Source organism: Emergencia sp., assembly GCF_048465375.1.
In the GTDB taxonomy this organism is placed as follows: domain Bacteria; phylum Bacillota; class Clostridia; order Peptostreptococcales; family Anaerovoracaceae; genus Senimuribacter.
Window position 1 is genome coordinate 1 of the sequence record NZ_DBFWLQ010000024.1, and the last position, 115,343, is coordinate 115,343.

The 115,343-nt window shown below is 45.5% G+C and carries 96 protein-coding genes, 3 tRNA genes and 3 rRNA genes (1 of these 102 running past the window's edge); 74 read left to right on the forward strand and 28 right to left on the reverse strand.

Features of this window, described 5'->3' with window-relative positions; genetic code table 11:
• The first annotated feature begins 228 nt into the window (after window positions 1-228).
• The 8 genes from ACMQ5W_RS15150 to ACMQ5W_RS15185 all read left to right on the forward strand — a co-directional run bounded on the left by ACMQ5W_RS15150 (window position 229) and on the right by ACMQ5W_RS15185 (window position 13,810).
• A 16S ribosomal RNA gene (locus ACMQ5W_RS15150) occupies window positions 229-1,745 on the forward strand.
• A gap of 92 nt (window positions 1,746-1,837) precedes the next feature.
• Window positions 1,838-1,913: transfer RNA gene (locus ACMQ5W_RS15155), tRNA-Ala, on the forward strand.
• A gap of 231 nt (window positions 1,914-2,144) precedes the next feature.
• Window positions 2,145-5,031: ribosomal RNA gene (locus tag ACMQ5W_RS15160) — 23S ribosomal RNA — on the forward strand.
• Between the two features lie 76 nt (window positions 5,032-5,107).
• A 5S ribosomal RNA gene (gene rrf, locus ACMQ5W_RS15165) occupies window positions 5,108-5,224 on the forward strand.
• Together the 16S, 23S and 5S rRNA genes with 3 tRNA genes alongside form the textbook arrangement of a ribosomal RNA operon.
• 5 nt (window positions 5,225-5,229) lie before the next feature.
• Window positions 5,230-5,304: transfer RNA gene (locus tag ACMQ5W_RS15170), tRNA-Glu, on the forward strand.
• Window positions 5,305-5,321: 17 nt separating this feature from the next.
• Window positions 5,322-5,404: transfer RNA gene (locus ACMQ5W_RS15175), tRNA-Leu, on the forward strand.
• Between the two features lie 301 nt (window positions 5,405-5,705).
• Entirely contained in the window at window positions 5,706-13,028 is a 7,323-nt protein-coding gene (locus tag ACMQ5W_RS15180; protein ID WP_419025903.1) for a VaFE repeat-containing surface-anchored protein, read from the forward strand.
• Window positions 13,029-13,138: 110 nt separating this feature from the next.
• Window positions 13,139-13,810 carry a manganese catalase family protein gene (locus ACMQ5W_RS15185; protein WP_419025904.1) on the forward strand — a complete coding sequence of 224 codons (672 nt, stop codon included), beginning with the start codon at window positions 13,139-13,141 and terminating at the stop codon, window positions 13,808-13,810.
• Window positions 13,811-13,858: 48 nt separating this feature from the next.
• Here ACMQ5W_RS15185 and ACMQ5W_RS15190 read toward each other — a convergent pair whose 3' ends face one another.
• The 3 genes from ACMQ5W_RS15190 to ACMQ5W_RS15200 form a co-directional block, all read right to left on the reverse strand.
• Window positions 13,859-14,869 carry a DUF4825 domain-containing protein gene (locus ACMQ5W_RS15190; protein WP_419025905.1) on the reverse strand — a complete coding sequence of 337 codons (1,011 nt, stop codon included), beginning with the start codon at window positions 14,867-14,869 and terminating at the stop codon, window positions 13,859-13,861.
• The gene (locus tag ACMQ5W_RS15195) at window positions 14,862-15,341 is read right to left on the reverse strand and encodes an RNA polymerase sigma factor (RefSeq protein ID WP_419025906.1); all 480 of its coding nucleotides are present in this window, start codon (window positions 15,339-15,341) and stop codon (window positions 14,862-14,864) included. Before ACMQ5W_RS15195 ends, ACMQ5W_RS15190 begins: the two co-directional genes overlap by 8 nt.
• An 81-nt stretch (window positions 15,342-15,422) precedes the next feature.
• The gene (locus tag ACMQ5W_RS15200) at window positions 15,423-16,517 is read right to left on the reverse strand and encodes a hypothetical protein (RefSeq protein WP_419025907.1); all 1,095 of its coding nucleotides are present in this window, start codon (window positions 16,515-16,517) and stop codon (window positions 15,423-15,425) included.
• Window positions 16,518-16,619: 102 nt separating this feature from the next.
• On the opposite strand from ACMQ5W_RS15200, the gene ACMQ5W_RS15205 reads away from it, so the two are divergent.
• From ACMQ5W_RS15205 to ACMQ5W_RS15215, 3 genes are read left to right on the forward strand one after another with little or no spacing between them, the layout of a single operon-like run.
• Complete coding sequence (locus tag ACMQ5W_RS15205) at window positions 16,620-17,093, forward strand: HD domain-containing protein (RefSeq protein WP_148493910.1); 474 nt, start codon at window positions 16,620-16,622, stop codon at window positions 17,091-17,093.
• Window positions 17,083-17,571: a PH domain-containing protein gene (locus tag ACMQ5W_RS15210; protein WP_419025908.1), complete on the forward strand. Its 489-nt coding sequence runs from the start codon at window positions 17,083-17,085 to the stop codon at window positions 17,569-17,571. Before ACMQ5W_RS15205 ends, ACMQ5W_RS15210 begins: the two co-directional genes overlap by 11 nt.
• Window positions 17,572-19,038, forward strand: coding sequence for a PH domain-containing protein (locus ACMQ5W_RS15215; RefSeq protein ID WP_419025909.1), 1,467 nt, complete (start codon window positions 17,572-17,574; stop codon window positions 19,036-19,038).
• 43 nt (window positions 19,039-19,081) lie between these two features.
• Here the strand turns inward: ACMQ5W_RS15215 and ACMQ5W_RS15220 are convergent, their stop codons facing one another.
• The 4 genes from ACMQ5W_RS15220 to ACMQ5W_RS15235 are packed head-to-tail and all read right to left on the reverse strand — an operon-like array spanning window position 19,082 to window position 21,821.
• Window positions 19,082-20,041, reverse strand: a complete 960-nt coding sequence (locus tag ACMQ5W_RS15220) for a 2-keto-3-deoxygluconate permease (protein WP_419025910.1) — start codon at window positions 20,039-20,041, stop codon at window positions 19,082-19,084.
• A gap of 29 nt (window positions 20,042-20,070) precedes the next feature.
• Window positions 20,071-21,231, reverse strand: a complete 1,161-nt coding sequence (locus tag ACMQ5W_RS15225; RefSeq protein WP_419025911.1) for a UxaA family hydrolase — start codon at window positions 21,229-21,231, stop codon at window positions 20,071-20,073.
• Between the two features lie 12 nt (window positions 21,232-21,243).
• A complete protein-coding gene (locus ACMQ5W_RS15230; protein ID WP_419025912.1) occupies window positions 21,244-21,507 on the reverse strand; it encodes a UxaA family hydrolase in 264 nt (87 codons plus the stop codon).
• Window positions 21,504-21,821 (reverse strand): Dabb family protein, encoded by a 318-nt coding sequence (locus ACMQ5W_RS15235; RefSeq protein WP_419025913.1) that lies wholly within the window; start codon window positions 21,819-21,821, stop codon window positions 21,504-21,506. Before ACMQ5W_RS15235 ends, ACMQ5W_RS15230 begins: the two co-directional genes overlap by 4 nt.
• Before the next feature lie 183 nt (window positions 21,822-22,004).
• On the opposite strand from ACMQ5W_RS15235, the gene ACMQ5W_RS15240 reads away from it, so the two are divergent.
• Window positions 22,005-23,900: a sigma 54-interacting transcriptional regulator gene (locus ACMQ5W_RS15240; protein WP_419025914.1), complete on the forward strand. Its 1,896-nt coding sequence runs from the start codon at window positions 22,005-22,007 to the stop codon at window positions 23,898-23,900.
• 4 nt (window positions 23,901-23,904) lie between these two features.
• On the opposite strand, the gene ACMQ5W_RS15245 is transcribed toward ACMQ5W_RS15240, so the two are convergent.
• On the reverse strand, window positions 23,905-24,882 hold the full coding sequence (locus ACMQ5W_RS15245; RefSeq protein WP_419025915.1) for a ribonuclease H-like domain-containing protein: 978 nt from the start codon (window positions 24,880-24,882) through the stop codon (window positions 23,905-23,907).
• A gap of 267 nt (window positions 24,883-25,149) precedes the next feature.
• Here ACMQ5W_RS15245 and ACMQ5W_RS15250 point away from each other — a divergent pair, with 267 nt between their 5' ends.
• Window positions 25,150-25,410 carry a stage V sporulation protein S gene (locus tag ACMQ5W_RS15250; protein WP_419025916.1) on the forward strand — a complete coding sequence of 87 codons (261 nt, stop codon included), beginning with the start codon at window positions 25,150-25,152 and terminating at the stop codon, window positions 25,408-25,410.
• A gap of 112 nt (window positions 25,411-25,522) precedes the next feature.
• Window positions 25,523-26,110, forward strand: a complete 588-nt coding sequence (locus tag ACMQ5W_RS15255) for an NUDIX hydrolase (RefSeq protein ID WP_419025917.1) — start codon at window positions 25,523-25,525, stop codon at window positions 26,108-26,110.
• Here the strand turns inward: ACMQ5W_RS15255 and ACMQ5W_RS15260 are convergent.
• Complete coding sequence (locus tag ACMQ5W_RS15260) at window positions 26,034-26,555, reverse strand: stage II sporulation protein M (protein WP_148493904.1); 522 nt, start codon at window positions 26,553-26,555, stop codon at window positions 26,034-26,036. The two genes, ACMQ5W_RS15255 and ACMQ5W_RS15260, sit on opposite strands and share 77 nt — an antisense overlap.
• A gap of 185 nt (window positions 26,556-26,740) precedes the next feature.
• Between ACMQ5W_RS15260 and xerD the strand changes: the two genes are divergently transcribed.
• The 11 genes from xerD (at window position 26,741) to ACMQ5W_RS15315 (ending at window position 37,673) form a co-directional block, all read left to right on the forward strand.
• A complete protein-coding gene (gene xerD, locus ACMQ5W_RS15265; protein ID WP_419025918.1) occupies window positions 26,741-27,640 on the forward strand; it encodes a site-specific tyrosine recombinase XerD in 900 nt (299 codons plus the stop codon).
• Window positions 27,641-27,918: 278 nt separating this feature from the next.
• A complete protein-coding gene (locus tag ACMQ5W_RS15270; RefSeq protein ID WP_419025919.1) occupies window positions 27,919-28,785 on the forward strand; it encodes a MurR/RpiR family transcriptional regulator in 867 nt (288 codons plus the stop codon).
• Between the two features lie 28 nt (window positions 28,786-28,813).
• Entirely contained in the window at window positions 28,814-30,103 is a 1,290-nt protein-coding gene (locus ACMQ5W_RS15275; protein WP_419025920.1) for an aminotransferase class V-fold PLP-dependent enzyme, read from the forward strand.
• Between the two features lie 29 nt (window positions 30,104-30,132).
• Entirely contained in the window at window positions 30,133-31,494 is a 1,362-nt protein-coding gene (locus ACMQ5W_RS15280) for a Na+/H+ antiporter NhaC family protein (RefSeq protein ID WP_419025921.1), read from the forward strand.
• A gap of 139 nt (window positions 31,495-31,633) precedes the next feature.
• Window positions 31,634-31,975: a 50S ribosomal protein L19 gene (gene rplS, locus ACMQ5W_RS15285; RefSeq protein ID WP_148493902.1), complete on the forward strand. Its 342-nt coding sequence runs from the start codon at window positions 31,634-31,636 to the stop codon at window positions 31,973-31,975.
• Between the two features lie 288 nt (window positions 31,976-32,263).
• On the forward strand, window positions 32,264-33,106 hold the full coding sequence (gene ylqF, locus ACMQ5W_RS15290) for a ribosome biogenesis GTPase YlqF (RefSeq protein ID WP_419025922.1): 843 nt from the start codon (window positions 32,264-32,266) through the stop codon (window positions 33,104-33,106).
• Window positions 33,107-33,115: 9 nt separating this feature from the next.
• On the forward strand, window positions 33,116-33,787 hold the full coding sequence (locus tag ACMQ5W_RS15295) for a ribonuclease HII (RefSeq protein ID WP_419025923.1): 672 nt from the start codon (window positions 33,116-33,118) through the stop codon (window positions 33,785-33,787).
• A gap of 18 nt (window positions 33,788-33,805) precedes the next feature.
• On the forward strand, window positions 33,806-35,482 hold the full coding sequence (locus tag ACMQ5W_RS15300; protein ID WP_419025924.1) for a formate--tetrahydrofolate ligase: 1,677 nt from the start codon (window positions 33,806-33,808) through the stop codon (window positions 35,480-35,482).
• Window positions 35,483-35,550: 68 nt separating this feature from the next.
• On the forward strand, window positions 35,551-36,183 hold the full coding sequence (locus ACMQ5W_RS15305; protein ID WP_419025925.1) for a cyclodeaminase/cyclohydrolase family protein: 633 nt from the start codon (window positions 35,551-35,553) through the stop codon (window positions 36,181-36,183).
• A gap of 16 nt (window positions 36,184-36,199) precedes the next feature.
• Entirely contained in the window at window positions 36,200-37,057 is an 858-nt protein-coding gene (locus tag ACMQ5W_RS15310) for a bifunctional 5,10-methylenetetrahydrofolate dehydrogenase/5,10-methenyltetrahydrofolate cyclohydrolase (RefSeq protein ID WP_419025926.1), read from the forward strand.
• A gap of 82 nt (window positions 37,058-37,139) precedes the next feature.
• Complete coding sequence (locus ACMQ5W_RS15315) at window positions 37,140-37,673, forward strand: dihydrofolate reductase family protein (RefSeq protein WP_419025927.1); 534 nt, start codon at window positions 37,140-37,142, stop codon at window positions 37,671-37,673.
• A 283-nt stretch (window positions 37,674-37,956) separates the two neighbouring features.
• On the opposite strand, the gene ACMQ5W_RS15320 is transcribed toward ACMQ5W_RS15315, so the two are convergent.
• Genes ACMQ5W_RS15320 through ACMQ5W_RS15335 form a run of 4 tightly spaced genes read right to left on the reverse strand, consistent with a single transcriptional unit; the run spans window position 37,957 to window position 41,661 of the window.
• Window positions 37,957-39,102 (reverse strand): DHHW family protein, encoded by a 1,146-nt coding sequence (locus ACMQ5W_RS15320; protein ID WP_419025928.1) that lies wholly within the window; start codon window positions 39,100-39,102, stop codon window positions 37,957-37,959.
• 18 nt (window positions 39,103-39,120) lie between these two features.
• Window positions 39,121-40,515, reverse strand: coding sequence for an MBOAT family O-acyltransferase (locus ACMQ5W_RS15325; RefSeq protein WP_419025929.1), 1,395 nt, complete (start codon window positions 40,513-40,515; stop codon window positions 39,121-39,123).
• Entirely contained in the window at window positions 40,505-40,966 is a 462-nt protein-coding gene (locus ACMQ5W_RS15330; protein ID WP_148493893.1) for a DUF4358 domain-containing protein, read from the reverse strand. The genes ACMQ5W_RS15325 and ACMQ5W_RS15330 overlap by 11 nt, the downstream gene beginning before the upstream one ends.
• Window positions 40,963-41,661, reverse strand: a complete 699-nt coding sequence (locus tag ACMQ5W_RS15335; RefSeq protein WP_419025930.1) for a GDSL-type esterase/lipase family protein — start codon at window positions 41,659-41,661, stop codon at window positions 40,963-40,965. Before ACMQ5W_RS15335 ends, ACMQ5W_RS15330 begins: the two co-directional genes overlap by 4 nt.
• Before the next feature lie 437 nt (window positions 41,662-42,098).
• Here ACMQ5W_RS15335 and ACMQ5W_RS15340 point away from each other — a divergent pair, with 437 nt between their 5' ends.
• The 8 genes from ACMQ5W_RS15340 to ACMQ5W_RS15375 all read left to right on the forward strand — a co-directional run bounded on the left by ACMQ5W_RS15340 (window position 42,099) and on the right by ACMQ5W_RS15375 (window position 50,277).
• Window positions 42,099-42,395: a type II toxin-antitoxin system prevent-host-death family antitoxin gene (locus ACMQ5W_RS15340; protein ID WP_419025931.1), complete on the forward strand. Its 297-nt coding sequence runs from the start codon at window positions 42,099-42,101 to the stop codon at window positions 42,393-42,395.
• A 10-nt stretch (window positions 42,396-42,405) separates the two neighbouring features.
• Window positions 42,406-43,617: a PucR family transcriptional regulator gene (locus ACMQ5W_RS15345; protein ID WP_419025932.1), complete on the forward strand. Its 1,212-nt coding sequence runs from the start codon at window positions 42,406-42,408 to the stop codon at window positions 43,615-43,617.
• A gap of 248 nt (window positions 43,618-43,865) precedes the next feature.
• On the forward strand, window positions 43,866-44,870 hold the full coding sequence (locus ACMQ5W_RS15350) for a proline racemase family protein (RefSeq protein ID WP_419025933.1): 1,005 nt from the start codon (window positions 43,866-43,868) through the stop codon (window positions 44,868-44,870).
• 27 nt (window positions 44,871-44,897) lie between these two features.
• Window positions 44,898-45,884 (forward strand): ornithine cyclodeaminase family protein, encoded by a 987-nt coding sequence (locus tag ACMQ5W_RS15355; protein ID WP_419026478.1) that lies wholly within the window; start codon window positions 44,898-44,900, stop codon window positions 45,882-45,884.
• Window positions 45,885-45,904: 20 nt separating this feature from the next.
• A complete protein-coding gene (locus tag ACMQ5W_RS15360; RefSeq protein ID WP_419025934.1) occupies window positions 45,905-46,123 on the forward strand; it encodes a hypothetical protein in 219 nt (72 codons plus the stop codon).
• Between the two features lie 39 nt (window positions 46,124-46,162).
• A complete protein-coding gene (ilvD, locus tag ACMQ5W_RS15365) occupies window positions 46,163-47,830 on the forward strand; it encodes a dihydroxy-acid dehydratase (protein WP_419025935.1) in 1,668 nt (555 codons plus the stop codon).
• A gap of 33 nt (window positions 47,831-47,863) precedes the next feature.
• On the forward strand, window positions 47,864-49,066 hold the full coding sequence (locus tag ACMQ5W_RS15370) for a hypothetical protein (protein ID WP_419025936.1): 1,203 nt from the start codon (window positions 47,864-47,866) through the stop codon (window positions 49,064-49,066).
• Window positions 49,067-49,089: 23 nt separating this feature from the next.
• Window positions 49,090-50,277 (forward strand): pyridoxal phosphate-dependent aminotransferase, encoded by a 1,188-nt coding sequence (locus ACMQ5W_RS15375; RefSeq protein WP_419025937.1) that lies wholly within the window; start codon window positions 49,090-49,092, stop codon window positions 50,275-50,277.
• Between the two features lie 102 nt (window positions 50,278-50,379).
• On the opposite strand, the gene leuB is transcribed toward ACMQ5W_RS15375, so the two are convergent.
• The 4 genes from leuB to ACMQ5W_RS15395 form a co-directional block, all read right to left on the reverse strand.
• Window positions 50,380-51,447, reverse strand: coding sequence for a 3-isopropylmalate dehydrogenase (gene leuB / locus ACMQ5W_RS15380; protein ID WP_419025938.1), 1,068 nt, complete (start codon window positions 51,445-51,447; stop codon window positions 50,380-50,382).
• Between the two features lie 165 nt (window positions 51,448-51,612).
• A complete protein-coding gene (gene leuD / locus ACMQ5W_RS15385) occupies window positions 51,613-52,092 on the reverse strand; it encodes a 3-isopropylmalate dehydratase small subunit (protein WP_419025939.1) in 480 nt (159 codons plus the stop codon).
• Window positions 52,093-52,097: 5 nt separating this feature from the next.
• Window positions 52,098-53,360, reverse strand: a complete 1,263-nt coding sequence (leuC, locus tag ACMQ5W_RS15390) for a 3-isopropylmalate dehydratase large subunit (RefSeq protein ID WP_419025940.1) — start codon at window positions 53,358-53,360, stop codon at window positions 52,098-52,100.
• 11 nt (window positions 53,361-53,371) lie between these two features.
• The gene (locus tag ACMQ5W_RS15395; RefSeq protein ID WP_419025941.1) at window positions 53,372-55,078 is read right to left on the reverse strand and encodes a 2-isopropylmalate synthase; all 1,707 of its coding nucleotides are present in this window, start codon (window positions 55,076-55,078) and stop codon (window positions 53,372-53,374) included.
• A gap of 470 nt (window positions 55,079-55,548) precedes the next feature.
• Between ACMQ5W_RS15395 and ilvB the strand changes: the two genes are divergently transcribed.
• From ilvB to ilvD (ACMQ5W_RS15415), 4 genes are read left to right on the forward strand one after another with little or no spacing between them, the layout of a single operon-like run.
• Window positions 55,549-57,210, forward strand: a complete 1,662-nt coding sequence (ilvB, locus tag ACMQ5W_RS15400; protein ID WP_148493887.1) for a biosynthetic-type acetolactate synthase large subunit — start codon at window positions 55,549-55,551, stop codon at window positions 57,208-57,210.
• Between the two features lie 18 nt (window positions 57,211-57,228).
• Window positions 57,229-57,744, forward strand: a complete 516-nt coding sequence (gene ilvN / locus ACMQ5W_RS15405; protein ID WP_148493886.1) for an acetolactate synthase small subunit — start codon at window positions 57,229-57,231, stop codon at window positions 57,742-57,744.
• Between the two features lie 17 nt (window positions 57,745-57,761).
• Complete coding sequence (ilvC, locus tag ACMQ5W_RS15410; RefSeq protein ID WP_148493885.1) at window positions 57,762-58,757, forward strand: ketol-acid reductoisomerase; 996 nt, start codon at window positions 57,762-57,764, stop codon at window positions 58,755-58,757.
• Between the two features lie 50 nt (window positions 58,758-58,807).
• The gene (ilvD, locus tag ACMQ5W_RS15415) at window positions 58,808-60,478 is read left to right on the forward strand and encodes a dihydroxy-acid dehydratase (RefSeq protein ID WP_419025942.1); all 1,671 of its coding nucleotides are present in this window, start codon (window positions 58,808-58,810) and stop codon (window positions 60,476-60,478) included.
• Between the two features lie 146 nt (window positions 60,479-60,624).
• Here ilvD (ACMQ5W_RS15415) and ACMQ5W_RS15420 read toward each other — a convergent pair whose 3' ends face one another.
• Complete coding sequence (locus ACMQ5W_RS15420) at window positions 60,625-62,028, reverse strand: MATE family efflux transporter (RefSeq protein WP_419025943.1); 1,404 nt, start codon at window positions 62,026-62,028, stop codon at window positions 60,625-60,627.
• 123 nt (window positions 62,029-62,151) lie between these two features.
• Between ACMQ5W_RS15420 and ACMQ5W_RS15425 the strand changes: the two genes are divergently transcribed.
• From ACMQ5W_RS15425 to ilvA, 11 genes are all read left to right on the forward strand, one after another.
• Complete coding sequence (locus ACMQ5W_RS15425; protein ID WP_419025944.1) at window positions 62,152-62,670, forward strand: PadR family transcriptional regulator; 519 nt, start codon at window positions 62,152-62,154, stop codon at window positions 62,668-62,670.
• Between the two features lie 90 nt (window positions 62,671-62,760).
• The gene (locus tag ACMQ5W_RS15430; RefSeq protein WP_419025945.1) at window positions 62,761-63,945 is read left to right on the forward strand and encodes an AraC family transcriptional regulator; all 1,185 of its coding nucleotides are present in this window, start codon (window positions 62,761-62,763) and stop codon (window positions 63,943-63,945) included.
• A 14-nt stretch (window positions 63,946-63,959) separates the two neighbouring features.
• A complete protein-coding gene (locus ACMQ5W_RS15435) occupies window positions 63,960-65,084 on the forward strand; it encodes an ArsR/SmtB family transcription factor (RefSeq protein ID WP_419025946.1) in 1,125 nt (374 codons plus the stop codon).
• Between the two features lie 251 nt (window positions 65,085-65,335).
• Window positions 65,336-66,787, forward strand: a complete 1,452-nt coding sequence (locus tag ACMQ5W_RS15440) for a trimethylamine methyltransferase family protein (RefSeq protein WP_419025947.1) — start codon at window positions 65,336-65,338, stop codon at window positions 66,785-66,787.
• A 46-nt stretch (window positions 66,788-66,833) separates the two neighbouring features.
• Window positions 66,834-68,297 carry a trimethylamine methyltransferase family protein gene (locus ACMQ5W_RS15445; protein ID WP_419025948.1) on the forward strand — a complete coding sequence of 488 codons (1,464 nt, stop codon included), beginning with the start codon at window positions 66,834-66,836 and terminating at the stop codon, window positions 68,295-68,297.
• Between the two features lie 16 nt (window positions 68,298-68,313).
• Entirely contained in the window at window positions 68,314-68,940 is a 627-nt protein-coding gene (locus ACMQ5W_RS15450; RefSeq protein WP_148493877.1) for a cobalamin B12-binding domain-containing protein, read from the forward strand.
• 84 nt (window positions 68,941-69,024) lie between these two features.
• On the forward strand, window positions 69,025-70,638 hold the full coding sequence (locus tag ACMQ5W_RS15455; RefSeq protein WP_419025949.1) for a M20/M25/M40 family metallo-hydrolase: 1,614 nt from the start codon (window positions 69,025-69,027) through the stop codon (window positions 70,636-70,638).
• 21 nt (window positions 70,639-70,659) lie between these two features.
• Complete coding sequence (locus tag ACMQ5W_RS15460; protein ID WP_148493875.1) at window positions 70,660-71,760, forward strand: hypothetical protein; 1,101 nt, start codon at window positions 70,660-70,662, stop codon at window positions 71,758-71,760.
• Between the two features lie 195 nt (window positions 71,761-71,955).
• Window positions 71,956-72,285 carry a cupin domain-containing protein gene (locus ACMQ5W_RS15465; RefSeq protein ID WP_419025950.1) on the forward strand — a complete coding sequence of 110 codons (330 nt, stop codon included), beginning with the start codon at window positions 71,956-71,958 and terminating at the stop codon, window positions 72,283-72,285.
• Window positions 72,286-72,298: 13 nt separating this feature from the next.
• The gene (locus ACMQ5W_RS15470; RefSeq protein ID WP_419025951.1) at window positions 72,299-73,303 is read left to right on the forward strand and encodes a M14 family zinc carboxypeptidase; all 1,005 of its coding nucleotides are present in this window, start codon (window positions 72,299-72,301) and stop codon (window positions 73,301-73,303) included.
• A 68-nt stretch (window positions 73,304-73,371) separates the two neighbouring features.
• On the forward strand, window positions 73,372-74,583 hold the full coding sequence (gene ilvA / locus ACMQ5W_RS15475) for a threonine ammonia-lyase (protein ID WP_419025952.1): 1,212 nt from the start codon (window positions 73,372-73,374) through the stop codon (window positions 74,581-74,583).
• Window positions 74,584-74,811: 228 nt separating this feature from the next.
• Here the strand turns inward: ilvA and ACMQ5W_RS15480 are convergent, their stop codons facing one another.
• Window positions 74,812-76,572, reverse strand: a complete 1,761-nt coding sequence (locus ACMQ5W_RS15480) for a histidine kinase dimerization/phospho-acceptor domain-containing protein (RefSeq protein ID WP_419025953.1) — start codon at window positions 76,570-76,572, stop codon at window positions 74,812-74,814.
• Window positions 76,569-77,240, reverse strand: coding sequence for a response regulator transcription factor (locus ACMQ5W_RS15485; protein ID WP_419025954.1), 672 nt, complete (start codon window positions 77,238-77,240; stop codon window positions 76,569-76,571). Before ACMQ5W_RS15485 ends, ACMQ5W_RS15480 begins: the two co-directional genes overlap by 4 nt.
• A 187-nt stretch (window positions 77,241-77,427) precedes the next feature.
• On the opposite strand from ACMQ5W_RS15485, the gene ACMQ5W_RS15490 reads away from it, so the two are divergent.
• The 14 genes from ACMQ5W_RS15490 to ACMQ5W_RS15555 all read left to right on the forward strand — a co-directional run bounded on the left by ACMQ5W_RS15490 (window position 77,428) and on the right by ACMQ5W_RS15555 (window position 93,567).
• Window positions 77,428-78,945: an ABC transporter substrate-binding protein gene (locus ACMQ5W_RS15490; RefSeq protein WP_419025955.1), complete on the forward strand. Its 1,518-nt coding sequence runs from the start codon at window positions 77,428-77,430 to the stop codon at window positions 78,943-78,945.
• Window positions 78,946-79,023: 78 nt separating this feature from the next.
• Window positions 79,024-79,953: an ABC transporter permease gene (locus ACMQ5W_RS15495; RefSeq protein ID WP_419025956.1), complete on the forward strand. Its 930-nt coding sequence runs from the start codon at window positions 79,024-79,026 to the stop codon at window positions 79,951-79,953.
• Window positions 79,954-79,962: 9 nt separating this feature from the next.
• Window positions 79,963-80,847, forward strand: coding sequence for an ABC transporter permease (locus tag ACMQ5W_RS15500; protein ID WP_419025957.1), 885 nt, complete (start codon window positions 79,963-79,965; stop codon window positions 80,845-80,847).
• Between the two features lie 10 nt (window positions 80,848-80,857).
• Complete coding sequence (locus ACMQ5W_RS15505; protein ID WP_419025958.1) at window positions 80,858-81,847, forward strand: ABC transporter ATP-binding protein; 990 nt, start codon at window positions 80,858-80,860, stop codon at window positions 81,845-81,847.
• Window positions 81,844-82,800, forward strand: a complete 957-nt coding sequence (locus ACMQ5W_RS15510) for an ABC transporter ATP-binding protein (RefSeq protein ID WP_419025959.1) — start codon at window positions 81,844-81,846, stop codon at window positions 82,798-82,800. The genes ACMQ5W_RS15505 and ACMQ5W_RS15510 overlap by 4 nt, the downstream gene beginning before the upstream one ends.
• A 12-nt stretch (window positions 82,801-82,812) precedes the next feature.
• Window positions 82,813-84,699 carry a serine hydrolase domain-containing protein gene (locus ACMQ5W_RS15515; protein WP_419025960.1) on the forward strand — a complete coding sequence of 629 codons (1,887 nt, stop codon included), beginning with the start codon at window positions 82,813-82,815 and terminating at the stop codon, window positions 84,697-84,699.
• Complete coding sequence (locus tag ACMQ5W_RS15520) at window positions 84,680-86,116, forward strand: serine hydrolase domain-containing protein (RefSeq protein ID WP_419025961.1); 1,437 nt, start codon at window positions 84,680-84,682, stop codon at window positions 86,114-86,116. Before ACMQ5W_RS15515 ends, ACMQ5W_RS15520 begins: the two co-directional genes overlap by 20 nt.
• 19 nt (window positions 86,117-86,135) lie before the next feature.
• Window positions 86,136-87,743: an N-acyl-D-amino-acid deacylase family protein gene (locus ACMQ5W_RS15525; RefSeq protein WP_419025962.1), complete on the forward strand. Its 1,608-nt coding sequence runs from the start codon at window positions 86,136-86,138 to the stop codon at window positions 87,741-87,743.
• Window positions 87,736-88,554, forward strand: a complete 819-nt coding sequence (locus tag ACMQ5W_RS15530) for a M55 family metallopeptidase (RefSeq protein WP_419025963.1) — start codon at window positions 87,736-87,738, stop codon at window positions 88,552-88,554. Before ACMQ5W_RS15525 ends, ACMQ5W_RS15530 begins: the two co-directional genes overlap by 8 nt.
• Window positions 88,555-88,563: 9 nt before the next feature.
• A complete protein-coding gene (locus ACMQ5W_RS15535; RefSeq protein ID WP_419025964.1) occupies window positions 88,564-89,643 on the forward strand; it encodes a mandelate racemase/muconate lactonizing enzyme family protein in 1,080 nt (359 codons plus the stop codon).
• A gap of 9 nt (window positions 89,644-89,652) precedes the next feature.
• Entirely contained in the window at window positions 89,653-90,354 is a 702-nt protein-coding gene (locus ACMQ5W_RS15540) for an aspartate/glutamate racemase family protein (RefSeq protein WP_419025965.1), read from the forward strand.
• A 5-nt stretch (window positions 90,355-90,359) separates the two neighbouring features.
• The gene (locus ACMQ5W_RS15545) at window positions 90,360-91,739 is read left to right on the forward strand and encodes an aminopeptidase (protein WP_419025966.1); all 1,380 of its coding nucleotides are present in this window, start codon (window positions 90,360-90,362) and stop codon (window positions 91,737-91,739) included.
• Window positions 91,740-91,762: 23 nt separating this feature from the next.
• A complete protein-coding gene (locus ACMQ5W_RS15550) occupies window positions 91,763-92,677 on the forward strand; it encodes an MBL fold metallo-hydrolase (protein WP_419025967.1) in 915 nt (304 codons plus the stop codon).
• A gap of 104 nt (window positions 92,678-92,781) precedes the next feature.
• On the forward strand, window positions 92,782-93,567 hold the full coding sequence (locus ACMQ5W_RS15555; RefSeq protein WP_419025968.1) for a hypothetical protein: 786 nt from the start codon (window positions 92,782-92,784) through the stop codon (window positions 93,565-93,567).
• 311 nt (window positions 93,568-93,878) lie between these two features.
• Here ACMQ5W_RS15555 and ACMQ5W_RS15560 read toward each other — a convergent pair whose 3' ends face one another.
• The 3 genes from ACMQ5W_RS15560 to ACMQ5W_RS15570 all read right to left on the reverse strand — a co-directional run bounded on the left by ACMQ5W_RS15560 (window position 93,879) and on the right by ACMQ5W_RS15570 (window position 96,933).
• Window positions 93,879-95,612, reverse strand: coding sequence for an ABC transporter ATP-binding protein (locus ACMQ5W_RS15560; RefSeq protein WP_419025969.1), 1,734 nt, complete (start codon window positions 95,610-95,612; stop codon window positions 93,879-93,881).
• Between the two features lie 189 nt (window positions 95,613-95,801).
• A complete protein-coding gene (locus ACMQ5W_RS15565; RefSeq protein ID WP_419025970.1) occupies window positions 95,802-96,554 on the reverse strand; it encodes an alpha/beta fold hydrolase in 753 nt (250 codons plus the stop codon).
• Window positions 96,555-96,666: 112 nt separating this feature from the next.
• Complete coding sequence (locus tag ACMQ5W_RS15570) at window positions 96,667-96,933, reverse strand: CD3324 family protein (protein ID WP_419025971.1); 267 nt, start codon at window positions 96,931-96,933, stop codon at window positions 96,667-96,669.
• 202 nt (window positions 96,934-97,135) lie between these two features.
• Between ACMQ5W_RS15570 and ACMQ5W_RS15575 the strand changes: the two genes are divergently transcribed.
• The 5 genes from ACMQ5W_RS15575 (at window position 97,136) to ACMQ5W_RS15595 (ending at window position 104,192) form a co-directional block, all read left to right on the forward strand.
• Window positions 97,136-97,804, forward strand: coding sequence for a response regulator transcription factor (locus tag ACMQ5W_RS15575; RefSeq protein WP_419025972.1), 669 nt, complete (start codon window positions 97,136-97,138; stop codon window positions 97,802-97,804).
• Between the two features lie 7 nt (window positions 97,805-97,811).
• On the forward strand, window positions 97,812-98,654 hold the full coding sequence (locus tag ACMQ5W_RS15580; RefSeq protein ID WP_419025973.1) for a sensor histidine kinase: 843 nt from the start codon (window positions 97,812-97,814) through the stop codon (window positions 98,652-98,654).
• Window positions 98,655-98,751: 97 nt separating this feature from the next.
• The gene (locus ACMQ5W_RS15585) at window positions 98,752-99,414 is read left to right on the forward strand and encodes an ABC transporter ATP-binding protein (RefSeq protein WP_419025974.1); all 663 of its coding nucleotides are present in this window, start codon (window positions 98,752-98,754) and stop codon (window positions 99,412-99,414) included.
• 4 nt (window positions 99,415-99,418) lie between these two features.
• Complete coding sequence (locus ACMQ5W_RS15590) at window positions 99,419-101,971, forward strand: ABC transporter permease (RefSeq protein WP_419025975.1); 2,553 nt, start codon at window positions 99,419-99,421, stop codon at window positions 101,969-101,971.
• A 757-nt stretch (window positions 101,972-102,728) separates the two neighbouring features.
• Window positions 102,729-104,192, forward strand: coding sequence for an ATP-binding protein (locus ACMQ5W_RS15595; protein ID WP_419025976.1), 1,464 nt, complete (start codon window positions 102,729-102,731; stop codon window positions 104,190-104,192).
• 43 nt (window positions 104,193-104,235) lie between these two features.
• Here the strand turns inward: ACMQ5W_RS15595 and ACMQ5W_RS15600 are convergent, their stop codons facing one another.
• Genes ACMQ5W_RS15600 through ACMQ5W_RS15610 form a run of 3 tightly spaced genes read right to left on the reverse strand, consistent with a single transcriptional unit; the run spans window position 104,236 to window position 107,703 of the window.
• Window positions 104,236-105,330, reverse strand: coding sequence for a DUF917 domain-containing protein (locus tag ACMQ5W_RS15600; protein WP_419025977.1), 1,095 nt, complete (start codon window positions 105,328-105,330; stop codon window positions 104,236-104,238).
• Window positions 105,327-106,439, reverse strand: a complete 1,113-nt coding sequence (locus ACMQ5W_RS15605) for a DUF917 domain-containing protein (RefSeq protein WP_419025978.1) — start codon at window positions 106,437-106,439, stop codon at window positions 105,327-105,329. Before ACMQ5W_RS15605 ends, ACMQ5W_RS15600 begins: the two co-directional genes overlap by 4 nt.
• Entirely contained in the window at window positions 106,423-107,703 is a 1,281-nt protein-coding gene (locus ACMQ5W_RS15610) for a purine-cytosine permease family protein (RefSeq protein ID WP_419025979.1), read from the reverse strand. The genes ACMQ5W_RS15605 and ACMQ5W_RS15610 overlap by 17 nt, the downstream gene beginning before the upstream one ends.
• Before the next feature lie 163 nt (window positions 107,704-107,866).
• Between ACMQ5W_RS15610 and ACMQ5W_RS15615 the strand changes: the two genes are divergently transcribed.
• Entirely contained in the window at window positions 107,867-109,450 is a 1,584-nt protein-coding gene (locus ACMQ5W_RS15615) for a PucR family transcriptional regulator (protein ID WP_419025980.1), read from the forward strand.
• Window positions 109,451-109,616: 166 nt separating this feature from the next.
• On the opposite strand, the gene ACMQ5W_RS15620 is transcribed toward ACMQ5W_RS15615, so the two are convergent.
• Window positions 109,617-110,414: an ATP-binding protein gene (locus ACMQ5W_RS15620; RefSeq protein WP_419025981.1), complete on the reverse strand. Its 798-nt coding sequence runs from the start codon at window positions 110,412-110,414 to the stop codon at window positions 109,617-109,619.
• A gap of 402 nt (window positions 110,415-110,816) precedes the next feature.
• A complete protein-coding gene (locus tag ACMQ5W_RS15625) occupies window positions 110,817-111,887 on the reverse strand; it encodes a branched-chain amino acid aminotransferase (protein ID WP_148493854.1) in 1,071 nt (356 codons plus the stop codon).
• Between the two features lie 342 nt (window positions 111,888-112,229).
• Between ACMQ5W_RS15625 and ACMQ5W_RS15630 the strand changes: the two genes are divergently transcribed.
• The 6 genes from ACMQ5W_RS15630 to ACMQ5W_RS15655 form a co-directional block, all read left to right on the forward strand.
• Window positions 112,230-112,352, forward strand: coding sequence for a hypothetical protein (locus ACMQ5W_RS15630; RefSeq protein WP_419025982.1), 123 nt, complete (start codon window positions 112,230-112,232; stop codon window positions 112,350-112,352).
• A gap of 207 nt (window positions 112,353-112,559) precedes the next feature.
• Window positions 112,560-113,078, forward strand: coding sequence for a hypothetical protein (locus tag ACMQ5W_RS15635; protein WP_419025983.1), 519 nt, complete (start codon window positions 112,560-112,562; stop codon window positions 113,076-113,078).
• Window positions 113,079-113,187: 109 nt separating this feature from the next.
• Entirely contained in the window at window positions 113,188-113,511 is a 324-nt protein-coding gene (locus tag ACMQ5W_RS15640) for a PadR family transcriptional regulator (protein WP_148493852.1), read from the forward strand.
• Window positions 113,508-114,860, forward strand: a complete 1,353-nt coding sequence (locus tag ACMQ5W_RS15645; protein ID WP_419025984.1) for a DUF2812 domain-containing protein — start codon at window positions 113,508-113,510, stop codon at window positions 114,858-114,860. Before ACMQ5W_RS15640 ends, ACMQ5W_RS15645 begins: the two co-directional genes overlap by 4 nt.
• A gap of 102 nt (window positions 114,861-114,962) precedes the next feature.
• Window positions 114,963-115,229 (forward strand): type II toxin-antitoxin system Phd/YefM family antitoxin, encoded by a 267-nt coding sequence (locus ACMQ5W_RS15650; RefSeq protein ID WP_419025985.1) that lies wholly within the window; start codon window positions 114,963-114,965, stop codon window positions 115,227-115,229.
• A 3-nt stretch (window positions 115,230-115,232) separates the two neighbouring features.
• Window positions 115,233-115,343 carry the start of a type II toxin-antitoxin system RelE/ParE family toxin gene (locus tag ACMQ5W_RS15655; RefSeq protein WP_419025986.1) on the forward strand. 207 nt of this gene lie beyond the right edge of the window, so 111 of the gene's 318 nt are visible here — the first part of the coding sequence; it begins with the start codon at window positions 115,233-115,235; the stop codon falls past the right edge of the window.

Consider the following 115,343-nt stretch of genomic DNA (forward strand, 5'->3'; position numbering starts at 1 on the left):
AGAACCTAGAAAACTTCATAGTGTAGAAATTAAGTCAAAGAGAATCTTGATTCTCAAAACTAACAAGAAACAATCAGATGCAAATTGGTAGACAATATGTACATGGATGTTTCCGACAATTTCTTAAAAACAACAATAATTTCGAAAGAAATAAATTGCGAACGCAAAAGCGTTTGATCCTAACGGATCTCTTAAGAAGATATCAAGGCGAGAGCCTTCATATACCATTTGATTAAGAGTTTGATCCTGGCTCAGGATGAACGCTGGCGGCGTGCCTAACACATGCAAGTCGAGCGAGAAGCCATTGACTGCTACTTCGGTAAAAGGATATGGTGGAAAGCGGCGGACGGGTGAGTAACGCGTAGGCAACCTGCCCCGTACAGAGGGATAGCCATTGGAAACGATGATTAAGACCTCATAACGCCTCCCCCCCACATGAGGGGGAGGCCAAAGATTCATCGGTACGGGATGGGCCTGCGTCTGATTAGCTGGTTGGCGGGGTAACGGCCCACCAAGGCGACGATCAGTAGCCGACCTGAGAGGGTGATCGGCCACATTGGAACTGAGACACGGTCCAAACTCCTACGGGAGGCAGCAGTGGGGAATATTGCACAATGGGCGGAAGCCTGATGCAGCAACGCCGCGTGAGGGATGAAGGCCTTCGGGTCGTAAACCTCTGTCCTTGGGGAAGAAACAAATGACGGTACCCATGGAGGAAGCCCCGGCTAACTACGTGCCAGCAGCCGCGGTAATACGTAGGGGGCGAGCGTTATCCGGAATTATTGGGCGTAAAGAGTGCGTAGGTGGTTACCTAAGCGCAGGGTCTAAGGCAATGGCTCAACCATTGTTCGCCCTGCGAACTGGGCTACTTGAGTGCAGGAGAGGAAAGCGGAATTCCTAGTGTAGCGGTGAAATGCGTAGATATTAGGAGGAACACCAGTGGCGAAGGCGGCTTTCTGGACTGTTACTGACACTGAGGCACGAAAGCGTGGGGAGCAAACAGGATTAGATACCCTGGTAGTCCACGCCGTAAACGATGAGCACTAGGTGTCGGGGCCGCAAGGCTTCGGTGCCGCAGTTAACGCATTAAGTGCTCCGCCTGGGGAGTACGCACGCAAGTGTGAAACTCAAAGGAATTGACGGGGACCCGCACAAGCAGCGGAGCATGTGGTTTAATTCGAAGCAACGCGAAGAACCTTACCAGGACTTGACATCCCCCTGACAGATCCTTAACCGGATCCTTCTTCGGACAGGGGAGACAGGTGGTGCATGGTTGTCGTCAGCTCGTGTCGTGAGATGTTGGGTTAAGTCCCGCAACGAGCGCAACCCTTGCCATTAGTTGCCATCATTGAGTTGGGCACTCTAATGGGACTGCCGGGGACAACTCGGAGGAAGGTGGGGATGACGTCAAATCATCATGCCCCTTATGTTCTGGGCTACACACGTGCTACAATGGCCGGTACAGCAGGAAGCGATCCCGCGAGGGGGAGCAAATCCCAAAAACCGGTCCCAGTTCGGACTGCAGGCTGCAACCCGCCTGCACGAAGCCGGAGTTGCTAGTAATCGTGGATCAGAATGCCACGGTGAATGCGTTCCCGGGTCTTGTACACACCGCCCGTCACACCATGGAAGTTGGGGGTGCCCGAAGCCGGCAGGGAGATATGCTGTCTAAGGCAAAACCAATGACTGGGGTGAAGTCGTAACAAGGTAGCCGTATCGGAAGGTGCGGCTGGATCACCTCCTTTCTAAGGAGACGAAGGTTTCTGCACTATGAGTTTTATAACCGAAAGGTTTCATCAAAACCTTCCTTTCGACAGAATCGGGGGTTTTGATATATGGGGAATTAGCTCAGCTGGGAGAGCACCTGCCTTGCACGCAGGGGGTCAAGGGTTCGAGCCCCTTATTCTCCACCACGAGCCTTCAGGGGTTCGTAGAAGTACCTTGAAAACTGAATAACGTGTAACAAACAAACACAGAAATAACGAAATCGAGAAAATACAAACTAAGCAAGGTCTTAAGAGGCAATGCGGAGGGTATGATCTATGATTTCAACCGAGAAACCAGAAAAAAGCAATTTACTGAAGTTTTTTAATAGAGGTAGATTCTCAAAAGACCGGTTTAAACGCTAAACCGGCAGTTCACTTGGTCAAGTGAAGAAGAGCATAAGGCGGATGCCTTGGCACTGGGAGCCGAAGAAGGACGTGACAAGCTGCGAAAAGCTGCGGTGAGGAGCAAATATCCGTCAACCCGCAGATGTCCGAATGGGGGAACCCGCCCAAGGTAATGCTTGGGCATTGCACGGTGAATACATAGCCGTGTGGAAGGCAACCCGGGGAACTGAAACATCTAAGTACCCGGAGGAAGAGAAAGAAACATCGATTCCCTGAGTAGCGGCGAGCGAAAGGGGAAGAGGCCAAACCATGGACTCGTCCATGGGGTTGAGGACGCCCATCACGCATGGCGTCGGTAGCCGAACATGCCTGGAAAGGCAGACCGCAGGGGGTAAAAGTCCCGTAGGCGGAACCGACAAGATGCAGGGCGGATCCAGAGTAGGACCGGACACGTGTAACCCGGTCTGAAGCAGGGGGGCCCACCCCCCAAGCCTAAATACTACCCAGTGACCGATAGAGAACAGTACCGTGAGGGAAAGGTGAAAAGAACCCCGGGAGGGGAGTGAAATAGAACCTGAAACCTTATGCTTACAAGCAGAGGGAGCGCAAGTGACCTCGTACTTTTTGTAGAACGGGCCAACGAGTTATGGTATGCAGCGAGGTTAAGTTGCTGGAGCAACGGAGCCGCAGGGAAACCGAGTCTGAAGAGGGCGGCTGAGTTGCATGCTGTAGACCCGAAACCGGGTGACCTATCCATGAGCAGGTTGAAGTAACTGTAATAGGTTATGGAGGACCGAACCCATATCTGTTGAAAAAGGTTGGGATGACTTGTGGATAGCGGTGAAATTCCAATCGAACCCGGAGATAGCTGGTTCTCCTCGAAATAGCTTTAGGGCTAGCCTCGCAGCAAGATATCCGGAGGTAGAGCACTGAATGTTCTAGGGGCCTTCACCGGTTACCGAAAACTATCAAACTCCGAATGCCGGAATATCATATGCGGGAGTCAGACTATGGGAGATAAGTTTCATAGTCGAAAGGGAAACAGCCCAGACCAACAGCTAAGGTCCCAAAATGTAAGTTAAGTGGAAAAGGATGTGGAGCTGCACAAACAGCTAGGATGTTGGCTTAGAAGCAGCCATTCATTCAAAGAGTGCGTAATAGCTCACTAGTCGAGTGGCTCTGCGCCGAAGATAAACGGGGCTGAAACTTACTACCGAAGCTTTGGATACATTTATGTATGGTAGAGGAGCATCGTATGCGGGCTGAAGCTCGTCCGGAAGGACGGGTGGACTGCATAGGAGAGAGAATGTTGGCATGAGTAGCGTAAGGCAGGTGGGAATCCTGCCCGCCGAAAATCTAAGGTTTCCTGAGGAAGGTTCGTCCACTCAGGGTTAGTCGGGGCCTAAGCCGAGGGCGAAAGCCGTAGGCGATGGACAACGGGTCGATATTCCCGTACCACCGAGGGCCGTCCGAGCGAAGCGGGGACACAGAAGGATAGACTGAGCACGCCGTTGGTAGAGCGTGTCCAAGCGTCGAGGGAGTCAGGACAGGCAAATCCGTTCTGGCAATCCTGAGGCGTGACGGGGTGGCAATTGAGCCGGAAGCAGTCGATTTCACGCTGTCAAGAAAAGCCGCTAGCGAGGCCGGAGGTGCCCGTACCGCAAACCGACACAGGTAGATGAGGAGAGAATCCTAAGGCGAGCGAGAGAACTATTGTTAAGGAACTCGGCAAAATGACCCCGTAACTTCGGGAGAAGGGGTGCCTGCTTCGGCAGGCCGCAGTGAAAAGGCCCAGGCAACTGTTTACCAAAAACACAGGTCTCTGCAAAAGCGAAAGCTGACGTATAGGGGCTGACGCCTGCCCGGTGCTGGAAGGTTAAGGGGAAGTGTCATCTTCGGAGAAGCACAGAACTTAAGCCCCAGTAAACGGCGGCCGTAACTATAACGGTCCTAAGGTAGCGAAATTCCTTGTCGGGTAAGTTCCGACCCGCACGAAAGGCGTAATGATCTGGGCACTGTCTCAACAATAGACTCGGTGAAATTGTAGTACCGGTAAAGATGCCGGTTACCCGCAGCAGGACGGAAAGACCCCGTGGAGCTTTACTGCAGCTTGATATTGAGCTTCGGCGTTGCATGTACAGGATAGGTGGGAGACTGAGAGGCGAGTACGCCAGTATTCGCGGAGTCACCGTTGGGATACCACCCTTGTAACGTTGAGGTTCTAACCACGTGCCGTGAACCGGCACTGGGACAGTGTCAGGCGGGCAGTTTGACTGGGGCGGTCGCCTCCCAAAGAGTAACGGAGGCGCCCAAAGGTTCCCTCAGCGCGGTCGGAAATCGCGCGCAGAGTGCAAAGGCAGAAGGGAGCTTGACTGCGAGACATACAGGTCGGGCAGGGACGAAAGTCGGGCTTAGTGATCCGGTGGTTCCGAGTGGAAGGGCCATCGCTCAACGGATAAAAGCTACCCCGGGGATAACAGGCTGATACCCCCCAAGAGTTCACATCGACGGGGGTGTTTGGCACCTCGATGTCGGCTCGTCTCATCCTGGGGCTGGAGTAGGTCCCAAGGGTTGGGCTGTTCGCCCATTAAAGAGGTACGCGAGCTGGGTTCAGAACGTCGTGAGACAGTTCGGTCCCTATCCGCTGTGGGCGTTGGAAATCTGAGTGGAGCTGTCCTTAGTACGAGAGGACCGGGATGGACATACCTCTGGTGCACCAGTTGTCCTGCCAAGGGCACGGCTGGGTAGCTAAGTATGGACGGGATAAGCGCTGAAAGCATCTAAGTGCGAAGCCCCCCACAAGAAGAGATTTCCTCCTTTAAGGTAAGACCCGTGGGAGACTACCACGTCGATAGGCCGGAGGTGGAAGCATGGCGACATGCGGAGCTGACCGGTACTAATAGGTCGAGCACTTGACCAGTGGTTTCAAGGAAGGTTTGCAAGTTAGGCGTTATTCAGGCCTGGGGGTACCCAGACAACAGAAGAAAATGAAGAAATCCGGTGACTACAGCGGGGAGGGCACACCTGTTCCCATCTCGAACACAGCAGTTAAGCTCCCCAGCGCTGATGATACTTGGCGGGCAGCCGCCTGGGAAAGCAGGTCGTTGCCGGTTTCTGTGGCTCCATGGTCAAGCGGTCAAGACACCGCCCTTTCACGGCGGTAACCCGAGTTCGATTCTCGGTGGAGTCACCATTTTTTTTTATGTTTATGCGCGATTGGCGGAATTGGCAGACGCACTAGATTTAGGTTCTAGCGGGCGACCGTAGGGGTTCAAGTCCCTTATCGCGCACCAAAAAATCCCTACACCTTCTGGTGTAAGGGATTTTTTTATGTAATCGTAGGGACTTGAACCCTGAGAGCGCGACCGTGATCGGTATGATTTAATTGTTGACAGGGGAAAAAGTATGTGGTAATATATTACTGTAAATAAGTGTAATTAAGTGTTTTGCAGGCAGCGCAAAGCTGGCAAACAGCAAGACGATTCAAGGCGTATCGGAAGATACGCCTTTTTATATACACAAATTTCATATATATTACTCAAGACGACTACAGCGACTGTAGTCTTTTTTGTTTGGCGAAAGGAGAACTAGAAGATGAACAAACAAATGACAGATTTCTTCAAAAAAATCTGGTTGATATTACTGATTACGACCTTACTGCTCACAATGATGCCACTGACATTATTGACTGGCAACGGTATCGCTTATGGTGCGACGGTTGGAACTTTCCGTTATGGAAGTGCGATTAGAGATGCCGCAGGCAAAACATATAATTGGAAAAAAAGCCAGATGGCACCAGCCTATTGGTGGGATGCAAGGGGGAACAGAATTGCTGATCAAGCAGCAACTTATGAAAGTTCCACAGCAGGGATTGAAAAATACACGATCAAAACAGGCAGTAAGACGATGATTGGATATTGTATTGCTCATGGAATTCGTGTAGATACGACTACTAATCTATCAGGAAAACAAGGTCTGTCTGGCTGGACACATACTGGTGCATATCCGCAGTCCTCAAAACGAGGTATTGAATATGCCTTGATTTATGGCTATCAGCCAGGCAGACATATCAGCGATCTAAATGATAATGGCTTTTCGAAAAGCAGTTACTGGCATAAGACCGCCGGCAGCTATACTCTGGATGACTGGTATATTGCTACCCAGGTACTTATATGGGAATATCAGCAGCTGATTCGAACAGATTCCATCAAAGGCGGACATGGAAGAGAGGCAAATGGTTTAGTTGCAGCTAATCATTATTATAACATTATCAGTGGCAGGGCAGCATCAGATATCTACAACTATATGACAGCTTGTATTAAAAAGCATTGGAAAATTGCCAGCTTTGCAAAAGAAAATAAAGAGGCAGCGGCAACTTCTAAGGGGTGGCTGATGAAAAAAGATTCTGCCACAGGATATTACACCTGTACTCTGAAAGAAGGCAATAAAATTGACGTGAATATCAAAGCCAGCGGTACTTCCGCTAAGAATTGGGAAGTAAAGAAAAATGGAAATGCATATACCTTTATATATAAAGGTAAAAAACTAGATAAAGACGGTTTGGTTTTCAAGTTCGATAAAATGATTCCAATTCAGGAAAGCTTTAACGGCAGCAAAATGTTAATTTGGTCTTGGTCATCAAGTGGAAGCTTGCGGCAAGCTATTGCCACAGGCGTTCCAGATAATCCGATTTCCATGTATATTAAGTTCCGTTCAGGCGGAGAAGAGGAGGAAATCCCAAAAGAGGGAGAGCCTGAACCGGACTATTGGCCAACTTTTGAATTTCCTGTACATAAGGACGATAAAAATCCGGGCTGGGACGGCGACCACTGCACACCCATGGGCGATGCGACCTTGGCTTCCACCTTTGTCCTTTACAGAAACGGCGAGGAAGTAGACCGAGTGACACTGGACGAGTACGGTTCTACGGAAGTCATGACCGACCAGCCATGGACTAACACAGAGGACCTGACCAAGACCGCCTCCGGCACATATACCCATACGGAAACCGATGCAGACGGAAAAATGTCCACCCACTGCACTGTAACGCCTACAAGCCTGGAATGGCGCAACACGGAGAAGGTGGAATACAAGATAAAAGAGATACCGGCATATGCCAGGTTTACAGAGGAAGAAAGCGGGATAGGAACCGGCAGCAGAAAATATGAGGTAAGCTTCTATGCCATCACTAACGATTCCCGTACCTGCGTGACCCAGGAACCGGCATGGTCAAATATTGAATACGCTGTAAATTACAAGACTACAGAAGGAACCAATGCCGGAGATGAGACGGCCCTGGGAACCGGTGATTACCTCGAGGACCAGCTTTCCATGAACCAGGAAACCTGGATCAATGACAACTGGCGGGGAAAGCTTTTGATCAAGAAGCAGAAGGAGTCGGAGAATGTATTTAACGAGGAGGGCAGTTCTGGCAGCTTGAATCTTTCAACAAAGTCGCACTGGAAGATGTACCTGAATTCCGGCGGTTATGAAGACCATCCTTATGTCAGATTTATCGAAGACGGACATACTGAAGACGGGGCAAAAAAGTACAGGGTAGTACGTGATAACTCTGGCTATGACAATGCCGTGACCGATATGACCGTGTCCGACACAGGTTCTCTTTTCATCGTCGATATCCCGTACGGCGCATATACTGTCGAAGAGGTAAAAGCAGATGACGAGAGTTTCGTACTGGAAAGTTTTCAGGTGAACATAGAACAGGATATGAAACAACATAGCAAAAGCATCACCAATAAAAAGAAAGAAAACGTGATCAAGGTGGTCAAGACTGATGCGGAGACGGGAAAGCCGGTCAACATGAAGGGCACCAAATTCTACATCCGCTACATGGGAAACCACCTCCTTGCAGATCCGACAAAATCCGACAACTACGGCAGGCTGCTGCCAAACGCTGCCAATATCAACTCCACATCAAAAGACTACACCTTCACTTGCAATTCCTATGGCGAGATCGTGCTGCCCTATGACCTGGAGTTCGGCACCTACCGACTGGAGGAGTTCCTCCTGCCTGACGGCTATTTCGTCGGGAAATATGACGGAGACGGTCAAGGGCATGATGCAGACTACGGGGAGTCCGGCGAATACGGTAAGGACGATGACGGCAAGGCAAAGCCCGACATGTCCTGGGAGACGGTAAAGGACGGCGACCCGTCCAATGACCTGGTCGCCGTCTATGACAAGAAGGGCAACAAGGTGGAATATAAGGCAGGGGACATCTTCAACTTCTACACCTTCAAAGTGGAGAAGCAGGACGGTCACATGGACGGCGAAGAATACATCAAATATTACAAGGCTGTGGCCATGAAGAACAACCCGGTCAAGGGGAAGATTGAAATTGAGAAAGAGGGCGAAGTCCTGGCAGGGTTTGAAAAGACCGAGAAGGATGGCTTCACCGTCTGGACGCCGAAATACGTCTGGGGTAAATTGAAGGATGCAGTATTTGGTATCTATGCCGCTATCGACCAGTGGCTCGCAGACGGCAACGACGGTTCCCAGATTTATGATGGGGAAAGCGGCAAGGAAATCAAAATACCGACGGACAAAAAGACCCACTCCGGCGTGAACGGGGAGGGGAAAATCTTCGAGGAAGGCACCTTTGACCATGAAAGCGGCGCAAAGTTATACTATCAGCTGGGACGCGAAGCGTCCATCGATAACCGTTACACTCGCATCTACACCACGCCGGAGCAGAAGCCGACCACGTATAAGACTAGCATCGAGCGGACGGAAGACGGCTTCAAGTACCGCTACGATATCGAAGCTGACATGACTTATAACGCGGGAGGCCTTAACTATACCAAAATGAGGATTACCAAGGTAACCAGCGTATTGGCAGGCTATGCAGCTGACATCCCCACCACGGAGGCGACCTCCGTCGTGGGCGGCACCATGTACAACCCTGCCATCAACGTGGGGGATACAGGTGGCAACGTCTTCGACGTCAACAAGCAGGTTTACACCTATGAGGCCGACGGAATCAAGGTTTATGACACCGACGGAAGTCTGACTGCAGACCTTGCGGACATCGGCACGAAAAGGTATACTGTCAAAGATTACAAGTTCTATCAGCTCACTGCAGCCGATATCGTGGCAGAAGAGCGTATTACCGAGCCGGGCATCGACCTTGACGGGGACGGCAAATACGACAAAGACGGCGAAAAAGCGCCGGTTAAGGAAACCAGAACCAAATTCGAATGGGAAAACGACGTGACCCTGGTGGATTCGGCAAAGGACGGTAAGGCCGTTGCAAAGATGGGTGATGGTGTTTACAAGGTGCTGACTGCCAATTACGACTGGGTAGTTTCAGACCAGGACGGCATGCCGGAAGCGCAATACCAGGTTCCTGACGGATGGATGGAAATCCTCTACATCCCTGACATCGAAGTAGATGAAGGGGAAGTGACTATCAAGAACACTCACCATGCTATCATCATGAAGATGGACGATGAGGGCGCCAGTTATAGGGTGCTGCTGGAAGACGGCACTTGGCAGGACTGCGACGCCAAAGGGAACTTTAAGAAGATGGTAGTGGAGGAATACCAGTCCAGTTACACGCAGCAGGCGGGCAATGAAAACGGCTTCACTTTTGAACTAGACGGCATCACAATCTCCTCACAAGCCCTCGCAGGCGGCACGGCAAAGACTGTGGTCGACAGCCCATACGATGTGACGCCTGTCATTGAAACTGGCATCGGCTATACCCATGAAACCGACGGCAATACTGCTGTCTTCACAGCGAAAGAGCCTTCTGCGCCGCTGTACTTTCTGAGCGAAGAAGGCATTAGGACAGAGATGTACTACTTCGGCAGTTCTACCAGGACGCTGCTGACCATCCCGATGATGGCTGTGGAAGGAAATTACGAGAAAGTGATTCCGTCCATCACATTCACCCGTACCGGTGAAATCGTGGACTGGTTCCGGGAACTGTCACCGGACACTCCGGTATATAACCGTGAATGTGCCTATGGCAACACAGTGAAGGCAGTCAGGCATGAGGGTGATAAAAACAGCGAAGTCTATTACACCGTGGAGATTGTGTCCGACCAGACGACAGGCGAAGGCGACGGACCGTTTGAGATCACCTACCCCGACGGCTATACAGCCAGAGTCTACAAGAATAAATCTTCAGCAGACAACGACGTGGGCGTCCTGGTCATGGACGGCGTGTACAAGACGTCTACCGCAGCCCTTTCTGACCTGGTGGAGACCATCACCACCGGCGATGACGGCAAAGCGGTCAGCAAAGAACTACCCCTTGGGAAATACATCGTCAGGGAACTGTCATCACCGAATGGCTACATAGCAGATACCGAAAAGACGTGGGAAGTGAACCTGCAGTACAAGGACCAGTATACCCCTCTTGTATGGCAGGCTGTTAAAGCGAAGAACGAATACGTCAGAGTAGAGATTGACCTGTCCAAGGTCTTTGAGACAGGCTACAATACGGATGTGTATATTCCAGGCGGCGGAGCAGTCTTCGGTATTTACAATGCAGATCCGATTTGCTATGGCAATGGAACCCTGAAAGCGGAAACCCTGGTAGACACCCTAAAAGTCGGAGACGACGGGAAGGCATTAAGCAGGACTAAATTGCCAGAAGGCGTATATTATCTGAAGGAACTGGCGACCAGGAACGGTTATATCCTGAATGATACACCATACTATTTTGTGGCAGGTGACAGTGTGAAATCTACCCCGCTAGACATCAGCAAGGATGCCGATGGAATGGATGCCGACGGTATGACGGCAAAGGCAGTCATGGACGGCTACGGCCAGGCGACGATTACAATTGAAACATTAAATCAATTCCCTGCAGCATCTATGATTGTCAATGGAAAAACCTACGTATTGGATCAGGATGCTGACGATCCGTATGCTGTAGTTAAACGGTACAAGGACATGTCCAGGACAAGGGTCACGGTGACGGAAGAGAATCCGGCGACCATCACCCTATCAAACGGCAAGGTTCTGACCCTCACCGTGACAGGCAACACCTATGCATACACCTATGACGGAATGGAGGGCACCTATATCCCGACCGTGACAAACACCGGGTATTATGCCTATTACACCCTGCCGGAGAAGCAGGAGAATTTGAAAAAACCGGTTGACAGGACGCTGGTCCTTTCCGCGGCGGAAGGGGCGTCTGCAATTACGGCTGCAACCGTTCACGAGAAAAAGATGAAGCAGAATCCGGAACATCCTGATGACCCGGCAGATCTGGTTGAGGTGATCGATCAGGACGGTAATCCTGTCTTTGACCACTATGTGAAGGTGTCTGTGACGACGGGTACCCTGGTCAGCGCAATGCTGGATCAGGATGGCATCGACATCGATGCCCTGGACAATTTGATCAGGCTTGAGAAAGGAAAAAAGCTGATTCTGAAGACGGACGATAAAGCGACTTACATCGTCACCATGGATAAAGAAGGGAACCTGAAAGTCAGCGTAAACAATACCCTTGCCGCAGCACTGACTGATGACAACGAACCGAAGCTGACCGTAGACGGCGCAGCGACGAAGGCGGGGTTCCATCTTGTAAAGAGCATCACCACTGCCCGACAGGACAGTTCGACGAAGACTGTGCAGGTGAAAATTAACACGATAGACGACATCAATGCGGGTACTGTCAAGAACGAGGCAGACGAAGTGCCTGATGTGCCGGACATACCGAATGTGCCAACACCGGGACAGCCGTCAATCAGCACGACAGCAAAGGACAGCGAGACATCAGATCATATCGCAAAAGCGGACAGGAGAGTGACGATTGTGGACACCGTGGCATACCACAGTTTAACCACAGGCAGAGAGTACACTATGAAGGGAATTTTGATGGACAAGAATGCGGGCAGACCGTTACTTGTAAATGGAAAAGAAATCACGGCAGAAAAGACCTTCACGCCGCAGACTGGAGACGGGGAGATCAATATGGAATTCACTTTTGACGGTTCAAGACTGGCAGGAAAGACGATTGTCGTATATGAAAGTCTGTGTCAGGACGAAAAGGAAATTGCGAAACATGCGGATATCGAGGATAAAGAGCAGGCTGTATTTTTTCCGTCAATCAAAACAGAAGCAAAAGACTTAGATACTAAAGACCATGTTACCAGAGCGGAAAAAGACCGCAATATTTCTGATATCGTTAGATACAGCAACTTAATATCTGGTAAGACATATGTAGCGACTGGCATTCTGATGAATCAGGAAACCGGTAAACCAATTAAAGTAAATGGGAAAGAAATCATAGAAACGAAGACTTTTGTTGCAGACGAGAGCGACGGATTTGTCGAAATTGTATTCCAATTCGATGCGTCTCTTCTAGCAGGAACAACCACGGTTGTTTTTGAAAGCTTGAGCTATGACAGCGTAGAAGTTGCAACGCATAAAGATATCGGGGATAGAAAGCAGACCGTATATGTTCCAAAGGTAAAAACCAGTGCATCCCATACCACAACTGGCATGATTACGGACGTCGTCAAATATACAAATCTGCTGCCAGAGAGAAACTATACAGTAACAGGGGTTTTAATAGATCGAGCTACAGGAAAACCAATTATTTCTGATGGGAAGGTTGTCACTGCAGAAAGGAAGTTTATACCAAAGAGTGCAGGCGGATACGTAGAACTTACATTTCACTTTAAAGAAAAAGAACTCGCCGGAAAGACGGTCGTCGCATTTGAAACACTAAAGTTAAATGACAGTATTGTAGGTGTGCATAGGGATATCCACGATAAGGAGCAGACCGTAATTCTAAAGGAGACAAAAGGAAAAGCAAATAGAGTGAAATCTGATGTTCCGCAAACGGGAGATAAAGCAAATCTGCTAGTTTTTGTAAATCTATTATTAGCACTTCTGCTCTTATCCTTTTTGATGGCTAAGAAAAAAATTTTATGAAATATGTGATGCTTCTTTCTGAATATTTGTACGCATTTTACAGATATTAAATAGAGAAAGTAGAAGCGAAAGTATTCGCTTCTAAAGATAAAAATAGAAGGGAGCAAATTATGTTTAAACACGAAAAACAATTATTTCATCCGGTAGCTGTTGAAAGAGCAAATCCACAATATGCGGCACTGCTGCAGGAACAACTTGGAGGAGGAAATGGTGAGCTGAAAGCGGCAATGCAGTATATGTCACAGAGTTTTAGAATCAAAGATCCGGAAATCAAGGATTTGTTTATGGACATTGCGGCAGAAGAACTGAGTCATATGGAAATGGTGGCACAGACAATTAACTTACTCAATGGTCACGACGTCGATGCGGCTGCTGTAGATGCAGGGGAAATCCAGTCTCATGTTATTCTCGGTCTTAATCCAGGGCTGATCAACGCGTCAGGTTATTCCTGGACTGCTGATTATGTAACAGTGACGGGCGATTTATGCGCAGATCTGTTGTCTAATATTGCATCTGAACAGAGAGCGAAAGTGGTATATGAATATCTGTACAGACAGATTGATGACAAGAAAGTGAAAGAGACAATCGATTTTCTTCTCAATCGTGAAGAGGCTCATAACGCCATGTTCAGAGAAGCCTTTAACAAGGTCCAGGATACGGGTTCAAACCGTGATTTTGGGACAACAAAGGCAGCAAAGATGTATTTCAATATGTCCACACCTTCACCAGCAGGAACAGATTTTCCTAATGTAGATGTAAAACCGCCTTCATTTAATATGTAAAGAAAAACAGAGACAAAGGAAAGGCCGGTTCAAAGACCGGCCTCTTTGTTAATTGGAGGGATATTTCGCCTCGTTTAGATAGTTTATCAATTCCTGGCAGAAATATGGCGATTTTATCTTCGGGTCAAGTTCACCGACAAATTTTGCGCATTCAGCTCTGGTAATAGAAGCTTTATGGGTTCTGATGGTATTTGGAAATTTTTCCTCATACGTCCAGTTGACTTTTTCTAGGTTGTCAATGGAGAACATCAACAGGCTGGCATAAGACTCCATCCGCTTGTCGAAGGCGTGAGAGTCAGTGACGACAGATTTGAACTTGAGGGTCCAGGAGTAAGGTGATTTATCTGTCTGCAGTTCGTTTTCGTAAGAACCGAGAGAGTCTTCGATGTTCAGAAGTTGGGCAATCCGCTCGTTGGCAGGCATGTCACCGACATAGGGGTTCCGCGCTTCGATTAGATTGCGAGCCAGAGGCGATACAAGTATACCGTGATAATTGATGGTGGCATCGTCAACCTTTAATTCTTGCTTTATAGAATCGATCGGAATATCGAATTGAAAGTCTTTTTCCTTGTGCCAAGGCGAAGGCGGACATCCATAGATGACTACTTTTTGGGTGCCATCTTTTTGTGAAACTATCTTGTAGCGGCAATAGACACTTTTTGTACCATCAAAACTGCCCTCAATAACGGCAGCGCTATTTTGCCGATCCAGTTCGAAGTTCGTGATGGTATAACTGTCTGTCTCATAGCCGAAGATATATACTTTGACAAAAATGGCAATTAAGATGATTAAAACAGCGCTGATAAATCCGATAAATAGTTTTTTCCGATTGCTTTTTTTTACCTTTTTTAAATAGTCGATTTCTTTTTGCTCTTCGATTTTCATCTCTTCTTCTTCGGATGCGATAGACTGATTCATCATCTCATACTTTTTTTGACAGACCGCGCAAACCAGAAAATGCTCCTGCATGTAACTGTTAGTGACGTCTGAAGTCAGACCGTCTACATATAGCGGTATTAAGTCCTGGATTAGTTCACAAGGTATTTTGTATTCACTCATGGTTGACCTCCTCAACGATTTTTTCTTTTCCTCGGTAGTAGGTTACTCTTGCCCAGTTTTCACTTTTTCCCAATATCTCACCAATCTGACCAAATGTCAAGTTGCTGCTGAGCCTGAGATACATGACTTCACGCATGGGATCATTGAGCCGATGCACCGCTTTGAGAACCTCCAAATCATCCCATTTTGGTGTAGAGCCATCCTCCATAATCGGAGGCGGGACATCTTCAGCATTGAGGATGGTGTTCTCCTTTGCCTGTTTACGCAGATGTTCCCGCCAGAGATTTTTTGCAATTGCGCAGAGCCATGTAGAGATACTGGAATTCCCTTGAAATTTGTCAATACCTCTCACTGCCTGAAAAAATGTTTCTTGGGTCAGTTCTTCAGCCAAATCAGGGTCATGGGTTCTGGACAGGAGAAAACCATATACTGTTTTGGCATGTTCTAAATAAATTTGTTCCATGGCATCCATATATGTTTCCTCCTAGAATACTAATATCAATCTATCAATTAGTGATACTCTGCAGCAATTCGTTACAGATTATTTTCATTTTTAAAAGTGGTAAGTATTGTAGGCGCCATAAAGCTTTTCTCCGCAGGAGCGTTTGTAGGCTCTGATGCGAATGGCTTTACAAACCGCGTTCTTGGGAATCGTAATCTTTGTTGCAGCAGTTTTAGCAGAGCTGACAGTCTTTTTTGCAATGATTTTTGAAAATTTTGTGTCAGAGGCTATTTCAATTTCACAGCCTGAACTCTTTGCATCGGGTTTCCATTTCAACTCTACGGTCTTTGTATCTTTTTTGCGAGCAGATAAAATGGATATGCCAATCGGTTTGATTCTCGCCGATACTTTTATCTCTTTTGCCAGATACCGCTCCGTTTCTGGAATGGTGATGGTGATTGTTGCAACGCCTTCACCCTTTATTTTGCAAAGACCGGAGGCTTTATCTACGGATAAGATTTTCGAATTTGAGGATTTATACGACGCGTTGATATCTTTTGGACAATCGGACCAGAAGATAAAAGAAGGGTCGCCGTACATTTTGTTCATATCCTTTGGAAATGTCAGTTTACGCAGAGTTTTTTCTTTAAAACGAGGATAGAGATTGGCCGTCTTTGGAGGAACACTGTAAAGCTTTGTCTGAAACATTACTTTATAGCGGCTGACACCGTAAAGATTGCGCAGATACTTTTTCATCTCGTCTTGATATCTCTTCTCAGTGTAATTCTTATAGGCTGTATTGTCAAAGGATAATAGATAGTCGTAAACATAGAAACCATTTGTGGTGATACGGATCACGTCAATATTTACTGGCTTCATGAGCAATTTTGTTCCTGACTTATCGTAGAAGCCGTCAAAGTACCAGCCGTTATCGGCCTTTGGTACGATTCCGCGGTCTACGAGAGTGGAAAACTTGTAAGATACTCCTTTCTTTATTCTGCAGTTTTGGTTATAGGAATCATTTCCATTGCAGAGGAAAAATTCCATATTCTTGCCATAGTTCCAATAGAGCTGGCCGTTGCCAGAAGGGGTGAGCGAAACTGTGTAAGTGAGCAGATCCTTAGGCATGCTTAGCGCCCAGCTTGTAACAGGAATGATGACTGCAAGCAGTAAAGCAATCGTTGTAATAAATAATTTTCTATTCATAATATACCTCCTTATGAAATGGGAAATAATATTATAAATGGAAGTAAATGTTATTGTAATTATACATTGCATTGGGCGGAAAATCAAGGTAAAATATAGAACATGAACAGATTATTAAAATTAGAAGTAAAATTGAATAAGGTGATTGATGAGCAAGAAGGTAAATTCATCGACAGGGACGAGACTTTGGACTGGGAAAGGATTCATATGGCTTCCTCTGCCAGATGTGCATGGATTTTGGCTATGCAGAGAGGAGTAGAACCCGAGCTTGCCGCCTGTGCGGCAGCGGTGCACGATTATGGCCGCATTCTCACAGGGAAACAAAAGAATCACGCAGAAGCTGGTTATGAGCCAGTGAGAGGCTTTCTTCAGGAGGTTGGCGTTTTTAACGAGGAGGAAATTGAAATCATTGCACTTGCAGTGAAAAATCACAGCCTGAAAAAAGAGGTCGGTTCGCCTATTGAAGAAATCGTCAAGGATGCGGATGTCATCGATTGTTATCAGCTGGGGCAGCCTTTTGACAGGCCGGAAAAAGAAGTTCGCTACAACAAATGGAGAGAAGAGAATGGAGTTTAAGAAACCAGACAAAAAAGCAATCAAGAGCTGGAGAATTGGAGAGGCCATCGCCTTGGGGGTTATTTTGCTGATTACGATACCTCTGTCGATTTATCTAGTCGTTTGTGGATGGGAATCCTTTTGGAAATACGTCATTATAGGTGGATTGATTTTGCTGGCTCTTTACCAAATTGTTGCGCTGACTATTTTTCCGCAGATTGAATATAAGCAGTGGGGTTATCTCGTTGAAGAGGATAAAGTGATCATAAGGCATGGTATTTTCTTTGTAAAACAGACAGTAATTCCCATCATCAGGATTCAAAATATTACAATCTCGCAGGGTCCTGTCAACAGAGCGTTAGGGCTATATAAGGTGGAGATGGCACTGGCCAGCGGCAGCTTCGAGATCCAAGGGCTTGACCAGGAAACAGCAGACGGGATCTGCGAGAACTTGAAGAACCGGTTATATGACAGAGTTTCTGAGAAGGGGGTTTTGTAGATGAATTTCGGACCCAAACGCGGCCATCTGCTCTTTATCTTTGAAAACTTTATCAAGGACTTCGGGCTTCTTGTCATCGCTGTCCTCATAGGTTTGATGAAAGGGGATATGAGCGTGATTACGCAGAATATTCCTCTACTCATCATCGTTTTGGTGGGACCTGTCGGCAGAGTCGCGCAGTATCTCTTTACGTACTATTCCATCGACGATGAAAAACTCATCGTCAAAAGCGGTTTCCTATCAAAGAAAACGTTGGAGGTTCCCATTTCTACCATTACCACGGTGGACTTTTCTCAAAAAATTCTGCACCAGATCTTTGGCGCCTATCGACTGAATATCGACAACGCCAGCAATATCAGTGAACAAAAGACAAAGATCAGGATGACCTTCTCTAAAGAAGATGCCGTGAAGGTGAGACTCCTATTGCTCAGCGGCAGGAAGGGGTTGGATGGTCTTAATCTGGCGGCAGATGACCAAAAAGGAAGGAAAGAGGAGGGCCAGGCGTACCAGGTGAAAGGGATCGATTTGCTTTTGATGGGAGCAATCAAATCAAAGGGAATCTTCCTTCTGCAGCTAATCGGGCTGCTATCAGCGGGTTCAGCCTATTTTAACGTAACACAGACCGTAGTTGATTCTGGGCTGGGGAGGCTTTTCGCCAGCATGAGTTTGCTGCAGATCATTATGACCATGATTGCCGTAGTTCTTCTTCTAGCGGTCATTTGCGGCAGCGTTGGCTGCCTGATCAGGTATTATGGATTCCATGTTCTTGATAATGGAGAGGCAATCAAAATTGAATACGGCCTTTTAACAAAAAAGCGCTATACAATACAGAAGAAAAAAATCAGTGGTTTTTCTTACGAGCAATCCTTGTTCATGAGATGGATTGGAATGGGGACGCTTCATCTGTTCGCAATCGGATACGGAGGTTCGGGTGATGAAGAATCCAGCGAAGACCCGATTCTGTTTCCTCTGATCAAAACTGCCCCCATGCGACGGGTCATCGGGGAAATTCTGCCAGAGATGAAGAGGGAGTCGGAATACGTGCGGCCGCAGAAAGGAAGCCTCCGCTATTTCTTTTATAACGCAGGTCTGCTCTTTTCCCTGTCATTGCTTTTACTATCTATTTACTATTCACAGACCATCGTCTTCTGCAGAGATGTATGGGTCATCGGTGTTATCCTCGTGCTTCTGAGTATCGCCAGCATCATCATGCAGTACAAAAACGCCGCCATCTACGGCAATGATGAGAATGTATCTCTCTCATTCGGCGGATTTAAGAAGAAAACGGTCTTCGTAAAGACCAGCAATGTGGAGAGCATCAGTGAGCAGGCTGGCTATTTCAAACATAAAAAAGGCATCACTAGTGTCATCGTCAGTTACATCGCACCGCTGTCAGAAGCTAATAAAAAGGTAAAAAATATCTCCATAGAGGCATTTGAGAATATCAGAGAGAAGTTGATTTATTAAAAAACGGGACCAGTTTCGGTCCCGTTTTTGTTCCTTCGTTTTCTTATCTATTGGGAAGTCTCTGTGCGCCGGGGCTGCCAAATTTCTTAGCAGCTAAACTGGTGACGATTGGGCAGAGGATTGCTGTGACAATGACAGCCGTAGCCACGGCTGCTGTAGCAGCTTCCACCTGTCCTGCCAGATTTGGTGCAGCTTCGGCCAGAATTGCCGGTGTAGCGACAGCATTACCGGCAGTGGTGCAAAGAGCCGCTCCGGCATAGCCAGGACGTTTTAATATCAGCTTATCAGCAGAGATGGTAAACAACCCTGTCAGCACTACGACTAAAACACCTAAGAAGATACCAGTTAAGCCGCCAGTTACGATATTTTTCAGATTCAAGCCAGTACCTAGACAGAAGGCCAGGAAGGGCAGAGTAAACATGATGCCGGGCTTTAAGAATTCCCGGATATCTTTGTCGATGTTGCCTAGAAGAATGCCGACAAACAGTGTGCCGACAGAACCGAGGAGCGCCATGTAGTCAAAGCTGGCCAGTCCAGCCAGCCCCATGCCGATCAGTGTCAGGAAAGGTCCATCGTTGATACCCAGTAAAGATTGTGCGCCTAAATCGTTTTCATCTCCAAATTGAGTCATCAATCCTAAATACATACCACCGTTGCTGTTGGTGACAGCAGCAAGGAGCATCAAGGGCGTGATGCCGAGGATGCCTGCCGCACCAAATAATTGAGAAACCAGAAGGGTGGGAAGAAAGCCCGCCAGGAACTTGGCAAGCAAGAGCACAGCGCCTCTTTTCAGAGGTTCGCCGACTTTGGTAATGGTAATCTGCGATCCTACACACATCAAGCTGGCACCGATAAAAGAGGATGCACCAGTTTTAAAAGTAGCCGTGGTCATACCGCCTACATCCAGGATTTCAGGGAACAGAAGATTGATGATTGCACCGAGGAAAAGTGGGATTACCATGAGTCCGCCTGGTATTTTTTGCACTGTTTTTAATATTTTCATTTTAAACTCCTTTCTGATTCTTAAATACGCTAACAGTAGCTGTGCAGCTGATTGATAGCCATGTCTGAAATATCATTTTCTTCAGCTTTGACGAGTGTTCCGTTACAAACGAGCAGAATATATTCCAAAAGTTCTTCACCTAATTCCTCGATCGTTTTATGACCTGAGAAGCTATCACTTGTATCAAAATCTATCATATCGTTGAGATAGGTGAAAGTCTCGTGGTTACCTGTAATTTTGATGACTGGTGCAATGGCGTTGCCGACAGGCGTACCACGGCCAGTGGTAAAGGCGATGACCTGCGCGCCGCCTGCGATTTTGGCAACAGTTGAAGCGACATCGTAAGCGGTACTGTCCATAAATAACAATCCTTTCTGGGTGATTTTTTCGCCATAGCCGATAACGTCAGTGAATGGTTTGCTGCCGCTTTTGTGGATGCAGCCGATAGATTTTTCTTCCAGAGTGGTGATTCCGCCAGCTTTGTTGCCCGGAGAAGGATTTGTATTGCGTATGTCTTCGCCAGCGTCAAGATAAAGCTGTTCACAGCGTTTGACTGTATCGTAGAGTTTCTGACCAATTTCCGGCGTGATTCCGCGTTTTCGCAAAATATTTTCCGCCCCGATAGCTTCTGGCGTTTCACTGAGTACGCTTGTCCCGCCTAGATCGACCAGTCTGTCAGAAGTATTTCCCAAGACGGTGTTGGCAGAGAATCCAGAGGTAGGGTCCGAACCGCCACACTCCATTCCAAGAATCAATTCTCCGATATCAATATCTTCTCGCTGGCATCGATTGGCTTCCAGGCATAGCTTTTCTGCGATTTCTACCCCTTTCTTTACTGTCTTTGCAATGCCGCCTTCCTTTTGGATGCTGATATAATGTATGGGCTTGTCTGTTTTTTCTCTGATGGCTTTCATATACATTTCTTCCTGGATGATTTCGCATCCCAGGCCGACGATCAGCGCGCCGTATACGTTGCCGTTAGCAATCATGCCGGAAAGAATCTCTAAGGTCAGGGCGGTATCCTGGGTATTTTGCGCACAGCCGTTAGGATTGTAGAGATAGGTTGTGCCTTTTGCAGAGGCTGCAATTTTTCTCGCCGCACCGGCAGAGCAAATACAGCCTGGCAATATTACCACGTGATTGCGAACACCCACGCTGCCGTCACTGCGCCTAAATCCTTTAAATTTCATCGTTATTACCTCCTATTGATTATCCATGTTCTGTGTGTGAACATGTTGTCCGGCAAAAATATCCTGTGTCGCATACCCGATGGGCTCTCCATATTTTAGGATATTTTCTCCGGCTTTGATATTCACGATAGCTATTTTATGGTATTGAGGGATATCTTCTATCGCTGTTACTTGTGTTTCTGCGGATTCGAAAAGATATGAAACAGAAACACCTGCCGCAATCTCCTCTGTAACGGTAACTACCGTGTCTGCTTTGTCGAGCAAAATTCCGTTCATTTGTCATAACCTCCATTCTCAGCGTATGATTCACAGTCAAATGATACGCGGTTAATAATATCATCATTGGTGTCAGAAATAAATTGAAGATGAAGAGGGTGATTGAGATAGTCACACAATCCGTCTTTGCTTTTCAGTTTGACTGTAATCATGACATCCATATTGGAATCTCTATCGATACAATTCTCATGAAAGGAAATACTCTCCACCTCTGGCAATTGGGATTTCATTTTCAGATAGGTGTTATTGTAACAATGAAGAACTCTTTCGATAGAAATACCGGGCTTAAATTTGAATAGTACATAATGTGTCAAGCTTTCACCTCCTTTGGCTTTTGTAAACTATGTAAATGCAAAGAACATGCCAAAACGGTACAGACGGAAACAGGGATATTAGCAGTGTTTCTTTACTGTTGAAAACAATATTTGTTCCATATATGGAATGAATATTGCAAATTTGAAATTTTTGCTGTATGATTAGGTAAAAAGGAGGCTGAGATGAACCAGGAACTTTACCATAAATTTTTAGTCATCGTACCAGAAGAGCGGCATATCATCAAAGACTGCCCAGAAATTACGCGCTATATCCACAGCTTTATCGTATCAAAACCCTGCGAAACCTTGATTGAAGAAATCGAGGAGATTATTTCAAAGAAGACAATATTCGGCATTCTCACCAGAGGCAGTCTGGCGCAATATTTATATCGTCACGACGTCAAGGTTCCCATCTTTCAGCTGGAATATGATTTGACCAATATCTTGGATTTGCTGGCTGCCTGCGGTAAACGGGGATATAAGCGAATTGGCATGGTGGAAATCGGCTACAATGCGGGAAACGAAAGTGAAACTGCAAAATTAAAATCGGAAATGACGTTGGGTGATTTTTACTGCGTTTATTATAAGCTATTTAGTAACAAAAATTTGCAGGATACGATTTTAGAGCTGAAAGAAAAGCAGGTGGACTGCATCCTCGGCGATGTGGAGCCCATTGATATTGCAGAGGAGTATGGCATACCGAATATGGTTTTTCAAATCGATAATAACTGCTACAGAAATACCATCGTGAAAGCTCTATTTGCCACGACGTCTTCTATAATGGAAAAATCAAAGAATAAATTCATAGAAGATATTACCAATCTGGTGACAGAAGCGATTATCATCGTGGAAGAAGGGGGCAGAATTCGCGACTATAATCAGAATGCGGGTAAGATGTTCTTCAGTGAGAAAAGCTGGGGCAATCTTTCGACACTCTTTCAAATGGAGATGAAGGAGATCCTTCTTATGCCGGCCAATAGTGTAGTGACGATTCAGGAAAAAAAGTGCATCGTAAATCTGATTCCAGTGATCATCGACGAAGTGCAGTTATACGCCGCTATGATTAATAACGTCAGCTATATCGAAAAGATGGAACTGTCCATCAGAGTGCAAAATAAAGAGAAGGGCCTCTCTGCAAAGAAACGGTTCGAAGATATGATTTTTCAGGATGAAAAAATGATCAGGCTGGTGGAGACAGCAAAAAAATATGCCAGATCTTCAGCGACCATCATGATCTGTGGAGCCACAGGAACGGGAAAAGAAGTGATGGCTTCAAGCATCCATAACGAAAGCCTGCGGTCCGACGGTCCGTTTGTGGCGATTAACTGTGCCACTTTTACAGAATCGCTGATCGAAAGCGAACTCTTCGGTTATGAAAAGGGGACTTTTACAGGAGCTCTTGCAAGTGGCAAAAGAGGACTCTTCGAACTTGCCCACCGAGGAACCCTATTTCTCGATGAAGTTGCGGAACTACCTTTCAGTATGCAGGCAAAGCTGCTCAGGGTTTTGCAGGAAAAGGAGATTCGCAGAATCGGCGGAGAGAAGATGATACCTGTTGATGTCAGAGTCATCGTGGCCACCAATAAAACCCTCTGCAGCATGGTGGAGAAAGGGGACTTCCGAGAGGACTTGTATTACCGCTTATCTGTTCTCGAATTGGTCATTCCGTCATTGGAAGAACGACCAAAGGATATCATCCCATTGTTCAAGGAATTTGTTCACGATGCGGCGAAAAAAGAAAACAAGTCGATATATTGGAAGGATGATTCCATTTTTCACGACTTGCTTTTATATAATTGGCCGGGCAATGTAAGAGAACTTCGCAATTTCGCTGAACGTATTGTCTTATTGGCGGAATCCTATAAATTGTCGAGGGATTTTGTTCATTCAATGATGCAGGAAAAATACAAGACTGGTCCTAAAAAAGAGTTTTCTATGCCCATCACGAATGACTTCAAGACCCTAGAGGCAGACTATATCCGCTATCTGCTGAATTACTTTAATAAGGATAAAGAGAAACTTTGTCAATACTTAGGCATCAGCAGAACGACGTTATGGCGTAAACTGGGAAATGGATGATCGTTTACCTTTCAAAAAAAGACAGGAGAAAGGCGTTAATTTCCATGTGATGAATCTTGCCGTATTCTTCCGCTATCAGATACCCGTTTGTGACAGACGGGTATTTTTCTATTTCTTTTACATTTTCTCCAAGAATGGCCTGGGCATCAAAATAAATGGCGCCTGCCTCTGCCTGTCCAGGGACAATCAGTTCAACATCTCTGCTGGCACTGTCCATGGTTATAGAAAATGGCGTATCTTCTGTTGGAAAAGAGATGTAATCTATCGGTGATTTCAGCTGGCTGCCGAAGACGTGAAGATCGCGTCCTGCCATATTTACTCGTTGAATCAAAACGTTGCCGGCGACAAAACCCAGCTTGAACATGGCTTTGTGAAAATTCACTTTGGAAATGATAGGAAGAATTCTGTAGAGCTGGATTAAATCATCGTGATTGTGGAGCAGAATCTGCCGCTCCAAATCAAAGGATTTGGTTGTCATGTAGCGATGATAGAGGTCTACACTTTCCTTTCCGGAAATTTCGTCATCACGTCCGCTGGCTAACCCCATAAAGATTTCGATGCTCTTTTGCTTCAGATTGGGCAATACTGTTTTCAATTCAGAATGACCGTTGACAATCAGATATAAATCCAAGTTGTAAGGGCAGATGTCAAAATCTATTTTATGTTTGCGGGCGCGCTTTTCCATAAAAGGAATGTCAAAATGACGACCGTTATAAGTGATGATATAATCCACCGACTTTAAAATATCAACGGTTTGCTGCAGAATTTCTTTCTCGTCACCAACTTGATCTGCAAAAAACTGTATCACCTGGCACTCGTCTCCTTCTGCCAGGAGGATGCCCGATAAAATCACTTTGCAGTAGGCCGGAGAAAGTCCGGTAGTTTCTATATCGAAAACAGCGAAGCTTTTGTTTTTAAAATACATATTAAAGGTCTTTGACACATATCTATCTATATGGAGATGATCTACTATTTTCTTCATCTGCGTCCTCCTATCTTTTGCGTATAAAACAAAATAGACCGCAGGGGTGCAGTCTACTTTGTTCAAAAGGGGTATTGGGATTAGAGATTAATGAGGTTATCAGGGGGATAACCACAATTGAATTATACATAATTTAGTCGAAAAATGCAAGTATAAGTGTGAAAAAAATGAAAAAAAGATTTTTTTGTTGTACGATAGGGTCACTTTTTGTGAATAACCACAAGTATAATAGAGAAAATGATAAATTTTTTAAGGGAGGAAATATTGATGGAAATATTAAAAGTTTCAGCTAAGTCAAATCCGAATTCGGTAGCAGGTGCTCTAGCAGGGGTCTTAAGAGAAAAGGGAGGTGCAGAAATCCAGGCCATAGGAGCAGGCGCATTGAATCAGGCAATTAAGGCCACAGCCATAGCAAGAGGCTTTGTTGCACCTAGTGGCATTGATCTGATCTGTGTCCCAGCGTTTACGGATATCGAGATCGACGGTGAGGAAAGAACAGCCATCAAGCTGATTGTAGAACCTCGGTAAACGCCAGGTAGATAATACATGGGGAACTTGGAGAGTTATTTTTTCAAGTTCCCTATTTAATTTGAGAAAGTAACGTGGTAGAATATATCCAAATGATGAATGAGGTGGTTTCATGACTTTTGAAGAAAAAACACTGAAAAGTGAAAGAATATATGAAGGCAAGATTATCAATCTGAGGAGAGATACCGTGACTGTTGTCAATGGAGAGTCTCAGAGAGAGATTGTTGAACATAGAGGTGGTGCCGTCATTGCGACGGTCAAGGATGACGGTAAGATGCTTATGGTAAAGCAATTTCGCAAACCAGTTGAAAGAATTATGTTAGAAGTTCCCGCCGGAAAGCTGGATCCTGGAGAAGAAGCTGCTGATGCGGCTCTCAGGGAGTTAAAAGAAGAGACGGGTTACAGCGCAGCTGACATCAGGCTTTTGACAAAGATGTACCCTTCAGTAGGATATTCCGAAGAACTGCTCTATCTGTATCTTTGTACAGGCTTGACAAAGGGGGAAACTGCTTTCGACGATAATGAGGCCATCGATATCGAAGAATACGATATCGACGACTTATACGAGATGGTCATGAATGGCCAGATTGAAGACGGCAAGTCCCAAGTGGCGATTCTAATGGTCAAAGGACTGCTTGCAGAAGGAAAGTTTCAAGAATACTTGAACCGATCAGGGCTATCAGACAAAACAGAAAGTTAAACAGATATGGCCTGAGGCCCTTTAGCGCCGCTGGATTGTGGTAATTTTTTTTCACGAATCGTGCCGTCTCGTAAGAAACGATGATGAGGGCGATGTAAGCCGGAAGCTTAAATAGGCCGCGGGGCAGAAGCGCTGCAATTACCAGGCTGAATCCCTTTTCCTCAAGGGAAGACAAGATGTATGCGGCAGTAAAACCGAGGGAAAAAGTCTTGCCGATTACCATGAGTATCACTAGAGGCATTAAAAAAAACAATGCTGAAAAAATCATGGCAGCAAGGATGGTGATGATATCACTTTTTATGTAATCTGCGAGACTGGCTGCAAGACCAGGCAGTTCTGTAGAAATCATCATTTTCTCTGAAGGTACGGCGATTTCTGTAAAAACACCGGCAGAAAAACTGATGATTAAAAACAACGAAGCGAAAAATATAAACTTTTTATTCATAGACAACCTCCCCTTTAATGGTGCTGGTCCCAATTTGTGAAACAAATTGATGAACAGACCTTATGCAAACACCCTCCAAGAGAGCAGATGAAAATCCCGCTCGATTGGCAAAGGGCTGACTGCTACTAGAAGCATATGTTGTTTTAGAATAAATATGACATGAATAAGACAGGATGAAAACGGAGATGACGAATATGGAACTGAATGCGTTCATTGACTATTTGAGACAAGAGAAAAAAACTTCAGAAAATACTTGCGAAGCTTACAATCGGGATTTAGCCGCCTTTGAACGATTTTTAAAGGCGAGGGGCATAGAGCAATTAGAACAAGCCTCAAATACTGACATTGTGGCTTATCTGATGGAGTTAAAAAACAGCGGGAAATCCAGAGCGACGGCCAATCGAAAGCTTTCTTCTATCAGGACTTTCTACAAGTTTTTGATAAAGCAAGGGCTGATCAGTGTAAATCCCACAGAGGATATCAAGTCTCCGAAAATTGAAAGAAAGAAGTTGGAATATCTGACAATCGAAGAAGTAGAAGAACTGTTAACTGCGCCGGATGATTCCATCAAAGGGATTCGTGATCGCGCCATGCTGGAGGTTCTTTATGCCACCGGCATCCGTGTAACCGAAATCATTGAACTGAAGATGAAAGATGTAAATCTGCGGATGGGTTTTATCACTTGTAATGGAGAACATGGGCGGGCCAGGATTGTCCCGATGGGAACTCTGGCAAGAAAGGCGCTGGATAATTATATTCTGAACAGCCGTAATTTCCTGATGAAGGATCAAGATCACGATAGCCCTGACAGCGCCCTGTTCGTCAATTACGTAGGGGAACCATTTTCCAGACAGGGTTTTTGGAAAGTTTTGAAGCAGTATGGAAGAAGGGTGGGATTGGAAAACAAAATCACCCCTCATATTCTACGTACTTCTTTCGCCGTACATATGGTGCAGAACGGGGCAGATCTTAAGTCCCTGCAGGAGCTCATGGGGCATGAGGACATCATGGCTACACAGATTTATCTTTCCGTTACAAAGAATCGCATTAAAGACGTTTACGATAAAACCCATCCGAGGGCGTAATCTGAAAGCGAAAAACGTGGAAATGACGGAGTATCAAAAAGGGAGGCGGCAATCCTTCGAGAGGAAGATTTGCCGCCTCCCTTTTGTTCATTCATATAGGGTTCTCAGGCTATAATTTTTCGATTTCTTCTCTAGAAAGGCCGGTGGTCTTACTTTCTAATTTTTACAAGAGAAAACTTAAAAATTATGTATTTACAACAAACACAACAACGAGTACGATGTTGTTACAACAACAAGATAGCTATTTTCCGTTGTACATACAAATAGAAAGGGAGGAAATGAATACACAAATTGATAATAGAATCAAAAAAGCCATTCTAACAGAAACAGAGAAAAGGGTTGCAGAATATATTTCGAAAAATTTCGTAAATGTTTGCGCAATGTCGGCCTTGTCCTTAGGTGAAAAAATAGGGACAAGTGATACTTCTGTCATTCGTACTGCGAGAAAACTGGGGTTTACTGGTTATTCTGATATGCAGGCTTTTCTCGCCAGTACGATGCAGGAAGAAATCGCACGAAGCGGTGGTATCAACTTTCTACCGCCGGCTGCAAGATTTGACGAAAAAAGAGATCTGATTAACGCTCCAGATTTATACCAACAAGTCATGCAAAAGATCAATCATAACATCAATACAATCTTTGAGAAAAATGCTGAGGATGCGTTTACTAGTGCTGCAGAGATTATATTATCATCACAGAGAAAATTCGTCATGGGTTTTCGCGGCTGTGCAAGCGTGGCTCAATTGCTAGGAGGCTGTTTGAATGACGTTCTCAAGGACGTGCACACAGTTATTGATGCAGATTCTCGTGCAATCGGAGCCGTTTTAGATATTGACAGAAAGGATTGTCTGATTGTGATAAGTTATCCCAGGTATGCGCACATGATATATACGGCAATAGAAATAGCAAAGAAGGTCAATGCGAAAATCATCGTGCTGACAGACAAATTAACGGCACCCATTACCGCGCATTCAGATGTAGTATTGCTTTCAGAAGTTGACAGTGCAACGATTAACAACTCTTATGTGGCTCCAAATGTAATCGTGGAAATCCTCATGGCAGCAGTACATAAAAATCTTGACGATAAGGGAAGGTCAAGATTGGAAGAACTGGAACGTTATATTTCGGAGAAAGGCCTATTTTAGCCAATTTTTAGTAGAGAAAGGTAAATCTATGGATAGAAAAGTAGACAGGGGATTATTGTTTGATGAAAAGACAATTTCAGCAATCAGGGATAAATTTTGTCGTATCGATGTTGATGCAGACGGAAGCGATCGATTATTTTTTGAGAATGCCGGCGGTTCTTTACGGCTGAAATCAGCAGTGGAAATCAGTGACGAATTGAATCGATATCCTGATTGCTATGCGCGAAATCATAAGTCGTCGTTGGTGCTTCATGAATATGAGGTGAAGGGACGGGAGGATCTGAGGCTTTTGCTGAATGCTCAGGATGGAGCCATCGTTACAGATCTGACCGCATCCAGCCTCATGTTTAAGATTGTTGAACCCATTGTACAATATGGTAAGGGGACAAATATCGTAACCTCCATTTTAGAGCATCCATCAGCCTTTGATGCATGCAGATATTTTGGAGAAAAATATGGCAAGGAAGTGCGGGTTGCCCCATCAGATAGGAAGACCGGAGGTGTGCTTGCAGAAGATGTAATTAAGCTTATAGATGAAGATACGGTTCTTTTAAATGTGATTGCTGCGTCGAATATGACTGGGGCAATCACGGACCTTAAAACCATCGTGACAGAAGCACGTAAAATTAATCCGGATATTTATGTCGTAACCGATGCTGTCCAGCATGCACCCCATGCGCTGATTGATGTAGCGGCTTTGCAGCTCGATGGAATGAACATCGCTCCATATAAATTTTTCGGTAACAGAGGGATTTCCTTCGGATATGTTTCTGATCGTGTAAAATCACTGCCTCATTGCAGGATTTTGGATGACGATAAGGATATCTGGGAGCTTGGCAGCATCGTTCCGGCACATTACGCAGTCATTAGTGAAATTGTTAGCTATATCGCTTGGATTGGAGCATGCTACACAGATTCTAAAGATAAAAGAAAACAAATCGAAGAAGGAATGCGCCGCATTCATTCTCAAGAACAGGCATTGCTGGCAAGAATGCTTTTCGGCAGCGAAGGAAAAGCAGGGCTAATGGAGTTAGATGGTGTAGATTGCTTTTTTGACTACACGGACCTGACTGACAGGGATCTTATTCTCCCTATGAAATTAAGTGGCCTTGGTTATGCTGAAGCGGTCAGAGAGTATGAAAAACGCGGCATCATCGTCTACGAAAGGGTGGCAGAGAGTCTATATTCTAAGAGAATAGTAGAATCATTTGGATTGGACGGTATCATCAGAGTATCGCCTCTGCATTGTAATACAGAAGAAGAGATTGACCGATTCTTAAATGTCACAAATGAAATTCTGGACAGCAAAAGAAGTTAATACCCCTATATGTTATACGGGAGGTTTTTATGAACGAACAAAACAAGAAAATTGAGTTTTTCGGAGGAAAACTTGGTCCATGGATCCCGATTATCATTCTTGTTATTGGAATGGTTACTGTGGTCATATTAAATAAAACCGATTTCTACGTCTATAATTTACTGACTTTAAGTGCAATTTTGATTGCTTTCTTTTTGATTAAGAAAAAGAAGAGCTTTGGGGATGTTGCGATTGCGGGACTTCAGGATTCCATGTTATCAATTCTGATTATCGCATTTCTGCTGGCAGGCATCTTGTCAAAGTTATTGCGCCTAAGTGGATTGATTGAGGCTCTGGTGTATCTTACAAGTGTCTTTAACTTGGATCCGGGATTTATCCCGGTGGTCTCTTTCATTATATGTGCGCTGATTTCAACAGCATGCGGAACTTCATCGGGGGCAATTGTCGCAGTGCTGCCGGTAATACTTCCGATCGGAATTGACTTAGGATGTGATGCCTCCCTTGTATGTGGTGCAGTGATAAGCGGAGCAATGTTTGGTGACAATCTTGCGCCAATTTCTGATACGACCATTGCTTCAGCGCTTACACAGGAATCTAAAATTAACGACGTTGTGAGATCCAGACTGCCGTATGCTCTGATTGCCGGAGGAATTTCCGCTATACTTTTTATCATTTTTGGAAAGCTGACAGCGAATGCCGGTTCTACTGTTATCAGCGCAGATGGGTCCACAGTTCGCGCCTTGGTCCTTCTGATTGTACCGGTGATCATGATTGTTTTGATGAAAAAAGGGTGGGATCTGGCTGGAACATTGATTATCTGTGACACCCTTGCAATTGCCATCAATCTGGCACTCGGTTTGATAAGTCCGGCTCAGATGGTGAATGCAGAAGGGCCGGTTGTTGGCGGGATTAACAGTATGATGGATATGATCGTCTTCTGTATCCTGTTCTTCATTATTATTGAGTCACTGAAAGAAAGCGGGGCACTGGATAGCATCAGCAACGGATTGTTGAAATTATGCAAAGGTATACGATCTGTTCAATTTATCATTATGATCGCTTCTGTGTTTGGCACAATTGTTACTGCCGGAAGTTCTACTGGAATTACATTTGTCGGTCCAATGGCAAATAAAATTGCTAAGAAATTTAAGATTGCAGGCACTCGTTCTGCCAATCTGCTAGATGCTACAGCTTGTGCAACCTGTGGATTTGTACCGTTCTGTACACCTTATCTTCTGGCACTGAGCATAGGACCAGAGATAGAAGGCATTCCGGATGACTTTTCTTTTCTGAGCATTGTAAAATACACCTTTCATCCCATTTTTCTTGTTCTGGCATTTGTAATCAGCATTCTGACAGGAAAAGGAAAAATTATGGAGAAAGACGAGTGAAGACTGGTAAATTTTAAAAAACTTGTGCTTGCAAGTCCACTTTGTCTGTGATATAATATTTACGTTGTAATTACGGGCGGTCCTCTGCATACAGAAAATGAGTGGCAAGAACGTCTTGGAGGGAAGGAGGAACTATACAATGAATATTTTAGATTCAGTTGCACAGGATTACTTAAAGAAAGATGTCCCTGCATTTAACGTGGGAGATACTGTCAAGGTACACGTTAAAATTAAAGAAGGTAACAGAGAAAGAATTCAGATTTTCGAAGGTTTTGTTTTGAAGAGACAGAACGGCGGAATCGCAGAGACTTTCACTGTTAGAAGAATCGCTTCCGGCATCGGTGTCGAGAAGACATTCCCGCTGCACTCACCATGGGTAGAGAAGATCGAAGTGGTTAGAAAAGGCCGTGTTAGAAGAGCAAGACTTCACTATATGCGTGGCAGAACTGGTAAAGCAGCAAAAATTAAGACAGCAAAATAATCATGTCTACGAGAGGAACCGTCAGGTTCCTCTTTTTTCTTGCCTGGTGCAGGCATAATCCCGTGAGTAAACGTGAGATATCATAGGGCAGTCAGTGAGACTCAAAAGGCTGCGCTGGCGATAGCGGCAGATGCCTTGCTTTTCATTATTTCTTAAATAGGCGTGAACTTTTAACATCATTTTGTATTTTGTCCATAAAACCGAAAATCATATAGCCATAAAGTGACGAAAAGTGGTATACTAAAAGAGATTTCGATTTGATTAAACAGCGATTTAGAAAGGAAATTTATGATAGAAAATATAAACTGGTATCCCGGCCACATGAAGAAGACCAGAGAACTGATTCAGGAAAATCTGAAGATGGTTGATCTGGTTATCGAGGTTATCGACGCCAGAATTCCCATTTCCAGCAGGAATCCGATTATTGATGACATCGTCAAGGATAAGAAGAGAGTCATCATCTTGAACAAAAGCGATTTATCTGATCGAGCAGAGAATCAAAAGTGGTCAGATTACTTCGCAGCCAAGGGCAGTCTGGTTTTGATTATGAACTGCATGAGTGGAGGAGGCGTCAATCAGCTATACAAGCTGCTGGGGAAAGAACAGGATCTGAAAAACGAAGGACAGATCAGAAAGAAACCGCTCCGCATGATGATTGTAGGGGTGCCCAATGTAGGGAAATCTTCCTTGATTAATAGAATGACCGGCCGTAAGAGCACGCAGACGGGAGACCGACCAGGTGTTACAAAAGGCAAACAATGGCTGACCTTGACTAACAATATGCAGCTTTTGGATACGCCGGGCATACTCTGGCCCAAATTTGAAGATCCCAAAGCCGGCCTGAATTTAGCTTTCTGCGGTTCTATCAAAGATGAGATTCTCGACACAGCTACATTGGCGCTGGAATTGATTGGCGTTTTGCAGAAGGAATATCCGCAGGAGTTGATGGAACGATATAAGCTGACAGAGATATCCGAAACGCCTCTTGCGACTATGGAAGACATCGCGGGAAAAAGAGGCTTTATTCTGCCGGGAAAACGCATCGATTATGAGCGGTGCGGCCGTACGGTGCTGGACGAATTCAGAAGTGGCAAAATCGGCAGCATCACTTTAGAAAAACTATCAAAGTAGGTGCTAAACGTGAAAAAAGCGGAAAGAGAGATATTTTTAAAAAATAGATTAGAAGAACTGAAAACCATAGAAAATCAACTGCGTGCAGAAGGTTTTCAGTACATAGCCGGCGTTGACGAAGTTGGCAGAGGCCCGCTGGCGGGACCAGTGGTTGCAGCAGCGGTGGTATTACCGGAGGAGTTTAACGTTCTGGGCGTTGACGACTCTAAGAAACTTTCGGAAAAGAAGAGAAACGAGCTCTTTGACCAAATCATAGAGCAAGCCATCTGCTATGGAATCGGACAGAAAGATCACCAGGTGATAGATGATGTCAATATTCTGGAGGCAACCAAACTAGCCATGGCTGAAGCCATCGAAGCGGCGGAAAAGATGCTGCAGGATAAACTTGGAAAAGAGATTGATTTTGTTCTCTTTGATGCTATGAAGATTGAAGCGGTGGAGAAACCGCAGCAGTCGCTGATCAAAGGAGACAGTAAGAGCATATCTATCGCGGCGGCATCCATCGTGGCGAAGGTGACCAGAGATCGGCAGATGATTGATTATCATCAACAATATCCGCATTATGGTTTTGACAGCAACAAGGGATATGGCACCAAGACCCACTACGAGGGTATTGAGGAACACGGGATAACTCCCATTCATCGAAAGTCATTTTTAAAAAATATTATTAGAGATAAGTAAGGAAAAGGAGAGCAAAATATGGAAATCAAAAGTGATATTCAGATTGCACAGGAAGTCGAAATGGCCAATATCAAAGAAATTGCCCAGGCTGCCGGAATTGAAGATAAATATCTGGAACAGTATGGCAATTACAAGGCGAAGGTTGACTACAACCTTTTGGATGACAAAAAGGATAGACCTGACGGCAAACTGATTTTGGTTACTGCTATTTCGCCGACGCCGGCCGGAGAAGGCAAGACGACTACGTCTGTCGGTCTTGCTGATGCTTTGCACAAAATCGGAGTAAACGTCATGACTGCCCTCAGAGAACCCTCCCTGGGACCCGTTTTCGGTGTCAAAGGAGGGGCTGCTGGCGGCGGATATGCCCAGGTCGTTCCTATGGAAGATATCAACCTGCACTTCACTGGGGATTTTCATGCTATTGGCGCAGCTAATAATTTGATTGCTGCGATGCTGGATAATCATATTCAACAGGGCAATGTGTTGGGGATTGATCCTAGAAGAATTACCTGGAAGAGAGCTGTGGACATGAATGACAGGCAGCTGAGACATATCGTAGATGGCATGGGCGGCAAAATGAGCGGTGTTCCCAGGGAGGACGGTTTCGAAATTACAGTTGCCAGTGAGGTCATGGCCATCATGTGTCTGTCCAAAGATATTGATGATTTGAAAGAAAAATTAGCCAGCATCATCGTCGGCTATACATATGACGATAAACCGGTCACTGTGCGTGATCTCAAAGCGCAGGGGGCAGCCGCGGCTTTGCTCAAAGATGCCTTGAAGCCAAATCTGGTTCAGACTTTGGAGAAAACACCGGCCTTCGTCCATTGCGGACCTTTTGCCAATATCGCTCACGGCTGTAATTCCATCATGGCTACGAGAATGGCCTTGAAACTGGCGGACTATGTAGTCACCGAAGCCGGTTTTGCCGCCGACCTGGGCGCCGAAAAATTTGTGGACATCAAATGCCGGAAAGCGGGTTTGACACCTTCTGCCTGCGTCATCGTCGCTACCGTAAAGGCTCTCAAATATCACGGCGGCGTCAAAAAGGAGGAACTGGCGGCTGAAAATTTGGAAGCTCTGGAGAAAGGTCTGCCGAACCTGTTACAACACGTGGAAAACGTGACGCAGCACTTCGGTCTGCCAGCAGTGGTTGCCATCAACGAATTTCCGACAGATACTGAGGCGGAACTGAAGCTAGTAGAAGATAAGTGTAAAGAACTGGGCGTTAACGTAGTATTGAGCCAGGTATGGGGCAAAGGCGGCGAAGGCGGCATCGCTTTGGCGGAAGAAGTGATGAGACTCTGCGAGAAAGAAAATCACTTCCAGTTCGTATATCCTCTGGATGTATCTATCAAAGAAAAAATCGAGATGATCGCCAAGAAAATTTATAGAGCTGATGGCGTGATCTTTGAAGGAAATGCGAAAAAGCAGCTGAAACAGTTAGAAGCTTTAGGCTTCAACGACGTGCCGGTCTGCATGGCAAAGACCCAGTTCAGCTTTTCGGATAATCCGGCTCTGCTGGGAGCGCCTAGAGAATTCCAGATTACAGTGACTGATCTGAAAATTGACGCCGGAGCGGGTTTCATCGTGGCGAAGACAGGTAATATCATGACTATGCCGGGTTTGCCAAAGGTACCGGCGGCAGAAAGAATTGATGTAGATAATACGGGAAAAATTACGGGATTGTTCTAAATTTTCAATGAAGAGGCAGAGTGTACGTATCGTACACTTTGTCTTTTCGAATCTAGAGAGGTGAAACGATGAATTTTACAGATAAGAGCTGCAGAGAATTTGTAGAAGTTTTGTCCAGCAAAGCGCCGGTCCCCGGCGGAGGAGGAGCGTCTGCTTTAGTGGGTGCTTTGGGAACGGCCCTCGGAAATATGGTAGGGCAGCTGACTTTGGGCAAGAAAAAGTATGCCGATGTAGAAGAAGACATCAGCATACTGATGGAAAAAGCGTCCAAATTGCAAGAGGAGCTTTTGATTTTAGTTGAAAAAGATGCCGAGGTCTTTGAACCACTGGCAAAAGCTTATAGCATGCCGAAAGAAACCGAAGAAGAAAAAGCTGAAAAAGAGAATGTCATGGCACAGGTTCTCAGGGATGCGGCAGAAGTACCGCTGGAAATCATGAGGAAGTGTTGTCAGGTTATTGAACTGCAAGGAGAGTTTGCGGCAAAGGGCAGCCGTCTGGCTGTCAGTGATGCAGGCGTAGGCGTGATTTTCTGTAAGTCAGCTTTGCAAGGCGCTAGTCTCAATGTCTTCATCAATACCAAGTCTATGAAAGACCGGGAACTAGCAGAAAAAATTGACCGTGAAGCGGATGAGATGCTGCGCGAATATACCATGAAAGCGGACGAAATCTTTGCCTCTGTATTTCATGAGCTGAGAAGATAGACTAGAAAGGAACACTATGGAAAAATTATTAAAAGGAAAAGATGCAGCTGATGCGATCAATCAGGGGATTTTGAAGCGGACACCGGCGTTGTACGAGAAAGGCATTGTGCCGACTCTCGCCATTGTCAGAGTAGGCGAGAACCCAAGTGACATCGCTTATGAAAACGGAGCAGTCAAAAAGGCGAAGACCCTGGGGCTCCAGCCGGAAAAATTTATCTGTCCGGCCGATATTGCGCAGGAGGATCTGATTGAAGTTATCAAAGCGATTAACAACGATGAAAAAATACATGGTATCCTGCTTTTACAGCCTCTGCCTAAATCCATCGACGCAGACGCGGTGAGAAATACACTCTGCCCGGAAAAAGACCTGGACTGTATTTCTGACGCTTCCCTTGCCCGCCTCTTTCTTGGACAGGAGGAAGGATTTTCGCCTTGTACCGCAGAAGCCTGTATCGAAATCCTCAAACACTATCGAATTGAAATAAAAGGGAAAAAAATTGTGGTCATTGGCAGGAGCATGGTCATTGGAAGGCCTGTAGCGATGATGCTTCTCAAAGAAAATGCTACGATCACCATCTGTCACACAAAGACGCCGCCAGAGGACATGAGAGCAATCTGCAAAAGTGCGGACATCATTATCGCTGCTGCAGGTCATGCAGGGACCTTGACGGCAGATATGGTCAGCTCTGGACAAGTAATTATCGATGTAGGTATCAACTTCAATGAAGAGGGAAAAATGTGCGGAGACGTGGATTTTGAGCCTGTCAGCGATATCGTATCTGCCCTTACGCCAGTTCCTGGCGGCGTGGGCAGCGTAACCACCACCCTTTTGATGAAACATCTGGTAGAAGCTGCTGAAAGAACAGTAAAATGAATTTTGCATAAAAATTCGTATTGACGAGAATTTATTTATGGTGTAAAATACTACACAGTATAAATAAAACGGAGGAATCAATATGAAACGGAAAGTAATTTTGTACATGGCAGTGAGCCTTGATGGATATATTACGGATAAAGACGGCGGTACCAACTGGCGAAACGGCGAAAGTGAATTCTATCAGGGAGACTATGGCAAGAGTGGTTTTTTGTCTATCGTTGACACTGTTGTGATGGGCAAGAATACTTATAAAAAAATCATGGACAAGGAGGGCGCTGCCAACTGGCCTTACGGGGATATGACCACTTATGTCATCACCCATTTGCCAGAAGAGGACACAGAAAACATTAAGTTTGTGGATTCCAGAATGAGCACTTTCTTGCAGGAGCTGCTACAGAAAGACGGAAAGGATATCTGGATCTGCGGCGGTTCTGATGTCGCCAACCAGGTCATCAGGGAGAATATGGTGGACGAGTATCATTTGACGATTCATCCTGTTATTCTAGGCGGCGGCGAGAGATTGTTCGGCGATAATAACAAAGAAATCAAGCTGCATCTGGTAAAGAACGTGGCAAAGAATGGCGTCATCGATTGCCTGTATGAGAAATTATAAACAAAACGCACACTTCATGAAATGAGGTGTGCGTTTTGCATGTGTATGTCATAAGGCTGGGAAACGCCAGCATAAATTCTGCCTTTTTGCCCCAAGCTTGCTTGGCTAGGCAAAACGGACAGCGCAGGGAACGCAGTTCCTGGAGGAGCGAAGTGTTGCCAGACAAATCGCCACCGGCTCTTTGGGCAGAATGCCATACGACGCGTTCCAAACCAGCCATAGGCTGGGGAACGCCAGCATAAATTCTGCCAGACAAATCGCCACCGGCTCTTTGGGCAGAATGTTATGAGTTGAGCATCATTTCTAACGAATTATCGTTGAAGAACGTGTTAGCGTTGTAGAGGAACATCACCTGCGTGATGCCTTCTGCTTTGATGATGTCGTCGATGTTATCGAAGAAATATCTCGGGTCTACGACGACGATTTCTCTGTACCCCTGTGCTAAGAAGGGAATAAAACTGTTGGCATAGGAGTCTTTGACCAAGAGCAGTTTCTCAGATGACTTTGTCGGCGTCTTGATGGTATACATCGGGTGATTACTGCCGCCGAAGACGGTGTAAGCATCCTTGGTATCGAGATTATCCAATTGGTAAAACTCCGTCGTCTTAGTCTTGGTGTCAGTGTAGTAGATAACTGAGTTATTGTAATCTTTATCCTTGTACGGCATGTAGATTTTGATTGCGTCGTTGACACCGTTGACAAAACCGCTCTTAGAGGCCAATGTACCGCGGAAATCGTTTTTGACAACATACGGTTTGTAAGTCACATTGTCTGTCAATTTGATTTTTTTAGCTGCCTGCTGATAGGCCAGATAAGCGCCGTCAGTGGTCCAGTGATGGTCTGTTCTATAATACAGCTGTGTGTCTTCACTCGCCTTCTTAAAAGCGTTCCTTACATCGATAGGTGTGTAACCGTAACTCTTAATTTCTTTAAAAAATTGATCCATATATTGATTTTGATCATTTAATTTAGTGAAATTGGGCAGTTTATCTTCTAAAATGTTACCCGCATTAGGAGCTAGAAGAAAAAAGGCGTCCAGTTTCTTGTAATGTCTTTTGAACTGTTTCAAACTGGCAAGAGTGTTCTGCATTGTTTTTTCACTGGGAACCGTCAGTTCTTCCATCAGATAATTGTCTTTACACCGATAAACTCCGTTGGATTCCAGCTTTCCTGCGGTAACGTCGGCGGTCGCCTTGACTTTGATAAAAGCATTTCGCAGAAGAAACTGATCGTTTACATAAGTCTCCAGTTTGCTTTCATAACGCCCCTCCATATAATTAGAGAGAGAGAATTCTGGTTTCTCCTGCAATACCCGATTTTCTTCTTCAGAGAAGCCTTTATCAGGTGTAAAGAGGTTGACGATAAAAATCGTTGCAAGGAGTATGATGAAACATAGCCCAAGAATTGATGACATCGCTTTTTTGTTCATTTGTAATTCCTCCTCCCCTTAGAACCTGAAATACAGGAATGGATTGTAGCTGCTGAAAATCAGATAAGCCGTCGCCAATACCAGTACCAGTAGTATCATGATGATTGCAATAACTGCACTTTTTTTGCATAGGATGTTGAACTGTTTCATCGGCTCTGGCGATGCGGCAATGCATCCGATGGCCAGCAGAAGCAGATTTGTGCGCAGTAGATAGAGGGTGTAGGTGTTGGCCAATGGAACGCCCCCCATGCAGAATAAGATCTTGAGATAGTCTATGGCGGCTGTCAGATCTACGCTGCTGAAAAAGACCCAACCGATCATAACGATGATCATGGCATAGAGATGCTGTGCCCAGGCCGGTGCTTTTTCGATATATTTTCCAATCAGGTACTTCTCTAAAATCAAGAGAAGACCATAATACAGACCCCATACGACAAAATTCCAGCTGGCTCCATGCCATAGTCCGGTCAGGGACCATACGATTAAGAGATTGATGATGTGCCTGTGCATGGAAACGCGGTTGCCGCCCAAGGGAATGTAAACGTACTCTCTAAACCAGGTGGAGAGAGACATATGCCATCTGCGCCAGAATTCTGTGATGGTCTTGGAAATATAAGGATAATTAAAATTCTCCATAAATTCAAAACCGAACATCTTTCCTAAGCCGATAGCCATATCGGAATATCCGCTGAAATCAAAGTATATTTGTAAGGTGTAAGCGATGATGCCGATCCAGTAGGTGAGTACGGAGACCTGGCTGTCTGATACCGCCATAATCTGGGTATAAATCGCTCCCAGGTTGTTGGCAAGAATGACCTTTTTGCCAAGCCCGAGGAGAAATCTCATTGTTCCATCACCGAACTTTTCCAGTGTTACATGTCTTTCATCCAGCTGCTCAGCAATATCCTTGTATTTTACAATCGGTCCGGCGATGAGCTGAGGGAAAAGAGCAAGATAGAGGGTAAACTTCAAAGGGTTTACCTGTACTTTCACATTTCCTCTGTAAACATCAAAGATGTAGGAGAGCGCTTGGAAGGTATAAAAGGAAATACCGATTGGCAGCGCTAAGGCAGTGTACTTGATATCAGTGCCGAGAATTCCGTTGACAGTATCCATCAGGAATCCATAATATTTGAAAAAGGAAAGGACAAACAGATTGACGATCACCGTGAAAACAAGGGTCGATTTGCCAGACTTCTGATGAACTTTTGCTCTTCCAATATCGATGGCCATAAAATAGTTAAAGATGGCGCTGAAGATCATTAAGAATACATAAACCGGTTCACCCCAGCTGTAGAAAAAGATGCTGGCGATGAGAAGCACGATGTTCTTCGCTTTTTTCGGTACTACGAAATAAGCGAGCAGCACGATAGGCAAAAAGTAAAAGAGGAACACAATGCTGCTAAATAGCATCTTTGAACACCTCCTCATACTTCTCTGGATTTTTGCTGACACAGTAGAACAGATAATTGCCTTTTGTGGTCACAATGGCATTTTTCAACATAGCTACTTGTTCCGGCCCGTATCCTTCAAATGTTTTGATCTGGGAAGAAATTCTCGCATCCACAGCATCTTTTACAGATGACAGATCCTCTTTGCTGTGTGCTTTAACGATTAACACTTCTTCTACACTGAGAGCCTCTTTTCCTTTATAGAAAATATGGGATTCGTATTGTTCATAGTCAAGACCGAAAAACTGCATCAGATTGCGGTTGTCACACTTGGCCATTTTCTCTATATTTGTTTTTTCTATTAGTTGATTCTCTATATCCTCCATCGGCAGATCCTTTGCATTTCCATTGGCGTAAACCATTGCAAGGAATCCGACCAAAACAACGACGAAAACTATTTTCTTTGTCATCATAACCCCGCTTTCAGTATCATGTTATTCATCCAGAGAGGGTAGAATTCAGATACGACATGAATTCCATCTCCTGCATAATAGTTTGGATGATCTTCAATGATATAACTATTGTCAATATAAGTCAATTTTAAGTCCTTGCACATCTTTTTCAATTCATTGTTGAATTTTTTGTAATTTGACAAGATTGAATTCTTAGCGATGGCTTCTTTTGACGGTGGAGTGATTCCATTGATTAAGATTCTCGTATCAGGAGAGACTTTTTTAAACGCTTTGATCAATTCAGAGTATTTTTCGATGAAAGAATCTGCGTTTCCCGAGTAGTTCCCCATGTCGTTCATGCCGAAGGACATAAATGCGAATTTAGGATATGTGTTTGCTGCCGATGAGAATAAATCATCTCCCGAGATGATCGACGCTCCGATTTTGCAGAAAACCTGGTCGCTGCCCAGATAACCGTAGTCTACCAGCCCTTCTGTGATTGAATCGCCCAGAATGGCACTGGTGCTGAAGATTCTTCTGTACTGCGCTTTTGTCAGTCTCTTTGTGACATCAAAAGTGCCTCTGGCTTCTGTAGTTTCCAGCTTCTTGATCTTTGATTCTACTGTAGTTACCTTGGAATAATCAAAGGTGGAAATCGCCGATAGATTTGCATTAATGGTCTTGGAACTGTAGTCCGCAGAACTATTCTTTCTCATAAAATTTATAAAAAATAGACTTACCAATATCAGTAAGACTAAGATAAAGATCAGATATTTTTTCCCATGTGTTCTTTTCGTTTGCGTGTTCGCTCTCATTTCTCCCATTCCCTTTCAAATACATAAATAAAGATTACCTATATAATAATAGCAAAAAAAAAGTAAAAATCAATAGATTCATCTGGAGTTTTTTCTTAATATTTCTTAAGGTATCTTTTGACGAAAAATTGGCTTTTATGCAAGCAAGATGATTGACCATGGCGATGGGAAGTGAAAGTTCTTCCGATTGACAATTTTTTTGTAAGGGTTTTGTGCACTGTAAAGATGATATAAAAAAAGTTATATATATTTTCATAAAAATTTATTGGTAAATTTATTGACGAGCCTGTCTGATTGGGTTACACTAAAGCTAAATAAGAAGCGAATGAGGTGGGTAGATGAAATATAGAGATTTCATACAAGGTGATACCCTGAAGGTTGCCCAAAGCCTGGTTTCTATTTCTGATTTCAGCAAAGGGAAAACTGCAGGGATTTTTGACGATATACAGAATAACGATTCGGAATATATCGTGCTGAAGAATAACCGACCGACAGCAGTGGTGTTATCCATGAAGACTTATGCCGAATTGGCAGAAAAAGCCGATCAGTTAGACATTCTGCTCCAACAGATAGAAGAACACGGGCTTTCAGATTTAATAGAATTCAGAGGGAAAGAAGACCGAAAAACGACTTAAGGAGGTCATTATGGTTACCTGCAGACAGCTTATGGAACTTGATATTTTTCATAATATAAAATTGAAGGCTGGCAGAAAGGGCCTTGACCGAAGGGTATCCTGGGTGTATGCAAAGCATACCAAGACGATTACTGAATGGGTTCACGGAGGAGAATTCATATTGGTTTCAGGATATGAATACGGCATTGATGAGGCAGAACTGCTGAGGCTTGTCGAAGAGGCTTCCGCAAACAATTGCTCTGGCGTTCTCATAGAAGGCGGAATCAACTTTAAGGAAATGCCTGCCAGTGTGATGAAAAAGGCGGACGAAAAGGAACTGCCGCTTTTCTTTGTCCGTGGCGTGATCAGCTTTGTCGACGTCACTCACGACGTATCCGACTTCATCATGGAAAACCGCTATCTGAAGACTAAGAACGTATCCCTGCTGGACAAGCTGCTTAACGCAGCATCCATGAGCAAAAAGGAGATAGACAACTTGTTTTACGGAACCGGCATTTCACCGGATTCGTATTTCAGACTGGCTGTCTTTAACATTGGCAATACTGATATGCAGCTGAACAAACACACCATTGACCGGGCAGATATGCTGCTCAGACTTTCAAGGTCTTTACAGAAATACATCACAGTCCTTTTTGAGCAGTTAGGTTTGAGTACGATATATAAGGTGAATCTGGATTCTATAGATTATCTGATTTATGCCGATCAAGAAGCAGAACTGCAGATGATTGCAGAATCCCTAAAAAATATCAATGACAACGTCAATTCGGTATATCCAGACTGTGACATCTGTCTTTCTTTCAGCAATACAGTAGAGAGCTATGATATATTGGAGGGCTTAAACGAAGCATATTTTACGGGAAATCTCTTGAGAAAAAAAGTCTTCCAGACATCTTCCTTGGGTTTTGGAGATATCGGCAGCTATCAAATGCTGTTTTATGTGGAAGATAAGGCGAAACTACGCGTTTTTAGGGACAGATTTTTAAAGAAATTAAATGAAGCGGATAAGGACAGTTCGTCTCAACTAATGGACACCCTGCGCGAATACTTGATACAGGACGGGAACATGATGCAGACGTCAAAGAAGCTGTTTATCCATCGAAATACGCTGCAGTACAGGCTGGAACGGATAAAGTCCATTACTGATTTTGATATCGAAGATTTTCATACGAGGAGAGATTTTATCAACGCATTTATGATCTGCGATCTCTTTCCGTTTGAATAAATGTTAGTATAAGGTCCATCTATAAGAAATCACCAAAAACACAGCGATAAAATGCGCTGTGTTTTTATTTGCTTCAAATGCCGATTGTGCAGAATGCACAATAAATGGGGAGAGCTTTGTATAGAATCATGCAGAAAAAGAGAAGAAATCCTTGTAGCTAGTGCGAATAGACGATGAACACTTGATAGGGTATTCTGTTAATAAATAAACAAACAATTCAAAAAACGAAGACGTTGGAGGAGAGTGAAATGAAATCAGAAAAAACCCTGTTTACAGTGGAATCCCACACCATGGGTGAACCGCTCAGATGTGTAGTCGGAGGTATACCGAAACTCGATGGAAACACGACGATGGAGAAAAAGGAGTATTTCAGAGAACATTACGATTACTTACGAAAGTCCATCATGTTGGAACCTAGAGGACATAAGGACATGTTCGGCTCCATTATAACTACATCGGCTCTTCCGGAGGCTGATTATGGCGTCATTTTTATGCATGGCCAGGGTTATCACAATATGTGCGGTCATGGAACCATTGCCACATCGACAATTGCAATCGAAACAGGCATCGTCGAGGCAAGAGAACCTGAAACCGTAATCCGCCAGGAGGCTCCCGCCGGATTAGTAACCATAAGAGCTAAAGTGAAGAATGGGAGGGCAGAGCAAGTTTCATTTGAGAACGTACCGGCGTTCTTGTATAAGAAAGACGTGTCTGTCAACGTTCCCGGCTGCGGTGAGTTGAAAATGGACATCGCCTTTGGCGGAAGTTTTTTTGCCATCGTAAACCACGAACAGCTGAACCTGGAAATCTGTCCGGAAAATGGATCGAAGTTTGTAGAAATCGGGATGTCCATTATCAGAGCAGCCAATCAGCAGATCAAGGTGCAGCATCCGGATCTGCCCGATATCAACACCATTGACCTCTGTGAAATTTATGGACCAGCAAAATCGCAGGGAGCAGACATGCAGAACATCACCATATTCGACAATCAAATCGACAGATCCCCTTGTGGGACAGGAACCTGCGCCAAAATGGCCGCTCTATATGCAAAAGGAGAATTGGGTCTGAACCAGGACTTTGCATATGAAAGCGTATTGAAGACGAAGTTCACAGGAAGGGTGATCAGAGAAACAAGAGTAGGAGAGTATCCGGCGATCATCCCAGAGATAACTGGCAGTGCCTATATCACAGGTTACAGCCAATTTATGATTGATCCTGACGATCCTGTAAAGTATGGATTCGCGTTAGGTTAAACCAAAGAAAAGGAAGGAACTCCAGTGATGAGATTATTAAATAAAGAGGACATCGTCAAAGTCTTTTCGATGCAGGATGCTGTAGAATCTGTCAAGGAAGCATTTTTGCTCTATTCACAAGGTAAGACGGAAAACCCGCTTAGGACGAAGATACCTGCTGAAAAATACGGGGGAAATCTACTGTTTATGCCGACCTATGCGGAAGAAACAGGATATGCGTCCCTGAAAATTATCAACATCTATCCGCAGAACATCAGCAAAGACAGGCCCACCAGTTTTGCACAGGTGGTCTTGATAGATGCCGGATCAGGTGAAATCCTATCTATTTTAGACGGCACTTATGTGACGCAGCTTAGAACAGGAGCTGCTTCCGGTGTATGCTTTGACGTATTGGGCAGACAAGATGCCCGTATCGGCGCCTTGATCGGAACAGGCGGTCAAGCGGAGACGCAGCTCGCAGCCATGGTTTCCGTGAGAGACTTGGATGTGGTCAGAGTTCACGATATTTCCAAAGAACGGACCACAGCTTTTGTAAAAGAGATGAATGAAAAGCTGGCAGACTATGAGACGAAGATTGTCGCTGCGGACTCTGCTGATGAGGCAGTTGAAGACGCTGATCTGCTGATTACCGTGACACCTTCCAAAGAGCCTGTCTTTGATGCGTCGAAGTGCAAGAAGGGCATCACAATTAGCTGTGTAGGCGCCTACCAGCCTGATATGCAGGAAATGGATCCGGCCATCCTTCCCCGTGCCAGCAAGATTTTTTTAGATTCCAAATCAGCGGTACTGGAGGAATCGGGAGACATCTTGAAACCTCTGTCTGTGGGAATTATCAAAGAACAAGATATTACCGGGGAAATCGGTGATGTACTGGCAGGAAAGCGGAAGGGCCGTGAAAGTGATGATGAGATCATCGTCTTTGAAACTGTTGGAATTGGAATGCAGGATTTGATTACTGCAAAAGCAATCTATGAAAAAGCCGTTGCCGAAGATGTCGGCAGTCAGTGGAACTGACAGAGGCGGGGGAGGTATACATGCCACATATCAGTTTATCCCTGTATCCGGGGAGAAAGGGAGAAGACATCGAGGCCGCCTGTCACAGTTTACAGCAGTGCTTAGTCGATACAGCTTTATGGAAACCGGACAGTATTTCTGTCTCTGTTGAAGAAATAGAGCCGGATGTCTTTATTTCTCAGGTGAAGAGCAAAGCAAAAAGTGAGAAAATCGTTATTTCTTCAGATTATATTAAATAGCCGCAGGAGAAGCGGCATGTAAATGAGAGGAGATTCAAAATGGATAAGAGCAGAAGCTATTGGAACGGAAAAAAGGCGGTGCACAGACGTACGATGATGAAGGGAGCGGGATACTGCGACGCAGATATCAGAACAAAACCGCATATCGGTGTGGCGAATACCTTTATGGAAGGTTCGCCTGGAACAGCCCATCTGCGCACGTTGACAGAAAAAATCAAGCAGGGTATCTGGGAAGCGGGAGGAATCCCTGTGGAGTTTGGCGTACCTGCTACTTGCGGCAACGTGGCAAACGGTGCCCCGGAACTGAAATACGAACAGGCGGCGAGGGACATCGTGGCTGCCTCCATCGAATTCGTGGCAAAGGTTCACAACTTTGACGGACTGGTAACTGTGGCTTCCTGCGACAATATCATAGCGGGATGTTATCTGGCAATGGCGAGACTGGATTTACCGGCACTGTGCGTAACCGGCGGTTCTATGACAGCTGGCATTTACAAGGGCGAAAAGATGGTACAGGCACAGCTTGACGTTGCGGCTCTCAGTGCGGAAAGTGAAGAAGAGCTGGGAGAAATGGAAGAGTGCGTATGTCCATCCTTCGGCGCTTGTCCTTCCATGGGTACCGCCAACACCATGCAGATGACTGGGGAAGTCCTCAATCTGGTATTGCCGGGAACAGGAACGATTCCATCCATCGACAACTTGAAATTGAGAAAATGCAGAGAAGCGGGAAGAAGAATCGTGGAGATGACTATTGCAGACCGCAAGCCGTCCGATCTGCTGACCAAAAAGACTTTTCAGAATGCAATCGCTTTTGCCATGGCTACCGCTGCATCGACCAATATCGTACTGCATCTCATTGCCATTGCCAACGAATTGGGCGTCAAAATCACCTTGGATGACTTTGACGAATATGCAGGCCGAATTCCTTGTATTACCGGCGTCATTCCAAGTGGTCCTTATACGGTGGTGGACTTTCACTATGCAGGCGGTCCGCTGGCGGTGCTGAAGATGATTGAAAAAGAATTACATACTGACGTGCCGACGATGGATGGCCGCACTTGGAAGGATATCCTTGAAAAAATCGAGGTGCAGAGTTCAGATATCATCAGAACCCTCGATAATCCTCTCTTTGAGGAACCGGGGCTGAAAATTCTCAAAGGCAATCTGTCTCCGACAGGGTCTATCGTTCGCCCGACCGGCGTACCGAAGGAAATGAAACAGTTCTCTGGAACGGCCAGAGTCTTCAGCAGTGATATGGAATCCTGGGATGCCATTGAACGTGGTGAAATCAAACCGGGAGATGTTATCGTCATCAGATACGAAGGATGCGTTGGCGCACCAGGTATGACAGAACTCATGTCGTCTACTGACGCCCTTCTCGCAAAGGGACTCGATAAGAGCGTCGGCCTCATTTCTGACGCAAGATTCTCTGGATTCAATTACGGTGCAATCGTTGGGCATGTGACTCCAGAAGCGGCAAAAGGCGGTCTGATCGCTTTGATTGAAGAGGGCGATATCATTACAGTAGACACTGTCAAAGGAACGATTAACCTTGACGTGCCTGAAGAGGTCATCGCAGAGCGGAGAAAGAACTGGGTCTGCCCTGAGGCAAAGGTCAAGACGGGACTGCTTGCAATCTATGCGGAGAATTGCAGACCAGCTGACGAAGGCGGAGCCATGCAGCCGTGGGATATCGCATTCAAATAATAGTCAATATTTATGACAATTACGGAGGAAATTATGGAAAAGAATACAGGCAGAATACCTGAGAAACGTGAGAAAGAGTTTGGCGTAGGAACTTTTATCTTCCTGATCATATTGATTGGCGCCATCGCTTATATGGCTTCCGTCATGGGCATAGGCCCCATGTTTAAAACCCTGCTGAACACAGCGTACAGCGTACTGATTGAAACCGTGCTTTACATCTGTGCAATCTGTGTTATCATGGGTGCCATATCGGCACTGCTGACGGAGTTTGGCGTCGTAGGACTGGCCCAGTGGCTGATCAATCCAATTATGAAACCGTTATATAATATGCCCGGCGCTGCGTCTTTGGGCATCGTAACCACCTTCCTTTCGGATAATCCGGCAATACTGGCTTTGTCGCAGGACGCGAAGACACGTAAATATTTCAAAAAATATCAGACGCCGGCTCTGTGTAACCTGGGTACTGCTTTTGGAATGGGCATGATCGTCTGCACCTTTATGCTGGGACTTGGCACCGAGTTTATCCCGGCCGTTGGTGCAGGACTGGGAGGCTGTGTCGTGGGAAGTATCATTTCTACCAGATTGATGCAGTTCTTCACGAAACGGTATTATGTTAAAAAGGGCGTTTGGGAGGAAATGCTGGAGATGGAGGAACTGGCTTCTTCTGCGGAACAGGAGAAAGAGAAGGCGCAGACAGGAGAGGCAAAGAAAAAAGGTCTTTTCAGCAGAGTGATGGACTGCCTTCTGGAAGGCGGAAAACTGGGATGGCAGATATGTTTTGCGACGACGCCAGGTGTTATCTGTATCTGTACACTCGTCATGATTCTGACCTTTGGTCCGGGAACAGGCGAGGACGGAGTTGCTGCATATACTGGAGCAGCCTATGAGGGCATTGAAATCCTTCCTAAGCTGGGGGATTTGATTTCTCCAGTGACAAAAGTGCTCTTCGGGTTCCAGGACGGCAGCAATATCGTGGTTCCCATTACTTCTTTGGGGGCTGTAGGTGCAGCCATCGGCATGATTCCGCAGATGGTTACAAACGGCCTTGTAGGAGCGAATGAAATTGCAGTATTTACTGCAATGGGTATGTGCTGGTCAGGATATCTGAGCACCCACGTTTCCATGATGGATGCCCTTGGCAGAAGAGAGCTGATTCCTTCTGCACTGATTTCACACACTGTAGCAGGATTGTGCGCAGGTGTTGCCGCTCACTATCTCTTCTTGTTGGTTGGATGAGCACGGATTGAATGGAGGTAATGATGAACAAATATTTAAGCTCCAAGATGGAGGTTTTCTCAGGCGATAAAGGACTCTTCGCCATATTCGGAATCTCTTCCGAACTAGAAAGGGCGGGAAAAAAGATTATACATATGGAGATAGGCAAACCTGACTTTGATACGCCGCGCGTCATTAAAGAGGCGGGCATAAAAGCCATTGGGGACGGCGTAGTTCACTATGCGCCTCCTGGAGGAATTCATGAACTGAAGGAAGCCATCACCGCCTGGTCAAAGAGAAGATATGGCTTGGATTATGATGCGAAAACGGAGTGCCTGATTACGGTTGGAGCCAGTGAAGCCATCCATCTGGTATGGAGTGCATTTTTAGATAACGATGAAGAGGTCATGATCCCAAGTCCTTACTATGGTTCTTACGTATATCAGGTTGCTTCAGCAGATGCGAAGTATATAGAAGTGCCCGTCCTAAAGGAGGGGGTGATCAAGTACGATATGACAGAATTTGAAGCGAGAATTACAGATAAAACAAAGGTATTGATGATCAATTCACCGAATAACCCGACCGGATATGTGATGAGTGATGAAGAAATGCAGGCTGTTGCAGATTTCGCTATCAAGCATAATCTCTTAGTAATTTCTGACGAATGTTACGATCACTTTGTTTTCAATAGTGAGTTTAAGAGCATCGCGACGCTGCCAGGCATGAAAGGACGCACATTCGTAGTCAATTCAACATCGAAAACGTTCTCCATGGACGGCTGGAGAGTGGGTTATGTACTTGCTCCAGCAGAGTTCATAGAGACCATGCAGAACGTCCACGAACATCTGGCGATCTGTCCGACATCTTTTGCGCAGCAAGGCGCAATCGCCGCATATACAGAGGAACTGCAGGAGACAAAGGAAATGGTCGCTGAATACAAGAGAAGAAGGGAATACATCATCGGAGAACTCAGTCAGATTGATGAATTATCTTTCTACACACCGCAAGGGGCATTCTACGTATTCATCGATGTTAGCAAAACGGGACAGAGCGGGGCAGATTTCTGTCTGGGGCTTTTGAATAAGAAAGGCGTCGCAACGGCTTCGGGAGAGTCTTTTGGAAAACAATGGACAGATTATATCAGAATCTCTTATTGTTGTTCTATGGAGGATTTAAAAGAGGCGGTCAGGCTGATCAAAGAATATATATCTGATTTACCTGCTTTGCAGTAATTATGGAATAACCCGATAATTTCGTTCTCTTATTAAAACGGACAGAGGGTCGTGGCAAAATTGCCACGACCCTCTGTCCGTTTTTTTATAAGGTTGTTTTCTTTAAATCATTGAAGCGATTTTATCGCCAGTTTCTTTTGTACCGATAGATTCTTTTCCTGCGCAGATGTCCGGTGTCCGATAACCTGCAGCTAAGAATTTTTTGACGGCATCTTCGATATCATCTGCCTCTTGAGATAACTCGAAGGTATACCGCAGCATCATAGCAACGGACAGGATTGTAGCAATTGGGTTAGCCAGGTTCTGTCCGGCAATATCCGGAGCGGAGCCGTGAACCGGCTCGTACATACCGAAGTTGCCAGTAGCCAGACTGGCGGATGGCAGCATGCCGATAGAGCCTGTAATCTGACTGGCCTCGTCGGACAAGATGTCGCCGAAAATGTTACTGGTCACTAGGACATCAAACTGTTTAGGGCTGCGCACAAGCTGCATGGCGGCATTGTCCACGTAGAAATTTTCTAGTTCTACTTCGGGGTAGTTTTTCGCAACTTCCGCAACAACTCTTCGCCAAAGTCTTGAACTTTCCAAAACATTGGCCTTATCTACGCTGGTCACTTTCTTATTTCTCTTCATGGCCATGTCAAAGGCGACTTCCGCAATCCTTCTGACCTCTTCTTCAGAGTATTGCTCGACATCGTAAGCAGCAGCTCCCATATCGGTCATCTTCGTACCTTTTTCGCCGAAGTAGATACCGCCGGTTAACTCCCTGACGACAACGATGTCCAATCCACCGTCGATAATTTCCGGTTTCAGTGGAGAAGCGTCAGCCAGCTCGTCAAAGACCATGGCGGGCCGCAGGTTGGCGAAGAGCCCCAAGGCCTTTCTGAGACCGAGAAGCGCTCTCTCTGGCCTTTCGTCGCCAGGCAGGTTATCCCATTTGGGACCGCCGACAGCACCGAGCAGAACTGCATCACTGCTTTTGCAGATATCTACTGTATCTTCTGGCAGACATTTACCCGTAGCGTCGATGGCCGCGCCTCCTGCCAGGACTCGGTTATAGTGAAAAGTGTGTCCGTATTTTTCGCCGATTTTGTCAAGCACTTTGATGGCTTCGGTCACCACTTCAGGACCGATGCCGTCGCCTTGAACTACGGCTATGTAATAATTCATATCTTCCTCCATTTGCTTGTCTTTTTGTGTCAGGCTGTGTTGTGTGCTACAGTTCGGTACTCACGTACTCTGAGTACGCTCCGTTCCTCGCTGCAACCCACGCCTTGCCTGACGCAAAAATCCAGCGCATGATTACGTCTTTTTGTGTCAGGCGTTTGCCAATGTCTATTTGATACTGTTCAGCAGGCCGCCTTTTGCGATCATGTCCTTGATAAAATCAGGGAAAGGCAGGGCTTGGTAGGTTTCATTTTTGGTGATGTTGCTGATGATACCTGTATTGAAATCAATTTCGACTGTATCACCGTCTTCAATTTTCTGGCTGGCCTCGCTACATTCCAGAATCGGCAGACCGATATTGATCGCGTTTCTATAGAAAATTCTTGCAAATGTGGTGGCGATGACACAGCTGACACCACAGGTTTTTAGGGTGGCAGGCGCATGTTCCCTGGAGGAACCGCAGCCGAAGTTTTCGCCGGCAACGACGATATCACCAACCTTCACTTTGTTTACAAAGTCAGCGTCGATATCCTCCATGCAGTGGCTGGCCAATTCTTCAGGGTCATGAATATTGAGATATCTTGCCGGAATGATAACGTCTGTATCCACGTTATTACCGTATTTATGTACTGTTCCTTTTGCATCCATGATATTTAAACTCTCCTTTCAGGTGCCACAATTTTTCCCGCAATTGCAGAAGCGGCGGCTACGGCAGGGCTTGCTAAATATATTTCGGATTTCGTGTGTCCCATTCTGCCGACGAAATTTCTGTTGGTAGTTGAAACACAGCGTTCTCCTTCAGCCAAGATGCCCATGTGGCCACCCATGCAAGGACCGCAAGTAGGTGTGGAGACCACACAGCCTGCGTCAATAAAGGTTTCCAAGTAGCCCAGCTTGATGCATTCCTTATAAATCTGCTGGGTTGCAGGGACGATAATGCATCTTACATCGGGATGAACCCGTTTCCCTTCGAGAATTTCTGCGGCAATTCTCATGTCAGAAAGACGTCCGTTGGTGCAGGAACCGATGACAGATTGCTGAATAGGCACATCGCCGACCTCGTCAATAGTTCTGCTGTTACCAGGCAGATGAGGGAAGGCGACAGTCGGTTTGAGGGCACTGAGATCGATATTGTAAACCTGATCGTATTCAGCGTCAGCGTCAGCCTCGTAGACAGTGTACTCTCTATCGACACGGCCTTTCATGTAATCCTTGGTTATCTGATCCACAGGGAAGATGCCGTTTTTGCCGCCTGCTTCTATGGCCATGTTGCAGATTGTAAATCTGTCGTCGATGGACAGGGAGGCGACGCCTGGTCCAGTAAACTCCATGGATTTGTAAAGCGCGCCGTCCACGCCGATCATGCCGATAATGTGCAGGATGACGTCTTTACCGCTGACGTTTTCCGGCAGTTCTCCTGTAAGATGAAATTTCAGAGCACTAGGAACTTTGAACCAAGTCTGTCCCGTAGCCATTGAGGCAGCCAGATCAGTGGAACCTACTCCAGTGGAGAATGCTCCTAAAGCGCCGTAGGTACAGGTGTGAGAGTCAGCGCCTACGATGATTTCGCCTGCTGCTACCAATCCTTTTTCTGGCAGAAGGGCGTGCTCAATACCCATGGTTCCTACATCATAGTAGTGATCAATATCAAATCTCTTTGCAAAGGTTCTGCAAGTGACGCACTGCTCTGCGCTTTTAATATCTTTGTTCGGTGTAAAGTGGTCCATGACCAGTGCAATCTTGCTCTTGTCAAAGACTTTTTCAAAGCCGGCATCATCAAATACGTTGACAGATACGGAGCCGGAGATGTCGTTGGCAAGAAGCATGTCTACTTTGGCAGTGATTAACTGACCGGGGACTACCTTATCAAGGCCGGCGTGAGCCGCCAGAATTTTTTGTGTCATTGTCATTCCCATAATTTTTACCTCTACTTTACAAAATGTATTTTCTTATTCATTCTGTTCAGGGCGCTGACCAGGGCATTGACGGACGCCAGGATGATGTCGGCGTGGGTTCCGATACCCCAGTACTGATTTCCAGCTTTATCGGCGATGCAAACATAGGCAGCGGCCTTGGAGTTGGAATCAGATCCGATAGCGTGCTCTGAATAGGTGATGAACTTATAATCAAAGTGATATTGTGTCTTTTTGAGTGCGTTACTTACTGCGTCAAGACGTCCGTTTCCTTCAGCTTCCAGATTGAAAGACTCTCCGTCGATGACCACTCTCATTCTTACGCCTACGCTGTTGTCTTCTTCTGATTTCGTCGATGAGAAGTGACTGAACATGGCTTCTGTAATATCGATTGGAGCAAAATCGTTGATATATTCTGCTTCAAACGCTGTGAAGATTTCGGAAGGGGAAAGCTCTTCGTGACGTTTGTCAGAAATATCTTTCATCATGTAGCCCACTTCTGCTCTCATAGCTTTTGGAATTACATATCCGTAATCACGTTCAATGATGTATGCGATACCGCCCTTGCCAGACTGGCTGTTAATTCTGATGACGTCACCTTCATATTCTCGGCCCACATCATGAGGGTCGATCGGCAGGTATGGCACGGTCCATCTGGATGGATCCATTTCTTCTCTCCACTTCATACCTTTGGCGATGGCATCCTGGTGAGAACCAGAAAATGCGGCGAACACCAGATCCCCAGCATAAGGCTGACGAGGGTTTACCTTCATGCCGGTATACTTCTCGTAAATTTCAACGGCTTGCGGCATATTGGTAAAGTCCAGCTCTGGATCGACACCGTGGGTGAACATATTCATTGCCAAAGTCACGATATCTACGTTTCCGGTTCTTTCGCCATTTCCGAAGAGTGTTCCTTCGATTCTGTCTCCGCCTGCCAAAAGACCTAATTCCGCGTCAGCTACGCCGGTGCCTCTGTCGTTGTGGGGATGGAGGGAAACAACGACATTTTCCCTGCGATGGAGATGTTTACACATGTATTCGATTTGATTAGCGAAGACATGGGGCATGGACATCTCAACAGTGGCCGGCAGATTGATGATGACTTTGTTGTCTGGCGTTGGCTGCCAGATATCTATTACTTCGTTGCAGATATCTTTTGCAAATTCCATTTCAGTACCAGTGAAACTTTCTGGCGAGTATTCGAACTGGAACTGCGTTTCAGGAAATTTCTCCGCATATTCCTTCATTAATATAGCGCCATCTTTTGCAATCTGAATAATTTCCTCTTCGGAAGCTCTGAATACCTGCTGCCTCTGAGCGAAAGAAGTGGAATTATACAGATGTACGACGGCACGCTTCGCGCCTTTCAGCGCTTCAAATGTTTTATCTATGATGTGTTTTCTTGACTGTGTCAGAACCTGTACGGTTACGTCGTCAGGAATCATATCGTCTTCAATCAAGCGCCTTAAGAATTCGTATTCTGTTTCTGATGCTGCAGGAAAGCCGACTTCGATTTCTTTGAATCCGATGAAAACCAGAAATTGAAAAAACTCCAGTTTTTCTTCTAAACTCATGGGTACAATCAGAGCCTGATTGCCGTCACGTAAATCTACGCTGCACCATCTGGGCGCTTTTTCGATGTGATCCTTGTTTGGCCATTCCATTTCGGCCATAGGGGGATTAAAATAGCCCACCCTATACTTGTCGTAATTTTTCATTGTAATAACCTCCGCATTTCATATAATATTGATCATTCAATTTGAGTAACAAGAAAATCGTCTCTTCGGCGATTTTCTCAAAATCACTAAAGAGACGAAATGCAATTCTTATTGACTGCTTCCGCGGTACCACTCTTTTTGACATAATCTAAATTATATGCCCTCTCGTTTTTGTCGCTCGGGGGTGAGACATTATAAAAGGTCTGCGGCCTTCCACCAACCGGACGCTCTCTGAAAAACCTTTGCTTATAATTTATTCCCGTCATTGCAACTTTTAAAATTTATGCTATGATAATAATATAAATGAAGAAGCGCCCTATGTCAACCTAAATTTGTGCTCAATCTTAATTATTGGTGCATTTTTTTGTGAACAAATAACAAAAAGAGTTGACTTTTATAGTGCAAAGACTATAATAGATATATGGGCTACTGCGTTAGCCCGTTTAATGCTAGAAAAAAGGAGAGAGAGTATGAAAATGACAGGATCACAAGTAGTGGCAGAAGTATTGCTTGATCATGGCGTTGACACTGTCTTTGGATATCCAGGCGGAACAGCTCTGAATATCTATGACGAATTATATAAATACAGCGATAGGATTAAGCATGTTCTCACTGCGCATGAACAGGGTGCTGCACATGCTGCCGACGGATACGCCAGGGCTACGGGTAAGACCGGTGTGGTATTTTCTACCAGCGGTCCGGGTGCGACCAATCTGGTAACAGGTATTGCGACGGCATTTATGGACAGCATTCCGATGGTCGCTATTACGGCCAACGTGCCTGACTCCCTGATCGGTCGTGATACATTCCAAGAAATTTGTATTACGGGAGTCACACTGCCTATTACAAAGCACAATTACTTTGTAAATAGAATCGAAGATCTTGAGCCTGCTCTGAGAGAGGCATTCAAGATTGCAAATAGCGGGAGAAAGGGTCCTGTCCTCGTGGACATTACCAAGGACGTAACTGCCGCGAGCATTGAATATACATCAAAAACACCGTTAGAACTGAAACCGCGTCCGGTGATGGAACGGGACGATATTGCAGCAATTGTCAAATTGATTAATGCGGCAGAAAAGCCGGTAGCATACATAGGAGGCGGCGTGGTGGCGTCAGATGCCTGCAAAGAATTGACTGCATTATTGGAGAAGGCGGACATTCCGGCGACCTATACTTTGATGGCCGCAGGTGTCGTGGGATACGACAGTGATCTCAATCTGGGCTTGATCGGAATGCACGGCAGCGTGGCTGCTAACCGAGCCATCGACCAGGCTGATTTGGTCGTTGCCTTTGGCGCCAGATTCAGTGACAGAGTTGCCCTGAATCCGGACAAATTTGCTAAGCGGGCGAAGATCGTACAGATTGACATCGACCGCAGCGAAATCAACAAGAACGTCATGGTTGACAAGTGCTGTGTCGGTGATATCAAAGAGTTTATCACCAGGGCGCTGCCATATATTGAGGAGCAGAACCATACAGAATGGCATGAACGTGTTGTGGGATGGAAGAAGAAAGAACGGATTGTCAAATCACCAGAATGCAAGCTTCATCCGCAGGAGATTCTTTCTACTATCTGCGATATGACCGATGAGGATACGATTTATGTAACTGACGTTGGACAACACCAGATGTGGGCGGCACAGTATCTCAAACATAACAAAGCGAAGAAGTTCATCACCAGCGGAGGCCTGGGAACCATGGGATTCGGATATGGCGCGGCAATTGGCGCACAGATGGGATGTCCAAAGGACAGAGTCATCCACATCACTGGTGACGGTTCTTTCCATATGAACTTGAACGAAGCCTGTACGGCGGTCAGTGAGAATCTGCCGATTATTACAATTATCATGAACAACAAGGTTTTGGGAATGGTTTACCAGTGGCAGACCATATTCTATGAAAACAGGTATTCTAATACGACGCCAGAAAGAAAGACCGACTTTGTCAAGTTGGCAGAAGCCTTTGGCGCAAAAGGTTATAGAGCGGAGACCTGTGAGGAATTCACGGCGGCCATGGAAAAAGCGCTGCAGTCGGAAGGTCCTGTTTGGATCGACTGTCTGATTTCGAGAGAAGAGCGGGTACTGCCGATGATTCCGGGAGGAAAGACCGTCGAAGATATGATTATCGATTAGGGAAGGAGGACGCTAAACATGTATAAACCACTTAAGAAAGAAATCGTCAGCGTTCTTGTTCTGAATCAGGCAAATGTTCTGACGAGAGTAGTCAGTCTCTTCGGAAGAAGAGGTTTTAATATCGATTCTCTGACTGTATCGGCTACCAATGATCCTGCACTTTCGAGGATTACCATCGTATTCAGCGCGACAGAGCAGTCAATGCAGCAGATTATCACTCAGACAGAGAAGCTGGAAGTCGTAAAAAGCATCTACATATTAAACAGAGAGAACAGCCTCTATAGAGAACTGTTGCTGCTGAAAGTCAATGCTACCCCAGAGGAATTGTCGACAATCAAGGATATTGTCGATGTCTACAGAGGCAAAATTGTAGACTTATCTACAGACAGCATGATTATCGAACTGACAGGGACTCCAGAGAAAATTGACGGATTTATGGATGTCATCAAGGACTATGACATTTCAGAGGTATGCAGAACAGGTATCACAGGAATTGAAAGTAAAGTAGTAAAAAATAAAAACGATTATTTATAAAAAGGAGATTGATAAAAATGATTAAGAAGTATTATGATCAGGATTGTAATTTAGGATTATTGGACGGTAAAACCGTTGCAATTATTGGGTTTGGAAGCCAGGGTCATGCCCATGCCATGAACCTGCATGAAAGCGGCGTCAACGTCGTAGTTGGTCTCAGAGCAGGTTCTGCACATGTTGCAAAGGCTGAAGCAGCTGGGCTGAAAGTTGTAGGCATCGAAGAAGCGGCAGAAGCTGGTGATCTGGTAATGATGCTGACTCCAGATGAACTGCAGGCTAAGATCTACAAAGAACAGGTCGAGAAGCACATGAAGGAAGGCAACGTACTGATGTTTGCTCACGGATTTAATATCCACTACCAGCAGATTCAGCCACAGAAGGACATCGACGTTATCATGGTTGCTCCTAAGGGACCTGGACACACAGTAAGAAGCCAGTATGTAGAAGGCAAAGGCGTTCCTTCACTGATCGCAGTATATCAGGATGCATCTGGCAAAGCAAAGGATTATGCCTTGGCATATGCATCTGGTATCGGAGCTGGCAGAGCAGGAATCTTAGAGACAACGTTCAAAGAAGAAACAGAAACAGATTTATTCGGTGAACAGGCAGTTCTCTGCGGCGGTGTAACAGAACTGATGAAAGCTGGTTTTGATACATTGGTAGAAGCAGGATATGAACCAGAGATGGCATATTTTGAATGTATCCACGAGATGAAGCTGATCGTAGACCTGATCAACACAGGCGGTTTCGACAAGATGAGATATTCCATCTCCAACACTGCTGAATACGGTGATTACAGAACTGGAAAGAGAATCATCACAGAAGACACCAGAAAAGAAATGAAGAAGGTTCTGGAAGAAATCCAGGATGGAACATTTGCCAGCGAATTCGTTCAGGAATTCAATGCAGGCGGAAAAGCAAGATTCTTGGCTACTAGAAAGAAAGAAGCATCACATCTGCTCTGTAAGGTTGGTCAGGAACTGAGAGAGATGATGAGCTGGTTAAAGAAATAGTATATTGCAAAGCAATATTCCCTATGTTATAAGAAGAGGTTTATGTTATTATGTCAAAACGAAGTGATAACGTAACCAAAGGTATAGAAAAGGCTCCGATGCGTAGCCTTTTTTATGCTATGGGTTACACAAAGGAAGAATTAGAAAGACCGCTGATCGGAGTCGTGTCAGCACATAGTGAAATCGTGCCGGGTCATATCAACCTGGATAAGATTACCGAAGCCGTCAAGGCTGGTGTTAGAATGGCAGGCGGAACACCAATCATGGTTCCAGCTATCGGGGTATGTGATGGCATCGCAATGGGACATATCGGCATGAAATATTCCCTGGCAAGCAGAGAATTGATTGCGGACAGTGTGGAGACCATGGCCATGGCTCATCAATTTGATGGACTGGTTCTCGTTCCTAACTGCGACAAAATCGTACCAGGCATGGTTATGGGAGCAGTGAGACTGAACATCCCGACAGTTGTATGCTCTGGCGGACCGATGATGAGCGGACTTGTAGACGGCGTTGAAACTTCACTCTCAAAGATGTTTGAAGCAGTTGGCGCTCGCAAGGCAGACATGATTGATGATGCGGGACTGGAAGAATTTGAGCAAAACACCTGCCCTGGCTGCGGTTCTTGTTCAGGAATGTATACCGCGAACAGCATGAACTGCCTCTGTGAAGCAATTGGTATTGCACTTCCAGGTAACGGAACAATTCCAGCAGTACATAGCGGCAGAATCATGCTGGCAAAGCATGCAGGTATGGCGATCATGGGCTTGATTGAAAAGGATATCAAAGCGAGAGATATTATCAATGAGAAATCTATTCGAAATGCTCTTGCCTGTGACATGGCTCTCGGCTGTTCGTCAAACAGTGTACTCCACTTGTTAGCTATCGCTCACGAAGCAGGTGTAGAATTAAATCTCGAGTTGTTCAACGAAATGAGCGCAAAAACACCGAACCTGTGTCATCTGGCACCGGCAGGCGGTACACATATGCATGATCTGAACATCGCCGGCGGCGTGCAGGCAGTCATTGCGGAACTGAACAAAAAAGGACTGATTGATACTTCACTGATGACTGCCAACGGCAGAACAGTGGGAGAAAATATCGAAGGTAAGTATATCAAGGATGACAATGCAATCAAGAGCGTAGATGCACCTTACAGTGAGACAGGCGGTCTTGCTATCATGTGGGGGAACATCGCTCAAGAGGGCTGCGTTGTAAAGAGAAGCGCTGTTGCACCGGAAATGCTCACTCACGCAGGTCCTGCCAGAGTCTTTGACTGCGAAGAGGATGCCATCGATGCCATCTACAAAGGCAAGATTGTGGATGGAGACGTTGTAGTCATTCGTTACGAAGGTCCAAAGGGTGGTCCAGGCATGAGAGAGATGCTCAATCCGACCAGCGCACTGGCAGGGATGCAGCTTGACAAGACCGTCGCCCTGATCACAGATGGACGTTTCAGCGGCGCCAGCCGTGGAGCTTCTATCGGACACGTTTGCCCAGAAGCAGCCAGCGGCGGAAACATCGGTCTGATCCAGGAGGGGGATATCATCGAAATCGATATTCCTGGAGCAAAGATCAATGCCAAGGTTTCTGATGAAGAATTTGACGAAAGACGCAAGACTTACGTACCTCGTGAGCCAAACGTGAAGAGCGGATGGCTATACAGATACTCCAAGATGGTTGCACCGTCCAGCAAAGGCGCTGTAATGAAAGAAGACTAACCAGGTTTTTAAGAGAATCTAATTGAAAGGAGTTATTCATACCAGTTCGGTTGAATAACTCCTTTTTAGTGCGTTCGTGTCTCGCTAAGTCTTAATGTTGCTTACTATTGAGAAAAAAAGTCCAATTGACGGGTAAAACCTTGCCCTTATTTTATATGCGGCATAGTGCAACGGAGAGCTTGCTCTTTATGCAGTGTATTTGCCTTTGCTGCAGCCAATTCCTTGTGAAGATGTACAGCCATGAAAACAGTGATGACAGCTGCGAGTACGTCAGCGATGGGCTGCGCATAGAGAATTCCATGCAGTCCCCAATAGGTGGGAATGATTAGAATGACTGGTACAAAACAGATGCCCTGCCGTAAAGCACCGAGGATACAGCCCTCTTTTGCCTTTCCCATGACGAGAAACAAGAAGGAATATACTGTGTAAAATCCAAAGAGAATGAAAGAGAGACCGTTTGCCCGCAGAGCAGTCGCGCCGATCTTAATCATCTCCAGATCTCCTTTTGTAAACAGGGAGATGATCTGCTGAGAGAATACGACAGCTGCGAGTCCGAAAATCAGACAAAATAAAGTAGACCATAAAATAGAGGTCCTGATTGCCTCTTGCAAGCGATCAAACTTTTTGGCACCATAGCTGAATCCGGCAATGGGCTGAAAACCTTTTAAAAATCCAAAGACGATCAGAGTTCCCATGGACAGGATCTTTGTCACTGGTCCCATGGCAGCTAGGGCGGAACCGCCGAACTCTTTTGCTGCATCGTTGATCATACTGATAGACAGGCTGGTTAAAAGCTGGAACAGCAGTGTGGGAATCCCAATTTTTAAAATCTCAGACATGATGCTTTTAGAAAAACAGCACTCTTTCATGCGAAAGCTGAAAACACTTTTCTTTTGTAAAATATAAGCGAAGTAGACCAGTGTGGAAACGACTTGTGATATAGCGGTTGCGATAGCGGCACCCGCAACGCCAAGGTGTAATGTGTAGATAAAGATGGGATCTAATATCACGTTTAGTACCGCACCTGCTGCTAATGCAGACATGGCTGTTTTAGCGGCACCTTCGCTGGAAACGATGTTATTCATGGCAACGTTGAATATGTTGAAAATCGAAAAGGTAATATAGATGCTGGCATAGACAGTCGCATAGGGCATAACGCTTTCCATTGCGCCGATCTGTCGTAAAATTGGCTTTAGAAAAATAATCGAGCAGACGATGACGAGTGCGCCGACGAGGATACTGCTGTACAGGGCGGTGCTGGCTACTTTGCCTGCAGTCTCTTTATCTCCGCATCCAAGGAGCCTTGAAAGATAAGCGGCAGCGCCGTTTCCAAATAACAGGCCCAGACCGACGATAACCTGCCCAAGGGGAAAGGCTACCGTGACCGCTCCCATTTGATCGGTACCCAACCCGCCCACAAAGTAAGTGTCTGCCAGATTATATAGTGCGTTGATAAGCATTCCGATCATGGTTGGCAGCCCCATGGCCAGCAAAGCCTTTGGCACGGGTGCGCTCCCCAATAACTCCATTTTCTTCTTTTGTTCATTCATATGAAATACTCCCCTCTGTTGACAATAGATGTAATTTATATTACTATAGTTTATAGTAAAAGAATCATGTGGCATATACTACTATAAATTATAGTAGTTGTCAAGAGAAAAAAGGAGGTCATAATGGCGACAATTGATTTGATTGTACTGGGAATATTGAAAAAAGAAGCTTTGAGCGCTTATGATATTCAAAAATTGGTGGAGTATCGCAATATTTCTAAATGGGTGAAGATCAGCACCCCATCGATTTATAAGAAGGTGCTTCAACTGGAAGGTAAGGGATACATCAAAAGCGATATTAAAGAGGGAAAAATGGCAGAAAAAGCGGTCTATTCGTTGACCGATGCCGGAGATAAAGAATTTCAGCGACTGATGCTGGAAATCGCCGCAAAACCGATCCGTATTTTTTTAGACTTTAATGCTGTCATCGTCAATCTGACCAGCCTGTCGATGGAAGAGCAAAAAGTCTGCCTGGCCAGCATTGAGGACAACATCAAAACGTTAAAGTCATATATAGAAGAAAACATCGACAGAAAAGAAGGGCTGCCGGAGATACCGGAAACAGGTATGGCTGTGTTGCAGCAGCAGCTGATATTGGCAGAGGCAATCGAAGCCTGGATCGCTAACCTGAAGGATTTGTAATTGCAGGAGCACTATTTTTATGATAGACTAAAAATATATTCGATGTTTTGACTGATGACGAATCACAGACGCATTAAAAAAGAGACGATCATGAACAACAATAGACGAGAAGGCAATCACAACGATAGGAGAGAACAGAGACTTTTAAGAGGAATGAAAGCCTTTGCTTATACTGCAAATGTTCCTGTTACGCTATATGATAATGATCTGAATATCTTATGGGAATGCCGTCCAGAGCTTAGAATCTGCTCAATGTTTATGACCTATGATATTCGAAACCGTGAATGCGATGAGAACCTGAAGCGCGCCGTTGCAGCCGCGGAAAATCTCAATGAACCCTATGTCTTCATGTGTGCATCCAGATTGACCCAAATCGCTTATCCGGTGAAGATAGAGAATGCTCTCAAGGGAACCATGATTGCAGGACCCATCATCATGGGAAAAAATCGAGAGAATGCCCTGAAACATATTTTTAAGAATCTGCCGGATTTTAGAAATCATGTCAATGAACTCTTTGATGTAATTGAAATAAACCCAATAAGGACTGCCTTTGAAGTTTCCTGCATTTATGAAGTGTTTTGTGATTGTATTTTCTCTCACAAACTGATGGAAAACAGTCAGGCCTCAGATGATGCGGCTGTAGACCACTTATTACAGTCCCTTCAAAGAAAAGATTTATATAGTGCAGCCGCGGCCATGGACATCATTTTCCAACACGCATATATAGCGAACGGGGGAAATTTAAATTTGATCAAAGTGTATCTGTCAGACTATCTTGCCTCTTTATCAAAGCATTTCCCGTCAAGTTATCTCTCGGCAGAAGGATATGAAACGCTGCTAGGTGAACTTGAAGATGCTGCGACGGTCGAGGCAGTACAAGAGGCATGTAAGAAAATTATCGTATTTATGACAGATGATGACGATAGAATGCCAGCATACAAAGGTTCGTCAAATGTAATCCAGGAGGCAATACATTACTTGGAAGAACACTACGCAAAAGATATTGAGCTAAAAGGGGTAGCCGATCTGGTTCATGTCAATTCTTCTTACCTGTCTTCCCTGTTCAAAAAAGAAACATCCATGACTTTTTCACAATACCTGAATATGATTCGATTGAATCAAAGTGTGAAACTGTTGAAAAAGACTGATTTGTCATTGGAACAGGTGGCAAAACGCTGTGGATTTGCCAGTCAGAGCTACTATATCAGAGCTTTTAAGCAGCATTATAGTGAAACGCCCGGCAAATATCGACGAGTTCTTAAGGATAAACGTTAACGGAGGAGATTATTATGATTTCAGCTAAGAAAAAAAACAGTTTTTGTGACGGGGTGCGAACCGTTGTCTTTCACAAATCAGAGCTTGTAGAAACGATTGCAAGTCTGCACAGCTTATATGCTGAAAAAAGTGAAAAACTTCACAGTTTGAAAAACCTGGAAGATCAATTGAATGACCTGGCTCCAAGTGTCAAGTACAGTTTATGGAAGTATGGTGAAAGCTATGCAGGGTGGCTCCTGATCATGGACATCGCCACCTACATCTCCTCCATGCATTACGAAGAAACAGGAGAGACCTATTTGACTTTTGATGCGGCAATGAAAGAGTATGAGAAAATCGATCTTGTCACATACTTGAATATCTTCTTAGGTATGCCGGCTTTGGGATATGAACGCAGTGACGCGGCTCGCTGGCTTAAAGACCCTGATACGATGTCATCAAAGGACATTAAGACCATAGGACAATACATCTCTCAGAAGGATGTGAAAATATTTATTAGAAATATAAAAGAGCTGAAGGACGATTTGCGGGATTTGCTGACTATCTATTGGAACGATGTTTTCAAGTCAGTTTGGAACGAGATAGAGCTCAGCCTGGACAAAACAATCGATTCGGCAAACTATGAGTGCAGTCTTTTGGGTGATGTAACGCAGTATATAGCCAATGTGCATAGCAGCATCAAGGTATCGAAAGGGACGATCTATATTCAAAAGGATGTTCCCTATATGATAGATCTGGATCACGTGAAAAAAGTTCATGTTTTTCCATCTACTTTTTCGGGAGAAGAATTACTTATCGATACCTTTGACGAATCGTTGGTGATTTACTACAACTTGAACCTGATGGATTCAAAATACGTAGGGCAGCAGGGGAAAGAGTTATGCAAAATCTTTAAGGCGCTCGGTGATGATACTAGGCTGAAAATAGCAAAGATACTGTGGGGAGCACCGGCAACCACCCAATATCTTGCGGGGATGCTTGGGATGGCTCCAAGCACGGTATCCACCCATCTGAAAGTGATGAAAGCTGCTGGCATATTGACAAACAAAGCGATAAAAAAATACGTTTATTACGAAGTGAACCAGGAGGCTTTAGCGCAGTTGGGACAACAGCTAGTTGGTTATTTCAAGGAGTCGTAAAAAATAATATAGGATAAAATAAGTGCAATTTGACGCCTGCAGAGAGTGAAATTGCACTTATTTTTTATGCAGATGAAAGAGGTCAGCTTAAAAAAATAAATAAAAATGAAATTGTGAAAATATTTTAGCAAATTGGTTATCTTGTTGACTTCGCATGATGAAAGTGGTAGAATATTCTCAACATTAAGATTCGTTAATTCAAAAAGTGTCGAATTGAAAATTGAAGGTTAAGTAAATAAAGGAGGCACACGATGATAAAGTTTGATTCAGATGGAACCATAGGCCGGTTTGAGAGATGGAGTGATGAGGAAAAACAAATGATTCATAAAACCTCAATTAAAATTCTCTCGGAAATCGGCATGCATGTATTCCATGAGGAGGCCAAAAGGCTCCTTCAGGATGCTGGCGCTGTGGTTGATGGAAATTTAGTGAAGATACCGGAGTGTTTGGTTGACGAAGCACTGAAGAGTGCTCCGTCACAGTATTCCATATATAACGTCGATGGGACAGAAAGCTTTTGTCTTGCCCCGAATGTAGTGACCTTTGGGACTGGAACAGATATGCCGGAGTTTATCGACTTATACTCAGGCGAGATCAGGCCTGGCAAGCTGGAAGACTGTGAAAACGCTGCTAAGATTGCTGAGCATTGCAAGTCAATAGATTGGGCAGCGCCTTATGCCCTGGCTAACGATAAAAATCCAAGGGTAGCAGATGTATACCATTATAAAGCAATGCGTAAATACTGCAGCAAACCAATTCTTACCTTGGCAACGGACCCATATAGCCTGAAAGGGATCATCGATATGGCGGCAGCACAAGCTGGAGGTTACGAGGAACTGAAGGCCAAACCGACCTTTGTTCACTACGCTGAACCGATTTCCCCTTTGCAGCATTCTGAAGAATCTTTGGGGAAACTGCTTCTCTGTGCGGAGTATGGCATCCCGGTTACTTATACGGCCGGAATCACAGCAGGCGCGACTGGCCCTGTGACCCTGGCAGGAACTTTGGCAGTGGGCAGTGCGGAGTGTCTGATGGGTCTGGTGATTCACCAGCTGAAAGCACCGGGTGCGCCATTTATGTATGGCATAGAAGCCTCTATTATGGATATGAAGACCACGGTATGCATGTATGGCGGGCCGGAGTACGGGCTGATGAATTCCTTTGTGGGCGAAATGGGCAGATTTTATAAACTCCCTACTTTTGGCATTTCCGGCGCCACGGATGCAAACCAAGTCGACTTCCAAATGGGCGCGGAGATGATCTACAGCATGATGACTGCTATCTATGGCAGACAAAATTTTGTTCATGACAACGGGTACATGGGCATTGGCCAGATGGGCTGTCTGCAATCTATTTTAGCCGCGAATGAATTGCTGTCCTTTGTGAAGCGTTATGTACAGGGCATAGAGATCACAGAGGAAAGCATCGGCTACAATCTGATCAAGGAAATCGGCATCGGCGGTAATTATCTTCAGACAAAGGAGACGGCCAGAAAGTTCAGAAAAGAGTTCTTTTTACCAGAATTTCTGAACCGTAAAAGAAACGTTGCCTGGGCTGCAGATGGCTGTCCCAATATTCCTGATCAGCTTACCGCAAAAGCAAAAGAGATCATAGAGGGTGATGTTCCAACTTTCCTTACGAAGGAATTGGAGGCAAAATTTGATGCCATCATAGAAGAACATGAATCCCACTATTCAGCTTAACTACAAATAAAAAGTATAAATCAACACACGAAAGGAGATTAAAAATATGTATGTAAACCAAACTGGTAATTTCACCCACGATTTCAAAATGTGTTCTTATGAACAGCTGACACGGCTTCACAACGCAAGTTTAGAGGTGTTAGAGCGAACCGGTGTGAAAATTTATGAAGAGACAGCGCTGAAGATTCTGGCAGAAGGCGGCGCCTATGTAGATTTTGATTCTAAGGTTGTCAAAATACCGGCAGGAATGGTTAAAGCGGCCATTCAATCTGCACCTTCCAGAATTGTGATAGCAAATCCACAGGGAAAGAGAAGCCTGTTTCTTGAAAGAAACAACGTGTATTTTGGAACAGGTACGGATCTTCCTACCCATATGGACCCCTATACAAAAGAGGTTCGGCCTACGATGCTCAAAGACATAGAAAACATTGCAAAGGTCGTGGACAAAGCTGACAATTTTGCATATGTCTCCAATCAGGGGTTGGCCCAGGATATTCCGCAGCATCTCCACGATATGATTACCCTGAAAACCATGAGAACGTACTGCAGCAAACCGAATCTTTGTACGGCAACAGACAAAGGAAACCTGATGGCTTTGATTGATATGTGCGCGGAGATGGCAGGCGGTTATGAGGAGCTGAAACGCAATCCTACGCTGATGCTCTACAACGAGCCAGTTTCTCCTCTGATGAATAGTGAGGAGGCAATCCAGAAGCTGATGCTCTGTGCCGAGTATGGAATTCCAACGACCTACGCTTCAGGCGGTGTGTCAGGCGGAACCTCTCCGGTTACATTATCAGGATCGATCGTATGCAGTAACGCAGAGTGTCTGGCAGGTTTAGTCCTGCATCAGCTGGTTAAGAAGGGCGCTCCATTCATTTATGGTTATATCTTTGGTGCCATGGATATGATGACGACGATGAATGTCTACGGCGGACCGGAGCTGGGCATGGTCCATGCGGTGATGGCGGATCTGGCAAAATATTATGATCTGCCTGTCTATGGAACCTCAGGCTGTACAGATGCACTTGAAGTGGATGCACAGGCGGGTACGGAGGCAATGTACAGCATCATGTGCGCAGCACTTTCCGGAGAAAATCTGGTCCACGACAATGCATATACAGGCGTGGGCGCCATCGGCAATCTGTCAATGATTCTACTGGTAGATGAACAAATCAGCTTTGCAAAGAGATTTGTGCAGGGAATCAACTATGATGAAGATTCTCTTGCCATCGATTTGATCGATAAGGTCGGCTACGGCGGTGCCTATGTATCTCAAAAACATACGGCAAAGAATTTTAGGAACGAGGTGTTCTATCCGAAGTTCTTCAACAGGAAGCAGTATCTGGCATGGGAAAGCGAAGGCGGCCTTACGCTCAATGAAAAACTGGACAATGCAGTGAAGTCGATGATTGAAGAGGATGAGTATAGCTATATCGACGAGCGGACCGCAAAAGTCTTTGACGAAATCATCAAAGACAGGGCGAAAGAATTAGCGATTGAGTATTAATAAGAGGAGGAGAAAAATGTTATTAGAAAAGATTGGAAACGCAGTTTTTGAAGGCGATGATGATGCTGTTTGTGAACTGGTAGAAAAGGCATTAGCAGAGGGCGTAAAGCCGCTGGATGTTTTGGAACAGGGTCTGGTACCGGGAATGGATGAAGTAGGACGACTGTTTAAGACGGGTGAGATGTTTGTACCAGAAGTGTTGATGGCTGCAAACGCAATGCAGGAGGGGAATGACATTCTGAAGCCGCTAATGGTTGGAGAAACGCGAGAAATGAAAGGGAAGATTGTCATCGGCACGGTAAAAGGCGACCTGCATGACATCGGCAAGAAAATTGTCGGAATGATGTTAGAAGGTGCGGGGTATGAGGTAATCGACCTTGGCATTGACGTCACCCCTGAAAGATTTTTAGGGGCTCTTGATGAAACCCAGGCCGACTGTGTCGGGATGTCCGCCATGCTTACGACGACGATGACGGTGATGAGTGAAGTTGCTGCAGCCATAAAAGCTGACCCAAAGTATGATCATGTCAAAATCATGATTGGAGGGGCGCCTGTAACTGCTGATTTCGGAGAAAAAATCGGCGCAAAATTCTCCTACGATGCAGCTTCTGCCGTTGACCTGGCCAATGAGCTGATGGCATAAAGTCATCTTATATCTCCTGTCTTTTGGAAAAGAAGTTACCGCAGAGACAATTTTAGTTAAAATTTATAGAAGGGAAGCGAAAAAATGAGTAAAAAATGGACTCCAAAAGAATTGCTGCTTGATTTAGTTTCGGTACAAAGTGATACATACACTACTTTGGAGATAGATATGGCCAAACATATCTTGGAAGTAATCAAAGGACAGGACTATTGGGAAGAGAACTCCGCGTACTGCGGGCTTTATGATGGGAATGATCGGATGGGGCGTCTCATACCTTGGGCACTTAGAAAAGGAACGTCTAACAGATGTCTGGTTCTCTCGGGACACTTCGACTGTGTCGAAATCGATTGCTATGGTACTTTAAAAGAATTTGCATTGACACCAGATACGTTAAAAGAAAAAATGAAGACCATGGAGTGGAGTGATCCTGATGTGGAGAAAGATCTGAACTCCGAAGACTGGTTGTTTGGAAGAGGAACTGCTGATATGAAGGGCGGCACCGCCGTCATGCTCTGCCAGCTGTTCGAAGTTGCTGCAAACCATATAAATCCAGAACTGAACCTTCTCTATGTAGGCATTCACGATGAAGAAACCGCGGCGGAAGGGATATTTCAAAGTGTTGCACTGTTTACGGAACTGAAGGACAAATATGACTTTGACTATAAGCTTCTCGTCAATGGGGAACCGACTTCTAAAGACAGCCCTGATAAATACACCTATTATGACGGATCCATTGGAAAAGGACTTCCTTTTATCGTCATCAAGAGTAAGCTTGTCCACGTGGGCAATCTGATGCAGGGGCTAAACGGGTCACTGATTGCCGCCAATATCGTCAGACGTATTGAATTGAACACGAATCTTTGCAGCGAGGATTATGGTCAGAAATGTGTACCGCCGACAGTGCTCTATATGAAGGACAACAAAAAATACTACAACGTATCCGTTCCGCTCTATACGAATCTGTATCTCAATACGTTGTTTACAAACTCAAATAATGCCTTAAAAATTCTCGATTCCATTGACCATATCTGCCAGGAATCGGCCGCAGAAGCAGTGGAAACTTACAATAAGGCTTACGCTTTTATGGAGCCAAACCATCCCAATCCCAATCATAACGTGCGCGTGATGTCCCTGGCAGATTTGCAGGCGCATAATGGCGAGAGTGTTGAGAATTACCAGGAGAAGAAAGATGCCTTTGTCAAGGAGCAAATCGAAATTGTGAACAGGGGAGATTCGCTTACCCAGTTGGCGACGGGCTTTGACATCGTGGAGTGGGAAATTGAACAGTCCAACATTACAGACCCGATGATTGTCTACGGATTGATGGCACCTTATGTACCTGCTGTGAACAATCACGCCTTTCAGAATTTTGACAGAGAAGGCACCATCAATATTGTCCGCGACGAGTTGAAAAAGTATGGAATTACCGTCGAGGTCGTGCCTTATTTCATGGGACTTTCTGACAACAGCTATATTTCATGTGTGGACCCGACAGAAGATTTAGAGGCTTTAAAGAGTATGGTCACGCCGCAGGAAGTTTACCATATTCCACTGAAAGAGGCAGAATACATAGCACTCCCATCCATTATCTGTGGACCATGGGGCAAAGATTATCACACCATAACAGAGAGAGTTTATCTTCCCGACTTGGAAATTCACACGCCGGCAGTGATGAGAAGATTAATTGAATCATTTTAATGTTGAAAAGGAGGGAAACACGTGGATACGAATAAGCAAACAGTCAGTTTGAAAAATGTAATTAAAATTGCCGGAGTATGGATTTCCTACTGTATCGGATCAGGATTTGCAACCGGCCAGGATATGATGCAATACTTTGTCGCCTATGGCATGAAGGGCTTTATCGGCATACTAGTCGGCATTGCGATTCACATTTATGTGACCACATCCTACATGTCACTAGGAAAAACCATGCAGTTTGAGAACCCTATGGGTGTTTTCGACTATTTCTGCGGAAAGTACCTTGGCAAATTGGTGGCAGCGCTGACCGTAGTCTATGCCTTGTTTGCGCCATCTGTCATGATTTCCGGGTTTGGCGCTACAATCAATCAGCTGACAGGATTCCCTATGGTTGCAGGAAGCATCATCATGGGCACGATCGTAACTTTGACGGTTATGCTGGGACTGCATAGAATTGCTGACATCATTGGAACAATCGGACCGTTACTGATCATCGTATCGCTGTTAACCGGCGGAATTTACTTAATTGGCAATTGGGAAAGATTGAAGGCAGGTGCGATAGCTGCTGAAGAGATGGAACTGTTGAGCATTGGAGACAACTGGTTTATGGGCGGCGTGTACTTTGCGACATGGGCGCCGCTGATGGCCGCACCATTTTTGACTACAACGGCCAAAACCATCGACACAAAAAAAGAAGGTATCACCGGAATGATTGTAGGAAACGTAGGCTATATGCTTGCAGTGTTCATTATGGTAGCAGCGTTCTTCTGTGATCTTGATGGCGTTTCAAAGGTTCTCGTACCGACTTTATATTTGGCACAGCAGATGTCACCATTCCTTACCGTACTTTTCATAGGTGTGATTATCCTTGGAATATACTCCTCGGCAGTACCAGGAATGTTTACCTTTGTTGCAACCTTTGCAAAAGAGAAGACAAAGAAGTACATGCTCATTTCCATTGGAACAGGGGTATTTGTGACCATCGTGACCATGCTGATTCCATTTGATTTCCTGACAAATTACATGTTTACCGTCTATGGTGCGTTGGGATTACCGTTTATCTTCCTGATTGCATTTGCCCAGATTAGAACGAAATTATCTAAAGACAAAGCAATAAAATAACTTCTTTGACATCTTTTAAGAGACTGCCTGCACAGGCAGTCTTTTTGTAGTTTTATCATAGCTCAAACCCTGACAGGAACAGTACATATAGGGTATGGGGGTATGATGAAAGAGCCTCTTGAATAGTTCTATTTGACAAAATCAGACATTGAATTTACACTAATAATATATGAAATTAAGAAAGAGGTACTAGTCATGCTAATCAATTTTGATCAAATTGAGGAGACGATAATTCCTCACTTCCGTGGCGGTGAAAAAGAAACCAGGTCCAGGATGTTTGTGGAGCCAGCCTGTAAAATCATGCGCGGAAAGTTGGAACCAGGCGCATCTATCGGTCTTCACACCCATGATACCAGCAGCGAAATCATCTATATTTTAGAAGGAAGGGGTAAGGCCCTTTTTGATGGGAATTATGAAGAGGTAGAGGCTGGTCTGTGCCATTACTGTCCCAAAGGCCATGAACACAGCTTGATCAATGACAGCGATAGAGATTTAATTTTCTTTGCTGTAGTGCCAGAGCAGTAGGGGAGGGCAGATAATGAACACGAGCAGCAAAGGAAGGATTGCAGTGATTTTGATTGTTTTCCTGACGATAATGACGGCAATCTCACAGCCGGTTTCGGCCGCCACATCCTACATCGTCAGCCGCAGCGACAAGAAATACAGCTATTCGGATATGAAGAAGGACATTGAAGAGCTGACGGCCAAGTATCCGGACAGGCTGACCAGCCGGGTTCTGGGAGAGAGTGCCGACGGCAGAAACATCTACGCTCTCTGCCTGGGAAATCCAGAGGCGGAGAAGCAGATCTTTGTTACAGCGGGAATGCATGCTCGCGAATACATCAACTGCCAGGTTGTGATGATGATGGTAGAACGCTATTGCAGAAATTATGGCGGTAAATATAAGGGCAAAACCTATCGCCAGCTCTTTGATGAAGTTGCTGTCTACATCATACCGATGGTCAATCCTGACGGCATTGCCATCAGTGAGTTTGGTCCCAGCGTCATCAGAGATGCAGCGCTCCGCAAAAAAGTGCAGAAGATGCCGAGGAGAGGCGGCTACAGCAATTGGAAGTCCAATGCCAGAGGCGTGGATCTGAATCATAATTACAAGATGTATGCCGGAAAACACCCACAGAAGAAGCCTGCCAGTGATAACTATCCAGGGCCGTCTAGGTTTTCGGAAAGTGAGACGAAAGCCGTCCGCGATCTGATGAAGTCCATGACCAACATGAAGGCCTGCCTGAACTATCACAGCATGGGACAAGTCATCTATTGGGGATACAAGAATAAATCTTACAAGTCAAAGAGCTATGCTTTGGCAAAGCTGTTCAAGCAGATGACCGGATACTATTTGATCGACGAGAGTTATACCAAAGCTACCTACGGTGATCTGGAGCACTACGTCATCAATGAATACCGCATTCCTTATGTCTGTATCGAAACTGGATATGGAGGGGTACCCGTATCCAGCAAGCAGCTTTTGCCTATCTACAAAAAACTGATGTATTCCTTTGAAAAGACGGCGTATATGTATCGGTGACGACTATCATTTTCTATGCTTTTGTGGTAAAATGAGAAGTAAGATTTACATAGGAAAGGAAAAAACATATGTTAACTTTAGATGCATTTGAAGAAGCCACTGAGGTGGTGAAAAAAGTTGCCATAGAGACGAATTTGCTATATAGTGACTATTTCAGTGAACAGACTGGAAATAAAGTATATTTGAAGCCTGAGAACATGCAGAAGACAGGCGCATATAAGCTGAGAGGAGCTTATTACAAGATCAGCACACTGACTGACGAGGAGAGAGCGAAGGGATTGATTACAGCTTCTGCCGGAAATCACGCGCAAGGGGTAGCTTATGCGGCGAAAGCTTATGGCTGCAAGGCAACCATCGTAATGCCGACGACGACACCCTTGATGAAGGTGAACAGAACCAAGAGTTATGGCGCAGAAGTAGTGCTTTACGGTGACGTCTATGATGAATCGGCAGCACATGCACAGAAGCTGGCCGAAGAAAAAGGCTATACTTTTATTCATCCTTTCGACGATCCTGTGGTCGCTACGGGGCAAGGCACCATCGCTATGGAAATTGTCAAAGAACTGCCGCTGGTGGACTACATTCTGGTTCCAGTGGGCGGCGGCGGCCTGGCAACGGGGGTTTCCACTTTAGCAAAGATGCTCAATCCCAAAATCAAAATCATCGCTGTAGAACCGGCGGGAGCGGCCTGTCTGCAGGCATCCTTGGAGGCAGGTAAGCCTGTAACCTTGGATGGTGTCAACACCATTGCTGACGGTACTGCAGTAAAGACACCAGGCGTTGAAATTTTCCCATACTTACAGAAAAGTATCGACGACATCATCACAGTGGACGATGACGAGTTGATTGTTGCTTTTCTGGATATGGTAGAGAATCACAAGATGGTGGTCGAGAACTCCGGCCTGCTGACTGTGGCAGCGCTGAAGCATTTGAAAGTCAAGGACAAGAAAGTCGTATCCATTCTCAGCGGAGGGAACATGGATATCATCACCATGTCTTCCGTCGTGCAGCACGGGCTGATTCAGAGAGACAGAATCTTTACCATCTCAGTATTGCTTCCGGATAAACCGGGTGAGCTGGTAAGAGTGGCAAACACCATTGCTCAGGAGCAGGGAAATGTCATCAGACTGGATCACAATCAGTTCGTCAGCACCAACAGAAATGCGGCGGTGGAACTGAAAATCACCATGGAGTCCTTTGGAACAGAACACAAAGACAAAATCATCAAAGCACTGAAGAAGATCGGGTACGATCCGAAACTGATCAGCGTCATGATTTAATTATTTTACAGCAAGGCAAACCGTCTTGCTGTTATTTTTTTGCAGTGGTTAGAGGTCTGGTTATGCAAATTGGAGAGAAAACAGGCAGAAAATCATTTAGGCAGTGATTTTACCTAGCTTTTGCATAACGCAGAGGCAGCATATTATGCAAATCGAAGCAAATACTGGAGCCAAATTAAAATTGAACTGTAAAATATCAGGTTTTGCATAACCAGATGGACATGCAACTTACTGAATAACGGGCAGTGTAAAAGAAAAGCAGACCATTGCTTCATTCTGTGATACAGTATAGTGACTATGATGGGCATCCAGAATGCTCTTTACAATATCCAGACCGATTCCCTGACTTGGAAGACGCGCCTGGGTGTGTTCATCAATGGAAAAGTCACGATTCCATATCTTCTGCAGGATGTCCTCACTGATTGTGCCGCTGTTTTCAACAGAGATGGTCAGGCTTTTATCTTTTTCTTCCATGCGGATAGAAAGCAGATGACGAGCATCTCCGTATTTGATCGCGTTGCTGATAAAATTGGAAAGAACCTGATCAATGCGGTGCGCATCTGCTGATACCATGACGTCGCAGAGCTGTGTCTCCACTGTAAATCCCAAATTTTCCAGCCGGCGGGAGAAACGGTCTAAAACAGAAACCACCATATCCTTCGATGAGTATTCGCCCATATGGATGCTCCAATATCCAGACTGTATCCTTGTCAGCTCAATGGCTTCATTGACCATATCGGTCAGGTTGGCCGTTTCATCTATGATGATGTCCAGATAGTAATCTGGCTCCTGCTCATTAATGCCGCGCCGAAGGACGTCGGCATAACCGCCGATCAAAGCCAAAGGTGTTTTGAATTCATGGGAGACATCACCCAGCAGCTTTTTCATCCGTTCTTCGTTGCTTCTTGCATTTTCAGAGGCGATTGCTAAGTTTTGATTGGCTGCCTGAAGCTCCTGCAGTGCGCTTTCCAGGCTGGAGGCCATGGTATTGATATTCTGGGAAAGCTGACCGATTTCGTCTTTCCCTTCATAAGTGGCTTTTTCACTGAAATCCAGATGGGCGATTTTGTCGGTCACAGAGTTGAGATTTTGCATCGGCCTAGAGATCTGACGTGCTAAAATATAGGCGCCAGCCATCAAGATAACGGCAAGAACAACAAAAGAACCTTTGAAGATATCGCCCAGATAGGCGCTCTCATAGCCAGTAACGATAATGTTGTGCAGTGTCAAAAAATAATAGTGGATTCCATCTCTCGCTGCAGATGTGGAAATAAAATAATAAGAAGAGCCGTTCAGCTCCTCAGATTTTCCGGTTTTCTTGGACATAAAGTCTGCCAGACTGCTTTTGGCAATCAGACAGTCCTTGACATGTTCATAGATCAATTCTGCCCGTTGATTCTGCGTGGAAGGGTTTGAAGAATAGTCCCTGAAGGAGAGAACTTCAGCATTGCATTTGATGATATTAACGTCCCTGTTAGAGACGGTGTATTCATGCATGCTGCTGCGATTGGAATAGGGAACGCCTTCTATGGTCAACAGGAGGGGTTCGTAGAGGTCGCTATTTCCTACCTGGACTAACTTGGCCTGGATTTTGGTACCGTGTTTGATGGAGGGCAGCACATCTTCATCCAGCTGTGTCAGATAGAAGACCGGAATGGTGTAGATTTCTCCACTTTCGTCGCATTGCACTCTGAGGGTGGTCAGCTTATTGAAAAAGCCAGTGTCTGCAAACTTGAAGTCATCCCTTAGCGCCAAAACAGGAGAACCGGTTGATAATGAATATTCCTCAAAGGGTCTGTAGTACGTCTCTGAACCAGCTTCATGAAAACCCTCAGTTACTTCGTCCAGACTGGAATAGATGTTTGCATTGATATTCTTGATATAGAGACGATCAAAAAAGCTACTGATAAAAATCCACTGTACCGCCAGAATCACGAGAAATAAGCCAGTCACTACTGCAAAGATCTTCATCGTAATGGATTTTCTCATAGGGATTCCTCCATTTTGTAGCCCACGGAAATTACGGTTTTGATTAAAGGCGCCTTGTCGCCTATTTTTTTGCGGGTTTTCTTAATCAAAGTATCTACAGCCCTGATATCGCCCACATAGTCCATGCCCCATATTTCTTCCAAAAGGTATTCTCTTGTCAAGACTCGTCCGATGTTTTCCATCAGTTCACGGAGAAGAGCAAATTCTTTTGGTGTCAGTTCCACAGCCTTCTCGTGTACAGTACAGGTGTAGGCATCCAAATTGAGAAGAATATCAGAAAACTGCAAGGTGTGGGCAGACTGTTCATGGTTGGCTCTGGCCAGCATTCGCTTTACCTTTAAGGCAAAGATAGAGGATTGAAATGGCTTTACCAGATAGTCATCGGCGCCGGCATGGTACCCCACGATATGATAGCCTTCATCTTCTAAAGCGGAGAGAAATAGAATGGGCACGTCTGAAGTCTGACGTATTTTTTTGCAGACATCAAATCCACTTAGATCTGGCAGCATGACATCAAGGACGATCAGGTCTGGATTTTTAGATTGGAATATTTCTATGGCAGAGGCTCCATCTGCTGCTTCCAGGACATTGAGCCCTTCTGAGCGCAGATATAGACTGATCAGTTCTCTGAATTTCTTTTCATCGTCGACGACTAGTACAGTATTCATATTTCTCCCTTTCTCAAATCGTAACATTCTGAATTCAGTTTACCAAAATCCACAAAAATTACAATAGTTCCTATAAAAAAGCAATAAAAAAGAAAACCAGGTACACACCAAGTACAAACCGATGTGCTATGATTTGATCAAGTTAAAAAAACGAAAAATTGTGATAATTAATTAGGAGGTTGAAATTGTGAAAAAAATCATTGTATTATTGCTGGCTCTGTGTATGGTAGGAGCCTTTGCCGGATGTAAGAACGGCAGCTCCTCTGGAGACGGCGGCGGAGAAGCCTCTGAAAGAGACGATGTTGTGATCAGCCTGAAATCTGATCCGAAGACCTTTGATCCAGTCAGTACCTCTACGAGCAGTGCCAACACAGTTATGTTCCAGATCTATGACTCTCTGATTCATATGAACGAGGAATTTGAGGTGGAGCCGCGCTTAGCAGAAAGCTATAAGGTATCGGACGATGAAAAGACCTATACCTTTAAATTGGCAAAAGACGTGAAATTCCACAATGGGGAAGCACTCAAGGCCAGCGACGTGGTTTATTCCATTGAACGGGCACAGGATTCCCCGTACACCTCTGCTTATGTAGACTCTGTGGACTATGCTGAGGCGGTTGACGAGAATACAGTTACAGTCCACCTGACTGATGTGGATGCGTCTTTCCTGGAGAAAATCCAGATCATCATGATTGTCAATGAAAAGACGGTGAAAGAAGCAGGCAAGTCCTACGCTGATCATCCAGTGGGAACAGGCCCATACAAATTTGTCTCCTACAAGGCTGGTGTAGAAGTCAAGTTGACCAGATTCGACGACTATTACCGCGGCGCTGCGAGAATCAAAGATGTGAACTACCAAATTATCACCGATGATAACACGGCTACAGTAAATCTTCGCACTGGAGATGTGGATGCGGGAAGTTTTGCCAGAGCATCTTATGATGAAGTGATGAATGAGCCGACCCTGACTGTGGCCGACTGGAGTGCAAACAGCCTCTACTATTTTGCAGTCAATAATGAAGTCGCTCCTTTTAACGACCCAATTGTAAGACAGGCAATCAATTATGCTATCGACAGAGAGTATATCGCAGAAGTTGAGACTAATGGCCTGTCAAAGATTACCTCGGTCATGCTGCCGCCTTCTGTATTCGGTTACTCAGATGAAATCGATCAGACCTACACTTATGATCCAGATAAGGCCAGGGAGCTGTTAAAGAAAGCCAGCATCAAAACGCCGATGAAAATCGGAACCATTAAGATTCCTGAGGGCGATGGCAAGAATGCAGCAGAAGCTCTGCAGCAGTGTCTTTCCGAAATCGGACTGGAAGTGGAAATTGAGATCTTAGAACAGAACAAGTTCTATGATGAAACCGATTTTGGTGATTATGAAATCGCCTGGTGTCAGATCAGTCTTTTGCGAGATGCGGATTCCTATTCCATTCTTTTCACCTCTGATCAGATTGACGGTATGAATACCGCTCGTTATAACAATCCGAAGGCAGACAAGCTCTTTGCTCAGGCAAAAGCAACTACAGACCAGAAAGAACGTCTGAAACTATATGCGGAAGTTTTTAACCTGATCGGAAAAGATGCTGCTTATATACCAGTATACGTTCCAATAAATATCTATGCTTATAATAAAAATCTGAAAATTGATGTGCTGGAACCGTCCGTTCAATTTGTCTATGATATGCACTGGAATTAATCTAAACGAAAGGGCTGAAATGATTCTGAAGCTGAAAATCATCATTTCAGCCTTTCGTTTTTCGAGAGGAGAACTGCAATGACCAAATATGTATGGAAGCGATTGTTGCTTTTAATACCGACAGTATTAGGTGTCATGTTTATCGTATATACGATTTTATCTCTGACACCGGGCACACCGGGAAAACTGATTCTCGGCCAGTCCGCTACGCCGGAGGCGATCAATCAGCTAAATGAAGAACTTGGATTTAACAATCCCTTTTTAGTCCGCTTTTTTGATTACATCGTCGATGCCCTGCACGGAGATTTTGGCGTATCCTATAATACACAAAGACCAGTCTTTGATGAAATATTTCCAAGGTTTCCGACGACTGTGATTATCGCCTTCCTCAGTGTCATTTCTGCGGCCATCGTCGGCATTCCCATTGGAATCTTGTCAGCGGTGAAACAGTATTCCTTCATAGATGGATGCAGTACCACCTTAGCCCTCTTTATGGCAGGAATTCCATCCTTCTGGCTGGGTTTGATGCTGATGCTGGTATTTTCTCTGGAGCTGGGGTGGCTGCCGCCTAGTGGCACAGGCTCCTGGGAAAATTATGTGCTGCCCACACTGACTTTATGTATCACTGGATCGGCGCTGATTGTGCGCATCACCCGTACCATGATGCTGGAGACCATCAGGCAGGACTATATCAGAACGGCCAGGGCTAAAGGGGCCAGTGAAAAACGGGTTATTTTCCATCACGCTCTTAAAAACGCCCTTCTTCCAGTGATCACTTCTTTGGGAATCCAGTTTGGAGGAATGCTGGGCGGTACCATTGTAATCGAATCGGTGTTCAGTCTCCCGGGACTGGGTACTTTGATTGTAGATGCAATCCGAATGAAAGATATTCCGTTGGTCATGGCATCTGTTATCTTTCTCGCCGTCTTATTCTGTCTGATTCTCTTGCTGATGGATCTTTTCTATGCATTCATTGACCCGAGAGTGAAAGCGCAATACGTGAAATAGGAGGACACCATGAATACAATACAGACTACGAAAACAGAAAAGAGAAAGCGGAAAAGTCAGGCTCGTGAAATCTGGCACAGAATGAGGAAAAACAAGCTGGCCATGATCGGTCTGACCATCCTCATCGTCTTCCTTCTGCTAGCCATCTTCGCTGACGTCATCGTCGATTACGATGCAGATGCCCTGGGCAGAGGACGGGACAGACTGGCAAGTCCCAGCGCAGAGCACTGGTTTGGAACCGATTATCTGGGCAGAGATGTGTTTGCCAGAATCGTATACGGCACGAGAGTCTCTTTAGCATTGGGACTGGGGATCACGGTGATCGCCCTTTCTATTGGGGGCTTCCTCGGTGCAGCGGCGGCCTATTACGGCGGACTGATTGAGAGTGTAATCATGCGTATCGCGGATATGCTGATGTGCATTCCGTCCATTTTGCTGACACTGGCGATTATTGCGGCTCTGGGAACCAGCCTTCAGAACTTGGTCATTGCGGCTACCATCGCTTCGGTTCCGGCCTTTACGCGAATTATCAGATCCTACGTCTTTACCGTCATCGGAGAAGAGTACATAGAAGCAGCACGGGCAGGGGGGATGAATGACTTTCAGATCATCACTTCCCACATCCTTCCCAATGTGATTGGTCCCATTGTTGTTGAGGCTACCATGAATGTGGCAGGGACCATTCTTTCCATCGCAGGACTCAGCTTTCTGGGCATGGGCGTACAGCCGCCACAGCCGGAATGGGGGGCGATGCTTTCCGATGCCAAAGATTTTATGATGAATCAGCCGACTCTCGTCTTTTTCCCAGGACTCGCCATCGTATTGGCAGCTTTATCCCTGAATTTGCTGGGAGATGGACTGAGAGATGCAATTGACCCAAGATTAAAGGATTGAGGATGATAGTATGAAAAAATCGATGTTAGAGATAAAAGACTTACATGTGGTATATCGCACAGAAAGCGGAGAAGTCAAAGCGGTGAATGATGTGGCCTTTTCTGTTAAAAAGGGAGACGTACTGGGAATTGTGGGAGAAACTGGAGCGGGAAAATCCACAACGGCACTTTCTGTACTCAGACTGTTGCCAGAGAGAACAGGAAAAATCACCAGTGGTTCGATTCTCTTTGACGGCGAGGATCTCCTTTCCATGACAGAAGCCGATATGAGAGCGATTCGAGGGGAACGCATCTCCATGATTTTTCAAGATCCCATGACGTCTCTCAATCCTGTCATTCCAGTGGGGAAACAGATAGCGGAGGCCATTCGCCTTCACCAGTCAAATGGCAAAGAGCAGGAGAGCGTGGAAAAGCGGGTGGATGAGATCCTGGAACTGGTTGGAATCCCAAGCTCCAGAAAAAATGAATATCCTCACCAGTTCTCTGGCGGCATGAAGCAGAGAGTGGGAATTTCTGTGGCTCTGGCCTGTGAGCCGGAGCTGCTCATCGCAGACGAACCGACCACAGCCCTGGATGTTACCATACAGGCCCAGGTTTTATCCATGATGCAGGATTTGAAGCAGAAGCTGGACATGTCCATGGTTTTGATCACCCACGACTTAGGCGTTGTCGCAGAAATGTGCGATGAGGTTGCTGTAATGTATGCAGGAGAGATTATTGAATCGGGCACTGTGGATGATCTTTTCCTCAGTGAAAAAAGACATCCTTACACAGACGGACTTTTTGGCTCGATCCCCGATATAGACAGGGAAGAGCGAAGGCTGCATCCTATAGAGGGCTTGATGCCGGACCCTGTGGAACTGCCAGAGGGGTGTAAATTTCATCCCAGATGCAGGAACTGCATGAAAATCTGCAGAACCGAAAAACCGTCGCAGTATGCAGCCGGTACCCATATGATTCGCTGCCATTTATTTAGTGAGAAAAAGGAGATGAAAAAATGAGTAGCCCATTGCTTGAAACCGTACATCTGAAAAAGTATTTCAAAACATCTAAGGGAAGTCTCCATGCAGTGGATGACATCAATCTACAGGTCACAGAAGGAACGACTCTGGGTATTGTTGGAGAGTCGGGATGCGGAAAATCCACTTTGGGACGGACGATTCTCAGATTGACAGAACCTACAGAAGGAGAAATTTTCTTTCAGGGCAAGGACATCTGCAAATTGTCCAAGAAAGGGCTGAAAGATTTGCGTAAGAGCATACAGATCATTTTTCAAGATCCTTTTTCCAGTCTGGACCCCAGAAAGTGTGTTCTGGACCTCATTGCCGAGCCTTTGCTAGTGAATAAAAAGGAGTGTTCCAAGTCCGATATCTACACCAAAGCCTATGAACTGATGGATACGGTAGGGCTGGCAGAACGTCTGGCTTACAGCTATCCCCACGAACTGGACGGCGGCCGCAGACAGAGAATCGGCATTGCTCGCGCTCTGTCTCTGGAGCCAAAATTCATCGTCTGTGATGAGCCCGTATCCGCTCTGGATGTATCGATTCAAGCACAGATTCTAAACTTGCTGATGGATCTGCAAGAAGAAATGGGGCTGACTTATTTATTTATCACGCACAATCTCAGTGCAGTAAAACACATCTCCGATGAGATTGCTGTTTTATATCTGGGTCAATGTGTGGAGAAGGCACCGACAGCCGAATTATTTCAAAATCCTCAGCATCCCTATACCAAGGCCCTTCTTTCTGCCGTCTTAAAACCGAATCTAAATGAAAGAGGACGTCTGCGCGATGTGATTCACGGCGAAGTGACCAGTCCCATCGATCCGGCGCCTGGCTGCCGCTTTGCAGCTCGCTGCCCGTACCGCACAGAAAGATGCATGACAGCAGATGTTACGTTAAGGGACATAGGAGGAGGCCACCAGGTCGCTTGTGTACAGACCGAAAATTGACAAGGAGAAGATATGTTTCAGGAACAGTTGCAACAGATTTTAAGCGACAGCATTCGCTGCGGCGGAACGGAAGTCAGCGCAGCCATTTATTATAAAGGAAAACTTGCGGCAGCCGCCGCGGCAGGCGGCCAAGACGTGCAAGCAGAGATCAGTGACAGGTTTAATGTGGGCTCCGTATCAAAAGTCTACTGCGCGGCTGCAATAATGAAGCTGGCAGAGGAAAAGAAAATCACACTGGACACGAAGGTGAGTCAAGTTCTTCCCAGGTTTCATATGGCAGACCACCGCTATCGTGATATTACCTTTCGTATGTGCCTCAATCATTCGTCAGGGCTGCCGGGAACGGGAATGAAGCTGGCCTTTCAGACGGAATTTCTCTACGATGAATTTAAAGCTGCGTTTTTTGAATACCTGTCTCGAGGACGATTAAAGGCCGACCCGGGCAGCTTTTCCGTCTACTGCAATGACGGTTTTGATCTGGCCGCCTTTGCCATTGAGGAGATAACAAGGGAGCCTTACGGCAGCTATCTCAGGCGGGTAATTTTAGAACCCCTGGGTGCAGACTCAACAGGATGCGGGTCAGAAGACTTGCCAGGGAAGTTGGTCAGAGAAGAAGGCTGCCCACTGGAATACCTGGCTTGTGTCGGATCAGGCGGAATCGTGACCAATCTCACCGACTGCGCTAAGTTTGGAGCGATGTTTACGGCAGAAAAGAGCAGTGAGATGACCTCTCCGCAGGGAAAATCAATTACGGGAAATCCCCAGTCTCTGAACTATGGATTAGGCTGGGATACGGTCTCCCTCGTTACAGGCAGCTATGATTTTGGACCAGGGACTTTGGGCAAGAGCGGCGGTACAAGTCAATTTGCCTCCTATCTGCTGGTCAGTCCCCAGTATGAACTGTCGGCAGCCATCTCCGCCACAAAAGATACTGAAATGATCCCCTCTGAGGCGGTTTTTGCGATTGCCGCGGCTTTCCTCAAAAGCAATGGAATCGACGTATCAAAGGAGGAGGTTCGATCAAAGGCTGAACAACAAAAGGAAATCGCTGGACTGTATTTTGGAAACAGAGGTCTGTACCGGGTTTCCTCAAAGGAAGAGGATTTTACTGTCGATGAATTTACACCAGCCGGCTGGAAATCCTTTGCAGAGAGCGGTGAGGACTTTTCTTTTAAGGAGAGAAGAAAAGCTGTGGATTTGATGATGAAATGGCACGGGGCAGATCTGGTTCTGGCTCAAAAATTCCAGGGGAAAGATGCTCTGCCAGCAAAAAGCAAAAGCAAAACCAGCTGGGAACAACGAATCGGCAAGTCTTATCTCATCTGCAACGGACATCCCTGCGATCTGGATATCGGTGATATGGTCAATGGGATCACCCTTTATCGCGCCGAGGATGCAGAAAGTGAATTGGAAAAGACTATGATTCTCTTCTGTGCAAAGGAGGCAGGCGGTTTTCGGATGATGCCAGCTATACCTGCTGGCGACTGGGAGACAGATTACGTGCTGGACGGAGAGGGAGGTCTTGGCTGCAGAGATACCTTTGCGCCTTTTATTGAACTGGAGTCTGGTGTTGAAATCCTCTACGATGGCGGTGTGCACTACATCGATACCGACAGACTGCCGAAACTGACATCTCAGACGATCAGCTCTTGCGAGCCGCAAAAGAATCCCGCCTTTCGCACTGATGCAGGTTGCTGCATCACGGTCTATAAGCCGCAGCATGTAAAGATCCTTCTCTTTGATGAAGATCTGCTGCCCTATTACGATGAACGCCGTGACCGTGTTTTCCCCCTGACTAAAAAAGGCTACATCGTATTTCTTGGCAAGGAACCCTTTTCTGCGGAGATTTCCTGCGAACAGATAGAAACAGGTGAAAAAGATGAATTTAGAAGCAATTGATCACTATGCGGCAGAGCAGATGGAACGATTTGGTGTTCCCAGCCTTTGTTATGCTCTCATTGAAAGAGGAAGGCTGATTCACACTGGAACTCTTGGCACTGCGGATCTGTCAACTGGCAGGAAACCAGATTTACATACCAGGTATCCGATCTGTTCCTTGACAAAGTCGATGACAGCCCTCTGCATGGGCATGCTGGCAGATGAGGGGAAGCTCGGTTTTAAAGCACCAGTCAAGACGTATTTGCCGGAATTCGGGCTGGAGGACAGCTATGCAGGTGAACATGCTACAGTTCGCGATCTGCTTACCCATATGACGGGACTTCCCAGGCATGATCGGCTCACCTTCCAAATCGGTGAAGAGAAGGAATCTCTGGAGGAGCTGGTGGGCAGAATCGAATTGCTGCCTATGAATCGGCAGTTTCGCAGTCGGTTTGAATACATCAATCTGATGTACATGGCCTGCAGCCTGATTATCGAGCGTTTATCGGGAAAGCCTTATGGCGAATTTCTCAAAGAACGGCTTTTTCAACCCATAGGGATGAAAGATAGTTCCGCCTGCACACAGGATATGCTGGACACTGACAACAGGGCGAAGCCTTATATTCGTTTGAAAGACGGTGCTGTGGTTGAAACACGCAGTTTCCATAACGACAGCCTCTCTGGTGCGGGCAATGTGAACTCCACCTTGGCAGACATGGCTGCATACATGGGATTTTTGACAGAACATAAGACGAAGAAGGGTGAGGGACTGATTTCTGAACAGATGCGAAAGCAAATTTTTGCTACTCACACCATCGACTGGTGCGGATACGACTATAAATGGCCGGAGATGCCGGTCGCCTGTTATGGCCTGGGATGGACTATTCAGCCATATCGAGGGAATCTCTGTTTCTGCCACGCGGGCAGTCTGTATGGTTTCACCTCCTATATGTCCTTTCTGCCCTATGAGCGGACAGGGGTTGTATTGCTGTCCAATTTAGAGCAGAGTTTTCTCACTCATTCTGTGGCCCATCACCTCTTTGATGCGGTGCTGGGACTGCCTTATGTGAACTGGGAAGAGCGATATGCTGAAAATCAGCGGAACACGGATAAGGCCTATGAGGCACATAACGAGGAAATTCTGCGCACCGATGCAGAGAGAAAAAATGAGCCTGTGCCAGAGCCCTCGCTTTTCTCAGGAGAATATGAAAACAGTGGTTATGGCAGCCTACACGTATGTCAGACAGCGGATCGGCTGCATATCAAATACGGCGGCTGGGATTATCCCTTGACTCACAGTTATGGAAATACCTATCTGCTGGACATCGGCAGGCCGAATCGGCCGCTTTTAACCAGAGCCGAATTTTGCCCACAAAGAGGGTTAAGGGTCTGGTTTGAAGTGGATTTAGAGAGGCCAATCGAGTTTGTACGCAGATAAAATGGGAAGGAAGAGACAAATGTACGATGTATTGATTAAGAATGGAATGGTAGCAGACGGCACAGGTGCGGCGGCAAAAACACTGGACGTGGCCTGTAAGGATGGACAGGTCTATCTGTTGGAATCTGGCATTTGCGCTGCTGCAAAAGAAATGATTGACGGAAGCGGACTTTGGGTTTCCCCAGGTTTTATTGACACCCATTCCCACGGGGACTTTCCTTACGGTCGTTCCTGCAATTCCCTGGCGAAGGTTTCTCAAGGGATTACTACCCATCTGGGCGGGCAGTGCGGTTTGTCGGCTTTCCCTCTTTGCCAGGAGCGGATGGAAGAGGTGGCAGATGCCATCGGCCTTTCTAACTACCCTGAGCGGCCTTTGCGTGAGCATACCTCCTTTGCCAAGTATCGGGATTATATGAAGACCATTTCTGCAGCGGAAAATGTCGGATTTTTTGTCGGTCATGAGACTCTGCGGCAATCGGCTATGGGTGCTGCGCAGAGGGAACCGTCTCAAGAGGAAATGAAGGATATGATGGAAATGTTAAAGGAGGCTCTCTTAAACGGTGCCTTTGGCATGAGCACAGGACTGGCCTATCCGCCGGGAGCCTATGCGAAAAAAGAGGAACTGTACCGGCTTTGCAAAGTTTTGAAGAAATACGGTGGGATTTATGCCACCCATATGCGGGATGAGGGAAGACATATTGTGGATTCCGTAAAGGAAGTGATCTGGCTCGGCAAAGAGACGGGCTGCCAAGTACATATCTCTCATTTAAAAGTCTGCGGCCTGAAAAACTTCGGCCTCTCCGGGGAGATTCTCAAGATGCTGGATCAGGCGGCCAGAGACGGCGTACAGATTTCCGCAGATGCATATCCTTACACGGCCTCTGGCACACAGCTGATTTTCTGTCTGCCGCCAGATTTGATGGATGGCGGTATAGAGAAAGCTTTGACGCTGATTGACAGCCGCAAAGGGCGTGAAGTTGTCAGAGAACGGTTAGAACACGACGATGGCTTCGATAATATCTATCAGTCCTGCGGCAGTTTTGAAAAAATGATTGTGGCTGCTTGTGCTGTGACAAAGGATGCAATCGGGCAAAGTGTAGCTCAGTGGGGGAAAGCCCACGGTTATGAGGGCTTTGATGCTTTCTTTGAACTGCTTCTGCAAAATAAGGGGGAAGTGGGTGCCATGTTTGAAGAAATCAGCGAGGAGGACATGCGAAGAATTTTACAGGATTCCAGGGTCATGATTGGCAGCGACGGCGCAATTGATTCTCCCTCAGATGGCGGCCATCCACGCACCTTTGGCACCTTTCCCCGGAGCATCGCCTTATTTACACGGGATGAAAGACTGGTGCCACTTGAAGAGATGGTCCGCCGCATGACATCTCTGCCGGCTAAGACCTTTCAGATCGAAGGAAAGGGGCTGCTTGCTGACGGAATGGACGCTGATATCACCATCTTTGACCCAAAAGAGATACGGGATCAGGCGACGATTTTAGAACCGTGCAAAGTCAGCTGCGGCATTGACACCGTACTGGTAGGCGGAAAAATTGTATTTCGCCATGGTGCTTTGACAGGAGAAAAGCCGGGATCTGTTATAACGAAAGGGGAAAGGAGGAACCATGAGTAAGATTTTTATCTGTGCAGATATCGAAGGCACTGCAAACATTCAAAATCCCTTGGAGCTGAAAAAAAGCGAGCCTCTTTACCATGGATATTTTGCAGAGCAGATGACCAGGGAAATCACCGCCGCCTGTTGTGGTGCGAAAGAAGCAGGCGCAGAGCGGATTATAATAAAGGACTCCCACGGAGCAGGGAACAATGTTTTGCCAGATCAACTGCCTGAAGATACAGAGCTGATCAGAGGCTGGGGGCTTCATCCTTACCACATGATGTTCGGCATCGAGCCAGACTTTGACGGTGTCTTTCTGACCGGCTGTCACAGTGCAGGGGGGATGGATACTAGTCCTCTGGCCCATACGAACAATTCTAAGAACTGCTGGGTAAAAATAAACGGAGAAATCGCAGGAGAGGCCTATATCAACAGCTTGACGGCGGCCTATGTGGGGATTCCAACGCTTCTCGTTACTGGTGATGCAGGAATTTGTGAATTTATGAAAGAGAAAATTCCAGCGGCAGAGACAGTGATTGCCACTACTTATACAGGAAACGCCTCCTGCAGCAGACATCCCCGTACCGTAGCCGAAGAAATCAGGCAGGCGGCCCAAAGGGCTCTGTCCATTCCTAAGGATAAGTGTTTTCCAAAGATGTCAGAAGTTTTTCGGACAGAAATCTGTTTTCGTAATCACCTGCGGGCCAGAGGAGCTTCTTTTTATCCAGGTGCGGTTCAAAAGGGAAGTCATATCGTGGCGTTTACCCATGAGGACTGGTATGAAGTGCTCCGCTTTTTCTTTTTTGTTTTAAGCGATAATTTAGTGTGAGGTATGACGATGAAGATAACCAATATACAAATAGAAAAGTTTTCTATTCCCTTTACCGAGCCTTTTCAGGTGGCCTTCGGACTGATCACCGATAGCGAAAGCTGGACGGTGAAAGTGATGACCGATGAGGGGATTTATGGTCTTGGTTCAGCGGCACCGCTGGCCTTTGTGACGGGAGAAACCATGGATACCTGTTATCTGGTTCTGAAGATGTTTGCAGAGGCGCTGATTGGCTGCGACCCGATGGACATCAAGGGCGCTCACGCTCTGATGGACGGCCTGATCTACGGAAATGGGTCTGCAAAATGTGCCATGGATACAGCCCTTTACGATATCATAGGCAAAAAGAAAGAACTGCCCCTCTATCGACTGCTGGGCGGAACGGACCCTGCGGTCTATAACGATATCACAATCGGAATCGATGAAGCGGCAAAGATGTGTGCAGAAGCCAAAAAATACGTAAAAGAAAAGGGATTTCACATTCTGAAAGTGAAAACCGGTATTGATCTGCAGCAGGATATAGAAGCACTGAGACAGATTCGCAAAGAGGTAGGGGAAGAGGTACGCATTCGTGTGGATGCCAATCAAGGATACGACATGGAAACGGCGTTACAGGCCTGCAGAGAGCTGGAAGCTTTGGGAATCGAGGCCATGGAGCAGCCACTGCCGTGGTGGGATTTTGATGGGGCGGCCCAGCTGAAACGCAGAAATGAAACGACCGTAGCTTTGATGCTGGATGAATCGATCCATTCTCCCTATGATGCCAAAAGGGCGATAAAGCTGCAATGTGCAGATTATTATAATATCAAGCTGATGAAGTGCGGCGGCCTTTATCACGGCGTGCAGATTGCAGACATCGCCCAAGATGCCAGCGTTGGCTGCATGGTAGGCTGTATGCAAGAGAACAAAATCAGCTTGACGGCGGGTATCAGCTTGGTAGCTGCGAAGAAGGCCATCGTAGAAGCGGACTGCGACAGCTTTATGTTTTTTCCAGGAGATGACGACGGCATCCCAGGCGGTTTTACCCGACAGGGGGGCGTTTTCACATTGACAGAAAAGCCGGGACTGGGCATTGAGTTGGATTTTTAGGAGATAGATATGGATGGAGCAATCGGAATTATCGGCGGTATGGGACCTATGGCCACGGAACTTTTTTATAAAATGGTCACAACCCATACCTCTGCCAGCTATGACCAGGAGCACATCAGAATGATTTTGCTCAGTGATACTTCCATGCCGGATCGGACTGCCGCAATTGTCAATGGAGAGGATGAAAAGCTCAGAGAGCAGATGCTGCAAGATGCCTTGTTTTTGCAGGATAGCGGCTGTAGGGCCTTGGCGGTGACCTGTAATACGGCGCATTTCTTCATGGATTCTATAGAGCAGGCTTTGGACATTCCAGTGATCCACATGATCCGCGAAACGGCCTTTGAAATGAGCAGCCTTTATCCCCAGGGAAAAATCGGCATTATGGCGACCCAGGGAACCATCGAAACAGGTCTTTATCAGCATGCTCTGTCGGATTGTGGTTTAGAGCCACACATTCCAAAAGCATCGGTTCAGAAGGAAATCATGTATCAGATTTACCAGCGGGTAAAGGCAGGAAGGTTTTATGATCGACAGAGCTGGAAACGAATAGAAGAAGATTATAGGAATGCAGACTGTGACTGCGTTTTGCTGGCTTGCACAGAACTATCGGTGATTAAGGAGCAGGAACATTTGAACAGCTGGTTTGCTGACCCAATGGAAATCCTGGCAAAGAAGGTTATTCTCTTTGCAGGAAAAGAATATAAGGAGTAAAATAGATGGAAAGAGCTAGTGCATGGCAAAGTTATGACGAAGGAGAACTGTTGCAGCTGGAAGCCCTTTGCAGGGAGTACAGAGCGTTTCTGGACAGAGGAAAGACAGAAAGAGAGTGTGCCGCCCTGGCCGTTTCCATGGCAGAAGCAGCCGGATACAGGGATTTGAAACAGATTGCACAGGACGGTGAGACTCTCAAAGCAGGAGACAAGGTTTATACGGTCTGTATGGGAAAAGCGGTGGTCCTATTTCATCTGGGTGAGAAAAATATAGAAGAGGGAATGAATATTTTAGGTGCACACATCGATTCACCCAGGCTGGATGTGAAGCAGAATCCTTTATACGAAGACACAGGCTTTGCATATCTGGATACCCACTACTATGGCGGAGTGAAGAAATACCAATGGGTAGCACAGCCTTTGGCCATCCACGGCGTGGTGGTCAGAAAGGACGGACAGGTAATTGATGTTGTCATCGGTGAAGAGGATGATGATTCCGTAGTGGGAATCACAGATCTGCTGCCTCACCTTGCAGCAAAGCAGATGGAAAAGAAGGCGTCTGTGGTCATCGAAGGAGAAAACCTGGATGTGCTGTTTGGCAGTAAGCCCCTGACAGGTGAAGCGGAGGATGGGGTGAAGGCGAACATCCTGAAGCTTTTGCAGGAAAAATATCAGATGGAAGAGGAAGATTTTTTCTCTGCCGAACTGGAAGTGGTTCCAGCTGGAAAGGCCAGGGAGGCGGGCCTGGACCGCAGCATGATCATGGCTTACGGTCAGGATGACCGAGTCTGCGCGTTTACCTCTCTCAAGGCCATGCTGGATGTAAGAGAAGTAGAAAAAACGACTTGCTGCATTTTGGCAGACAAAGAAGAAGTCGGCAGCACGGGTGCCACGGGGATGGAATCCAGATTCTTTGAAAACGCAGCAGCGGAGCTCCTGGATAGAATGGGCGCCTACAGCGATCTGAAGCTGCGCAGAATGCTGGCGGGCTCCAACATGCTGTCCTCTGATGTCAGTGCAGCCTACGACCCCCTCTTTGCCGATGCCTTTGAGCAGAAGAACGCAGCCTTTGCCGGAAGAGGCATGACATTCAGCAAATATACGGGAACAAAAGGGAAAATCAATTCTAACGATGCCAACGCAGAGTATATCGCCAGAATCAGAACCATCATGGACGATGCAAAAGTCCACTATCAGTTTGCCGAGCTGGGCAAGGTGGATATGGGCGGAGGGGGAACCATCGCCTATATCCTGGCACACTTTGGCATGAATGTCATCGACTGCGGCGTATCCGTCCTTAACATGCACGCCCCTTGGGAAGTGACCAGCAAAGCGGATATCTACGAGACAAAAAAAGGCTATGAAGCATTTTTGAGAAGGATGTAATAAATTTTAAGGAGAGATGAATTATGACGTGGTTAAAAAATTATCCAAGAGCGTATTATCAAAAGTATGAAAGAGTCCAGGTACAGAGAGACTATGGATGGTATCAGGTTTACAAGCTGCCGAAAAACGTATATGCCATCTGTGAACCCCAGCATTTTCAAGAGGTAAACTTCTTTCTCATCATGGGAGAAAGCCGCGCGCTGCTGCTGGATACTGGTGAAGGCTTTTGCCCGATCAAACCTTTGATTGAAGAGCTGTATGATGGAGAAATTATCGCCTTCAACAGTCACTTCCATTTCGATCATATCGCCTCCAATCATGAGTTTCAGCCGATTCACGTCTTTGAGGATGACTATGTAAAGCATGTGGCTGAAAATGGTCTGCCAAAGGAGGCCCTGGGCGCCCAATTAGACGAAGAAATGTTCCAGTTCGGTTACCCGCAGACCCTGGATGCGGAGAATTTTTACATCAGGCCTTATGAAACAGAATACGTTGCAGACGGCGAAGAATTTGATCTGGGTGATCGCAAAATACAGGTATTACATACACCGGGACACAGCAACGACTGCATCATGCTCTACGATGAGGCCAATAAGATTCTTTTTACAGGGGATACCTTCTATCTGGGGGCACTCTACGCCCACTTTGACTGCGCTGAATTCGGCCACGGAAATCTGCAGCAATATTATGAGACCATGAAACGCCTCACTGCAGCGATTCCACAAGACGTAAAACTGTACTGCTCCCACAATGACTTTATTGCTGACTGGCATAAGCTGCAGGAAACAGCCGACGCACTGGCGCATATCCTCCATGGCGAAACCGCAGGGGAGAGAGAGGTCGCTGTCGGTCATACCTATTTAGAAGGTGGAAAAACAATCAGTGAATATCCTTGCGATGGATTTTCCGTTGTCTATAATACGTCGCATTTGAAGTAAAAGAGATCAAAACTCTGCAATTTATTTATTAGATTTGCAGAGTTTTTGATTGCTATTGTATTCCCCATACATCTAATGTAAAATAATGGAAAAGGAGGATGGAGATGTATAATAGCAATTTATATGTAAAAGAAGATCTGGCCTTTCAGCAGTTGCTGCGAAAAAAGTATATGCAGCAGCTGCGAGGTCTCCCCACAGGGGGATTGTCTACCTCGATCATTAAAAATCAAACTTACTACTATAAGGTTTTGGACGGAAAGAAAACGTATATAGGAAGGGCCGATTGTAAAGAAGTAGCACAATTGCAGAAGCGCAGATTTATCGAAAATTCTATGAAACGTATTGATCAAAATTGTGCATTGATGGAGCAACTGCTGAAAGGATATAAAAGCGTAGACCCCGAGGCGGTAATGGCAGAAGAAAAGAGAGCCTATAAGACGCCGCCGGAATGCTGTTTTTCTATGTCGGGAATTCATAACCGTAAAAAATGGGGCAACATGCCATATCGTAAATATAAAGGATTTCCCGCAGGGTTGAAGCACAAGACCTTAAAAGGAGAGAAGGTTAGATCCAAGTCAGAGGCATTGATTGCCAACCTGCTTTTTATAAAAAACATTGAATATCATTATGAAGAAGAAGTTAACATTGGAGGGAAAACGGTCCCACCGGATTTTCGAATTTATGTGAAGAGCCAGAACAAGTTTCTACTTTTGGAGCACTTGGGCCTCCTTGTAGATGAGAAGTATCGGAATGATGCTCTGGAGAAGATGGAGTTGTATTTTTCCAATGGATACAGACTCTACGATGACATAGTATTCACCTGCGATGACTTGGATGGACGGATCAACACTTTGGACATCGGAAAACTCATTGATGACTACTGCGTGTGATTTGTACAATAGAGTTAGGTTTTTTGGGTTCCTGGAGCGTTACTCGCGTAACTGAAAAGGATTTTAAGAAGAAAAAAGACCGGGCGGCATCGATTTTTCAGAGCACCCGGTCTTTTTCTGTGTTGAAATACTGAAATTCAGTGAATAGGTTACTTTTCTCTGGATTTTAACAGAATAAATACGCTCAATTCTTTATAAAAAATAACCAATAATCAATTTTGGGGAAAATAGTTACGCGAGATTTGTCTGCAACCGCCAAAAAACCTAACCTTATTGTACAGCGGCGGTCAGCGGCTGCCGTCAGTTACTACCTAGTCCCTAAACTGATATTGATACAGCTCGGCGTACATGCCGCCTGCTTTGATCAGTTCTTCATGGCTGCCCCGTTCGGCGATGCCCTCGCTGGTGAGAACGATGATTTCATCAGCGCTTTTGATGGTCGATAACCTGTGGGCGACGATGATGGAAGTACGCCCGCGGCCCAGTTCTTCAAGAGACTGCTGAATGAGCATTTCTGTCGCATTGTCCAGGGCTGAAGTCGCTTCGTCCAAAATAAGGATCGGTGGATTCTTGAGGAAGACTCTGGCGATGGAGATTCGCTGCTTCTGGCCGCCGGAAAGTTTGATTCCTCGCTCGCCGACCTGTGTATCATAACCGTTTTCCATCGTCAGAATATAGTCGTGAATGTTGGCTTTCTTAGCTGCTTCAATGATTTCTTCATCAGTGGCATCCAGATTGCCGTAAGCGATGTTCTCACGAATGGTCCCGTTAAACAGGAAGACGTCCTGTGCCACCATGCCGATGTTTTTTCGCAGGGCATAGCGAGAGATATTGCTGATATCGATGCCGTCTATGGTGATATGGCCAGAGTCGATGTCGTAAAAGCGAGGAATCAGATGGCACATGGTGGTTTTGCCGCTGCCGGATGGACCGACCAGAGCCAAGGTTTTTCCCTGCTTGATATCCATGGTCAGATTGCTGATGACAGGTGGCTTATCTTCGCCATTGTCGCTGGATTCGTAGCTAAAGGTTACATTTTCAAAGCAGATGTTGCCGTCCAGGTGGTCAGGTTCCAGAAGGTTTTCTGCATCTTCCTCCTCTTCCGGCATGTCCATAATCTCACAAAATCGATTGAAGCCGGTCATACCCTCCTGCAATTGCTCATAGAAGGCAACCAGCTTGTTGACTGGATTTAGGAACATCGTCATGTATAAAAGATAGGCGGCGAATTCTCCTGTGTTGATTTTTCCGTAGAAGAAAAAGAGTCCGCCGGCAGATAAGACCACCAGATAGAGCAGATCCATGAACAGTCCCATACCAGAGTTGAAGATTCCCATTGCACGGTATGCTCCTGCTCGAGAGCGTTTCAGATTTTCGTTAACCTGGTCGAACTTTTCGTTTTCGTGTTTTGCAGCAGTGTAAGCCTTTGATACGCGAATGCCCGCAATGGCGGTTTCCACATTGGCATTGATTTCAGCGGTCTTCACGCGGGTTTCTGTAAAAGCGGCGTTCATCATCCTCTTTGTTTTAAATGCGAAGAAGAGCATGAACGGAAGCACTGCAAAGGTAATGCAAGTCAAAGCGATGTTGATTTGTGCCAGCATGATAAAGGCGCCGATCAAAATGATCAGTGAGAGAAATAGATTCTCAGGACCGTGGTGGGCCAGCTCAGACACTTCGAAGAGGTCGTTGATCATCCTCGACATGACGGAACCGGTTTTGTGCTCATCGAAGAAAGAAAATGGCAGTTTTTGCAGATGGCGGAACAGCTCCCGCCTCATATCCCCTTGAATTCTGACACCTACGATATGGCCCCAATACTGAATGATGTAGTTGAGTACGGCCTTCAATATATAGATACCCAAAAGCACGACGGCCCAGGTCACAAAGAGCCGGATGTTTTGATTGGGTACATAGTCATTGATGATGTTCTTTGCAATGACGGGATAAAACAGGTCGCAGCATGCCACGATGAATGCACAGACCATGTCTAAGATGAATAGCTTTTTATGTGGTTTATAAAATCTCGCAAATTTTCGAATCATTCTTGTCCTCCTTATGCTATAGCACCCCGCAAGCAACCTGCCGCTGTTTGCTTTACAAACAGGGAGAGGGCTTTACGCGGCTAGGCGCTAGTCGTAAATGAAAATATTCGCTCCTTATAATATACCACAAAATGAGTCCCTAAATCCAATAATCAGTCAGGATTTGGGACTCATTTTCTTGCAGATCTCCTATGTCATAAAAAACTCCTCCGCCAAAGAGAGAAAAGCTTCTGCATTTGTGAGCATGGCGGGATGTCCTCCAGAAGAAAACAGATGTATTTTACCTTTTGACACCAGTTCTGCCATTTGCTTGTACTCGCCCGCCATATCCTCTCGACACATATCGTCCTGAAGGCTTCCGGTGAATAATATGGGGACTTCTAAGTTTTCTAACGGCTTTTGAAACAGGGGCAGCTTCTTATCAGCGCATTCCACAAGTGCCTCTGTATTGAGATCCACGACAGACTGCCAATCTTCTCCCTGACACCATTCATAGAACTGTTTTGAAAAATCATCTTCCTTAGCCGCGGCTCTCTCTGCAAGCAGATTCTTGGCAAAGTCATCGGGGAGGGCTCTTCCGTCAAAGCTGTCCGCTATGACGCTGCCGATCAGATTCGGACGTTCAAGGGCTGCATTGACAGCTGCCCACGCGCCGCCACTTGTACCGATTAAATTGACTTTGTCGTAATGCAGATACTCCAGAAGTGCAATGACCTGTTTGGCCTGGGAAAACCACAAATCCGCCGGAAATGCGCTTACTCTGTCTGATCTTCCGTTGCCTAAAAAATCAATTAGAATCACCTGGAAGGAATTTTGATACAGAGGGAGCAGTAGTTCGAACATTTTTGATGATGCCGTATCTCCATGCAGCAGCATTACCGGCAAACCGGAACCTATTTCCTCGAAATAAATATTTTTATCCTGGTACTTAAAATATGCCATGTGTATACCTCCTCTTTCAAAATCATTATATCAACTGGGAAATAACTCTGAAACCTCATACTTTCTCTTCAAACAAAGATGTGCCTGAAAAGTCATGGCACATCTTTCTATCTCATTTTTGCTGTTTTATAATTCGCTGTATGCTCTTTTCCGTGAGAAAATACTTCTCTGACAATTGCCCAAGGTCCATTCCATTTTGAAAATCTACGTATATCTGACGATTGCGAGAAGAGAAAAATTGTTTCGTATCGGTGTTTTCACCCCATAGTTTTCGGTTTTCCTTCTTTTTTGGAATGTAAATAATCTGCCCCTCTACATACTCCTGTAATTGTTCGAGCAGTTCTTTCGGCAATAAGTCGATCGGATTTTGATAGCCCATTGTGCACCTCCTAAATGTAATTTTTCAGGATTAGCAAAGGCCACTGTTATTCTTTTCGTTACGTGCTAGCAGCCTTCGCTATGCACAAATTCTATTTCCCATTCGTCAGGCTCCTTTCTCTTATGGTTACAGGGTAGCATATTTTGAGTTTCTTGTCACGAACCTTTTCTTTGTGATACAATAGAAAGCAGAGGAGGGTGACATGAAAAAAATAGCAATGATAGAAGACGACCAGTTGTTTAACGAGGCGTTATACCAGTTTCTCGTGAAAGCGGAATATGAAGTGAAACGGGCATTTTCTTTTGGTGAAGGCCTTTTACTGATTGATGACCATCCCGACCTGATGATCATCGACATCAATCTCCCGGATGGCGAAGGGCTGGATTTATGCAGACGGGCCCATGAGTACAACCATATTCCAGTCATTTTTCTCACCGCCCGCGATGAAGAAGAGGACATGATCCGCGCTTTTGACCTGGGTGCAGACGATTACCTGGTAAAACCATTTCCTATGAAGGTGTTGCTCAAACACGTGGAAGCTGTGCTCAGAAGGACAGAAGAAGAGAAAAATCTGTTTCACTATATGGATTTGGCCGTGGATTTGGACAGCAGACAGGTGACTTATCAGGGCAGGGACATCAGGCTGACTGCCAAAGAGTACCAGTTACTTGCGATTCTAATCAGAAACAAGGGGCAGGTGGTAACAAAGGAATTGATTTTGGACCAGGTATGGGACCAGAGCGGCGCCTTTGTGGAAGAACACACGATCAACGTGACGATGAGCAGACTGCGGAAAAAGATAGAGCCGGATCCGGCAAATCCAATTTTCATCAAAAATGTTTTTGGACTGGGTTATGTTTTTGGAAAGTAGGGGGAAAATGTTTCAGCGGAAAAAAGAAATGGAAGTCCTTTCTCAGGCTCTGGAGAAACTCATCAGCGGCGAATCTGCTGATCAGATTCTGCGCGACGAGGATACACTGCCGTCAAAGGTCGAGCATCAGATTTTGCGCCTTTCTGACAAGATCAGAGGGCAGGAAGCGCAGCTGACCAAAGACAGAGATGAAATCAAAGGGTTGATCAGTGAAATCGCCCACCAGCTGCGTAATCCTCTTGCTAACATGGAAGGGTATCTGCAGCTGCTGGAGGAAGAAGGAAACAGCAGAGAGCAGGAACTGTCATATATCGAAGCTATCGCCGCATCAGAAAAGAGAATCCGTTTTCTCACAGAGAGTTTTATCAAAATGGCCAGACTGGAGAGCAGGGTCATTCAAATCAAGAAAGAAGCAGCCCCTCTCAAAGATACATTGCTGAAAAGTATCTTACAGGCGGAGGCCGGCGCAGAAGAAAAAGGCATTATGATCAGGCTGCAAATGGATGAAAACTTACAGATTGCCCATGATGTCAATTGGCTCAGTGAGGCGGTATTCAATCTCCTTGATAATAGTATCAAGTATTCATCCCCCAATTCATATATCGATATAGAGGTACGGTGTAACGAAATGTTCGCAGAAATTTCGGTCAGGGACTTTGGCATGGGCATCGAAAAAGGTGAAGAAAATCTGATTTTTAAGCGGTTCTATAGAGGAAAAAAGATAACGAACCAGGAGGGTTTCGGCCTGGGATTATATCTGACTAGAGAAATCGTACTGCAGCATCAGGGATTTATGAAAGCCTCTGCTCTGGAGCAGGGGGTGAAAATTTCAGTTTTTCTACCAGCTTAAAGGCATGTGCGAGACGCCACGCCTTTTTTTCTTGTTTGTAACTACCTTGTGAGTCTTAGCTGCTATGATGAACTTATAAAGTAATAGGAGGTTAGAGATGGAAGTGCTAAAAACTACTGATTTGAAAAAAATATACCAAACGCCATCTGGTGAGGTAAGAGCCTTAGACGGCATTAATATTTCTATAGCAGAAGGCGAGTTTATCGCAATTATCGGTTCTTCGGGCAGCGGCAAGACGACGCTGCTCAATATGCTGGGCGGTCTCGATGATCCCACCAGCGGCGATATCATCGTCAGAGGAAGAAACCTGACGACCCTTACGAGCGAAGAATTGACCGTGTTTCGCAGAAGAAATATTGGTTTTGTCTTTCAGAATTACAATTTGCTGCCCATTCTCAATGTCAGCGAAAATATCACGCTGCCCCTGAAGCTGGATGGCATGGGACAGGATTTGAACTTCTTCGATCAAATTACGGACAGCCTGAAGCTGAAAGACAAGCTGTACAGCATGCCCAATACCTTATCGGGAGGGCAGCAGCAGCGAGTGGCCATTGCCAGGGCGTTGTCCATGAAACCAGCCGTCATATTGGCTGATGAACCAACTGGCAATCTGGATTCCAAGACTGGTATCGAGGTAGTGGGACTCCTGAAAGCCAGTGCTGCCAAATTCAGCCAGACCATCGTGGTAGTCACTCACAACGAGGAGATCGCGCAGATGGCAGACCGGATGATCCGCATCGAAGACGGCAAGGTAAGGTGATCCCATGAGAAACAATAACCGAGAAATCATCCGCCTGCTGGCCTTTGCCAGTTATAAGGAGAACAGAGGCCGCAACCGCATTCTCATTGGAGCGGTAGCCTTTGTTGTCATCACCCTCTTCGGCGTATTCAGCCTCTCCATCGGCAAAATCGAAGCGGATTATCTGCTTTACTTGAGAACTTCTGGTACATCAGCCTATACGACGCTAGAAAGACCGACGGATCGACAGATTAAAACCATTGAAGGCCTCAGCTATATAAAAGAAACGGGGAAATCAGTGTATTTGGGCAGTACAGACGTCTTCACCTGCGAAGTTTTAGATAAAAACGCATATGAGACCATGCAGCTGCCCGCCTATACCGATGTTCACGGAGACTATCCGTCAAAGGAAAACGAAATCATGCTGCCGATTCGTGCCCTGAAGGAGACAGGCATTGAAAATCCCAAGCTGAACATGAAAATCCCAGTAAAACTGACACTAGACAGCGGAGAGACGATTAAAAAAGAATTCCGGCTTTCCGGCTTCTACACGGAGTACGTTGACCCTTCTGTAGCGCCGCCGCGAGGATTTTGTTCTCAGCAGTTCTTGGACAGCTTACCTGTCGACGTCGAGATGAATTCTCTGCTGCTGATGCAGCAAAACGACACCCTTGAGGATGAGCAGATAGAACAGAAGCTGTATGACGACGTGCCGATGAGGGACGATACCCAGCAGTTTTTTGGCGGAAATTCCATGAGCTACCAGTCTGTTTACGATTTGGCGGGAGGTTTAGACACGGCATTTTTATTAACTGTTGTGATTTTGCTGGGCGCTTATCTGCTGCTGAACAATGTATTGCAGATATCTCTGAACAGAGATATCCGTCAGTACGGGCTGCTGAAGACTCTGGGTACTACCAAAGGACAGCTAAGGCGTATCGTCTATCGTCAGGTGACAAAAACCGTCCTGTGGGGCAGTGGGATGGGCGTGGTCATCGGCAGCGCAGTAACCCTGCTGATCATACCGAAACTTCTTTCCAGCATGTATCTCCACGGTCTGGGAAACGCCTCGACCATGATTGCGTTTAAACCATGGATTCTCATTTTTGCAGTCACTTTTGGGGCAGTCGTGACTTTCCTCAGTGCATCCATGGCCATGAGGAAAGTGATCAAAATGTCACCTGTAGAAGCGGCAAAGTTTACAGAACAGAGGACGGAGACAAAGGAAAAAGTAAAGAAGACCACGAAAGGCGGGGCTATTGCTCATATGGCCTGGAGGAATATTTTCCGCTTTCGCAGACGGTTCTGTATCACCGTACTATCCCTGGTTCTCGGTATCACCATTTCTCTTTGTGCGATTGTCCTCTCAAAAGGAACGGATCAGACCAATCAGATTAACTATGAGAATTCGGATTTTAGTATCATATCTCATATGAACGCCATGCAGGTGGAAAACTATAGTGATGACGACGTTTTTATAAAAGACGATTTTAAAGAAAAGATTGAAGACTTGGCAGGTATTGAAGAAGAAGTCGTCGTTCACGGCGGCTACGGCAGAGTTTTTAGTGATGAAAAGGCCTTGGCGCCGAGAATCGCCTCATGGGGTTATGACAAAAAGACCTCGTTCGCTTTCGTCGTCCAGGCGCTCAGTGATGATATCCTGAAGCAGATCAAATCCTTTGCAGAAGAAGAGGGGCTGACTGTAGACGTGGACCGCGTGTTAGACGGAAATGGATTTATGATTCTCCACTATCACAACTTGTCCAGAATTATGACGGAGAAGAGTGAGAAAACCATCGGCATGCCGTTGAACATCTATAATTTAGCAGGAGAACAGACGGGCACGCTTTCCTGCAGCGGGTACTTGGATTTCACCAAGAAAGGTCTGCCGAAATTTAAGACGACGTGGAATGGATCGGGCATCCTGTATCTGCTCACTAGTGAAGAGGGCTTTCAGAAGATGAACCTGACGGAGCAGACTTTTGGCATAGAACTCAATGTAAGGCCGGAACTGGAGCCTCTGCTGAAGAACCAGCTGAACCTATTGATTGCCGACTACAACAAGACCATAGCGCCCAAGAGGAAACTGGGCGAGCATACGGCAGATAAGGAAATGATTTTGTTTAATGCGAAGTCAGATGTCATGGAAGAAGCGAAGGACTACCTTACATCCAGCAGAATTGTCATGGGGGCGCTCTGCACGATTTTGATTCTCATGGGCCTTGTAAACTATGTCAATGTTACGATGACAGGACTGGCCTTACGGCGTAAAGAATTTGCTGTCATGGAGAGTATCGGACTGACACGCCGGCAGCTGCGAAAGCTGCTGTTGATAGAGGGGGTCTTCTACAGCCTTGTCGTGACGGTTGCGACGATGATTTTTGGAAGCGGTCTTCTGTTTGCACTCAAATGGATTATGAACCAAAGAATTGCCTATTTTGTATTCAGTTATCCGTGGGGCTGGCTGGCAGTCTGCATCGCAGGAATTTTTGCCATCTGTATCTCAGTACCGCTTTTGATGTATAAAAAGACAGAAAAAGAAAGTGTGATCGAGCGATTACGATATTATACAGATTAGCTCTGTAATAATTTCGTAAGACATCGTTCACCATTTCATCACAAAATCATACCTATATACTACATAAATTTTCTGTATAATTGAACTGTCAAAAGGGGTTATAGAAAAATCTAAAACAGGGCTTACCTGTCAGGAGGGAATTATGAGTGACAAAATGAGTGAAAAAGAAAAGAGGGATTTAATTTATTTGTGGCTGCTAAAGCACGCACACGAAACGTCCAGTACCATGACGATGATGAAGTCGTGGTCATTGGAATCTTGAAAGTACATATAGAAATCAAAGAGGAGCGGATCACTTTTGAGTGAACGCTCCTTTTAACGTTTATATGAACGATGTCTATTCTAATTCTTAAAAATTCTAAAGAAATTCAGCTCTGAATTGTAATGCGCAAGTCAATATGATAATATGGAATCATATAAGAAAGTTACTATTGATGAAGAAAGGTCAGGTAGAGTATGAATCTGGGACAGAGTATTATGACAGGACTTGTAGCGGCAGTAGGATTTTTTTTAACATGCGTTTTCGTAGGAATGGTTTTTTCTGATTATCTCATAGTTCTCTTTATGGTATCTTTTTTTGTTGGATTGATCGTGACCTGCACCAGCGTGATTATCTATGAGATTGGGAAGCTTAAAGAAGAAGTAGCCCAAAACAGTTCCTCGGGTGATTGAGATTTTGGAAAATTATGGAATTGGTCTTGCATTTTTACAAATTTTGATGTAAAATTATGGTAATGTATAGTTGGAGGAAATTAGCATGGACAGCTTTACTGATCACTTAATTGCAGAGGCAACAGAATATGAGTTCAAGAGCGCATTAGAAACAAAAAAGGCAAAGAGCTGGCTGAAAACTGTCAGTGCATTTTCCAACGGTTTGGGCGGAACAATTTACTTTGGAATTAACAGTGATGGTTCTTTGGAAGGTCTGTCGGATTTACAAAATGCATCAGAAAAAATCAGCGAATTAATACTGGCAAAGATAGAACCTGCGGCTTACTTTATATTGACACCAGTCAAAGCTGATGATGGCAGAGCGATTTTAAAGTTAGAAGTCAAAGCAGGAACTTTGGCTCCGTATTATTACGTCTCGGATGGTAACAGGATTCCATATGTGAGAATGGGAGAAGAAAGCGTACAGGCTCCTCCTAACATTTTGAGCGAACTGATTTTAAAGGGTCAGAGAATGTCCTTTGACGCAATGATTACCGAATATAATAAGTCGGATTTTAGTTTTTCAATTTTTGAAGCGACCTACAGACAACGCGTGCACAAAGCTTTAGAACCAGGGGACTATATTTCCTTTGGTTTAGCTGATCGCAGCGGAAAATTGACCAATGCGGGTCTGCTGTTTTCTGATCAGTGCCCTTTGCTGCAGTCCCGCATCTTCTGCACCAGATGGGATGGACTTGAGGCAGGCTCACTGTTTAAAGATGCCTTAGATGATAAGGAATACGAAGGAAATATTTTGTCACTTTTGGAAAACGCAAAGCTTTTTGTCAAGAATAATTCTAAAAAGCGGTGGTCGAAGACTGCAGACGGGCGGATTGAATGGCCAGACTATGAGGAGGCAGCGATTCATGAGGCGTTAGTCAATGCGCTGGTTCATCGCTCGTATATTTCTCTTGGCAGTGAAATCCATGTGGACATGTTCAACGACAGACTCGTGATCTGTTCGCCTGGCGGCATGATCAACGGCAAAAAGATTCAGAATCTGGAACTGACAGAACTGCCCTCCGAGCGGAGAAATCCAGTAATTGCAGACATTTTAAGCCGTATGCATCTGATGGAACGCAGGGGAAGTGGGATTAAAGAAATACTGCGTCTCTACAGCGACAAAAAGCCACCGGAATTCTATTCAACGGATATTCAATTCACCATCAAATTCTGGAATCAGAATCATCAAGAGTACTCTGATATAAAAACATGGAGCAACAGCATGGATGTTCATGAAACCATAAGTGAATATTCCGCGCCAGAGTTATTCAGGCGAGAAAAGATGAAGGAAAAGATCAGAAAGAGCGCGATGCATCCATCTCAGAAAGCGTTATTGATATGGGTACTAGACACGGTGGATCTGCAGGAGAAACTGACGGACGCTCTGCTTTGTGAAATGACAGGCTGCGATCGGCAAGAAGCTGTGAAGCTGATTCACCAGCTGGAGGAACTGGATATGATTGTGCAGGCGGAGGCCAGAGGCGTCTATTTGTTGAAACAGGGCTGACCAGCTGGCCAACCCTGTTTCAATTTAATGTCTCAATGATATGTTACTGATTGAAAGGCACGTAATCCACGTCGATGCCGAAATGTCTGGGACCGAAGATTTCCAAACCTTCACGACACTTCCACATTTGTGGGGCAGGAAGTGCAAAGACAGTCATCTCGTCGCCTATGGAAAAGTCCGGTGTGGTCATCGGATTTCCCTCTTTATCTATCATACAGATCAGATCGGGAACTGTAACGTCGATTTCTCCGTTGCGGTAAGAAGCGATGTTTTCGTTCTTAAATTTGATCTGATAGGTCTCGTTTTGATAGCCGTTCAGGCCTTTCAGATAGATATCACCGTATTGAAAGCCATCGCGTAGTTCCCACGGCATATCGGTTACGGTTCCCTTGAAGAGCATTTTTCCAGCCATTTGGGAGACAATCTGTGATGCGGCATCATCGCCGCTTTCTTTTGCCTGGTGTAAAATTCTGCCGATTTTCAGAGCATAGCTGATGGCACCTGGAATGATGGCTTCTCGGTACTGCTTGCCGGTCATGGGATGATCGCAGACGCTGATATCGTCGCCGCTGACGATGGCGATGGAGCGAACCAGGGTTTCTATACGAAAGTCGTCAATCATCTCTTTGAACACCATGACTTCTCCGAATTTGGTAACGACTGCCATCGGTTCGCTTCTTAAGCCCTTCATATAAAAAGTAGACTGGGAAAGCTCTGGTACCGACCTGCCAGCAGGGTCACCATCGGCGAGTGGAATATCAAGGAGACAGGCGATATGGAGAGCTTCTGCTGTATTCATGCCTCCCAGTTCAGAGGAGGATACAGCAAAAAACTTGTGCCCGATTTCTTCCTCTAGCGTTTGAAATGCTATGACAGCAGAAGCTTCCACTTTGGGAAGTCTGTCCAGGTCAGGGGGCAGTTCTGCTCCAACGGCTGCAGGTGCGCCACAGCCGTAAGGAATGCTGATATAACCATCATCAGGAATTTCGTCTAAGTCGGCCAGCTTCAGCGTCCGTCCCAGCGCAAAGTCTTCTTTCATGATTTCAAACCCGTGGTCGATTTTACCGCCGCCACCGGTTCCCAAGACGGCACAGCCGTAAAGCAGGTCGATCATATCTTGTTTGTTCAATTCTCTCATTTGTCGTTCCTCCTGTTCTGCTTAAAAGGTATATAATCGGCGTCGATGCCAAAATAGCGGGGACCGAAGATGGACAGCCCCTCAGCAGTAGTCCATAGCTGCGGTGCCGGCAGTGCAAAGACATTCATTTCATCACCGACACGAAAGTCCGGTGTCGTCATGGGATCTCCATCTTTATCAATCATGCAGATCAAATCCGGCACAGTGATATCGATGCGATCATTTCTATAAGCGGCAAGGTTTTCATTTTTGAAGATAATTTTATATGCTTCGCCGTCATATTCTTTGATGCCTTTCAGATGGATTTCTCCGTAGTCAAAACCGTCACGACATTCCCAGGGGAGCGCCGTAACGATGCCGCGAAAAAGCATGGCACCGCCCATAGCGTCTGCGATGGCCAAGGCGGCATCGATATTTTCACGCCGCGCCCTTCGTAGGATTCTGCCTATTTCCCAGGCATGGGAGATGGCGCCGGGGATGATGGACTGACGGTACTCCAAACCTGTCATAGGGTGATCGCAGACACTGATTTCATCACCGCTGGCACAGGCCATGGCACGAACCAAATCTTCCGCCCTAAAATCACTGACGGCATCTTTTAAAATTGCCACATCACCGAATTTGCTTGCTACAGCTAAAGGCGTGATGGATTTGCCTTTCAAATAGAAGGTGGAATGAATCAGCTCTGGCACAGAACGTCCGGCGGGATCTCCGTCAGCGAGAGGAAGTTCCAGAAGACAGGCGATGTGGAGGGCTTCCGCCGTGTTCATGCCGCCTAGTTCTGTAGAAGAAATGGCAAAAATCTTCGTCTGTAAAAACTCTTCCAGTGCCTGAAAGGCCAAGACAGCAGGGGAGCCTTTCACATGGGGCAGTTTTTTAAAACGATCTTGCTCTGTGGCAGCCGCTGAAGGTGCGCCGCAGCCATAAGGAGAGGCCACCATCGCATCATCGGGTATTTCACTGAGAGAAACTACAGTTAGAACACGATTTTGCTCAAAATCCTCTTGCATGATTTCAAGTCCTTGTGCCAGACTGCCGCCGCCGCCCGTTCCAAGGACGGTACAACCGTAGAGCAGGTCGATGATATCTTCCTTATACAACCTTTTCATTTCTATTCACCTCCCTGGACTTTGACGGGATAAACTTCTCAGCGATGTAATATGCGACCAGTGAGAAGAGAATACCTGTATATGCATATCCGGATAGATAAGCTAGGACTGCGCCTACGGCCCAACTGATGATACCTGCCCAATTTACACCATCGACAGAATGCCAGTTTTCTGCTTTCCCCTTACCGACCAGCCAATAATCAGCCATCATGGCACCGCCTACAGGGCAGACCAGAAAGGCAAGAAAACTCAGAAAGGATTCGATATGGTCCAGTACGCCGAATGCGCCCAGTAAGGTTCCGATGATACCTGCGACGACGGTCACTTCACGTCTTCTGTTATCTGGCAGGTTGAAGGCCATGACCACATCCAGACCTCCACTGTAGATATTGGACGAATTGGTCGTCCACGTGGAAAGGATGATGGAAAGAATGCCAATGATTGGAAGTCCGACTTGAATTAATACCAAGCTGATGTCATATTCCCCTGATATCTTTGTTAAAACAGCACCGAGAGAGAGGGTGATGACAGCTACCGGCAATACGCCTAAGACTGTCGACTTTGCCGTCTCCACCCTGTTTTTCTGAAATCTTGCCACATCGGCAGCTGTTACGACGCCTACTGCATAAAAGTCGAATGCCAGACTGACGCCGGCCATGAAGGACATGCTGCGCTCCACTTCTGCCGTTGCAGCATCAAAACCGTATTGCCGGATAGCCAGATAGGTGCCAACGGCCATCACGATTAAAAGAAAAGGAATCGAAACCGCGTTGAGTTTTTCCATCGCGCGCATGCCGTATACGGCAGTAATTAACATGATCAGTCCCCATAAAATATTGGAGACAATGAGGGGGATCTGAATACCGAAGGTCTCTGACATGAAGTTGGTAAACGCGTCACCGCATATTTCATTGGTTATGCCAAACCAGCCGATGAGGTTGATGGCAAAGACTACGCTGACCAGATAGCGGGCGCCTTTTTTGCCAAAGGAGGATTCAGACAGCGTACAGGAGGCAATACCCAGGTCAGAACCTTGAAAACCGATGATTGTCATTAAAACTACTACGATCAAATTACCTAGAGTGCCTGCTAAAATGGCCTCCCCGAGAGGCATTGCCTCTGCCAGAAGGGCTCCCTCTAAAAAAGAGGAAGCACAGACGCAGATTCCAGCTTGAACCAAGGCGAGGGAAATCCATCCCTGACGTTCCTCAACAGGAATCGGAGTCAGTGCATTGGCTTCAACGTGCTTATTGTTATTTTCCATTTTGTTTCTCCTTTCAAAGTAGTATGTAATCAGAGTGTATCATTTTCAGATTATTTTGTCTTTGAGCAGTGTCCTAAGAATTTTGTTATTATTTGTGACGAAGCACAAAATGGTTGTGGCTGTATCTCGTCTATGTTACTATTCTCTTAAGGAGGAGAAACAGATGAGTATCACTTTAAGAGATTGCCTCAAGCTGCCGTCCCTCAGCTTGGGACGTGTGATTGCAGGCCATAAGGGCCTTGACAGCATCGTAACCACTGTATCCGTTTTGGAATTCAACGATACAGATGAACTGGATATCATGACCCCGAATGAACTACTGATATCTGCGCTTTTCACCATGAAGGATGATGTCGAAGCACAATGCAAGCTTTTGCAGAAGAGCAAGTACAACGGAGACGTAGGTCTGGTCTTATTTTATTCTGACGTCATCTTGGGGCATATCGATGACCGTTTTACCGAAATGGCAGACCTGCTCAATTTTCCAATCATTCTTTTACCAGAAAGGGATATGGGACTGAAATACAGTGACGTGATCAGCGATGTCATGGAAGCGATTTTCTATGACCGGAAGGTAAATAACTATTTTGTCAGCAGTACCATCGAAAGGCTTTCTCAGACTTCAGAGGCAGTGCGGAGCCCGTCTCTTGCACTGCAGATTGCCAGCGATTATGCCAAAGCTAGTTTTTTTCTTTGTGATGAGAGCTATCATCTGATCGCTTCATCTTTTTGGCCGGCAACCAATTTTCTCGATTTTAATAGGGTGAAGGAAACCTTTGAGGAAAAGATTTTGACAGAAAACACTGTCATGGAAGATAGGGAAGAAGGCATTTACTTTCGCACGCCTTTTGTGGGCAAAGCGGGAAATAAGCTGATGTTATGCGCCGTTACCCACAATGACATCCTCTATTCCGGCATCATGAGTGAGGTCGTGGAAGTCATTCAGCTGTTTACGGCTCTTTGGAACTATAATCTGAACGTCTCCGCAAAAGAGTCTGTGATACCGGCACTCTTTGAATGCAATGAAGACCTGGTGAGACATATCTGTCAGTTTACTGGGATCAAAGCGGAACTCTACAATGAAGCCGTCATTATAGAACTTCTGCAGACTGCACAGGAGCGAGAGATAGGAGTATGGCTGACACAGACGAGAGGTCTTTTTGAGCAATTTGCGGTGCCTCTGATTGCTGATCATTTAGGTACTCATATTATCATGCTGTATTTTAACGGAGACGGGACAAAAGACATGCTGCTGGAGGAAGAACTGCAAAATCAATTGACAGGATGGCAGGCTGCAAAGTTTTGTACTACTTATCATTCAGAACAGCTGTTTGATAAAATGGGTGCTGTTTTTAAGGAGTATGCGGCTGGCAAAGATGCAGCGCAGAAAATCTATCCTAATAAAAGGCAGTTCACCGAGGAGGATATGCATTATGCTCGCAGAGTACAGAAACTTTTCAACTCGATCGATGCAGAGAAAGAATACTATCTCAATCTTTTGACTCCAATTATGGATGACAGAGAACCAGAACTGATGGAGACCCTGGCCTGTTACCTTCTTGATGCGTCTTCTGGATTGAAGGCGGCTTCCGCACTGCTCTATGTTCACAGAAATACAGTGCTGTATCGTCTGAATAAAATCAGGATGCTGCTTGGTTATGACTTGGCTAAAATGCCCATGGCTTATGATATCTATATGGCGGTATCCTTGCACAGGCTGCGTGAAAACGAGAAGGAAAGTTTGTGATTTATTACAAATAAGGGAAAAGCATCTGATGAACGGCGGTAAATATTATGTCTGGGATCCAATTCTCGGGGTGACGGGGAGTTTAGAAAATGAAAACAGACAGCCTGACCGAAAGGGTCAGGCTGTCTGTTTTCGTTATAATTTAAGGAGTTTATTTATCATAGTATTATTTAATACCAATGCTAACGAGTTGTATGAACTGCTTAGCCGTCCGCGGGCTTCTGCCGTTTGAACGGATTGCAAAGGCTTCCGCCTTGCGGTACAGTTCGGATTCTTCCATCGCTACGCCGTACTCTGCTGCCAGGCTTTTGACAATCTCCAGATAGAGGTCTTTTTCTGGCTTGGAGAAGGTGATGGTTAGGCCAAATCTGGCTGACAGACTCATGGTCTCTTGTAGGGTATCATTGAGATGAAGATCTGTGCCCAGTCGGTCGTCCATAGACTCTTTGATCAAATGCCGCCTGTTGCTGGTTGCATAGATGGCAATATTTTTGGAATAGCTGGTCACATTTCCTTCTAGGATGCCTTTTAGATAACAAAATGCGTCGTCATTTTGGCCAAAGCTGAGGTCATCGATATAAAAGATGAACTTCAGCGGGTTATCATACAATTGGTCTATAACTGCCGGGATATCAGACAGTTGAGATTTATCAAACTCAACAAGTCGTACTCCCTGATCATAGAATGCATTTGCACAGGCCTTGATAGTGGAGGATTTGCCAGTGCCAGCATCTCCATAGAGGAGGACGTTGCTGGCAGGTTTGCCTTCTGCCAAAGCTCTGGTGTTCTCAAGAACCTGGTTGCGCTCTCTGGCGTAACCGTATAGTTGGTCGATGGTCTGCTGGTCAGCATTTTTCACTGGCAGAAGCTTACCATCGTCGACTTTAAATGTCCTGTACTTGGCAAAGATTCCATGTCCTCTTGAGGAAAGGGAATCCAGCATCGCGTCGTACTCTTTTTTCAAATCTATTTTCTGAGTATCCCAACGAGGAAGGTATTCATCATAATTAATTAAGTCTTTGATTTGAGGAGTGGTTATATTGGCTAGTTTTTGCAAAACAAGCAATTCCTCATCGAGACACTCGTAAATAGATCGACTTATTATGGCATTATTAAGTCTCTTTATCAAAAAGAAGTTTTCATCTTCTATGATAAACGTTTTTACAAATTCTGTTAAATTGCCACCTTGTTCATATAATGCTCTTGAAAAAGCTCCATAGAGATTGAGTTGCTCGTCTAAGGAGCTTTTTTCAATCGCATATAAAAGTTTTTGAAGGCTCGAAACAACATCGGTTTCAAGTATACTTCGAAAAACGGAGAGGGCATTTAACTGTCTGTTTAAATCAAATAAAGTGTTATCCATAGCTTATTCTACTGGAACCGTCCAATCCATAAAGTCTTCTACTTTGCCAGTCTGGATACCGTAGATAGTATCATACATTTCCTGTGCGACTGGACCGATTTTATTGTCATTGATGACCATGTTTTCACCCTTGTAGAGCAGTTCTCCGACAGGAGAGACGATAGCTGCTGTTCCAGATGCGAACATTTCTTTCAGCTGGCCAGCTCTGTAAGCTGTTTCCAGTTCGTCGATGGAGACTTTTCTTTCTGAGACTTTGATGCCTTTTTTCTTGCAAAGGGCGATGATGGAATCTCTGGTGATGCCAGGCAGAATGGAACCGTTGAGTTCACTAGTAACCACTTCGTCGCCGATGACAAAGAAGGCGTTGGCCGCACCGATTTCTTCGATGTATTTCTGTTCATAAGCATCCAGCCAGAGAATCTGCTCGTAACCTTTGTCGTGGGCGATTTCCTGTGCTTTCAGGCTGCCGCCGTAGTTTCCGCCGCATTTGGCTTCACCGGTTCCGCCTTTGACCGCTCTGACATAGACGTCTTCTACGTACATCTTGGTAGGCGCGAGACCGTTTTCAAAATAAGGGCCGACAGGACTGAGGATGATCATAAATTTATAGGTCATAGATCTTCTGACACCGAGGAACGCCTCGTCACCGAAGATAAAAGGTCTTATGTAAAGAGCAGTTCCTTCACCTTCTGGAATCCAGTCCTGATCGATTTTGACCAAAGCTTTGATGGCTTCTACGAATAAATCTTCGTCGATTTCTGGAATGCAGAGTCTGTCGTTGGTGTTGTTGGTACGTTTTGCGTTCATATATGGTCTGAACAGCTGCACACGGCCTTCGGGCGTCTTGTATGCTTTCAGTCCCTCGAACATTTCCTGACCGTAATGGAGCACCACTGCCGCAGGATCCAGTTCAATCGGTCCATAAGGAACGATGCGGCCGTTATTCCAGCCTTTGCCTTCGCTGTAATCCATGATAAACATGTGGTCGGTGAAAACAGTACCAAAACGAAGTCCCTTTGGATCAGGCTTCTGCTTTGGATTTGCCGTCTTGGTGATAGAAAATTCATAGTTCATATTTGGTCCCTCTTTTCTTCCGTTTATTTACACTTTTACAAATAATAAAAAAACAAAAATTCTGCTTCTATCTTAACTCTAAAGTTGTATTATGTCAACAATTTTGAACAAAAAATATTGTCTTTAATAACAAAAGATTGCAATGTAAATTTGACTGAGAATTCTTAATTTTTGTTAAGGAATGTTGTATTGTATTAAAAGCGTGATAGAATAAGAAATAAAATAAGTTCGTGCTTTGCTGGAATACCATTCCAATGATATGTTTTAACAGCTGGAGGAATAATATGAAAATTTTAATCTGTAATGTCAATTACCATCGGCATTGAAGTGAAGGAAAGTCTTATGTACAGATCAAACTGCCCATTGATCACCTTTGCAACAAATTACGCTGAAGCGATGAAAGAAGCTTATGGCAGCAATGTGATTGGTTTTCTAACTAAGCCAATTGATAAAACGGAACTCTGACTGTATCTAGATAAGGCCATATAGCTTCTTCCATTAGGTAGAAAAGTAAAAATTAATGAGGAAGAAACCATAATTGATGTAGCGCCGTATACGAGCCCCGTACATACGGGGCAATGGTAGGATGAGGAATAACCCTCACCCTCTTATTTAAGAATCACTATTATAATACTTGTTATGTGATTATTGCACATAGGAGAACAATATGTTATGAAACATAATATCGTAAAAATAGTTTTAACTATGGGATTTATCATTTTAATTTTACTATATAATATCTCCTGGAATATTTCTCGAGAAGTGAATGGTGTCATGATCAAGCTTGATGATTCGTCTTTTCTTGAGCCAATTACTGTTAAACTAGAGGGCACTTATGACGTCAACTGTCTTTGTAAGGATGTTTATAAAGGATATATTCGCATATCAAATAATGACCTGACAGATTATATCGTAGATGATCAGTTGGAAATAAATGTAGAGAATGGTAGCCCGATAACGTACATGTATGATAAATCTGATTGGCAGTTCAAAGAAAATGGCGAGGCTTTTTATCATTATGGCTATCTTCTATCAAAACGTGGTTTGTTCAAATTATCATTTAAAGTGGCACAGAACCGAGGCTGGATGTCGGACTCTGGTTACTGCATTGTCACAGGTGTCGAATCCTATGATAAAGCCATGCGCATTCTAGCTCAGGATTATGGAATTAGCCCGCCACCTGATAGCTAAGCTCTTTTGTTCCTTCTCTAAAATTATGAGTTGTCTTTCATTGACATTATCGAATATCGATAGTATAATAGAGGTAAGATTAACGATATTCGATATTTGGAGGGTTTTGATGCCGAGAGAGAAGTTTCAGACGCTGACGGAGCAGATGTTTTATATTTTACTGTGCCTGCGGTCGGAGTGTTATGGCATGGACATCATGGAAAGAGTGGCAGCGATGACCGATGGACGTGTCAACGTAGGACCAGGCACACTCTACAACCTGTTGGAACAGTTTGTCTCTGCGGGGATGATCTGTCTTACGAGAGAAGAGGGCAGGCGGCGGAGCTACATTTTGACCGAAAGGGGTAAGGTGGCGTTAGATAGAGAATGTGCAAGGCTTCGCAGACAGCTGGCTGATTATGATGCCTGCTTTGGAGGGGAGGAACCAAAATGAAAAATACCAAACGCCGGATCGAATGGTTCGCTTTCTATGACAGATGCGGGATGGAGCGGCATTTGGAAAAGATGGCAGAGCAGGGATGGATGCTTACAAGGCTGACAGGCTTCTGTTGGCAGTATCGCAGGATAACGCCGGCTAAACTTCACTTTGCTATCACGTATTTTGAAGAAGCCTCAATCTTTGATCCTGTGCTGCCTGCTGGTCAGAGGGCTTATTTGGCGTATTGTCAGAAAGCGGGCTGGCACCTGGCGGCAAACTCTGCGCAGTTTCAAGCCTTTTATAGCGGGGAAGAAGATCCTGTTCCTATTGAGACAGATGCTGCGACCCAGGTTACCAACATTCATCGGGTGATGATGAAGAGTCAGGTACTGGCTTTTATTCTGTTGCTGTTTCTCTCTATTTTTCAGCTTGTCAGCAATTTGCAGATGGTCTTTGCAGAGCCGGAGATCGAACTGGCGAATAATATGATGATTTCAACTATTTCCACGTGCAGCCTGGCAGCCATTCTATGTATTTCACAGGTCTTGGGATATTTCCTGTGGTATTACAGAGCAAAGAAAGCAGCCAATTTAGACGGCAGTTTTTATGACAAGCCCAGTGGAGTGTGGATTGGAAAATTAGCACTTTTTTTGCTTGTGTTAAACATAGTCTTCTTGATCTATGCGATCGCTGTTTCGAGACTGGGTATTATCGGCGGGATGGCTTTCGCAGTGGTGCCTGTTGTTATCTGTCTAAGTCTTTTGATAAGGAATACATTGATTCACTGGGGCGTGCCGAAAGGAATCAACCGCATCGCAACTTTCACGGCGGTTACCGTATTGACTTTCGTCTTCTTGGGGAGCGTCGTATTTGTGGGTATCTTAGCCGGAGATGACCATGCACTCACAGAGAAGGAAGCAAAAACTAAAGCTCCTCTCTTAATCAGTGATCTCAGAAAAGTTGATCGTGCAAATTATGAGATTCGCTACGACAGGGACAACTCCTGCTTTCTCGACCGAATCGAGGTGGAGGATAGAAGCAAAGACTCCGCAGTTGGAGATGCGCCACAGCTTCGCTACATATTGACGAAGATCAAAGTCTCCGCAATTTACAACGCCTGTTTTGATGCAATATTCCGCAAGAATCAAGAAGATTATCAGGAAATGTCGGCAAGCAATGGATATGCGATAGCAAAGAATGCGTCCTTATGGCAGGCCGAAAAGGTCTACTGCCTGTATCGCGGATCACGTGCCCATCCTGATTATATTGTCTGCTGGAAGGACCGCATCGCAGAAATACAGTTTTACTTTGATCCGACAGAAAAAGAGATTGGAGATGCTGCGAGGGCATTGAAAAGCTATTGATTTCGGCGCTGCAGGCTCATAGGAATATATTGACCTTGTGGTATTAAATGAGTATAATAGAGTTAGAATTATACTATGTTGAAAACGTGTGGAGGTGACATCATGAATATTCGCCCATCTGCAGCAATTCGCCAGAATTATAACGAAATCGCTGATTTGTGCAGAAAAACTGCAGAACCGGTTTACCTTACCAAAAACGGCGAGGGAGATTTGGTCGTCATGGATATTGAAACCTATAACAGAAGAGAAAAGATGCTCAGATTAAGAGAGGAACTTTTGGCAGTTGAAGAGGATAGAATTGCAGGCAAAAAAGGCTGCACTCTCGATGAACTAGATGCTTTCCTTGATGAAGTGATTGCCGAGGTATGACCTATGACAGAAAACAAAAAATACAAAGTTATCGTTTCTGATAGGGCAAAAATAATGCTGGGGATGCATATCCGGTTCATGGCGAAGGTCAATAAAGATGACGCTATGGCGAAA

Excerpts from the sequence above, each read along its gene's own strand:
- ACMQ5W_RS15180 (WP_419025903.1), top strand. The coding sequence starts at position 5,706 with ATGAACAAACAAATGACAGATTTCTTCAAAAAAATCTGGTTGATATTA.
- ACMQ5W_RS15185 (WP_419025904.1), top strand. The coding sequence starts at position 13,139 with ATGTTTAAACACGAAAAACAATTATTTCATCCGGTAGCTGTTGAAAGA.
- ACMQ5W_RS15190 (WP_419025905.1), bottom strand. The coding sequence starts at position 14,869 with ATGAGTGAATACAAAATACCTTGTGAACTAATCCAGGACTTAATACCG.
- ACMQ5W_RS15195 (WP_419025906.1), bottom strand. The coding sequence starts at position 15,341 with ATGGATGCCATGGAACAAATTTATTTAGAACATGCCAAAACAGTATAT.
- ACMQ5W_RS15200 (WP_419025907.1), bottom strand. The coding sequence starts at position 16,517 with ATGAATAGAAAATTATTTATTACAACGATTGCTTTACTGCTTGCAGTC.
- ACMQ5W_RS15205 (WP_148493910.1), top strand. The coding sequence starts at position 16,620 with ATGAACAGATTATTAAAATTAGAAGTAAAATTGAATAAGGTGATTGAT.
- ACMQ5W_RS15210 (WP_419025908.1), top strand. The coding sequence starts at position 17,083 with ATGGAGTTTAAGAAACCAGACAAAAAAGCAATCAAGAGCTGGAGAATT.
- ACMQ5W_RS15215 (WP_419025909.1), top strand. The coding sequence starts at position 17,572 with ATGAATTTCGGACCCAAACGCGGCCATCTGCTCTTTATCTTTGAAAAC.
- ACMQ5W_RS15220 (WP_419025910.1), bottom strand. The coding sequence starts at position 20,041 with ATGAAAATATTAAAAACAGTGCAAAAAATACCAGGCGGACTCATGGTA.
- ACMQ5W_RS15225 (WP_419025911.1), bottom strand. The coding sequence starts at position 21,231 with ATGAAATTTAAAGGATTTAGGCGCAGTGACGGCAGCGTGGGTGTTCGC.
- ACMQ5W_RS15230 (WP_419025912.1), bottom strand. The coding sequence starts at position 21,507 with ATGAACGGAATTTTGCTCGACAAAGCAGACACGGTAGTTACCGTTACA.
- ACMQ5W_RS15240 (WP_419025914.1), top strand. The coding sequence starts at position 22,005 with ATGAACCAGGAACTTTACCATAAATTTTTAGTCATCGTACCAGAAGAG.
- ACMQ5W_RS15245 (WP_419025915.1), bottom strand. The coding sequence starts at position 24,882 with ATGAAGAAAATAGTAGATCATCTCCATATAGATAGATATGTGTCAAAG.
- ACMQ5W_RS15250 (WP_419025916.1), top strand. The coding sequence starts at position 25,150 with ATGGAAATATTAAAAGTTTCAGCTAAGTCAAATCCGAATTCGGTAGCA.
- ACMQ5W_RS15255 (WP_419025917.1), top strand. The coding sequence starts at position 25,523 with ATGACTTTTGAAGAAAAAACACTGAAAAGTGAAAGAATATATGAAGGC.
- ACMQ5W_RS15260 (WP_148493904.1), bottom strand. The coding sequence starts at position 26,555 with ATGAATAAAAAGTTTATATTTTTCGCTTCGTTGTTTTTAATCATCAGT.
- xerD (WP_419025918.1), top strand. The coding sequence starts at position 26,741 with ATGACGAATATGGAACTGAATGCGTTCATTGACTATTTGAGACAAGAG.
- ACMQ5W_RS15270 (WP_419025919.1), top strand. The coding sequence starts at position 27,919 with ATGAATACACAAATTGATAATAGAATCAAAAAAGCCATTCTAACAGAA.
- ACMQ5W_RS15275 (WP_419025920.1), top strand. The coding sequence starts at position 28,814 with ATGGATAGAAAAGTAGACAGGGGATTATTGTTTGATGAAAAGACAATT.
- ACMQ5W_RS15280 (WP_419025921.1), top strand. The coding sequence starts at position 30,133 with ATGAACGAACAAAACAAGAAAATTGAGTTTTTCGGAGGAAAACTTGGT.
- rplS (WP_148493902.1), top strand. The coding sequence starts at position 31,634 with ATGAATATTTTAGATTCAGTTGCACAGGATTACTTAAAGAAAGATGTC.
- ylqF (WP_419025922.1), top strand. The coding sequence starts at position 32,264 with ATGATAGAAAATATAAACTGGTATCCCGGCCACATGAAGAAGACCAGA.
- ACMQ5W_RS15300 (WP_419025924.1), top strand. The coding sequence starts at position 33,806 with ATGGAAATCAAAAGTGATATTCAGATTGCACAGGAAGTCGAAATGGCC.
- ACMQ5W_RS15305 (WP_419025925.1), top strand. The coding sequence starts at position 35,551 with ATGAATTTTACAGATAAGAGCTGCAGAGAATTTGTAGAAGTTTTGTCC.
- ACMQ5W_RS15310 (WP_419025926.1), top strand. The coding sequence starts at position 36,200 with ATGGAAAAATTATTAAAAGGAAAAGATGCAGCTGATGCGATCAATCAG.
- ACMQ5W_RS15315 (WP_419025927.1), top strand. The coding sequence starts at position 37,140 with ATGAAACGGAAAGTAATTTTGTACATGGCAGTGAGCCTTGATGGATAT.
- ACMQ5W_RS15320 (WP_419025928.1), bottom strand. The coding sequence starts at position 39,102 with ATGAACAAAAAAGCGATGTCATCAATTCTTGGGCTATGTTTCATCATA.
- ACMQ5W_RS15325 (WP_419025929.1), bottom strand. The coding sequence starts at position 40,515 with ATGCTATTTAGCAGCATTGTGTTCCTCTTTTACTTTTTGCCTATCGTG.
- ACMQ5W_RS15330 (WP_148493893.1), bottom strand. The coding sequence starts at position 40,966 with ATGATGACAAAGAAAATAGTTTTCGTCGTTGTTTTGGTCGGATTCCTT.
- ACMQ5W_RS15335 (WP_419025930.1), bottom strand. The coding sequence starts at position 41,661 with ATGAGAAAGAATAGTTCTGCGGACTACAGTTCCAAGACCATTAATGCA.
- ACMQ5W_RS15340 (WP_419025931.1), top strand. The coding sequence starts at position 42,099 with ATGAAATATAGAGATTTCATACAAGGTGATACCCTGAAGGTTGCCCAA.
- ACMQ5W_RS15345 (WP_419025932.1), top strand. The coding sequence starts at position 42,406 with ATGGTTACCTGCAGACAGCTTATGGAACTTGATATTTTTCATAATATA.
- ACMQ5W_RS15350 (WP_419025933.1), top strand. The coding sequence starts at position 43,866 with ATGAAATCAGAAAAAACCCTGTTTACAGTGGAATCCCACACCATGGGT.
- ACMQ5W_RS15355 (WP_419026478.1), top strand. The coding sequence starts at position 44,898 with ATGAGATTATTAAATAAAGAGGACATCGTCAAAGTCTTTTCGATGCAG.
- ACMQ5W_RS15360 (WP_419025934.1), top strand. The coding sequence starts at position 45,905 with ATGCCACATATCAGTTTATCCCTGTATCCGGGGAGAAAGGGAGAAGAC.
- ilvD (WP_419025935.1), top strand. The coding sequence starts at position 46,163 with ATGGATAAGAGCAGAAGCTATTGGAACGGAAAAAAGGCGGTGCACAGA.
- ACMQ5W_RS15370 (WP_419025936.1), top strand. The coding sequence starts at position 47,864 with ATGGAAAAGAATACAGGCAGAATACCTGAGAAACGTGAGAAAGAGTTT.
- ACMQ5W_RS15375 (WP_419025937.1), top strand. The coding sequence starts at position 49,090 with ATGAACAAATATTTAAGCTCCAAGATGGAGGTTTTCTCAGGCGATAAA.
- leuB (WP_419025938.1), bottom strand. The coding sequence starts at position 51,447 with ATGAATTATTACATAGCCGTAGTTCAAGGCGACGGCATCGGTCCTGAA.
- leuD (WP_419025939.1), bottom strand. The coding sequence starts at position 52,092 with ATGGATGCAAAAGGAACAGTACATAAATACGGTAATAACGTGGATACA.
- leuC (WP_419025940.1), bottom strand. The coding sequence starts at position 53,360 with ATGGGAATGACAATGACACAAAAAATTCTGGCGGCTCACGCCGGCCTT.
- ACMQ5W_RS15395 (WP_419025941.1), bottom strand. The coding sequence starts at position 55,078 with ATGAAAAATTACGACAAGTATAGGGTGGGCTATTTTAATCCCCCTATG.
- ilvB (WP_148493887.1), top strand. The coding sequence starts at position 55,549 with ATGAAAATGACAGGATCACAAGTAGTGGCAGAAGTATTGCTTGATCAT.
- ilvN (WP_148493886.1), top strand. The coding sequence starts at position 57,229 with ATGTATAAACCACTTAAGAAAGAAATCGTCAGCGTTCTTGTTCTGAAT.
- ilvC (WP_148493885.1), top strand. The coding sequence starts at position 57,762 with ATGATTAAGAAGTATTATGATCAGGATTGTAATTTAGGATTATTGGAC.
- ilvD (WP_419025942.1), top strand. The coding sequence starts at position 58,808 with ATGTCAAAACGAAGTGATAACGTAACCAAAGGTATAGAAAAGGCTCCG.
- ACMQ5W_RS15420 (WP_419025943.1), bottom strand. The coding sequence starts at position 62,028 with ATGAATGAACAAAAGAAGAAAATGGAGTTATTGGGGAGCGCACCCGTG.
- ACMQ5W_RS15425 (WP_419025944.1), top strand. The coding sequence starts at position 62,152 with ATGGCGACAATTGATTTGATTGTACTGGGAATATTGAAAAAAGAAGCT.
- ACMQ5W_RS15430 (WP_419025945.1), top strand. The coding sequence starts at position 62,761 with ATGAACAACAATAGACGAGAAGGCAATCACAACGATAGGAGAGAACAG.
- ACMQ5W_RS15435 (WP_419025946.1), top strand. The coding sequence starts at position 63,960 with ATGATTTCAGCTAAGAAAAAAAACAGTTTTTGTGACGGGGTGCGAACC.
- ACMQ5W_RS15440 (WP_419025947.1), top strand. The coding sequence starts at position 65,336 with ATGATAAAGTTTGATTCAGATGGAACCATAGGCCGGTTTGAGAGATGG.
- ACMQ5W_RS15445 (WP_419025948.1), top strand. The coding sequence starts at position 66,834 with ATGTATGTAAACCAAACTGGTAATTTCACCCACGATTTCAAAATGTGT.
- ACMQ5W_RS15450 (WP_148493877.1), top strand. The coding sequence starts at position 68,314 with ATGTTATTAGAAAAGATTGGAAACGCAGTTTTTGAAGGCGATGATGAT.
- ACMQ5W_RS15455 (WP_419025949.1), top strand. The coding sequence starts at position 69,025 with ATGAGTAAAAAATGGACTCCAAAAGAATTGCTGCTTGATTTAGTTTCG.
- ACMQ5W_RS15465 (WP_419025950.1), top strand. The coding sequence starts at position 71,956 with ATGCTAATCAATTTTGATCAAATTGAGGAGACGATAATTCCTCACTTC.
- ACMQ5W_RS15470 (WP_419025951.1), top strand. The coding sequence starts at position 72,299 with ATGAACACGAGCAGCAAAGGAAGGATTGCAGTGATTTTGATTGTTTTC.
- ilvA (WP_419025952.1), top strand. The coding sequence starts at position 73,372 with ATGTTAACTTTAGATGCATTTGAAGAAGCCACTGAGGTGGTGAAAAAA.
- ACMQ5W_RS15480 (WP_419025953.1), bottom strand. The coding sequence starts at position 76,572 with ATGAGAAAATCCATTACGATGAAGATCTTTGCAGTAGTGACTGGCTTA.
- ACMQ5W_RS15485 (WP_419025954.1), bottom strand. The coding sequence starts at position 77,240 with ATGAATACTGTACTAGTCGTCGACGATGAAAAGAAATTCAGAGAACTG.
- ACMQ5W_RS15495 (WP_419025956.1), top strand. The coding sequence starts at position 79,024 with ATGACCAAATATGTATGGAAGCGATTGTTGCTTTTAATACCGACAGTA.
- ACMQ5W_RS15500 (WP_419025957.1), top strand. The coding sequence starts at position 79,963 with ATGAATACAATACAGACTACGAAAACAGAAAAGAGAAAGCGGAAAAGT.
- ACMQ5W_RS15505 (WP_419025958.1), top strand. The coding sequence starts at position 80,858 with ATGAAAAAATCGATGTTAGAGATAAAAGACTTACATGTGGTATATCGC.
- ACMQ5W_RS15510 (WP_419025959.1), top strand. The coding sequence starts at position 81,844 with ATGAGTAGCCCATTGCTTGAAACCGTACATCTGAAAAAGTATTTCAAA.
- ACMQ5W_RS15515 (WP_419025960.1), top strand. The coding sequence starts at position 82,813 with ATGTTTCAGGAACAGTTGCAACAGATTTTAAGCGACAGCATTCGCTGC.
- ACMQ5W_RS15520 (WP_419025961.1), top strand. The coding sequence starts at position 84,680 with ATGAATTTAGAAGCAATTGATCACTATGCGGCAGAGCAGATGGAACGA.
- ACMQ5W_RS15525 (WP_419025962.1), top strand. The coding sequence starts at position 86,136 with ATGTACGATGTATTGATTAAGAATGGAATGGTAGCAGACGGCACAGGT.
- ACMQ5W_RS15530 (WP_419025963.1), top strand. The coding sequence starts at position 87,736 with ATGAGTAAGATTTTTATCTGTGCAGATATCGAAGGCACTGCAAACATT.
- ACMQ5W_RS15535 (WP_419025964.1), top strand. The coding sequence starts at position 88,564 with ATGAAGATAACCAATATACAAATAGAAAAGTTTTCTATTCCCTTTACC.
- ACMQ5W_RS15540 (WP_419025965.1), top strand. The coding sequence starts at position 89,653 with ATGGATGGAGCAATCGGAATTATCGGCGGTATGGGACCTATGGCCACG.
- ACMQ5W_RS15545 (WP_419025966.1), top strand. The coding sequence starts at position 90,360 with ATGGAAAGAGCTAGTGCATGGCAAAGTTATGACGAAGGAGAACTGTTG.
- ACMQ5W_RS15550 (WP_419025967.1), top strand. The coding sequence starts at position 91,763 with ATGACGTGGTTAAAAAATTATCCAAGAGCGTATTATCAAAAGTATGAA.
- ACMQ5W_RS15555 (WP_419025968.1), top strand. The coding sequence starts at position 92,782 with ATGTATAATAGCAATTTATATGTAAAAGAAGATCTGGCCTTTCAGCAG.
- ACMQ5W_RS15560 (WP_419025969.1), bottom strand. The coding sequence starts at position 95,612 with ATGATTCGAAAATTTGCGAGATTTTATAAACCACATAAAAAGCTATTC.
- ACMQ5W_RS15565 (WP_419025970.1), bottom strand. The coding sequence starts at position 96,554 with ATGGCATATTTTAAGTACCAGGATAAAAATATTTATTTCGAGGAAATA.
- ACMQ5W_RS15570 (WP_419025971.1), bottom strand. The coding sequence starts at position 96,933 with ATGGGCTATCAAAATCCGATCGACTTATTGCCGAAAGAACTGCTCGAA.
- ACMQ5W_RS15575 (WP_419025972.1), top strand. The coding sequence starts at position 97,136 with ATGAAAAAAATAGCAATGATAGAAGACGACCAGTTGTTTAACGAGGCG.
- ACMQ5W_RS15580 (WP_419025973.1), top strand. The coding sequence starts at position 97,812 with ATGTTTCAGCGGAAAAAAGAAATGGAAGTCCTTTCTCAGGCTCTGGAG.
- ACMQ5W_RS15585 (WP_419025974.1), top strand. The coding sequence starts at position 98,752 with ATGGAAGTGCTAAAAACTACTGATTTGAAAAAAATATACCAAACGCCA.
- ACMQ5W_RS15590 (WP_419025975.1), top strand. The coding sequence starts at position 99,419 with ATGAGAAACAATAACCGAGAAATCATCCGCCTGCTGGCCTTTGCCAGT.
- ACMQ5W_RS15595 (WP_419025976.1), top strand. The coding sequence starts at position 102,729 with ATGGACAGCTTTACTGATCACTTAATTGCAGAGGCAACAGAATATGAG.
- ACMQ5W_RS15600 (WP_419025977.1), bottom strand. The coding sequence starts at position 105,330 with ATGAGAGAATTGAACAAACAAGATATGATCGACCTGCTTTACGGCTGT.
- ACMQ5W_RS15605 (WP_419025978.1), bottom strand. The coding sequence starts at position 106,439 with ATGAAAAGGTTGTATAAGGAAGATATCATCGACCTGCTCTACGGTTGT.
- ACMQ5W_RS15610 (WP_419025979.1), bottom strand. The coding sequence starts at position 107,703 with ATGGAAAATAACAATAAGCACGTTGAAGCCAATGCACTGACTCCGATT.
- ACMQ5W_RS15615 (WP_419025980.1), top strand. The coding sequence starts at position 107,867 with ATGAGTATCACTTTAAGAGATTGCCTCAAGCTGCCGTCCCTCAGCTTG.
- ACMQ5W_RS15625 (WP_148493854.1), bottom strand. The coding sequence starts at position 111,887 with ATGAACTATGAATTTTCTATCACCAAGACGGCAAATCCAAAGCAGAAG.
- ACMQ5W_RS15630 (WP_419025982.1), top strand. The coding sequence starts at position 112,230 with ATGTACAGATCAAACTGCCCATTGATCACCTTTGCAACAAATTACGCT.
- ACMQ5W_RS15635 (WP_419025983.1), top strand. The coding sequence starts at position 112,560 with ATGAAACATAATATCGTAAAAATAGTTTTAACTATGGGATTTATCATT.
- ACMQ5W_RS15640 (WP_148493852.1), top strand. The coding sequence starts at position 113,188 with ATGCCGAGAGAGAAGTTTCAGACGCTGACGGAGCAGATGTTTTATATT.
- ACMQ5W_RS15645 (WP_419025984.1), top strand. The coding sequence starts at position 113,508 with ATGAAAAATACCAAACGCCGGATCGAATGGTTCGCTTTCTATGACAGA.
- ACMQ5W_RS15650 (WP_419025985.1), top strand. The coding sequence starts at position 114,963 with ATGAATATTCGCCCATCTGCAGCAATTCGCCAGAATTATAACGAAATC.